The sequence below is a fragment of the Vibrio sp. 10N.247.311.47 genome, from assembly GCF_041467535.1.
GTDB lineage: Bacteria > Pseudomonadota > Gammaproteobacteria > Enterobacterales > Vibrionaceae > Vibrio > Vibrio crassostreae_C.
In genome coordinates this window covers 1-115,343 of sequence record NZ_JBFSUR010000007.1, presented here as the reverse complement: position 1 = coordinate 115,343, position 115,343 = coordinate 1, and the positions used below count along the sequence as shown (strand labels likewise).

Genomic DNA, 115,343 nt, shown 5'->3' with positions numbered 1-115,343 from the left:
AAATCACTAGAGGACGCTGGCAGTTGATCATCATTTGTTGTTCTTCCATAAGAGGAACCATGATGTGTGGGAAGTTCATGCCAGAGAACTTAACGTAGTTTGTTACTACGTGCTCGATGAATGCTTGGTCGTGGCTCTTTTCACCTTCACAAGACATGTGTAGGTACTCTTTGCCTTTCTCGTCAACCAGTGAGCTTTCTTTCTCACACTTGTTGTCAACGCTAAGCGCAATACCGTTACCCACCATACCTGAAAAATCAAAACGCATTTTTTGGCTGATGCCTTCTTTTTGCAGAAGTACTGCAAACAAAAGATCGCCAGGCACGCAGAAGCGCTTGTTGTCTTCATCGTGAATTGGGTTGAAGTCAGCGGCTACTTTTTTAGCAAAGTGACTAGCTTGTTCACGAGTGAATTGAAATTGATTGTCTTCAGTTGAAAAGTAAGGTGTCAGAAACATAGTATCGCTATTAGTCATCAAATCTGGGGTGGATTATAGCTAACTAACTTCGTTCTAATGGTCTATCCAGTTAACTTTGCTTATATATCAGTCAATTAGATAAATACGTTGGATGGTATGTGACGATTTCAAGGGAGATATGGCCTTTGGCTCAATGCAACAAGGGCTAATCGATAGCCCTTGTTTATATGACACTCTAATGGTGTTGTTCAGTATGTTTTTGCTTTAAAAGCTACATAAAGTACCTTCTGGCATTAGGTGGTTATGAACGGATAATTTGAGTAACAGGTTAGCTTGCTCAATATCTGGAGCAAAGTATCTATCTTTGTCGTAGAAGCTGACTTTTTCACGCAGAATCTGTTTCGCTTCTTCCACACGAGGAGACGATAGATTCGGAGCACGGAAGTCTAGCCCTTGTGCTGCTGCTAAATATTCTACTGCCAATATCCCACGGGTGTTTTCAGCCATGTATCTAAGCCTACGAGCGGCAAAGGTAGCCATTGATACGTGGTCTTCTTGGTTTGCAGAAGTAGGTAGGCTGTCTATTGACGCTGGATGAGCCAATGTTTTGTTCTCACTAGCGAGTGCTGCAGACGTTACTTGAGCAATCATAAAGCCTGAGTTCACGCCGCCGTTATCGACTAAGAAAGGCGGTAGTTTGCTTAGCGCGCTATCAATCAATAACGCCATTCTTCGCTCTGACAAGCTACCGATTTCAGCTATCGCTAGTGCAAGGTTATCGGCTGCCATTGCGACAGGTTCTGCGTGGAAGTTACCACCTGAAATGATGTCGCCATCGTCAGCGAAAACAAGTGGGTTGTCGGATACGGCATTTGCTTCAATGTTTAAGGTTTCTGCTGAATTACGAATCTGCTGTAAACATGCCCCCATCACTTGAGGCTGACAACGCAGTGAGTAAGGGTCTTGAACCTTTTCACAACAAGTGTGTGATTCACCAATCTCACTCTTTTGATCAAGCATATGACGGTAAGCAAGTGCTGCATCCATCTGGCCACGATGACCACGAACGCGGTGTATACGAGGGTCAAACGGACGACGACTACCTAGCGCTGCTTCTACAGACATCGCACCACACACGGTTGCAGACGCAAACAAGTCTTCAGCTGCAAACAGACCTTCTAATGCAAAGGCAGTTGATGCTTGTGTGCCGTTTAACAGAGCTAAGCCTTCTTTCGGAGCAAGTGTGATTGGCTCTAAGCCTGCGATCTGCATTGCTTCTAAGCCCGTGATGATCTTGCCGTTGTGACGTGCTTGGCCTTCACCAAGCAGTACCGTACTCATGTGGGCGAGGGGAGCGAGGTCTCCAGAAGCACCCACAGATCCTTTTTGTGGTACACACGGGTAAACCTGTGCGTTCACTAGATCGATAAGAGCATTGATGACCTTGAGTCGGATACCCGAGTAACCACGAGACAAGCTGTTAATCTTTAACACCATCATCAAGCGCACGGTTTCATCAGACATGAATTTACCAATGCCGGCCGCGTGAGAAAGCACGATACTTTTCTGTAATACTTCTAAATCTTCAGGCGCAATTTTGGTATTTGCCAATAAGCCAAAACCCGTATTGATGCCATACACAGTGCGATCTTCAGCAATCACTTGTTCTACAACGTGCATGCTCGCTTCAATATCAGGAATTGCTGCAGGGTCAAGTGATAAGTTTACAGGGCTACGGCTAATCTTACGCAGTTCAGGTAGGCCAAGAAGTCCTGGTTTAAGTAATAAATTCAACATGTTTTCTCCAGACATTAAAGGCGACGAAGTTCTTCGTTTAGCATAGGCAAATCAAGCTTCTGTTCTTTAGCACACTGCTTGGCAATATCGTAACCCGCATCAGCATGACGCATAACGCCTGTTGCTGGGTCGTTGTGAAGTACACGAGCAATACGCTGTGATGCATCTTCACTGCCGTCACAACAAATCACCATTCCTGAGTGTTGCGAGAAGCCCATACCAACGCCACCACCATGGTGCAGAGAAACCCATGTCGCGCCGCCTGCAGTATTTAGCAGAGCGTTCAATAGAGGCCAATCTGATACGGCATCTGACCCGTCCATCATGCCTTCTGTTTCGCGGTTCGGGCTTGCCACTGAACCTGAATCTAGGTGGTCACGACCGATAACAACCGGCGCTTTCAGTTCGCCATTTTTAACCATTTCATTGAATGCTTGGCCTAAACGTTCGCGATCTTTCAAGCCAACCCAACAAATACGAGCCGGTAAGCCTTGGAACTGAATGCGTTCACGCGCCATATCTAGCCAGTTGTGTAGATGCGGGTTATCTGGAATCAGTTCTTTTACTTTTTGATCTGTTTTGTAGATGTCTTCAGGATCGCCAGAAAGGGCAGCCCAACGGAAAGGTCCGACGCCCTCGCAAAATAAAGGTCGTATATAGGCTGGAACGAAGCCTGGAAAATCAAACGCGTTTTCCACACCTTCTTCCAGTGCCATTTGGCGAATGTTGTTGCCGTAATCGACGGTCGCAGCGCCACGGTACTGAAGATCTAGCATAGCTTGTACTTGAATGGCCATGGACTGCTTAGCGGCTTTCACTACTTTAGCTTCATCAATGGTTCGTTCTTGTGCTGCTTTCTCCATCGTCCAACCTTGAGGCAAGTAGCCGTTCAGCGGATCGTGGGCAGAGGTTTGGTCAGTCACTACGTCAGGCGTGATATTGCGTTCAACAAGCTCTGGGAATACGTCTGCTGCGTTACCAAGCAAGCCAACAGAGATTGGCGTGTCTGATTCTTTAATCATTGCCATCGCTTCATCGATGCTGGTGGCTTTTTTGTCTACATAGCCAGTACGCAAGCGGTAGTCGATTCGTGATTCATCACATTCAACCGCGATCATTGAAAAGCCAGCCATTGTAGCTGCGAGAGGTTGAGCACCGCCCATACCGCCAAGACCACCCGTTAGAACCCACTTGCCGTTTGCTTCTCCTTGAAAGTGCTTCTTCGCGATAGCGACAAACGTTTCATAAGTGCCTTGAACGATGCCTTGTGAGCCAATGTAAATCCAGCTACCTGCGGTCATCTGGCCGTACATCATCAAGCCTTCTTTATCGAGCTCGTTGAAGTGTTCCCAGTTCGCCCAGTGTGGAACAAGGTTCGAGTTAGCGATCAGTACGCGAGGTGCGTTTTTATGTGTCGGGAACACGCCCACAGGTTTACCTGATTGAACAAGCAACGTTTGGTCGTCTTCTAAACGCTCTAATACTTCAACAATCTTGTCATAACATTTCCAATCACGCGCAGCGCGACCAATACCGCCATACACAACCAGTGCATGTGGATGTTCTGCCACATCAGGGTCTAGGTTGTTCATCAGCATACGCAGTGGTGCTTCTGTTAACCAAGATTTAGCGCGCAAAGTGGTGCCATGAGGTGCGCGAATTTCGCGAGTCGTGTCGAGACGAGGGTCACTGTTGTGGTGTTCCGTCATTTTGGAATTCCTTCTGTTTCACGTTATATCGTTGTAGTTGTAGTTGTAGTTGTAGTTGTAGTTGTAGTTATCGGTATAGCTGGATTAGTCGCTGGCCATTGCACTGGCTATATCCCAACACAAACGTGCCGCCAATCGAGCCGTTTGGCCATCGATGTCGTAGTCTGGGTTGTATTCCGCAATGTCCGCGATAATGAGTTTTTCACTGTGTTTGAAAATCTGTTCTAGAAAAGGAGCGAGTGCTTCATAGCTCACGCCTCTTGCCGCTGGTGCACTGACGCCCGGCGCTGTCGCTGCTGGAAATACGTCTAGATCGATAGTGAGATAGAGGTAATCACACTCAGCGATGAATTTTTGTAACTTAACCAGTTGAGCGACTTGGTTCACTTGGGTCATGTTGCGGTCGTGTTCATACCAAACGCCCAGTTGGTCAGCTTTATTAAACAGCGCTTTGGTATTACTAGCCGCACTCACACCAAGGCAAGCGTAATGAAACGGCCATTGATGTGTGTGGCAGTAATCACTTATCTGGTTGAAAGGCGTGCCTGAGCTCGGTTTAACATCGGCGATGTCGCTTTCAAATTCACGAAGATCAAAGTGAGCATCAAAGTTGACGATGCCAATCCTAGGTTTGTGTACGGGCTGATCTTTATCAAGGTGTTCCATTTGATGTAAATGATCAGCGAGGCCTTGGAAAGATGCCCAAGCCACTTCGTGACCACCGCCGAGGGTAATCACTTTGTTGATTGCTAAAGCATTGGCAATCACAGAAGCACACTGTTTTTGGCTGACTTCGAGTTGACCATCATTGCATTCGATATCACCAAGGTCCGCGATGTGCGCGTCACTGTGCCAAGCCATATTAGCCAACGCTTGACGAATCAGGTTAGGTGCTTGTTTCGCGCCTACGCGTCCTTTGTTTCTTGCAACTCCAGCATCGCTGGCAAAGCCTACCAAGGCGATGGCGCGGTCATTAAGCTCATCACTTAAATTACTACTTTGCATTTGCTTGGTAATGTGATGTACGCGAGTACCGAGTGCGCCATCTTCAAGATCATTACGCCCAGTCCATACAAAGTTATGTACGGTTTCTGCGTTCTTTTGAATGCTGTTGGATTTAGATTGAGTCATGACATACCTCGCCATTAACAATGCGTTTATGCAGATGAGGAACACCAACTTGATAGCTTAAGTCGGCAGGGTGAACGATATTCCAGATAGCCAAATCAGCGGCATAACCAATTTCAATTCTGCCTTTGGTTTGTGATTCGCCAATGGCAGCCGCAGCATGACAAGTTACACCGCGTAGCGCTTCTTCAGGCGTCGTACCAAACAGGGTGCAGCTCATGTTCATCATTAGTGTTAAGTCAGCAAAAGGAGAAGTGCCGGGGTTTAAGTCGGTCGCTATCGCCATTGGAATGTTGTGTTCACGAAGTAGGGCGACTGGCGGCTGTTGAGTCTCTTTCAGGAAGTAGAAAGCACCGGGTAGCAAGGTGGCAACGGTGCCTGATTCCGCCAGTGCTTTGACTCCTATTTCATCAAGGTATTCGACATGGTCAACAGAGAGTGCGCCGTATTTAGCTGCAAGCGCGCTGCCACCCATATTCGAAAGTTGTTCAGTGTGGCCTTTAATCGCTAGCCCATGCGCTTTGGCTGCTGCAAAGACACGTTCGGTTTGTTCAAGGTTGAAGCCGATAGATTCACAGAACACGTCAACCGCATCGGCTAGGCCTTGCTCTGCAGCTTTAGGAATGATCTCTTGGCAAACCAGATCGATATAGCTGTCCGGTTGTTCTTTATATTCGGGTGGCACAGCATGGGCTGCAAGGAGAGTGGTGGTGATCTTAATTCGGCGATGATTCTCTAACGCTTTGGCTGCACGTAACATCTTGAGCTCATCTTCAAGAGTTAAACCATAGCCGGATTTTACTTCGATGCTGGTTACGCCACTTCTTAGTAGGCCATCGAGCCTAGGTAGTGCCATTTCAACCAGTTCAGATTCTTGTGCTGCGCGCGTTGCGGTTACTGTCGCTAAAATACCACCGCCTTGCTTGGCGATGTCGGTGTAAGACACACCATTCAAACGCTGCTCAAATTCATTGGCACGATTACCCGCAAATACGAGGTGAGTGTGGCAATCAATCAGCCCAGGGGTGACTAACTTGTTTTTGCAATCATAGGTGATGTAATCCAAAGAACCATCAATACTTACTTGTTCTAACTCAGAAGCAAGTACGTCTTGGTTTGAACAAGAGATGGACACGATTTTACCGCTTTCGATAACGATATCTTGAGGAGAGGAGGGCTGATAACCGTCGACTCCCGAACTCATGGAGACCACTCGTGCGTTTTTGAGGATCAAATTCATAATCACCTAGATCTTTGCTAAACATTAAATGTATATACAAATAAATAGGCTAAACGCTGCCCCGAATCAAGTTGATGTTGCAAAAATGTGATCGGCGATCAGGATGATGTTCTTTAATCTAGAAGTATCTTGGAGCTTAATTTGTACTTAGAGCCAGGATGGTAGAGCAATGCAAAGCTGATGAGGCGCTCTTTGCTCCATGTTCTTCTATTCAAAAGTAGGCAAGGTTCTGATTCAGATAGCTTTAGTGACGTTCTGATTTGAGAGTCAGGAATAATGGCTTCAACCGTGTGCTCGATTGCACTCAACGGGCAGCTTTTTGAAAGGTATTCATTGGGTGTAGAGGTTGAAAAGTCTTGCTCTAGGTATTTTGGTGCGGCTTGCGAGTTCACCCAGCGCGCTTCCAATTGAATCGGTGTGTTGTCAGCAAAGTGGATGATTTCACTATAGAATACTTCGGCATTGATCATCACACCTAACCGTGTCGCGGTGCTTTCATCTGCCTTGATGCTCTTGTGCTTGATAACCTGGCTAGCATACGTTTGACCTCGGTCTTTGATCTCTTGTGCGATGTTGTTGATATCAAGCAGCGGAGATTGCGCTTTTTCGTCTGGTTCACAAACAAAAGTACCTAGCCTTGGCTTCCTGATGAGTTTGCCTTCAGACACAAGATCTCGAATGGCTTTATTGACCGTCATTCGACTCACATTGAACTGCTCTGTGAGTTCGAGTTCTGTGGTTATCTGGTAACCCACTGGCCAGTGACCACTGTTGATATTATCGTCTATGAACTGTTTTATCTGAAGGTAGAGCGGCGCTTTCGACATAATGAAACCTTATTTGACTATACAAATAGAGTAACGGAATTTTTCACGATTTCAACATTTCCTCGGGCAATGTGACCTTATTCAACATAGATGGGGCAAATTGCTTGATTCTGTGAGGCAAGTGTCGCAAATTGTCACGTAATAACTATTCGTAAATCAGATGATTAGAAAGGGAAATAATATGTTTAAGAAATTAAAGGCCTCGTTGGGCATCGGTGCAGCAAAGGTTGATACTGTCTTAGATAATATTGAAGTTTTCCAAGGTGGAGAGTTGTCTGGCAATGTTCACATTGTTGGTGGCGACGTTGAGCAACAAATCGACTTGATTAACTTGGTTCTCAACACAGAAGTAAAAGTAGAAACGGAAGACAGTACCAGCTACGAAACCTTTTCACTGGGTCGTATTCAAGCGGTAGAGCCTTTCGTTATCCAACCGGGCGAAACCAAACTGGTTCCATTCCGACTTAAGTTAAATGATGAAACGCCAGTCACCGCGTTGAACGCACAAATGAACCAATGCCATGTGTGGGTTGAAACCAACCTAGATATAGGCTTCGCGATTGACCCTAAAGACCGTGACTTTATCTCCGTACACCCACTGCCAACAGTTGCTAAAATCATCCAAGGCGTGGAAGCATCCGGTATGGCAATGGTGAAAGCTGACGTAGAGAAGGGCTTCTTAAAAGGCAACAACTTTGCTTCTCGTTCGGGTTGTTACCAAGAGATTGAATTTCGCAGCGGCGGTTTCATGAATAATAAAGAGATCGAGCTGTCATTCATCGTTGAAGGCTCAATGGTTCACTGCCTAGCAGAAATCGATCGCTCAATGAGCTTCCGTGGCGATCAATACATCTCATTCAGCTTGCCTGCGAACGCTGCCGATTCAGACATTCGTAACGCTGTATCAAGAATCATGAGTGCGTAGTTCCCTTTCTGTTAGTAGTCGCTTTTTCTATTAATAGAGACAAGACAGTACGATTTCTATAGCCGAACTTATCCGTTCGGCTTTTTTGTATTGTAGATAAAGCCAACGAATTACTGATTGAACTATGGGTTAGGCGTTAGAAGGATCTATATAGAAGAGACATTTCAGTCATATAGTTTTGTGGTGCTGCGGGACTAACATTGTCATTTCATATTATTTCGTTACAATGTTCGGCTACTCACAGATGTGGCATCTGTATTTGCTTCTATGTGGGTATATTTATTATGCATATATCCCCAATCAGCGTACTCGTTGATTGAAAGACATATATTAAACATTTTCATGTGTTGCTTGGTGTGCAACACCACTGTAAAGGACAAATAATGCCAATTATTACTCTTCCTGACGGTAGTCAGCGTCAATTTGACAACCCTGTATCAACTCTAGATGTTGCCCTATCAATCGGTCCTGGTCTTGCGAAAGCTACCATTGCTGGTCGTGTAGACGGCGAGCGTGTTGATGCTTGTGATCTTATCGAAAACGATGCAAGCCTAGAAATCATCACAGCTAAAGATGAAGTTGATGGCCTTGAGATCGTTCGTCACTCTTGTGCTCACCTTTTAGGCCACGCGGTTAAGCAGCTTTTTCCAGAAGCGAAAATGGCGATCGGTCCTACTATCGATAACGGTTTCTACTACGATATCGATCTTGAGCACTCTCTAACGCAAGACGATCTAGAAAAGATCGAAAAGCGCATGAAAGAGCTAGCGAAGACCAAATACCAGGTTGTTAAGAAGAAAGTTAGCTGGCAGGAAGCGCGCGACGCATTCGAAGCTCGCGGCGAGACTTACAAGATTGAAATCTTGGACGAGAACGTTTCTAAAGACGATCGTCCAGGCCTGTACCATCACGAAGAATACATCGATATGTGTCGTGGTCCACACGTGCCTAACATGAGCTTCTGCCAGCACTTCACTCTACTTAACGTAGCGGGTGCATACTGGCGTGGTAACAGTGACAACAAGATGCTTCAACGTATCTACGGCACTGCATTCCACGACAAGAAGGCACTTAAAGCTCACCTTGTGCGCCTAGAAGAAGCGGCTAAACGTGACCACCGTAAAATCGGTAAAGCGCTTGACCTATTCCACATGCAGCAAGAAGCACCAGGCATGGTGTTCTGGCACCACAACGGTTGGACTATCTTCCGTGAGCTAGAAGTATTTATTCGTCAAAAACTGACTGAGTACGATTACCAAGAAGTTAAAGGCCCATTAATGATGGACCGTGTTCTTTGGGAACGCTCTGGTCACTGGGATAAGTACGCTGAAGCGATGTTCACTACTTCTTCAGAGAACCGTGAATACGCTATCAAGCCAATGAACTGTCCTGGTCACGTTCAAATCTTCAACCAAGGTTTGAAATCTTACCGTGATCTACCGCTACGTATGGCTGAGTTCGGCTCATGTCACCGTAACGAGCCGTCTGGCGCACTTCACGGCATTATGCGTGTTCGTGGCTTCACTCAAGATGATGCTCACGTATTCTGTACTGAAGACCAAGTTCAACAAGAAGTTAAAGCTTGTATTGAAATGGTTTACGATACTTACACAACTTTCGGCTTCGAAAGCATCGTTGTTAAGCTATCTACTCGTCCAGAACAGCGTGTAGGTTCAGACGAAATGTGGGACCGTGCAGAGGCTGACCTTAAGCAAGCGCTAGAGGCAATGGACATTGCATACGAGATTCAAGAAGGCGAGGGTGCGTTCTACGGACCTAAGATTGAATTTACTTTGCATGATTGTTTGGACCGCGCTTGGCAATGTGGTACAGTGCAGCTCGATTTTGCATTACCAGAACGTTTAGGTGCTACTTACGTAGGTGAAGATAACGAGCGTCACACGCCAGTTATGATCCACCGCGCGATTTTAGGTTCACTAGAACGCTTCATTGGTATTCTTATTGAAGAATACGCTGGCTTCTTCCCAACGTGGTTGGCGCCAGAACAAGCAGTTGTAATGGGCATTACAGACAAACAGTCTGAATATGTACAAGAAATTACGAAAAAACTGCAAAAAAGTGGATTTAGAGTCAAAGCAGACTTGAGAAATGAGAAGATTGGCTTTAAAATCCGCGAACATACTTTGAAACGTGTACCGTTCATGCTTGTGTGTGGTGACCAAGAAATGGAAGCCGGCGAAATTGCAGTACGTACACGTAAAGGTAAGGACCTTGGCAAATTTAAAGTGGATGACTTTATTTCATACATCCAAGCCGAGGTTTCAAGCCGTAAGCTCAATCTGGAGGAATAGCTATTAAAGGCGGAAGACGTGGCCAACAACCGGCCAAACAAAACCAGCACCGTTTAAACGGTGACATTCGTGGCGTTCGTGAAGTGCGTCTAACTGGCGCAGACGGCGAAGCTGTTGGTGTAGTATCAATCGCTGAAGCGATGGAAGCTGCAAATGAAGCTGGTATGGATCTTGTAGAGATCAGCCCTAACGCCGAGCCGCCAGTTTGTCGTGTGATGGATTACGGTAAGTTCCTCTTCGAGAAGAGCAAAGCTGCGAAAGAGCAGAAGAAGAAGCAAAAGCAGGTTCAGATCAAGGAAATTAAATTCCGACCTGGAACTGATATTGGAGACTATCAGGTAAAACTACGCAACCTGACTGGTTTCCTAGAAGACGGCAACAAAGTGAAGGTAACAATTCGCTTCCGTGGCCGCGAAATGGCTCACCAAGAAATCGGTGTTGACGTTCTTAATCGCTTGAAAGCGGATACTGAAGAATTTGCAGTAGTCGAATCTTTCCCAACGAGAATTGAAGGTCGCCAGATGATCATGGTGTTGGCCCCTAAAAAGAAGTAATTAACGGCTTTGCAAGTAATTAAACCCTGCAGCCTCAGGTTGCGGGGTTTTATTCGCCCTAATTACTATGTTATTAACAACTCAACAATGCGGAGTTATTCATCATGCCTAAGATGAAAACCAACAAAGGTGCTGCTAAGCGTTTCCAGAAAACTGCTGGTGGTATTAAGTTTAAGCACGCTGGTAAACGTCACATCCTGACTAAGCGTACTACTAAGAACAAGCGTCAGCTACGTCCGAACTCGATCCTTCCTAAATGTGAAGTTGCTCAAGTTCTACGTATGATGCCATACGCTTAATTCTTTTTAGTTTATAAATTCGTTTAGTTTAGGAGAAGCATAATGCCTCGCGTAAAACGTGGTGTACAAGCTCGTGCACGTCATAAGAAAGTTCTAAAACAAGCTAAAGGTTACTACGGAGCACGTTCACGTGTTTACCGCGTAGCTTTCCAAGCAGTTACCAAAGCTGGTCAATACGCTTACCGTGACCGTCGCAACAAGAAACGTCAATTCCGTCAACTTTGGATTGCACGTATCAACGCGGCATCTCGTCAAAATGGTCTATCTTACAGCCGTTTCATCAATGGCCTAAAGAAAGCATCTATCGAGATCGACCGTAAGATTCTTGCTGACATCGCAGTATTCGACAAAGCAGCATTTGCTGTTCTAGTTGAAAAAGCGAAAGCATCTCTATAATTTAGAGTTAGCTTAAAGGTTTAAGAAAAGGAGAACTTCGGTTCTCCTTTTTTATTGCCTGTAATTTGGCTTTGCCATACTCTCTCGCATCTCGCATCTCGCATCTCGCATCTCGCATCTCGCATCTCGCATCTCGCATCCCGCACCTAATTTTTATTCGCTTGAACACGCATTCTGGTATATAAACATTTACCTAACCTTTAAATGTAAAGCGACCGAAATAAATGACCGCACCGACCACTATGACGTTCTTCGAACGTTTTGAAACTGACATCCTATCTGGCAAGAAGACGATTACTATTCGTGATGAATCTGAGCGAGACTACCAGCCAGGCAGTGTTGTGGAAGTATCGACGCTAGAGCAAGACCGTGTGTTCTGTAATCTTAAGATCATCAGCGTTGAGCCAATTTTGTTTGATGACTTAGGTGAGTTCCATGCTCAGCAAGAGAACATGACGCTGCAAGTACTGAAAGACGTGATTCAAGATATCTACCCGGGTATCTCTCAACTGTATGTGGTTTCTTACGAGCTTGTGTAGCCCGCTTTAAATAGAATTTGTTGATCAATACTGCGTCTAACGCAGAGCAATGATAAAGGGAAGCCACAATGAGTGAATTACAGAGCGAAACAGTTCAGCAAATTTTGCTTCAACTTTATTGTCGTGAGCAAAATGAGCAGCCGTTAATCTCTAGAACTGATCTCGACATTGCTCTTTATGATAGCGAAGGCTTTCTAGCGTGGCGTGACACAAGGCGTAACTTTACGGTCAGTGATATCGAGAATCGAGTTTGGGTGAAGAGCTGCCCCGGCGGTTACATCACTGAAGTGCACTTCAATGCTGACGGTTCTTTGATTGAATATCGTTTGTTCGACCGATTTGAAACAACAGGGCAGTGGCAACTAAAAGACGGTTTGTTACACGTCGAGATTCTGAAGGGTGAGAACTGCTACCAGTTTGCTGTTGTGGCTCGTGCTGACCTTAATATTCACTCTGCGGTTGAGTATAAGAGCGGAGAGCTGCATTCGTACTTGAAGCTTGTTCAAGTTGAAAGCTAAACGCTGGTTCGTTTAATTAGCATATAAAAAAGCCAACAGTGATGTTGGCTTTGTTGTCTTCAATCTGACTGAATACTTCTATTAAGCTTCGAAGTTCGCCAATCGAGTATAAAGCTCGCTGTCTTGATCTTGCTTTGCACAAATCGTCAGTAGGTCTTCAATAAAGTACTTCAATGCACGTGCTTCAATTCGGCGAATACCTTGTTGATGTTCTTCAGTTAGGTAGCCGTAGATAGTCGCAGCGCCAAAGTCACCAAAGATCATCTGACCTTGTTCGTTCACTAAAGTGTTGTGAGCGTATAGATCACCATGAGAGACTTTATTGGCATGAAGGTGTTCAAACACATCAATCATCTGCTCTGTAATGCTATTGATTTGAGCAATTGAAAGTTCGAAACCTTCTGGGAAAGTATCACGCGTGCAAGTCTCGAGTGTTGGTGGTAGCCCTAGGTTGTAGTAGCTGTTTGGAATGAGTTCCATCACCAAAGCTAGGTAATCTTGTTCCTCTACTTGGGCGATAGATTTTATCAAGTTGTTATGGTGTCCAGCCTGCAAGCACGCTTCCAGTTCATCATGTGGGTAGCCGTCACTGGTGACTTCGCCTTTAAACACTTTAACCGCCACTTCCTGTGGAAAATCGAAGTCGCTGTTTAGCCAGCTTGCATGCGAGATCACGCCAGATGCGCCTTGGCCAAGTACTTGATTCAGTGAATAGCTTTGAGAGCTAACCGCAGGCACGCTATCTAAGCTGCTCGGGTGTTTACAAAACGGGTTACCCGCAAACGCTAACCAAGCCAGTTTTGGTAGCTTGATTAGGAACTCAGGGAATTCAGTCAGCTGGTTTGCAGACAGACGAACTAGCTCAAGGTTTGATAGGTTTTCCATGCTTTCTGGTAGAACACGAATCTTGTTACCCGCCAATGCGAGCTTTTGTAGTCGTGGTCTTTCACCTAGTGAGCTAGGCAGAGCCTCAATCTCATTGTCGGTCAGGATTAACCAACGTAGTTGAGTAGGCAGAGATTGCTCGCTAACGGTTTTGATTTGGTTGGTCTTGAAACCGATCATTTCAAGCTTAGGAAGTGACCCAAGAACATCAGGCAGGTGCGTAAACAGGTTATTCGACGCGAAGATAATACGCAGGTTGGTCAGCTGTGATAACTCTTCTGGTAAATCTGACAGCTGATTACCTGAAAGGTCCAGAATCTCTAGCGAATCGGCGAGTTCTAAGATCTCTAAAGGAAATTCAGTGAGACCTTCTGACAGTTGTAAGCGCGTAATACCGTTTAGTTGTCCTGATTTTAATTGTTCTAGAGTATGCAAACCTTAGCCTTATGAATAGATGTTCGAGGCGCGTAGTTTACTTGTCTCAATTAAGAAAGGCGAGCACCGGAACGATGCTCGCTTAACTAATCTAAGTGAACGAATCTACGAAGGTTAAAGTCGTATATGGTTTTGGCTGACGCCGACCTCCTCAACAAAATCAGCATCATGACTCACTAAGATAAATGCGCCTTGGTACTCACGCAAAGCGGGCGCCAATATTTGTTGTGAGTCTATGTCTAGATGGTTGTCCGGTTCATCGAGCAATAGAAGCGGGGTGTCTTGCTTATGGCTAACGATCAACATCGCCAGTTTCATTTTCTCGCCACCACTGAGGTGAGCGACTTTTCGATATACCGAGTTTCGCCTGAATCCAATTCCCGCTAGCAGGGTTCGCGCGTCGCTCTCTGTTAATCCAAAACTATGCGTTATTAAACTATCGAACATCGTATCGTTGGTGTCTAACAGGCCAAAGTGTTGATCCAAATAGACGGTCGCCCCCAAGCGCTTAATCGAGCCTTTATAATTGGCGTGTTGACCGTGAATCGCTTTTAACAGTGTCGATTTTCCACACCCATTAGCACCGGTTAGATAACACCGTTCCCCTTGTGATAAAGAAAAACTGATGGGCGCACCAGAGCCGTAAACAAGGCGGCAGTTCTCAACGGTTAACAAAGAGCTCTTTTTACTGCTATTACTTTGCTGTAGATACAAAGCTTGTGGTTTCAGCCGTTCCTTCAGTTCTTTAAGCGACTGAAGTTTATGTTGGTTTTGGTCAATGAGGTTCCTTTGGCTTGTCGCAGACGAGGCTTGGCTTTGACCTGCTTTATCTTTCATAGCGTCCAATAATATCTTAGGTTGGCTACCCGATTTTCGAAGTCGGTTACCTTGAGATTCACGTTGTTGAGCTTTTTCCTTGTTAGTCTGAGCTTGACGCTCGAGTCGTTTCTTTTCGGACTGATGATGCGCAATCTGTTTATCTAGTGCATCGGCCTGATTCGACATTTGTTTGAAGTAGTCATCGTAGTTTCCTTTATAGAAACGTAACCCCAAACTGTTGAGATGGTAGATACCTTCCATTTGTCTCAATAAGCTTCGATCATGGCTGACGACAAGTACCTTACCTTCAAACAACTGGCATTGTTCTAGTAGCCAATTGCGTCCGTCGTTATCCAAATGGTTCGAAGGCTCATCGAGGATCAGTATGTCGTTATTTGATACGAATAGCTGATGAAGCTGTAACAGGGCGAGTTGCCCACCACTCAAAGAGCAACAAAGTGTGTTCAAATCACGAGTGATCTTTAATGTACCTAGCAACTGCTGGGTACGTGCCTCTAAATCCCAATCATCGCCAACGATATTGAAGTGCTGCAGTTCACAGCTACCTTGTTCTATGGCGCTTAACGCTTCTAACTTTTCGGTGAGTCCTAAGAAGTCAGCGATGGTGATGTTGGTATCCAGTAGCGTTGATGGTAACTGAGAGTAAAAGCCGATTGAACCTTGGCGCGAAACACTGCCCGTTGTGGGCTGTTTTTGTCCAACGAGCAACGAAAGTAACAATGACTTTCCAGCCCCATTTCTTCCGACTAGGCCTGTGAGGCGAGTGCTCAAATTAAAGGTGGTGTTTTTGAATAACCACTCACCAGTATCGAGTTGGAATGAGAGATTATTGGCTAATATAGTCGGCATAGAAATACCTCCCTTTACGTGTAAACGAGTAAAAGGGGTGAGGCGCTTTTCTGTGCAAGCTCCTGCTGGATGCTAACAACAGATCGCCAAAGGCGTTACTTAGATAGATGACCAATGAAAGAGAGAAAGCGGTATTGAGATGGTTCCTGTCTTTGAGGTACTGATCTTAAAGATGTTTGTTTGTCAAAAAACGGATCTTTAAGAGCTTGATTTGTCGCGAAAATAGATGATGAAGTAACGCCCACTAACCCCGAGTGTCCAAATGATTTTTATAAAAATAAATCGGATGTCAGGATGTTAGTACTTCATTATGGCGTTATTCTCTTTTGAAATGATGGTGGGATGGTACTGAAAGAAAGTACTCTGAGTCAATATGTTGAGGTGATTAAATTGTGTTCAAATAATTAAAGCGCCTTTGTGGCGCTTTAGTGATCATTATTGGAAATCAGTTGAGTCTAGAACTTATATCTTTGGGTTTAGAGCTTAGAGCTTAGAGCTTAGAGCTTAGAGCCTTGGGCTTAAAGCTAAAGCTACTTGGTTTGCCCACCAACGGCGCGCCAACACATATCAAAGCTATCGTTGATGTACTTCGATGTTTGCTCTGGTGGAGACTCGCTTTGTTCAATCAGCCAGTTTGCACAAATCAGAAAGTGGCTATGAATGAAGTGTCTAACAAGGTTAATGTCCAACACCATCAATTCACCATCTTGTTGCCCTTTCAAAATGATCTCGTCTAGCGATGCGAACATCTGTGAAACAATCACTTCTCGAGTTTGAGTCGTTGGGTCGAAATGAACATTGGTGAAGAACTTCATCGCAACCGGATTCTCTAATGCCCACTCAATTCCTGTGATCCACATGAACTTAAAGGTTTGGTAGCGATCTTCTACAGCCACATCAGTGTGCGGTTGAAGGGTCGAGAATAGCTCTAGCTTCAGCTCGCGAAACAGTTCATCAATCAATAGAGATTTATTCTCGAAGTGGTGGAACAACGTCGCTTTTGCCACGCCGGCTGTTTTCGCTATTTGTCCGGTAGATGTGCCCTCTAGCCCTTGTTGAGAGAAGAGCAGGAGTGCAGCATCTAGGATTTTTTGTCTTTTGGTGATCATCTATTGAGTACTTTGAACATCAGTTTCTTGATTGGGTTGTTGTAAGGAGGATGCATTAACTTGGTGAAGTTGATTTTTCCTCTACTTAGAACGGTTTTGGCATGGCTAAGGGTCTTGAAGCCCTCAATGCCGTGATAGTGTCCCATGCCTGAAGGGCCGATGCCACCGAATGGTGCGTCTTCTGCAGCCACATGCACCAAAGAATCATTAATACACACGCCGCCAGAGTGCGTGTCTGATAAAAGCTTGTCTTGGGTTTCTTTATTATGGCTCATTAGGTACAGAGCCAGTGGGCGTTCTCTCTCTGTGATGTAATTGATTGCTTCTTCGATGGAATCATAAGGCACGATAGGCAAAACAGGACCAAACAGCTCTTCTTGCATCGCGAGCATCTCATCGTTCACTTCGGTGAGAAGGTGCGGCGTCATTCTGTGGTTTACATCGTCTTGTGCTTGTTCGGTTACCGTGTGAATAACCGCGCCTTTGGCTTGTGCGTCTTCAATGACACCTTTCAAGCGATTGTATTGGCGCATGTTGATCACTGAGGTTAAGTCTTTGCTCTCAATACCGGCTTTATAAAGCTTCTTGAAATAACGCTTATAGGCTGTGATGAACTCGTCTGATTTTTCTCGCGGCAATAAGATGTAATCAGGCGCTACACATATCTGGCCAGCGTTTAGACTCTTGGCAAACAAGATACGTTCAACAGCGTCAGCTACATCAAAGTCAGGGGCAATGATGGTTGGAGATTTGCCGCCTAATTCCAAGGTAACTGGTGTTAAGTTGTTAGCCGCTGCTCTCATAACGTGTTTACCCACAGCGGTTGAGCCTGTGAAAAGGATATGGTCAAACGGCAGTTGGCTAAATTTAGCGGAAACGTCAGCTTCGCCTTCGATAATCGCAACCTGATCTTCACTAAAGCCTTCGGCCAACATCGCTTTTAAAACTCGGTTGGTCGCTGGAGTAAACTCCGACATCTTGAGCATCGCCGTGTTGCCCGCTGCTAACGCTGTGATCAGAGGGCCTAAAGAGAGCATGACTGGGAAGTTCCAAGGCACGATGATACCAACCACACCTACTGGCTGATAATGCACAGTAATCTTGGCTGGTGTTAGCATCAAGCCGGCTTTTCGACGTGAAGGCTTCAACCACTTCTTCAGGTTTTTATCACTGTAATTGATCTGGTGTAGGGAAGGGGTGATGTCAGCAATTAAGCTGTCGTGCTCTGCTCGATGGCCATAATCTTCTGATACCGCCTCAATCAACAGCTCTTGATAGCGCATTAACAACGCTTTTAGTACTGAGAGGTTTTTTCTTCTCTGCTCAAGCGTTGGATTAACATTACTGCGGTAGTGATCTTTTTGTCGGTCGAACATTTGATCCATGTCGTTGATGCTCGACGTGTTTGGTTCAAGGTCTAGATTATGGCTCATAGTATCCCCTAAATTCGAAAGCTGACCGATTGGTCGGTCAGTTGAATTTACAAGAAGATCGAATCGAATACAAGATATGCACGAGAAAAGTTCAATAATTGAGCGGTTACAACATTGAAGTGAGCGAGTTTTAGTTGGAAGAACGAAGTGTTTATAGGTATCGAATCACGGGATACAAGTTGTGTTTGTGATAGCGAGAGTTCAGATTGGGAAGTGCTTATATTTGTCACAACTCTGACTAACCTCACTCAATTTACTAAAAATCTTTTGGTTTCTGCACATTTTTTCTCCCTAATTTAATGTGAGAAATTGCTTTATATTTAATGCGCTTCAGCCTGTTTTTTACCCTAAAACCTTGTAATTCCTTACCTGTCATTTTAAGTCGATCTGTCGATAAAAAAACGTAATCGTCACCACAAATATCAATGGTTGGACTCGCTCTTAATAATATCGGTTAATGCAGCCAACAAATCGTTTTTGAACGCTTTTTGTTGGGTTATACCTCGCTATTCCAAAGAGGTATCTTCTGTCGATGGCCCTATAGTGTGAGGTCTCTAGAATTGGAAAATTCGGTTAATTTGGAACGCATCCGTGCTGAGTATAATGTAAAGCACTGGAGCCAAGGTTTTTATGGAATTGATGATAACGGTGAGGTGTATGTTTCACCGAGCGAGACGGATCATCAAGTCCCACTAAGTAAGATCGTAAAACAGTTAGAGCAAAGAAATATTGGTTTACCTGCTCTTGTGCGTTTTCCTCAAATAGTGCATCAACGTGTGCACAATATCTGTAACGCATTTAACCAAGCGATCGACGAATATCAGTACGACAATCGTTACCTACTTGTTTATCCGATTAAAGTTAACCAACAAAAAGAAGTGGTTGATGAGATCTTAGCGAGCCAAGCTCAATTAGAGCAAAAGCAGCTAGGACTAGAGGCGGGCAGCAAACCTGAACTATTAGCGGTACTGGCGTTGGCTCAAAAAGCGAGCTCTGTGATCGTGTGTAACGGTTACAAAGACAGAGAATACATCCGCCTTGCACTGATTGGCGAAAAGCTAGGCCACAAAGTCTTTATCGTTCTAGAGAAGTTGTCTGAGCTTGATCTTGTTCTTTCTGAAGCGAAAGCACTTGGCGTAAAACCTCGTTTGGGTTTACGTATTCGTCTTGCTTCTCAAGGTGCAGGTAAATGGCAAGCAAGTGGTGGTGAGAAGTCGAAATTCGGTTTGTCTGCATCACAAGTGCTTACTGTTATCGAACGCTTGAAAGCCGAAGACCAGCTGGATGTACTTGAACTCGTGCACTTCCACCTAGGTTCACAAATGGCAAACATTCGTGACGTGCGAAATGGCGTGAGTGAAGCGGCTCGTTTCTACTGTGAACTGCGTGATATTGGCGCTCAACTGAAGTTCTTAGATGTTGGTGGTGGCTTGGCAGTCGATTACGACGGCACGCGTAGCCAATCTTCAAACTCAATGAATTACGGCTTGCTTGAGTACGCTCGTAACATCGTGATGACAGTAGGGGATATTTGTAAACTCTACAATCAGCCACAACCTGTGATTATTTCGGAGTCTGGTCGCTCACTGACTGCGCACCATGCTGTGTTGATCACCAACGTGATTGGTACTGAAAGCTACTCACCGGAAGATATGGCTGCGCCAGAAGCAGACGCACCACTGTTGCTAAACAACATGTGGAAGAACTTCTTAGAGCTCGATGCTGGTAATGATGACCGTGCGTTGATTGAGATCTATAACGACACTCAGAGCGATATTGCAGAAGCGCACAACCAATTTGCGACCGGTATGCTGAATCTTCAGCATCGTGCTTGGGCAGAGCAAATGTCTTTGCGTATTAACTACGAGCTTAGCACTCGCATGAGCACAAAGAACCGTTACCACCGTCCAATTTTGGATGAGTTGAGCGAGCGTTTAGCGGACAAGTTCTTCGTGAACTTTTCACTATTCCAGTCATTGCCAGATGCTTGGGGTATTGATCAGGTGTTCCCTGTATTGCCACTGAGCGGTTTAGATAATGCGGATGAGCGTCGTGCTGTGGTGTTGGACATCACTTGTGACTCTGACGGTACGATTGACCAGTATGTTGATGGTCAAGGCATTGAAACAACATTGCCAGTGCCAGCGTGGAACCCAGATGAACCATACCTAATGGGCTTCTTCCTAGTAGGCGCGTACCAAGAGATCTTGGGCGATATGCATAACCTATTTGGTGATACGCACAGTGTTGTGGTGAATGTTGATGAAAGCGGAGAAGCGAACATTGACTACATCAACGAAGGCGACACAGTAGAAGACATGATGCGTTACGTTCATATCGATATGGACCTAATTCGTCAGAAGTACAAAGAATTGGTCACCGCGAAAGTACCAGCGCAAGAGCAGCAAAGCGTACTTGAAGAGTTAGAGCAAGGCTTGATGGGTTACACCTATCTTGAGGATTTTTAATGAACGATCTATTTACGAAACCAGATTACTCGTTGTACTCCAATGCGATGACGTTTATGCGTCGTCCATTGGTGCAAAACCCAATCGACAACGATGCTGATGTGGTTGTGTTGGGCGCGCCGTTAGATATGGCGACGTCTGGTCGTCCGGGTGCTCGTATGGGACCTGATGCGATTCGTCGTGCGTCAGTAAACTTGGCGTGGGAAGGTAAAAAATTCCCTTGGGACTTCAATGTATTTGAACACACCTCGGTCATTGATGCTGGCGACCTTGTGTTTGATTGCGGTGATGCAGAAGACCTAACTCAACGTTTAGAAGCAGCTGCTGATGCGATTCTAAACAGTGGTAAAACTCTGTTAGGTTTAGGTGGCGATCACTTCATTACACTGCCTTTGTTAAGAGCATATGGCAAGAAGTACGGTGAGATGGCTCTGATTCACTTCGACGCGCACACTGACACTTACAGTCAGGGTAGTCGTTACGATCACGGTACTATGTTCTACCATGCGCCAAATGAAGGTTTAATTTCGCCTGAACATTCAGTGCAAATTGGTATTCGTACAGAGTACAAGCAGGAAGGGCACGGCTTTAACGTTATTAACGCGATGCAAGCGAACGACATGAGCGTGGACGATATCATTGCTCAAGTGAAAGGTATTGTTGGTAATAAGCCAGTGTACTTAACGTTTGATATCGATTGTCTGGATCCTGCTTTTGCTCCGGGTACCGGCACACCAGTATGTGGTGGTTTGAACTCAGATAAAGTGCTCAAAATCATCCGTGGCTTACAGGGTATCAACATGGTTGGTATGGACGTTGTAGAAGTGTCTCCTGCCTATGACCAAAGCGAAATTACGGCATTGGCTGGTGCGACGATTGCTCTCGAGCTGCTTTACGTCTGGACTGCAAATCGCCTTGCTAAATAGTTGTGTGTCATTGCTAACAGCATAACGCTATATACTGATTTTAAAGCCCACTAAGGTTCAACTTAGTGGGCTTTTTTGTTTTGCCGAGCAACAAAAATTCTATTCTCGCATCTCAGTAAGTAGTCTTTTCTTGGCTGTGAACTAATAGGCTAAAAGGCTCGTATTCTACGGTCTATCTCATGATTTGTGAGCGAAAAATCATCACATTGATTCTGAGAGGTGTCTCAAAGATGGGACTTGCCTCTGCTTTACTAAGGATGCAGAGCTTACCGCTATTAATGCCCTGTATTCGCTAATGATTTATCAACTTTGTTACTGTATATATTTATAAAACGAAGATGTGTATTTATATTGCGCGCTCATTTGCATATTAATCAGCATCCTACTAACTTTTGACTAGGGTTTTTAAGCCTTGAAAGAATACTTGGATTTGCGAAAAGATGTCTCTTCGCACAGACATGGCATTTTTTATGGGGAAGACTAGGCTTAAGGGTAAGTAAACTATAAAAAAACAGGTGAAATACTTCTCTCTTTTCAAGCCGATTGGGCATAACGATGGATTGCCATTGATGAGAGCTAAGTATGCGTTCAATTAAAACCTGAAATTGCTATTACAAATAATTTTCACAGCGCTTAAAAATAGTGCTTTGTGACAACGGGGGATGTATGGATATTGAAGTTTCGCGCCAGGTTGCGGTAGTTGAAGCAACGAGTGGAGATGTCGTCGTAGTTAAGCCAGACGGCAGCGCAAGAAAAGTTTCAGTTGGCGATACCATCCGTGAAAATGAGATCGTGATTACGGCCAACAAGTCAGAGCTTGTATTAGGCGTTCAGAATGATTCGATTCCGGTTGCAGAGAATTGCGTCGGTTGTGTTGATGACAACGCTGCATGGGTAGATGCCCCAATAGCTGGTGAGGTTAATTTTGACTTACAGCAATCAGATGCAGAAACCTTTACTGAAGACGACCTTGCTGCAATTCAAGAAGCCATTTTAGGTGGTGCCGATCCGACTCAAATCTTAGAAGCAACGGCTGCTGGTGGCGGACTAGGTTCTGCAAATGCTGGCTTTGTGACGATTGACTATAACTACACTGAAACTCATCCATCGACTTTCTTTGAGACCGCTGGTCTAGCAGAACAAACTGTTGATGAAGACAGAGAAGAATTCAGATCTATCACTCGTTCATCAGGTGGCCAATCAATCAGTGAAACACTGACTGAAGGCTCCATATCTGGCAATACCTATCCCCAATCTGTAACAACGACAGAAACGATTATTGCTGGTAGTTTAGCTCTCGCCCCTAACTCTTTCATTCCAGAAACTTTATCCCTCGCTTCACTACTTAGTGAATTAAACAGCGACATTACTTCAAGTGGTCAGTCCGTTATCTTCACCTATGACGCGACGACTAATTCTATCGTTGGTGTTCAAGGTACCGACGAAGTATTACGTATCGACATTGATGCCGTCAGTGTTGGCAATAACATTGAGCTTTCTCTAACCACAACGATTTCCCAGCCGATTGATCATGTACCGTCGGTTGGCGGTGGTCAGGTTTCTTACACTGGCGATCAAATAGATATTGCCTTTGATATTCAAGGTGAAGACACCGCTGGGAACCCGCTAGCAACACCCGTTAACGCACAAGTTTCAGTGTTTGACGGGATAGATCCGTCTGTTGAAAGTGTCAATATCACTAACGTTGAAACTAGCAGCGCGGCAATCGAAGGGACGTTCTCAAATATTGGTAGTGATAACCTTCAATCAGCCGTATTTGATGCAAGTGCACTGGACCAGTTTGATGGGTTGCTCAGTGATAATCAAAACACGCTTGCGAGACTTTCTGATGATGGAACAACGATTACTCTGTCCATCCAAGGTCGAGGTGAGGTTGTTCTCACTATCTCTCTAGATACCGATGGCACCTATAAATTCGAGCAGTCTAATCCGATAGAACAAGTGGGTACCGATTCACTAACGTTCGCTTTGCCAATCACGATTACCGATTTTGACCAAGATGTTGTAACCAATACGATCAACATTGCCATTACTGATGGCGATAGCCCTGTTATTACTAATGTTGACAGTATTGATGTTGATGAAGCGGGCATTGTTGGCGGCTCACAAGAGGGCACGGCGGCAGTGTCTGGCAGCGGCAGTATTACCGCGGATATTTTTGAAAGTGACATCATCGACCATTATGAACTGGAGCCGACGGAATTTAATACGGGTGGCGCCTTGGTTTCAAATGGTGAGGCTGTGCTACTTGAGCTGATTGGTGAGATCGGTGGTGTAAGAACTTATGAAGGTTACGTTGAGGTCAATGGAACGAGAATTACGGTCTTTGATGTTAAAATTGATAGCCCTTCATTGGGCAACTATGAGTTTAATCTTTATGAAGAACTTTCTCATCAAGGCGCTGAAGATGCGCTGCTAACTTTTGCATTGCCAATTTATGCTGTTGATGCAGATGGCGACCGTTCTGCACTATCTGGCGGTTCGAGTACACCAGAAGCCGCAGAGATTCTCGTTAATGTCACAGATGATGTTGTTGAGCTAGTTGATAAAGTTGAGTCAGTCACGGAACCAACTTTAGCCGGCGATACCGTTGTTTCGTATAACCTATTCAACTTCGAAGGCGCTGATGGCTCGACAATTCAATCGTTTAACTATGATGGTGTTGATTACTCACTAGATCAGAGCTTGCTGCCAGATGCTGTTCAAACATTCAGTTTTACTGAGGGTGTTGTAACCATCTCACTAAATGGCGATTTTAGTTTTGAAGTCGCTCGTGATATCGACCACTCAAGCAGTGAAACTCTCGTCAAACAGTTCTCGTTTTTAGCTGAAGATGGTGATGGAGACACTGACACTTCATCGCTTGAGCTAAGTATCACTGACGGTCAAGATCCAATCATTGATTTGATCCCGCCAGTTACTCTCTCAGAAGCCAACCTTGCTGATGGATCCTCTCCAAGTGGAAGTGCGGTCAGCGCTACCGAGACGATTACCTTTACTGCTGGTAGTGATGATGTAGCTAAATTTCGTATTGAACCAACTGAATTCAATGTCGATGGGACACTGAAATCGAATGGGTTTGCGGTTGAGATAAAAGAAGACTCTGCTATTCAGGGCACTTACATCGGTTTTATTACCAACGCTTCTGGCTCTGAAATCCCAGTATTCACCATTAGTTTCTCTGCTACTACGTTAGGTGAATACACCTTTACCTTACTTGAAGCGCTAGACCATGTGGATGGCCTAGATAAAAACGATTTAAGCTTTGAGCTTCCTGTTTATGCGGTAGACAGCGATGGCGATGACTCATTGGTGTCTCAGCTTAATGTGACTATTGGTGATGACGTTCAAATCATGCAAGACGGTACGTTAGATATCATCGAGCCAAATCTTGCTGACGGCACTGTAACAACCAACACCATTGACGTGATGCCCGATCAAAGTGCAGATGGCGCGACCATCACTCAGTTCAATTATGACGGTGTCGTAAATACACTGGATCAAAGTATTTCAGGCGAGCAGCAGTTTAACTTCGCAGAAGGTCGCTTGTTCATCACCCTTGAAGGTGAAATGCGTTTCGAGCCAAACCGTAACCTAGACCACTCTGCGAGCGAAGACATCGTGAAGTCGATTGTGGTGACTTCAAGTGACTTCGATAACGATTCTCTGACTTCTACCGTAACGCTGACGATTACTGATGGTGATAACCCTACGATTGACGTTATTCCAAGCGTAACCCTTTCTGAAACAAATCTGACTGATGGCTCCGCTCCTAGTGGCAGCGCGGTGAGCTCCACTCAAACCATCACATTTACCAACCAAAGTGATGATGTGGTTCGTTTCCGAATTGAACCAACGGAATTCAATACTAACGATGATCTTAAATCGAACGGTTTAGCCGTTGAGTTACGTGAAGAGCCGACAGGGTCGGGTGACTACATTGGTTTTACTACTAGTGCGACGAATGTCGAAACCACGGTATTTACGCTGAGTTTTTCTAGCACCATATTAGGTGAATACACGTTCACACTCATTGAAGCGTTGGACCATCAAGATGCCCGTGGTAACAACGAGCTCAGCTTTGATCTGCCTGTTTATGCGGTAGACAGTGACGGCGATGATTCACTGATGTCTCCGTTAAATGTCACTATCGGTGATGATGTTCAAATCATGCAAGATATTGCGTTAGATATCGTCGAGCCCAATCTTGCAGATGGTACGGTAACAACTAACACCATTGATTTGATGCCAAATCAGAGTGCTGATGGCGCGACGATCACTCAGTTTACTTATGACGGTCAACTACGAACCCTTGATCAGAATGACAATGGTGAACAGCAATTCAGTTTTACTGAAGGCGAACTATTCATCACGCTTCAAGGCGAAGTGCGCTTTGAGCCCAACCGCAATCTCGACCACACGCTGAACGAAGACATTGTGAAATCAATCGTGGTGACATCTAGTGACTCCGATAACGATGTGCTTACCTCAACCGTCACGCTGACCATTACCGATGGTGATATTCCGACCATTGATAATGTGCCAACTGTGAACTTGTCGGAAACCAATCTGAGTGATGGCTCTGCACCAAGCGGTAGCGCGGTTAGCTCAACTCAAACTATTACTTACACCACTCAAAGTGATGATGTGACCAGCTTCCGTATTGAACCGACTGAGTTCAATTTTGGCGGCACTCTCACATCAAACGGATTAGCTGTCGAGCTGAAAGCTGACCCAACCACACCGGGCGGCTACATCGGTTATGTTACTGATGGTTCGAATGTTGAAACCAATGTGTTCACGATTAGTTTCTCGGATACCAATTTAGGTCAATACACCTTCACCTTACTTGAAGCACTAGACCATGTAGATGGCCTCGCAAATAATAATTTGAGTTTCGACTTACCGGTTTACGCGGTCGATAGCGATGGCGATGACTCGTTGGTGTCTCAACTTAACGTGACCATTGGTGATGATGTTCAAATCATGCAAGGTGGTACGTTAGATATCACTGAACCAAATCTTGCAGACGGCACAGTGACAACCAATACCATCGATGTGATGCCAGGACAAAGTGCCGATGGTGCGACGATCACTCAGTTTACGTATGACGGTCAAGTTCGAACACTGGATCAAACGGACACAGGTGAGCAGCAATTTAGCTTCACAGAGGGTGAGTTGTTCATCACTCTTGAAGGTGAAGTACGCTTCGAACCAAATCGCAATCTAGACCACACGGTTAGCGAAGATATCGTCAAGTCGATAGTGGTGACCTCAAGCGATTTAGATAACGATGTGGTGACGTCAACGGTCACTCTGACCATTACTGACGGTGATATCCCAACCATTGATGCGGTGCCAAGTGTCACTTTCTCTGAAACGAATCTTGCAGATGGTTCTTCACCAAGCGGCAGTGCAGTAAGCCAAACAGAGACGATTACCTTCACCAATCAAAGTGATGATGTTGCGAGTTTCCGTATTGAGCCAACCGAGTTCAATGTGGGCGGTGCACTTAAATCGAATGGATTTGCGGTCGAGATAAAAGAAGATTCGGCTAATCCGGGTACTTACATTGGCTTTATTACCAACGGTTCGGGCGCTGAAATCCCAGTGTTTACGATTGCTTTCTCTACGAGCTCATTGGGTGAATACACCTTTACTCTGCTTGAAGCGTTAGACCATGTAGATGGTTTAGATAAGAACGATCTGAGCTTCGATCTGCCTGTTTATGCGGTCGATACGGACGGCGATGATTCATTGGTGTCTCAGCTAAACGTGACCATCGGTGATGATGTCCAAATCATGCAAGACGGTACGTTAGATATCATCGAGCCAAATCTTGCAGACGGCACAATAACAACCAACACCATTGATGTGATGCCAAACCAAAGTGCTGATGGTGCGACGATCACTCAGTTTACTTATGACGGTCAGCTAAGAACGCTTGATCAAAATGACACTGGTGAACAGCAGTTCAGCTTCACAGAAGGCGAGTTGTTTATCACCCTTGAAGGTGAAGTGCGCTTTGAACCTAATCGCGATCTAGACCATTCCGTTAGCGAAGACATCGTGAAGTCGATAGTAGTGACTTCAAGCGACTTCGATAACGATCCGGTGACTTCAGCCATTACGCTGACCATTACTGATGGTGATAATCCGACTATCGATTCGGTACCGAGCGTTGTACTTGAAGAAGCTGATTTAACTGATGGCTCATCGCCAAGTGGCAGCGCGGTTAGTCAAACGGAAACCATCACTTTCACTAATCAAAGTGACGATGTTGAGAAATTCCGTTTAGAACCAAGTGAATTTAATACTAACAACGCGCTCAAGTCCGATGGCTTGATCATTGAGATTCGAGAGGAACCAACAGGATCCGGCAATTATATTGGTTTCACGACCGATATTTCGAATGTCGAAACCACTGTGTTTACACTCGATTTCAGCAGTACCACTTTGGGTGAGTACACCTTCACGCTTCTGGAAGCGATTGACCACACGCCTGTTCAAGGCAATAACGATCTAACATTCAACTTGCCAGTCTACGCGGTTGATAGCGACGGTGATGATTCGCTAATGTCGCCACTGGCTGTAACTATCACTGATGATATTCAAGTGATGGTTAATGACTCTCTCACAATTGAAGAGCCAACGGTTGCAGATTTGGCAGCAGGTACTCCGACGACAGCTTCCGTTAATGTACTTGATGAAGAAGGTGCTGATGGCACGACCATTACTCAGTTCACTTATGATGGTGGGGCGGTATTAACGCTTGATCAAAACGATACAGGTGAGCAGAAGTTCGTGGTTGCTGATGGGGCATTATATATCACTCTGCAAGGCGATATTCGTTTCGAACCAAGTCGTAACCTTGACCATACTGGTGGCGATATCGTGAAGTCGATAGTCGTAACTTCAAGTGATTCCGATAGCGATCTTGTGTCTTCAACGGTAACGCTAACCATTACTGATGGCGATATCCCAACCATTGACACAGTGCCAAGCGTTACGCTGGCAGAAACGAATCTGAGTGATGGCTCTGCACCAAGCGGCAGCGCGGTTAGCTCAACTCAAACCATCACTTACACCACTCAAAGTGATGATGTAACCAGCTTCCGTATTGAACCGACTGAGTTCAATGTTGGCGGTGCTCTCACATCAAATGGATTGGCGGTCGAACTGAAAGCTGACCCAACTACACCGGGTGGCTACATCGGTTTTGTGACTGATGGTTCGAACGTTGAAACTAACGTGTTTACGATTAGCTTCTCGGATACCAATTTAGGTCAATACACCTTCACCCTGCTTGAAGCGTTGGATCATGTAGATGGCTTAGTGAAGAATGATCTGACTTTTGATCTTCCTGTTTATGCGGTTGATAGCGATGGTGATGATTCACTGGTGTCTCAACTGAATGTGACCATTGGTGATGATGTACAGGTCATGCAAAACCAAGTGCTTAATATTATTGAGCCAACGGTTGCTGATTTGGCTGCAGGTACTCCGACGACAGCCACTGTTGATGTGATGCCTAGCCAAAGTGCCGATGGCGCGACAATCACTCAGTTTACTTACGATGGCGGGGCGGCAATAACACTCGACCAAAACGACACCGGTGAACAGAAGTTTGTATTTACTGAAGGTTCACTGTTCATCACCTTGCAAGGTGAAGTGCGTTTCGAGCCAAATCGCAATCTAAACCACACAGCGAGCGAAGACATCGTGAAGTCGATTGTGGTGACTTCAAGCGATTTAGATAACGATGTACTGACGTCAACGGTCACTCTGACTATTACTGATGGTGATATCCCAACCATTGATGCAGTGCCAAGCGTTACTCTGTCTGAAACTAATCTTAGTGACGGCTCAGCGCCAAGCGGCAGTGCTGTAAGTCAAACAGAGACGATTACCTTCACCAATCAAAGTGATGATGTGGCGAGTTTCCGTATTGAGCCAACAGAGTTCAATGTGGGCGGTGCACTGAAATCGAATGGATTTGCGGTTGAGATAAAAGAAGATTCGGCTAATCCGGGTACTTATATCGGTTTTATTACCGATGGTTCGAATACTGACGTTCCTGTCTTCAGCTTAAGCTTCTCCGGTACTACGTTAGGTGAATACACCTTCACACTGCTTGAAGCATTAGACCATGCCGATGGCTTAGATAACAACGTGCTGACCTTCGACTTGCCAGTTTATGCCGTCGACTCAGATGGCGATGACTCATTGGTGTCTCAGCTTAATGTGAATATTGGTGATGACGTCCAAATCATGGCGAATGGTACGCTGGATATTACCGAGCCGAATTTAGCTGACGGTACGGTGACGACCAATACCATTGATGTAATGACGGCGCAAAGTGCCGATGGCGCAGTGATTACCCAGTTCACTTATGACGGTGGTACCGCTCAAACTCTAGATCCAACAATCACAGGTGAGCAGAAATTTACGTTCACTGAGGGTGATGTGTTCGTCACCATCGAAGGTCACGTGCGCTTTGAGCCAAACCGTGATTTAGACCACGAAGATGGCGATATCGTTAAATCTCTCGTCTTTACGTCAAGCGATGGCGATATCGATGTTGAAACGGCCACTGTCACACTGACGATTATTGATGGTGATATCCCAACGATTGAATCGGTGCCAAGCATCGCGCTTGCTGAAGCAGATTTAGCGGATGGCTCGTCACCAATCATGGGTGCGGTGAGTCAAACAGAAACCATCTCATTCACGAATCAAAGCGATGATGTTGAGAAATTCCGTTTAGAGCCAAGTGAGTTCAACAGTGATGACTCATTGAAATCCGATGGTCTGCCAATTGATCTGAAAGAAGATCCGACAGGCTCAGGTAACTATGTTGGTTTTACAACTAGTGCCTCGAATGTAGAAACACAGATTTTCACATTAAGCTTTAGCGCTGCGACTCTGGGGCAATATACCTTTACGCTGTTGGAGAATATCGACCACGAGGATGGTCGTGGCAATAACGACTTCACGTTTGAACTACCAGTTTACGCGGTTGATACCGACGGTGATGATTCTTTAATGTCACCTCTGTCAGTCACTATTACCGATGATGTTCAAGTGATGGCTAGTGGCGATCTGACGATTGAAGAGCCTACTGTCGCCGACTTAGCTGCAGGTACGCCAACGACATCCGTTTTCGATGTATTAACATTCGCGAGTGCCGATGGCGCGAGCGTGACTCAATTTACCTATGACGGCACCGCTTACTCTCTAGACCCGAATGATGCGACCGAGCAAGAGTTTACCTTCACCGAAGGCTCACTGTTTATTACGACTCAAGGGGAAGTGCGCTTTGAGCCGAACCGAGATTTAGACCACTCAGCAGGCGATATTGTTAAAAATATCGTTGTGACATCAAGCGATGGCGATGATGACGTTCTTACCTCGACAGTGACGCTTACGATTACGGACGGCGATGTCCCAACCATAGATGTCATTCCACCAATCTCACTATCTGAAACGAATCTAACCGATGGCTCTGATCCGTCGAATTCTGCGGTCAGCGACACCAAAGTCATTCAGTATACTCATGAGAGTGACGATGTTGAGTCGTTCCGTATCGAGCCAACAGAGTTCAATACTCTAGGTACGTTAACGTCAAACAACTTGGCGGTTCAGCTAAAAGAAGATCCTAACAGTGCTGGCGATTATATCGGTTTTGTTAAAGACACGTCGGATGTTGAAACCAACGTCTTTACCATTAGCTTCTCGGATACAAATCTAGGTCAATACACATTTACGTTACTTGAAGCACTAGACCATGTAGATGGCCTCGCAAATAATAATTTGAGTTTCGACTTACCGGTTTACGCGGTCGATAGCGATGGCGATGACTCGTTGGTGTCTCAACTTAACGTGACCATTGGTGATGATGTCCAAATCATGCAAAACGGCACATTAGATATCGTTGAACCGAATGTTGCTGATTTGGCTGGTGGTACTGTAACAACCAATACCATCGATGTGATGCCAGAACAAAGTGCCGATGGCGCGACGATCACTCAATTTACGTATGATGGTCAAACTCGAACATTGGATCAAACTGACAATGGTGAGCAGCAATTTAGCTTCACAGAAGGTGAGTTGTTTATCACTCTTGAAGGTGAAGTGCGTTTTGAGCCAAATCGTAATTTAGACCACACAACGAGCGAAGACATCGTGAAGTCGATTGTGGTGACTTCAAGTGACTTCGATAACGATCCCGTGACAGCAACGGTTACGCTGACGATTACCGATGGTGATATCCCAACCATCGATGCCGTGCCAAGCGTTACTCTATCTGAAACTAACCTTAGCGATGGCTCTAGCCCGAGCGGTAGCGCAGTAAGTCAAACCGAGACGATTACTTTCACTAACCAAAGTGATGATGTGACGAGTTTCCGCATTGAACCAACTGAGTTTAATGTCGGTGGTGTACTGAAATCGAATGGGTTTGCGGTCGAGATAAAAGAAGATTCTGCTAATCCGGGCACTTACATAGGCTTTATTACCAACGGTTCGAGCGCTGAAGTCCCCGTGTTTACCATTAGCTTCTCTTCAACCACGTTAGGAGAATACACTTTCACTCTACTTGAAGCGCTAGACCATGTTGATGGCCTAGCGAACAATGATCTGAGCTTTGACCTGCCTGTTTATGCGGTAGACAGTGATGGTGATGATTCACTGGTATCGCAGCTTAATGTAACGATTGATGATGATGTTCAAATCATGCAAGGTGGTGCGCTCAATATTACCGAGCCGACCGTCGCTGATTTAGCGGCTGGTACATCGACCACGGCTACTTTTGATGTCATGCCAAACCAAAGTGCTGACGGCGCGACCATCACTCAGTTCACTTATGATGGCGTCGTAAACACCCTCGATCAAAATATTGCAGGCGAACAGCAGTTTATCTTCGCAGAAGGCAAACTGTACATTACCCTCGAAGGTGAAGTTCGCTTTGAGCCTAATCGAGATCTTGACCATACGGCCGGCGATATTGTTAAGTCGATAGTGGTGACCTCAAGCGATTTCGACAAAGACTCAGTCACGTCAACCGTTACGTTAACGATCACCGATGGTGATATTCCAACCATTGATGTTATTCCAACGGTTAGCTTATCTGAAACGAACCTGACGGATGGTTCAGCCCCAAGTGGCAGTGCGGTAAGTCAAACCGAAACCATCACCTTCACTAATCAAAGTGATGATGTGGTCCGCTTCCGCCTTGAACCAACAGAGTTCAATACCAATGATGCAGTCACATCGAATGGTTTAGCTGTTGAATTACGTGAAGATCCGCAAGGGTCGGGCAACTACATCGGATTTACAAGCAGCTCGTCGAATGCGGTAACCACAGTATTTACGTTGAGTTTTTCTGGGACAACCTTAGGTGAATACACCTTTACCTTAATCGAAGCCTTGGATCATCAAGATGCACGTGGCAACAACGACCTGAGTTTTGATCTGCCTGTGTATGCGGTGGATAGTGACGGCGACGATTCGTTAGTCTCTCAGCTTGGCGTGACTATTGGTGATGATGTGCAGTTGATGCAAGGCGGCACAATAACCAGTCGTGAGCCTGCTGGAGTCGTCGAAACATCGAATACTCTGGACGTGATGCCAAATCAGAGCGCAGATGGAGCAAAAATCACTTCATTTGTGTTTGATGGAAACAGTGCAGAAAGCCTTGATCTCAATGTGAATGGCGAGCAAGAGTTTGTGTTCACTGAAGGTTCTGTATTTATTACCACAGAAGGTGAGATACGATTCGAGCCTGTGCGAAATCAAGATCACACGAGTGGTGATATTACTAAGACGATTGTTGTTACATCTACTGACCTTGATGGTGATATCGTCTCATCTACCGTGACATTGAAGATTACCGATGGTGATCTTCCAACGATCGATTTGGTCCCTGGAATTACGCTCTCAGAAGTGGATCTCGCTGATGGTTCTTCGCCAACCGGCAATCCAGTGGCGATGACTCAAGTTATTACCTACTCAGAGGGTAGTGACGATGTTAGTTATTTCAGAATTGACCCTGCTCAGTTCAATACTTCGGGGGCTTTGAAGTCGAATGGATTAGAGGTTGAGATTAAAGAGCAGCCAGCGAATTCTGGTAATTACATTGGCTTCGTCAAGGACGGTTCTAACGTCGAAACCAACGTCTTCACGATCAGTTTCTCGACAACCAATCTAGGGCAATATACGTTCACACTGCTTGAAGCGTTAGACCATACAGATGGATTACAAAACAATACTCTAAGTTTCGATGTCCCTGTTTTAGCGGTTGATACCGATGGTGATGATTCTGCAATGTCGCCAATGACCGTGGTGATCACCGATGATGTACAAGGCGTTCAAGATGGGGCGTTAAGTATCACTGAGCCTTCACTTGCTGATATAGCAGCAGGTACGCCAACCACGCCAACAATCGACGTTATGCCGACACAGAGTGCTGATGGCGCGAAAGTGACTCAGTTTATCTACGATGGTGGCACGGCTGTTACGTTAGACCCAACTGTGTCTACAGAACAAGTTTTTACCGTAACCGATGGCTTACTGTACATCACGATTGAAGGTGAGGTGCGCTTTGAACCAAGTAGAAATCTAGACCATTCATCTGGCGATATCGTGAGAACGATAGTCGTGACGACCAGTGATTTTGATAACGATACCGATACCGCGGATGTCACGTTGACGATCAAAGACGGAATTGATCCGGTTATCGATGTAGTGCCAGATATTAACCTATCGGAAGTTGGTCTTGCTGATGGCTCTATGCCGAGTGGTTCAGCGGTTAGCTCGACACAAACGATCACTTATACCGTGGGTAGTGATGATTTAAGCCACTTTAGAATTGCAACCAACGAGTTCAATCCTGGCGACCTACTCAAATCAAATGGTCTTGTTGTTCAGTTAAAAGAAGATCCTGCTTCACCTGGCGACTACATCGGGTTTACTGATGACGGGGCCGGTAACGTAACTAATGTATTCACCATTGATTTTGATAGCGTTAATAAAGGGCAGTTCACCTTCACTTTGATTGAGGCGTTAGATCACCTTGATGGTGATCTTAATAACAGCCTCAACTTCAACCTGCCTGTTTACGCCGTTGATACCGATGGTGATGATTCGGTTAAACGCGATGTCATGGTAACGATACAAGATGACATTCAACAGATGCAAGATGGCACGTTAAGCATCACAGAGCCAAATACTGGCACACCAACCACTGCTACTGTTGATGTAATGCCTACACCAAGTGCTGATGGGGCGACCATTACTCAGTTTACTTTTGGTGGCGGTTCAGCGATCACCTTGGATCAAACTAACAATGGCGAGCAAGAGTTTACCTTCACTGAAGGCTCATTGTTTGTCACGCTAAGCGGTGATGTAAGGTTCGAACCAAACCGAAATCTAGATCATTCTGCGGGCGACATTGTTAAGTCGATTGTGTTTACGTCTTCTGACTTTGATAAAGATACCTTTTCATCAACAGTCACGCTTACGATTGTTGATGGCGATGGACCAACAATCAACGTTGTGCCAAGTGTCAGCTTGTCGGAAAGCTTACTTGCGGATGGTTCGACACCTAGCGGAACGCCTGTCAGTGTGACTCAGACTATCACCTCGCTAGCGAGCAGTGATGACATTGGAAAAATAGTCGTTGAAGCTGGGCTGTTCAATACCAACGGCGTGTTGAAGTCTGATGGCCTTGAATTGAGTTTACGTGAGGAGCCTGCGGGTTCTGGCGACTACATTGCGTTTACGACGGATGGTTCGGGTGGTGAGAAAATCATATTCACCCTAGATTTTGATGATACTAATCCTAGCCAGTATACCTTTACGCTGCTTGAGCGTTTGGATCACGTTGATGGCTTAGGAAGCAACGATCTGAGTTTTGATCTTTCTGTTTACGCGCAAGACACCGATGGCGATATTTCAGCGTCTAAACCGCTTTCAGTAACCATCACCGATGATGTCCAGTTAATGAAGTCTGGTGCGCTTAGCATCACTGAACCAAGCACGGGCACACCTACCACAACGACATTTGATGTGATGCCTGCGCAAAGTGCTGATGGCGCCACCATAACCAAATTTACTTATGGTAGTCAGCCTGAAGAGTCTCTGGTGCAAACCAACACTGGTGAGCAAGAGTTTGTATTTACGGAAGGTTCGTTGTTTATCACGCTTGAAGGTGATGTGCGCTTTGAGCCTAATCGAAACCTGAATCATTCTGGTGGTGATATCGTTAAGACGATTACCGTGACATCAGAAGATAAAGACGGTGATATTGTTACTTCGACCGTGACATTGACGATTTCAGATGGTGCTCCACCGGTAATTGATACTGTACCAACGGTTGCATTGGAAGAAGCGAATCTCGTGGATGGTTCATCTCCGAGCTTACCTGTGAGCCAAACTGAAACCATTGCTTTCACAGCGGGAAGTGATGATGTGAGCTATTTCCGTATTGATACCACTCAGTTCAACACGTCTGGTGATTTGAAATCGGATGGCCTAGTGGTTCAGCTTAAAGAAGATCCAGCCAACAGCGGAACCTATATTGGTTTCGTTGAGAGTGGGGGTGTTCAAACGGATATCTTTACCATCACTTTTAATAGTGTAGTGCTAGGCGAATACACCTTCACTTTGTTGGAAGAGCTCGATCATCTGCCTGTGCAAGGCAACAACGATCAAGTATTCACTCTGCCAGTGATCGCGGTCGACCAAGACAATACCGACTCTGTGATGAAACCTTTGACCGTTACTATCACCGATGATGTGCCTGTCATTACCGATACGACAGCGACCAGCACATTTGTGGTTGATGAAGATGATCTCGGCTCTGCGATTTCTCAAGCAACAGGTGCATTTGTTACCACAGAAGGTGCAGACCAAGTAGAGGTTTACGAACTGCGTAATATCTCTGCGCTTGAAGCGACATTGACCTCTGGAACTGAAGCGATTTCTATTACAGAAGTCACAGGTGCCGCCAACACAACGACCTATCAAGGTACGACGACAAGTGGAACTCCTATCTTCACGCTCGCGCTAGCGAATGACGGCTCTTATACGTTTACGTTGCTAGGTCCTCTAAACCACCCAACAAGCCCGAATTCCAATACCTTAACGATTCCATTTGATGTCGTTGCGGTTGATGGTGACGGCGATGATTCTAACCAATATGTATTGCCAATCGAGGTGCTAGACGATGCGCCAGTAATGAGTGCGCCGACGGGTGAAACGGTTGTCGATGAAGACGATCTTACTGGTATTGGTTCCGATCAATCTGAAGACACCATTATTAATGGCCTGTTCACTGTCGATGAAGGCGCGGATGGTGTTGTGAAGTATGAACTGGTTGATGAAGATTTGGTTCTGACTGGCTTAACCTCCAACGGAGAAAGTTTAGAGTGGCTTGCTGTTTCACAAAGCGGCACAACATTTACTTACGTTGCTCAAACTGCAACGAGTAATGAAGCTGTGTTTGAGATTATTTTCGATACCTCGGATAACAGCTATCAGTTTGAATTGTTTAAACCACTTAAGCACCCTGATGGCGCGAATGAAAACGCAATTGACCTTAACTTTTCTGTTGTTGCAGAAGATTTTGATCAAGACCAATCAAACGCGATCGATTTGAAAATCACGGTGACTGATGATGTTCCATTGGTGACAACTCAATCGATCACACGAATTGAAGGCCAGGGCTATGGTAATTCCAAAGTTGACATGTTTGCTAATGCGACGGATGTCGGCGCGGATGGCGCGGTACTGAGTCGAATTGAGGGCATTACCAGTAATGGTGCAGATATTGTTTTCCGTACAGGAAACAGCGGGCCGTACAGCAGCAGTTTCGATTTAAATAGCGGTAGTCAACAAGTACGAGTGTACGAACAAACCGACGATGGTAGTGGTGGCGTGGACACCCGTGAGCTAGGGCGTTTGCGTATCAACTCAAATGGCGAGGTTGAATTTAGAGCTAACGGCTATCTCGATCATGACGGCCTAGACACCATCGATTTTTCGATTAATGTGATTGCGACGGATGGCGATTTAGATACCTCTGAAACACCGTTAGATATAACGATTATTGATAGGGACTCTACAAGAATCGCTCTGAAAGTGACGACCTTCGAGGATGCGGGTAGAGACTCAACCATACCTTATGCAACAGGCGATGAGCCGGCTCTTGAGAATATTCAAGATAACCAAAATGGTTTGCCCAATGCGCCAGCTCAAGTTGCGCTGCAAGTTAGTCTGTATGACCAAGATAACGCTGAATCTATTGGCCAGTTGACGATTAAAAGCCCGAACGGAGGTGATAGTCATCAAGGTACTTTTTATTACTTTGATGGTGCTGACTACATTGAATTAGTGCCTGAGTCAAATGGGAGCATTATATTTGGTCCTCCTCAACTCGAACAAAGCTTTGCTCCAAATCCGAATGAGCCAAGACAAACTATTGCGACGATAGACAACTTGTTCTTTGTTCCGGACCAACACGCTAGTTCGGATGAAACTGGTGGGCGCGTTCGTTATGAGCTAGAAATTGAGAAAAATGGCAATACGGATCACACCGTTAACTCAAACTTCAGAATCGAGATTGAAGCGGTAGCGGATATTGCAACGTGGGATGACGCCAACAGTACTTATCAGTATCAAGTGAATGAAGATGAAGACAATGTTACGTTGCAGCTGAATGCTGAATCGCAAGATAACAGTAATACTGAGACGATTACCTATGAACTTGAAGCGATTCAGGGTGATGGGAAGTTTGAGTTACTTGATCAAAATGGCAATGTGTTAACGCCTGTTAATGGTGTTTATATCATCGCATCTGCTGATATCAATAGCACAGTCGTTAACCCAATCGACAACTTCTCTGGACAAATTGAGTTCAAAGCGACGGCAATTACGGAAGAGACGCTTAACCCATACGATGACTCAGCGAACGGCGGGTTAGACAAAACGACCGCTCGCTCTGTTGAGCAAAATATTATCATTGATGTGACTGCCGACGCGGATCCTGGTTCATTCAGTGTTAACAGGATTCGTATTAACGAAGACAATATTGATGACCCAGACTACCTAGGTCCTCTGGACAACAAAGATGCCTTCACGCTAGACGAAGTCATCACAATGAACGGCTCAGTGGACACTGATGGTTCAGAAGAGCTATTTGTTCGTATCAGTAATATTACCGAAGGGGCGGTGCTTTATTTCCTTGGAACTACGACCCCAGTTCCTACAATCACCATTAACGGTATTGATTATCAGGAAGTGGCGTATTCCGATCTCGCCAACGTAGAGATTGTTCCGACTAAACACAGCAATGTCGATTTTACTTTTGATGTAACCGGTGTGGTTAAAGACACTGCGAACCTCTCTACTGGTGCACAAGTTGATGAAGAAATCCTAGGAACTAAAACGGTTAACGTTGAGGTTAAAGGGGTTGCAGATATTCCTTATGGCGGTACAAACGGTTCGGCTTGGACAGCAATCACCGATGGCACAACACCTGGTGTTCAAACCACGATCCAAGAGAGCCAGAATGGAGACAGCTACGCCGAGCTTGATTTCACCGTGTTGTCGGGAGAGAGAAGACCTGATCCTGCAGCAGTAGATCAAACCCCATTACCTGACGATGGTTCAGAATCCATAACCGTTATCCTCTCGGGTATTCCTGATGGCGTTATTCTGGAAGACGGTGACGGTACCATTATTGACCTTAACTTTGTCGGTTACGAAACCGGTCCGGGTGGTAGCCCCGATCTTTCTAAACCTATCTACGAAGCGAACATCACTGACGCAGTTAAAACCTCAGGAATCCGCATCAGACCTGTCGATTCTTCAACAGAGAACATTCACATTCAGGGTAAAGTGATCGTGACTGAGAATGACGGTCATACGCTTACGTTTGACCAAGAAGTGCGAGTGTTGGTCGAACCTAGAATCGATACCTCAGCGACGTACAGCACAGTCACTAATGGCGATGAAGATACGGCGATCAGTATTGATTGGCACCCAGAGGGTACTGATTATATTGATGATGATGAGCATTTCACTTCTATTGTGATCAGTGCCATTCCGACAGATGTTGAAAGTGTTGTGGTTAATGGCGATGTAACTTGGGTTTACGATGCTTCAGCAGGCACTTTAACCATTACGCCGAAGAGTGGACAGACGGCAGAAGAGTTTACTCAAATTGCACTGAACAATAATTTTATTCAGATCACACCTGAACAAGATTCGAGCACCGACTTTACGCTTAATACGGTTGTCATGATCGAAGAGCGAGATCATGAGTATGTTGATGCGACTGATCCTGGTCAGGGCATCGCTACCGCGACAATCACGGGCTCGATTGATGTTATCGTACGTCCAGTCGTTGAGCCGAAAGACGCTAGCAACAAGCTTATCGTCGATGATGTGCTGGGTACTGGAGCACTAGCAACCGTAGTTGCTGATGCAAACACTGGCGTGCTTAAGTTCACAACCAACAGCGATAATACATCGGTTACGGATGAGTTCGTCATTCGATATCAAGAAACAGATGCTTCGTCCGCTATCGAAGAAGTTGACCAGTTAGTTATTGAATTAACAAACGTGGACGGTTCGGAGCTATCAGATGCTGTACTCAATCAACTGCTCGTTATTGGCGCTGCTTATGAAGGCAATGGGCGCTGGGTTGTAACGAATGAAGACATATTTAGCATCAGTGCATCGAACGGCCTTGTTCTTCCTTCAGGAAACAGCGGGGCAGGAGGGTTCAATGACATCAAGATGGATATCTTTAGCACGGTAATAGACCGAGGTGATGGTGCTGAGGTTGAGTCATCTACGGCCGCTCGTAGGGACGGAGAAGTCACTCTGTCATTCCCTCAAGTGGTGGCTGGGAGTACTAAGGTTGCAGCCGATATTGATATAACACCAGACAGTGTTGTTGATGCGATTGAGGACACCCAGTTAGATCTAGGTACGGCATTGAATGGTTTAATTACTTTCTCGGGCGAAGATGACTCAACTGATCAAGTGACCATCATTATTGATGACAGTGTGACCATTAATCCAGGAGCGGTGAACGAAGTCACCTTCCCAATTAGTTTATCGGGAAGCAGCGACCTAGACTTTGTTAATGGCAAATATGTATTCCAGACTACCGTCGATCAAGGGGTCTCGACCGACCTCTCTGGACTACTGCTTAACTTACCAGTCGACTACTCCGGCGACTTTAGGTTGCCGTTGACGATAGTAACTAAAGACGTATTGTCGGGGGATGAGAAAACTCTAGTGACAGAAGTAGTCATTAAAGTTGCTCCTGATGTTGAAGGTAACCCAGATATTGACGTTACTGTCGTTGGTTCGCTTGACGATTCGTTTAACCCTGTCGATACCGACGGTCAAGCAGGGCAAGATCCAGTCGGCTACGAAGATACCTATATCCAACTTGATTTCAGCTCGACCATTGATGACCAAGTAAGCGGAGTTGAAGGTGGTGACGAAAAATTCACCTCTATCACACTGACGTTAAATGACACGAGTGTTGGGGCTTTCTATGCCAGCGCAGGGGTATCGCTTGGCACATCGGTGACCTTTAATGAAGCTGAGATTAATGCAGGCGCGTTGGATAATGTACTATTCCGACCGGCGTTAAATTACCCAACAGATAATGACGTAAATCAGGTGCAAGTGAATGTCAGCGGGACGATTACCGATACTGCTACATACAATGATGCAGCTTCGCCAACTGGCAGCGCGACTGATACCGATACTTTCTCTACCAATGTCAGTTTTGAAGTCGTTCCTGTGGTGGATGACGTGTCTGTCACTGGCCCGGGTAGCGATCCTGATGTTATCGAGATTACGGGTACTGAGGACCAGCTGATTTCTTTGTCGGGCACAGGGCCTGTATCGATTGCACTGACTGACCTTGATGGCTCAGAACAGTTTGTGTCGATTAAGTTTACAGATGTACCTGATGGCTTCCAGATGCGTGCAGATGCTGGTTCGGCATACACGGTGAAGAATAATGGTGGTGGTGAGTGGAGTGTTCAACTACCTCAAGCATCAGGGTTATCGTTCGACTTGAGTGAGATTTCGATTTTACCGCCTAAGGACTTCAGTGGTACGGCTGAATTTGGTGTTGCCGTATTTACTCAAGAATCTTTGTTGGGTGTGCCTACTGCAGCATCAAATCTGCCAAGCTTTAAGCTGCATGTGGTACCTGTGGGTGATGATGTTGATACTAATCCAACAGATTCTGTGACAGGTAACGAAGGTCAAAACATTGATATCGAAATCAATGCGACGATTTTGGATAAAGAGCTATCTGCAACGGGCAACGGCACTTATACCGAGAATGCACCAGAGACACTTCGAGTAGAAGTTGCGGGCGTTCCTCAAGATGCCTCTATCTATTATCCAGACGGCACAACCTTGGCTAGTTATGATCCAGTTACGCAGCTTTGGACACTTGATGTTCCTGCACAGTCGCTCGATAAGATCGTATTCAATTCAGGTGAACACAATAGCGATACGGGTAATGTATTAGGCATTAATGGCCCGCTGCAGATTACCGTTCGCTCTGTGGATACTGACGCTGATAACACCGAATATTTGGGGACGCCAACCAGCTTCGATGTTGATCTGGTGATTGATCCTATTAACGATCAACCGATCTTTGTGAACGTAACGAATATTGAAACATCGGAAGACATTAGTGTTGCTATCGACAACTTTAGTATCTACGACGTTGATGCTAACTTTGATAATCCAGACGCTCCGTATGTTCTTACGTTGCAAGTCGATCAAACACTTCCGGGAGCGCAAGGTGTGTTTGAGTTTACGAGCTCACCTGACGTGACGTTTGTATTGCAACCTGGTGGCTCATTGGTGATTACCGGTAAAGAAGCCGACATCAATACCGCATTGACTAATGGAGCCGTGACTTTCAAACCATACCCAGACCAGAACTATCTCAACCAGAGTGGTTTAGTCACGATTAATGCAACACTCGATGACGGCGGTAATAATGGCTTGATTGATGCGGGTGATCCGAATACAGCACAGACCAACCAAACTACTTTCACCATTAAAGTAACGGAAGTGAATGACGCTCCTGTGGCAACTGATGTTGATTTAGGTTCGATTGCTGAAGATGGTCAAATAGTGATTGTGGAAGGAGACTTGATTTCAGTAAGTTCTGACATTGAAAACCATAACCTGACGGTTACGGGTGTAACCCTGACTCAAGGACAAGGCCAATTAACGCGCTTTGAAAACGCAGGTGGCGCCGATAACGCGGCGATTACCGGACCATTCTGGCTGTTCGTTGCAGATAATGATTTCAACGGTGATGTGAAATTCAACTATTCCATTATCGATGATGGCACAACCAATGGTGTGGATGATTTCTTGACCGATAGCGCTGAAATTAGCCTCATCGTAACGGAAGTGAATGATGCACCTGTCGCGACAGACGTTGATTTAGGTTCGATTGCAGAAGATGGTCAAATCGTCATTGTTGAAGGGGATTTAATTGCAGCAAGCTCTGACCCAGAAAACCACAACTTAACAGTAACTGGTGTAACTCTGACTCAGGGACAAGGCCAACTAACCCGCTTTGAAAATGCAGGTGGCGCCGATGACGCGGCGATTACCGGACCATTCTGGCTATTTGTAGCGGACAACGACTTTAACGGTGACGTTAAATTCAATTACTCAATTACTGATGACGGTACAACTAATGGCGCGGATGACTTCCTAACCGACAGTGCTGAAATTAGTCTTGAAGTAACGGAAGTGAATGACGCTCCTGTAGCAACGGACATCGACTTAGGCAACATCCTTGAAGAAGGTCAGTTGATCATCAAAGAGGGCGATTTAATTGCTGCGACGAGCGATCCGGAAAACGACACGATTACCGTGACTAATCTGGCGCTCGATGAAGGCCAAGGTCAACTACAACGCTTCGAGAACGTAGGTGGTGCTGATGATGCTACGATCACTGGCCCATACTGGGTATTTACGGCAGCTGATGAATACAACGGCAACGTTAAGTTTACCTATACCGTAGAGGATGATGGTACAACCAACGGCGCTAATGACTTCCTAACGGATACAGCGGAGATCACCGCGATTGTCGATGGAGTGAACGATACACCGGTCGTTAATGGTGACAGTGTCACTACGGTTATTGACGAGGATGCTGGTCAACTGTTGAGTGGTATCAATGTCAGTGACCCTGATTATGTAGATACATTTTCTGATGATCTGATGACCGTCACGCTGACGGTGGATTACGGTACATTGAATGTATCACTTCCAGCAGTGACGACGGTTGTTGTTAACGGCAACAACACGGGTTCAGTCATCTTAGTGGGGACATTGAGTGACCTGAATGCGTTGATTGATACGCCAACCAGTCCAAATGGTGTTTTCCTTGATGCGAGCCTGTCTCCAACCAATAGCATTGGATTAGAAGTTGTTGCCAAAGACAGCGGCAACCCTTCAGGTATTGCGATAGAGACAGCACCTGTGGTTTACAACATCGCGGTGACGCCAGTGGCGAATGCACCAACCCTGTCTATCGATAGTGCGACTAACTACGTGAGAAACATTACTGCGAGTCAGTCTGTGAGTGCGAGTGGCATTCCTTTAGTTGGGATTATCGCAGCCTTAACGGACATTACAGAAGAGCTAACGCTGCATATCAGTGATGTACCTGCTGGCGCTCAAATCACCAGTGCTGCGGGTTCTGTGACGGATCTTGGCGGTGGTGTTTGGGTAGCAACGGCAGATGCAATTGAAAGCTTGCAAGCGGTTGGGCTTTCTCAAACTCCAGGTAACTACACACTGAAAGTCGAGGCGGTTTCTGAAGAGACTGACAACAACGATACAGCAACCTCTGCATCGATTGACCTTAACTTGAACATTGTGTCTAACGCAGTTGATATTAACTTGGCTTCGGAAACCGATGATGTTCAGTTACTGGCTGGTGCTAATGCGACTGACTTAACGGGTGGTTCAGGGAATGATCGACTTGAAGGTGGCGCAGGTGACGATACGCTTGTTGGCGGTGACGGTAACGACACCCTGATTGGCGGCGGAGGCTCAGACATTCTGACTGGTGGTGATGGTATGGACTCGTTCGTATGGCTTAACATCGAAGATGGTGTTGAAGATACGATTACCGACTTTGATTTGTCGGAAGGGGACAGCATTGACTTGAGAGAAGTGTTGCCGGAGCTTAAAAATACATCTCCAGACATGACCGCGTTGCTACAACAAATAGACGCGAAAGTGGACGGGGATGATATTGAGCTTACGATCAACCCGGATGGCTTAGGTACTACGGAACAGGTGATTGTGGTTGAAGACCTTGCGCCACAGCTAACCTTAAGTAGCACCATGCCTTCGGACATTCTGGATGCATTGGTACAGCAGAATGTGATAACTCACGGTTAAAGCGAACCATTGAACCATAACGAAAGAGGCCAGCATTGCTGGCCTCTTTTTTGTTACGGTATAAATTGAAAAGAGTTACTTAAGGGAGTTGTGGATCAGGAACTCTTCTTCAACACCTTTCAATTTCATCTCATCCATAATGAAGTTCACCGTGTTCAACAAACGTTGTTCACCTTTAGGAATCAGATAGCCGAACTGACTGTTGGTGAATGGAGTTTCGCAGCGTGCCGCTTCAAGACGTTCATCAGTTACTTGATAGAATAGACCTTCAGGCGTTTCTGTTACCATCACATCAACTTTGCCTTCTGCTACTGCTTTCGGTACGTCGAGATTGTTCTCGTAGCGTGTGAAGCTTGCATTCTGCAAGTTCGCGTCGGCAAAGATCTCGTTAGTACCGCCAATGTTCACGCCCACACGAACAGAAGAGAGGTTCACTTTCTCAATGCTGTCGTACTGTTCTGCGGTGCCTTTTGCAACCAAGAAACACTTACCAAAGGTCATGTAGCCTTGAGTTTGTTCCGCGTTTAACTGACGCTGCATTTTACGTGTAATGCCGCCCATTGCGATGTCGTACTTATCGTCGTCTAGATCGGCCAGTAGATCTTTCCATGTGGTACGAACAATCTTCAATTCAACGCCTAATTGTTCCGCGATGTGCTGTGCAACGTCGATATCGTAGCCAGAGTAGCTTTTACCATCGAAGTAAGAGAAAGGCTTGTAGTCACCTGTGGTGCCCACACGCAGAGTACCTGATTTTTGAATGTCTTCTAGCTGGTCAGCGTGTGCGACACCAGAAAGTGCCAGAGCAATGGAAGCAAGTAATAGTGATGTTTTTTTCATTGTAATTGTCTGTTGTGTTTGTGTTGTCATTCAAAGTAACAGAAACAATCAGAGAAAGAGATCAAACCATTGGAAAGGTTGGAAAAGAAGATGAAACGAGGGCAGGAGATAGGTATTTCTATGGTTTGTGAGCATTGATCGAGGTGCGTTTCATATTCCGTTTTGATAAACCGAAGACAAACAAAAAGCCCATGTTATCGAATAACATGGGCTTCATTTTGGTTTAACTTGTTAGCTGCTTATTTAGCTATTTAGCTATTTAGCAACTGACTCGTTGTTCATCTTAGCCGGAGCTTTAGATGCGTTAACCAATAGGATACCAACGGTTAGTACCATTGAACCACATAGTAGGAACAACAAGCGTCCTGTTGGTTCGTTTGGAATCAGAGCCATTGCTAGGATACCGAAACCTGCTGTGCTGATAAGCTTACCAAGCATTGAACGCTGTTTAGTATCTAGGTTTTGTTGCTCTTCACCTTCCGCTACAAGCGGCGTGTTCCAGTTAGTGAATAGTTGGTCAACTTCTTTCTCACGCTCTGGCGATAGGCCTTTGTAGAAGCGAGAAGTCATGATGAAGTAACCACCAGTAAACACTACGTGAGCAGCTAGGCTAAGACCCACTTTCAAGTCGCTCCATTCACGGCCAGTAAGCGCTGTTTCTAGACCAAATAGGTGCTCGATGTCTTCTGCTTGAAGCGAGATACCGAAGATGTAAGAAACGAAGCCACCAACGATTAGCGTAGACCAACCAGACCAGTCAGGCGTCTTACGAATCCACATACCAAGTAGTACAGGGATAAGCATTGGGAAGCCAATTAACGCACCTACGTTCATTACGATATCGAACAAGCTTAAGTGACGCAGAGAGTTAATGAACAAGCCAATCGCGATGATGATAATACCCATCATGATAGTGGTTAGCTTGCTGACAATAACCAGCTCTTTCTGAGTCGCGTTTTGACGAAGAATCGGGCTGTAGAAGTTCATTACAAAGATGCCAGCGTTACGGTTCAGACCTGAATCCATAGAAGACATTGTCGCAGCGAACATTGCTGACATAAGAAGACCAACCATACCTGCTGGCATTACGTTCTGTACGAATGCTAGGTAAGCAGCATCACCGGCTTTGTCACCCATTGATGTGTATTGCTCAGCGAACTCAGGCATGAATGCACTAACGTACCAAGGTGGTAGGAACCAAATTAGTGGACCAATAACCATAAGGATACATGCTAGGCCTGCCGCTTTACGTGCGTTTTCACTGTCTTTTGCACATAGGTAACGGTATGCGTTGATGCTGTTGTTCATTACACCGAACTGCTTCACGAAGATGAATACAACCCAAAGGATGAAGATGCTCATGTAGTTTAGGTTGTTACCTAACATGAAGTCGCCGTCGAAGTTAGCAACAATGTTAGTTAAGCCGCCACCGTGGAAGTAAGCTGCTACCGCACAAGTGATTGTCACGGCCATGATTACAAGCATTTGCATGAAGTCAGAAGCAACAACCGCCCAAGAGCCGCCGGTTACTGCCATCAATACTAGAACCATACCCGTTACCACAATGGTAGCTTCCATTGGGATGTTGAATACCGCTGCTACAAAGATAGCTAGACCGTTTAGCCAGATACCTGCAGAGATAAGGCTGTCCGGCATACCTGCCCATGTGAAGAACTGTTCAGACGTTTTACCAAAGCGCTGACGAATAGCTTCGATCGCCGTTACCACACGAAGTTGGCGGAACTTTGGAGCGAAGTACATATAGTTCATGAAGTAGCCAAAAGCATTGGCTAAGAATAGGATTACAATAACGAAACCGTCATTGAATGCGCGTCCTGCGGCACCTGTAAACGTCCATGCTGAAAATTGTGTCATGAAGGCAGTTGCACCAACCATCCACCACAACATTTTGCCGCCCCCTCTGAAGTAATCACTTGTAGAGGTGGTGAACTTACGGAACATCCAACCAATCGCGATTAAAAAGAAGAAGTAGGCGAGAACAACAAAAGTATCAATAGTCATCTTTTCAGCCTTTTAAATATCATAATTAACTGGGCTTAGATTAACGCGTCTCAAGGTTTATTTGTACTACAATATGTCTTTAGTATGATCTAGGTCGCATTGATTTTTCGGCCTCTAACACGTGGTTATATAAGTATTTGTTTTAATTGAATTTAAATGTGAGTGTATTTTGTTTGAGATCTAAAATAAATTGAGGGTTAAATGTTTATATGTATTACAATATAAACAAAAGCGCTTACTTTGCCGTATCTATAAGATTTTAATTATAACCGTAACAAATGTGCTACAAATTGGTGTGTTGTGCGACGACATTCACGTTAATTTGGAACTCTATACTGAAAAATTCTGTATTGGGATTTCAAGTGTAGCTCATTGTTTTCACTTCGCTATTTTGTATTTGTCTGCGGCTCTGTAGCCTTTCTATGCTATTTATTCATTTTTTCGTGCCATAGAGGTGCATATTTGGAATTTTTGTCACTGAGTGGGCGTTAAACTGGACGGACGGGACACATTTTGCGGTGCACTTTGTCTATTGTGGTCTTCAGTGCATGCCATGAGAGATGCTTGATGACGTATCGAAAAGGAACATTGCTGGGTAAGGGGCTGGATAAGAAGCTGGATAGGCGATAGGGGGCACCAGTAACGCTTCGTTAGATGCGTGCTGAAGTCGATTGAAAGCTTACATTACTTGTTATTGCCTGTCTTAGTCGCGGAGCTGGACGAGCCCATAGAGAGAAAGGCGATAAGGTGTGGGGGAAACATAATGTTGATTGAGCGTGTTTTACGGTTAGTCAGCGCAATAAACGCCAGATAACAAAAAGCCCCACCGAGGTGAGGCTTCATCACTCAATCTAAAATAGATTAAGCGTTAACGTGATCAACTGCGTCACGAACCAGCTTGCCTAGTTCGTCCCACTTACCTTCGTCGATAAGGTTAGTTGGAACCATCCAAGTACCGCCACACGCAAGTACAGAAGGGATCGATAGGTATTCATCAACATTCTTCAAGCTTACGCCACCAGTAGGCATAAATTTAACAGGGTAAACCGCTGTTAGTGCTTTAAGCATGCCAGTACCACCAGAAGGCTCAGCAGGGAAGAACTTCAACGTGCGAAGGCCCATTTCCATTGCTTGTTCCACTAGGCTTGGGTTGTTAACACCCGGTACGATTGCAACACCCTTATCGATACAGTATTGAACAGTGCGCGGGTTGAAACCTGGGCTTACGATGAAATCAACGCCAGCTTCGATAGATGCATCAACTTGCTCGTTAGTCAGTACAGTACCTGAACCAATTAGCATGTCTGGGAATTCTTTACGCATGATGCGAATCGCTTCGATTGCACATTCTGTACGTAGCGTGATTTCTGCACATGGCATGCCGTTTTCAACAAGTGCTTTACCTAGAGGGATAGCGTCTTCAGCACGGTTGATAGCGATTACAGGAATTACTTTTAGGTTTGCTAGTTGTTCATTTAATGTCGTCATGAATTCTTTCTCACGTTAAATGTGGGCTTGCTTTCAACTAAGCAAACCCTTGATTAATAGTTAAAGTGCGTAATTATAGAGACAGATCAGGCGTCGCTTCTAGAGGAATGATAGCACCTGGATGCTGAATCACAGTCCCTGCCACAATATGACCTGCTAACGCTGCATCACGTGCATTGCCACCGCTTAAGCGCTTAGCTAGGAAGCCCGCGCTGAACGAGTCGCCAGCCGCTGTAGTATCAACAATGTTGTCTACTGGGTTTGGAGCAACGTACTGAGCGCTTTGGCTTTCAACTACTAAGCAGTCTTTAGCACCACGTTTAATGATGATCTCTTTCACACCAGATTCAGACGTACGTGCAATACACTGTTCAATGCTTTCGTCGCCGTACAACTCTTGCTCGTCATCGAACGTCAGTAGAGCCGTGTCAGTGTACTTAAGCATCTTCAAGTACCAAGAAATCGCTTCTTGTTGACTTTCCCAAAGTTTTGGACGGAAGTTATTGTCGAAGAATACTTGGCCGCCTTGCGCTTTAAATTTGTCTAAGAAGTTGAATAGCTGCGTGCGTCCATTCTCTGTCAAGATAGCAAGCGTAATACCACTTAGGTAAACCGCATCAAAAGAGAATAACTTATCAAGTAGAGCAGGCGTGTCTTCCTGGTCAAACATGAACTTTGCTGCAGCATCATTACGCCAGTAGTGGAAACTGCGTTCACCAGTTTCATCGGTCTCGATGTAGTAAAGCCCTGGTTGTTTGTGATCAAGCTGAGCAATTAAGCTAGTGTCGATACCTTCCGCTTGCCACTTTTCTAACATGTCGGTACTGAATGGGTCAGTGCCTAGCGCTGTTACGTAGCTCGTGTTGATATCTTGCTCTTTTGTTAAGCGAGACAAGTAAAGTGCAGTATTTAGTGTATCGCCACCGAAACTTTGCTTAAGCCCGTCTTGTTTCTTTTGTAGCTCAACCATGCACTCGCCAATGACCGCGATGTTTAATGATTTCATATGCTTACCTTAGCAACTGAGGTTGCGCTGTTTATTATTTTAGGAAATCTTCACGCGCAGGGTTGAAGATATCAAGAAGGATGCTGTCTTGCTCTAGTGCAACTGCACCGTGCATCATGTGTTTACGAGCGAAGTAAGCATCGCCTTCTTTAAGGACTTTCTTTTCGCCTTCAATCTCAGCTTCGAAGCTACCACGAACTACGTAACCGATTTGGTCATGGATTTCGTGAGTATGAGGGTGGCCAATCGCGCCCTTATCAAAACATAGGTGTACTGCCATTAGATCGTCAGTGTAAGCAACGATTTTACGCTTAATGCCGCCACCAAGTTCTTCCCATGGGTTTTCATCTAGGATAAAGAAAGAGTTCATTGTGTATCTCCTAATCTGTTTAAATCTTTTAAGTGTTACTTAACTTGCATCCATCATAAGGGAATGAGCCTAATTGTAATACAATATATCTAAATTTGTGTGATATCGATCAAGCGATACTTTATATAGCGTAAATAAATCAACAACTTAATAAATGGCTAATATTTACCATTAGCCAGCTACATCAATGACTTATGGCTAATTATGTGACTCTACTCATCATTTAGCGACGAATAGGTATAATTAAAGCTCATATTGTATTACTTTATATGGAGTTTGAAAATTTAATCAAAGTTTAAGCAGATAAACTCTTTATTGAGGGTGACAAAGAATATGACGACTAAACCAGTATTGTTGACTGAAGCAGAAATCGAGCAGCTTCATCTTGAAGTGGGCCGTTCTAGCTTAATGGGCAAAACCATTGCAGCGAACGCGAAAGATCTAGAAGCATTCATGCGTTTACCTATTGATGTCCCAGGTCATGGTGAAGCTGGGGGTTACGAACATAACCGCCATAAGCAAAATTACACGTACATGAATCTAGCTGGTCGCATGTTCTTGATCACTAAAGAGCAAAAATACGCTGACTTTGTTACTGAATTACTAGAAGAGTACGCAGACAAATACCTAACGTTTGATTACCACGTACAGAAAAACACTAACCCTACAGGTCGTTTGTTCCACCAAATCCTGAACGAACACTGCTGGTTAATGTTCTCAAGCTTAGCTTACTCTTGTGTTGCTTCAACCCTGACACAAGAACAACGCGACAATATTGAGTCTCGTATTTTCGAACCAATGCTAGAAATGTTCACAGTTAAATACGCACACGACTTCGACCGAATTCACAACCACGGTATTTGGGCTGTAGCCGCTGTCGGTATTTGTGGTCTTGCTCTTGGCAAGCGTGAGTACCTTGAAATGTCGGTGTACGGCATTGACCGTAACGACACTGGCGGCTTCCTAGCGCAAGTTTCTCAGCTGTTTGCACCGTCTGGCTACTACATGGAAGGTCCTTACTACCACCGTTATGCGATTCGTCCAACGTGTGTGTTCGCTGAAGTGATTCACCGTCATATGCCTGAAGTGGATATCTACAACTACAAAGGCGGCGTGATTGGTAACACAGTACAAGCGATGCTTGCGACGGCTTACCCGAACGGCGAATTCCCAGCTCTGAACGATGCATCTCGCACAATGGGTATTACAGACATGGGTGTTCAGGTTGCAGTGAGCGTTTACAGCAAACATTACTCATCTGAAAACGGCGTTGACCAAAACATTCTTGGTATGGCGAAGATTCAAGACGCAGTTTGGATGCACCCATGTGGTCTTGAGCTATCTAAAGCTTATGAAGCGGCGTCTGCTGAGCAAGAAATCGGCATGCCTTTCTGGCCAAGTGTTGAATTGAACGAAGGCCCTCAAGGTCACAACGGCGCGCAAGGCTTTATCCGTATGCAGGATAAGAAAGGCGACGTTTCTCAGTTAGTGATGAACTACGGCCAACACGGCATGGGTCACGGTAACTTTGATACGCTGGGTATTTCTTTCTTCAACCGTGGTCAAGAAGTACTGCGTGAATACGGCTTCTGTCGTTGGGTGAACGTTGAGCCTAAATTCGGCGGCCGTTACCTAGACGAAAACAAATCTTACGCTCGTCAAACAATTGCACATAACGCAGTAACGATTGATGAAAAATGTCAGAACAACTTTGACGTTGAACGTGCAGATGCAGTACACGGCTTGCCACACTTCTTCAAAGTAGAAGATGAGCAAATCAATGGCATGAGCGCATTTGCTAACGATCATTACGAAGGTTTTGACATGCAACGCAGCGTGTTCATGCTAAACCTTGAAGAATTAGAATCTCCGCTACTATTAGATCTTTACCGTTTAGATTCTGAGAAAGGCGGTGAAGGTGAGCATCAGTACGACTACTCACACCAATATCAAGGTCAGATTGTTCGCACTAGCTTTGAATACCAAGCAAACAAAGAGCTGAACACGCTAGGTGAAGACTTCGGTTACCAACACCTATGGAACGTGGCAAGCGGTGAAGTGAAGGGCACAGCACTGGTAAGCTGGCTACAGAACAACACCTACTACACGTGGCTAGGTGCAACGTCTAACGACAATGCTGAAGTTATCTTTACTCGCACTGGCGCTAACGACCCAAGCTTCAACCTACGCTCAGAGCCTGCTTTCATTCTACGTAGCAAGGGCGAAACAACACTGTTCGCTTCTGTTCTTGAAACGCACGGTTACTTCAACGAAGAGTTCGAGCAATCAGTCAATGCTCGCGGCGTTGTGAAAGACATCAAGGTTGTCGCGCATACAAATGTAGGTTCAGTCGTCGAAATCAGCACAGAAAAATCAAATGTGACCGTGATGATCAGCAACCAACTTGGTGCGACTGACAACACTGAACACAAGGTAGAACTGAACGGAAAAGTATACAGCTGGACAGGCTTCTACTCAGTAGAGACAACTTTACAAGAAACAAATTCAGAAGAACTTAGCACTGCAAAGCAGGGGAAATAATAATGAGCTATCAACCACTTTTACTTAACTTTGATGAAGCAGCAGAGCTTCGTAAAGAACTTGGCAAGGATAGCCTTTTAGGTAACGCACTGACTCGTGACATTAAACAAACTGACGCGTACATGGCAGAAGTTGGCATCGAAGTACCAGGTCACGGTGAAGGTGGCGGTTACGAGCACAATCGTCACAAGCAAAACTACATCCATATGGATCTAGCGGGTCGTTTGTTCCTGATCACAGAGGAAACAAAGTACCGTGATTACATCGTTGATATGCTAACTGCGTACGCGACGGTATACCCAACATTGGAAAGCAACGTAAGCCGTGACACTAACCCTCCGGGTAAGCTGTTCCACCAAACGTTGAACGAGAACATGTGGATGCTTTACGCTTCTTGTGCGTACAGCTGTATTTACCACACTATCTCTGAAGAGCAGAAGCGTCTTATCGAAGACGATCTTCTGAAGCAAATGATCGAAATGTTCGTTGTTACTTACGCACACGACTTCGATATCGTACACAACCACGGCTTATGGGCAGTGGCGGCGGTAGGTATCTGTGGTTACGCGATCAACGATCAAGAGTCTGTAGATAAAGCACTTTACGGCCTGAAATTGGACAAAGTAAGCGGCGGTTTCCTAGCGCAACTTGACCAACTGTTCTCGCCAGACGGCTACTACATGGAAGGTCCTTACTATCACCGTTTCTCTCTGCGTCCAATCTACCTGTTCGCAGAAGCGATTGAACGTCGTCAGCCAGAAATCGGTATTTACGAATTTAACGATTCAGTGATCAAGACAACGTCTTACTCAGTATTCAAAACTGCATTCCCAGACGGCACATTGCCTGCTCTGAACGATTCATCGAAGACGATTTCTATCAACGATGAAGGGGTTATCATGGCGACGTCTGTGTGTTACCACCGTTACGAGCAGACTGAAACTCTGCTTGGTATGGCTGATCACCAAAAAAATGTTTGGGTTCATGCTTCTGGTAAAACACTGTCTGATGCGGTTGATGCAGCAGACGACATCAAACCATTCAACTGGGGTAGCCTGTTTGTAACAGACGGGCCTGAAGGCGAAAAAGGCGGCGTAAGCATCCTTCGTCACCGTGATGTGCAAGACGACGACACAATGGCGTTGATCTGGTTTGGTCAGCACGGTTCAGACCACCAGTACCATTCTGCGCTAGACCATGGTCACTACGATGGCTTGCACCTAAGCGTATTCAACCGTGGCCACGAAGTGCTGCACGATTACGGCTTCGGTCGTTGGGTAAACGTTGAGCCTAAGTTTGGCGGTCGTTACATCCCGGAGAACAAGTCTTACTGTAAGCAGACGGTTGCTCACAACACAGTAACGGTTGATCAGAAAACGCAGAACAACTTCAACACAGCATTGGCTGAGTCTAAGTTTGGTCAGAAGCACTTCTTCGTAACAGACGACCAGTCGCTACAAGGTATGAGCGGCACAATTTCTGAGTACTACACTGGCGTAGACATGCAACGCAGCGTGATTCTTGCTGAACTACCTGAGTTCGAAAAACCGCTAGTAATTGATGTGTACCGCATCGAAGCTGACGCTGAGCACCAGTACGACTTACCAGTTCACCACTCGGGTCAAATCATTCGCACTGACTTCGATTACAACATGGAAACAACGCTTAAGCCATTAGGTGAAGACAACGGTTACCAACATTTATGGAACGTTGCTTCAGGCAAAGTGAACGAAGAGGGCTCTCTAGTAAGCTGGCTACATGACAGCAGTTACTACAGCCTAGTAACCAGCGCGAATGCGGGCAGCGAAGTGATTTTTGCTCGCACTGGTGCTAACGATCCAGACTTCAACCTTAAGAGTGAGCCTGCGCTTATCTTACGTCAGTCTGGTCAAAACCACGTGTTTGCTTCTGTACTAGAAACGCATGGTTACTTTAACGAGTCTATCGAAGCCTCTGTAGGCGCTCGTGGTCTGGTTAAATCAGTATCTGTTGTGGGCCATAACAGTGTCGGGACTGTTGTTCGCATTCAGACTACTTCTGGTAACACTTACCACTACGGTATTTCAAACCAAGCTGAAGACACGCAGCAAGCAACTCACGCTGTTGAGTTCGCGGGTGAGACATACTCGTGGGAAGGGTCATTTGCTCAACTGTAAATGATCAACACACATACCGTTTAACGATGGTGTGTGCTGATGTGGTGCTTTGCGGGAACGAAGCGCCATATCATGTTCGATTGTAAGGGTGTTCGCATCTAAGTAACTGAACGAAATTAATGTCGATGACAAAGAATATCGGAAATAAGTCAAACCGAGTAACTCGTTGTGAGTTGCTCGGTTTTTTTATGCGTGTAGGACAGAGGCTGATGTAATTTGGGAAGGGGATCTCATTTAATAATCTCTGGCGGTTAATGAATTGCGCTTCTAAAGGTGTACCTTTTTCCCATGGTTTTTCGAGGCTGTGCTGGTGGTTTTCATACCGATACAAAGAGGGTTAGTTTTGAGTACGGATTTATGAGTGATTTAAGATAACGTTTCTCACAGGATGTTTTTTAAATCTCTGATTATAAAAATTTGCAGGTTGTGATTCGTTTGGATTTTACTCAATTGGCTGTAGGTTGAAATACTGTTATAGTAATCCTTAAATAATACATAAACATAACATATAAAATAAGTGAACTTATGATTAGCACTTTTAATTCAATTTCGGGCTCGAAGCGTAGCCTGCACGTGCAAGTAGCGCGTGAAATCGCTCGTGGAATCTTGTCTGGCGATCTGCCGCAAGGTTCTATTATTCCTGGTGAAATGGCGTTATGTGAACAGTTTGGTATTAGCCGAACGGCACTACGTGAAGCAGTTAAACTATTAACTTCTAAAGGTTTGTTAGAGTCCCGCCCGAAAATCGGTACTCGTGTAGTCGACCGCGCATATTGGAACTTTCTTGATCCTCAGCTGATTGAATGGATGGATGGTCTAACCGACATAGATCAATTCTGTTCTCAGTTTTTAGGCCTTCGCCGTGCGATAGAACCTGAAGCGTGCGCACTGGCGGCTAAATTTGCAACGGCTGAACAACGCATTGAACTTTCAGAAATCTTCCAAAAAATGGTAGAAGTGGATGAGGCTGAAGTATTTGATCAAGAGCGTTGGACAGATATTGATACTCGTTTTCATAGCTTGATCTTTAATGCGACAGGTAATGACTTCTACCTGCCATTCGGCAATATCTTGACTACGATGTTCGTGAACTTCATCGTGCACTCTTCTGAAGAAGGAAGCACGTGTATCAATGAACACCGTAGAATCTATGAAGCAATCATGGCTGGTGATAGTGATAAGGCACGAGTTGTGTCTGCTGCACACTTGCAAGATGCCAACCACCGTCTGGCGACGGCGTAATAGAAATAATCTAGAGCGTAGGTAGATGAGTCACCTCATATAGAGATGAACAGCATGACGCTCGGATAAACGACTTAAAAGGGTATGCCAAGTGCATACCTTTTTGTTGTCTACCGTTTACGAAAATTGGCTGCTTTCATGTATGAAAAAAGCCAGAGACTGTTGTCTCTGGCTTTGAGTTGTTTCAATATTCTAGCTTAAACAAGCGGCTAATCATGATGTTCGTAAGTTTGCTTTTGTTTCTGCTTTTTCTTCATTTTTAACGTTGAATAAACCGAGAATACAGCTAACACGATAAACGCGAGAGCAATAGGACGCTCATAAAGGAAAGACCAACTGCCATCGTACATCAGCAGTGATTTTCTAAGGTTTGTTTCTGCCATTGGCCCTAAGATGATCGCAAGCAGAATCGGTGAAGAAGGGATATCCAGTTTAGTTAAGATAAAGCCAAGTAGACCGAAACCGATTGCAATACCCACATCAAACATCGAGTTGTTAATTGCGTAAGCGCCGACAATTGAAAGGAAGACAATGATTGGAATCATGATGATCTTCGGTACTTCAATGATTCGACAGAAGAAGCGAATACCCAGTAAACCAATCACTAACATCACAAGGTTAGCGACCAACATTGAGCTGAACACGCCATAAACCACTTCGGGGTTTTGGGCGAATAGCAGTGGGCCTGGTGTGAGTCCTTGTACTATAAGTGCACCAAGAAGAACCGCTGCCACGGCATCTCCAGGGACACCTAGTGTTAATAACGGAACTAGCGAGCCACCCGTTACGCCGTTGTTTCCAGATTCAGCGGCTGCAAGGCCACGAACCGAGCCTTTACCAAACTCTTCTGGGTTCTTAGACGAACGTTTTGCTTCGTTGTAACAAACAAATGCAGATATATCAGCACCAGCACCCGGTACCGAGCCGATAGTTGTTCCCATCAAACCACTTTTTATGGCCGTTGGTAGCATTTCTTTGAGATCACTTTTACTTAATAGTTTGTGGTCAAATTTCGGTGCAACGACTTTCTTTTCAGAGAACAGCTTCTCTAGTTGGTTTAATGCCTCAGATAGAGCGAATAAACCAATTAAGACAGGGATGACATTGATTCCGCTGTAAAGATCCATGATGTCAAAAGTAAATCTTGGCACACTGCTGATTGGGTCGAGTCCAACAGTTGAAACCAATAATCCAATGGTTCCCGCAAGTAACCCTTTAAAAATGTTGTTCGAAGAAACACTCGCAATAATCGTTAAACCAAACAGAGCGAGTGCAAAATATTCTGGCGCATTAAAACGCAGTGCAAAGGTCGCTAATTTAGGCGCAATCGCGATGAGGACGATAGTACTTAACAGCCCGCCAATAAATGATGCAACAGCAGAAATACTTAATGCTCTTGCTGCTTGTCCTCTAACAGCCATAGTGTGACCGTCGAGTACACTTGCTGCAGAAGCCGGTGTTCCTGGGGTTTTAAGTAAAATTGCGGCAATTGAGCCACCGTAAATCCCACCAATGTATACACCAATTAACATCACAAGGGCTGAAGTCGGTTCCATGCCAAAGGTAAATGGAAGGAGAATTGCCACGCCCATTGTCGCTGTAAGTCCGGGTAGTGCGCCTAAAATAACGCCGCCCAGTACGCCAAAAACAAGGACAGGAAGCACTGCAAAGCTAACTGCAGTTGCGAGACCATCGATTAGATATTCAAACATATGACCACCTAAGACCACGTTGCTTCAGGAAGCGCGATGTAGAACACCTCGCCAAATAGATAGTAAACCGCGAACACAAAGACAACGGCGACAACGTAATAGATTGGCTTCTTCACTTTGAAGTAAACGAGGTAGAACATAAATGCAATCAAACTAGCATAAAGGTAGCCAACTACACTGATGAGTAATGCGTAGCCAATAAGAAAAGCAACGCCGAAAATCGACATCTTGCTTATCATCGCTTCTTGTTGTTCAGAGGCACCTTTTAATTTGTGTTGAACGATGAGAACAATACAGATAGCAATTTGGGCAATCACAATCATCATCGGGAAGAATTTTGCATCGACACTTGCATCTTGGTACATCGGACGATCAAATTGAGTGATCAGCGCGAACGCGATTGCGCTAAGGATAATGATGATAGAAGGGAAAACGACGTTTCGGTTTAAGTAAGAGTGAGAGTTAGACATGGAGTTTACCCCTAAAAAGTAAAGCAAGGGAAAGGTACAAACTAGTAACAGAGGCACAACTGATAAAAGCTGTGCCTCTGAACAAAGGTTATTGAATTAATTGAGTCAATGATTTTGTATCTTCTGCAACAAACTCAGTGAAGGCTTTGTCATCAAGATTGTGAATCGTCATTGCACCTTTCGCCATGAAAGTTTTGAACTCTTCACTTGCCATTGCTTCATCAAATGCAGCCCCCAACTTCTCGATTACTGCATCAGGTGTATCTTTTGGAGCACCAATACCGCGCCATGTACCTGTTACTACATCAATGCCTTGCTCTTTCAAAGTAGGAACATCTGGAATGTACTGAATACGTTCTTCAGACATGACACCTAATGCTTTTAGTTGGCCTGAACGAAGTTGAGCGATAGCTTCACCAGGAGTAACCATAGTGACGTCTGTGTGATGGCCTAGTACAGCAGGAATTGCTTCTGATGCACCGTTGTAAGGGATAGCGTTTAATTTAATGCCTTGATCTTTTTCAAGAGACATTAGGTAGAAGTTTGGCGCAGCGGTTGAAGCGAATTTTACGCTGCCTGGTTTTTCTTTGGCTTCCTTAATCAGGTCGTTAATCGTGTTGTATGGGCTATCTGCTGCAACCAATACGACCGCAGGATCTAAGTTAACTAAACGAATGAGTTTAAAGTCGTCAGCGGTATGACGCATCAAACCCATTTGAGGAAGTGAAGCGATTTCACGTGTTACTACTGTTAATGTGTAACCATCCGCACGCTGCTGAGCACCAAAGCTCATCCCAACTGCGCCTGCGCCACCAGTACGGTTCATGATTGAAATATTTTGCCCAAGAATGTCTTTCGCGCTATTTGCAAGAGTACGACCAACGGCATCGGTGCCGCCGCCCGCGCCAAATGGCACAACTAAGCGAATGTTTTTGCTTGGATAGTCAGCTGCAATTGACGTTGCAGAAACAAGTATACCGGCTGCTAGCATAATGGATTTTAATAGTTTACTCATAATAAGTACCTTCTGTTTCTAATTATTAGCGATATGTTTTTGTAGGGTTCTCTGCTTTTTCTGTTTGGTATTCGTGCATTGCTAACTGTTCAATAGCTACCGCTATCCAGCCACTGATCAGCATGTCATACCATTGTTGTACACCACTGCAGGCAACAACCACGTTTCCATAAACAAACGAACCATAAAACAGTAAGTCTTCGTCACGTAGTGAAGATGGGTGTTGGGAGTGCAGTGTTAGATTGCTTGTCGATTCTCGCCACGCTTGTTGTGCTTTCTTACGGGCAAGGTGATCAAACTTGATTGTCCAGTTGTCAGGAGCTCCTAACGACTCTTCATATAGAATGGCGTCTTCAAAAGAGGCTTCCCAAGGCTTGAGGTGTGGATTCATAACGACAATATGCAGTTCTTTTCTATTCGTTCTTTCAAACAGCTTGTCGATAGAGGGTTTAACGATATCGATAGCGTCTTGAGTGATATCTTTCATTGATCGCATTCCATATGTCCTTACGTTTGGTAGATGAATATAGAATATTGTATGACAATAATTCTTCAATTAACGATGACTTGGAAGCGGGGAGCGATCACAAGTGAAAGTCTTCTAACAAGACTTCGATCTTGTTTTGACCATATTCTGGCGGAAATAGTGTGATTCTGGTCTTTTTCTGAGCTGGGTGTAAATGGACACAGATCCAGTTTTATTTTGGCTGATTTCCTAGATATAAACTCACCACCATATGCTCGCCGTTCTGTTAATTCATATGGGAGAAAATTTTGGCTTGATAATCGAGCGTCCTATAACACAACGAGTTATATGCGAACATGTCAGCGGCTCACCTGCAAGACGCTAACCACCGTTAAGCTAAACGCGTGTTTCAACTATTATGTGAACCACTTAAACGTCCCGATGAACCATTTATAGGTTCATCAAAACCAGTCAAAAAGGTATACCAAGTGAATGCTTTTTTTGTTTTTAAGAAGTGTGTTGCACCATGTGTAGCACGGTTTTGGTTCACTCCCGATTAACTCTTTCTTAAGGCAATTTTTCTTGTATACGTTTAGCGGTAGTTCTTTTTACCATCGTAATTAAGAGAATATTGCGGCGAGATTTGTGTTTTAGACACTCGATCTCTCCTCAAATAATTATGCACCATCCATGATTTTTCATTTTTTATCTTTTGAATCCATCATCATCTCAACAAGATATGTGGCTTCTATATTGAGTAACTTACGTAGAATTCTAATAGAATTAGCTACTCTCAATTGATATAAAACACTGGTTTATTGTGTGATAAATGAGGGTGATTCAGCTCTGATTTGGCTTTTATTATTTTTTAGAATTTTATATTTATATGTGTTTGGTTGTATTTGTTAATAAGTGTGCAAAGTCTCAATTTTTCGTAAGTCATTGATTTTTATGGGGTGGGTGTTATTGGTGGGTGGTTTTTCATGTTTTCACCTCAAACCCCAGTAATTTCCTTAATGGATTGGCCATATTCCATCCTATGTCATATATATAATTAACTTAATCAATCAAAATAAGATCGCCATCACTTATTTGGATTATTGTACTACAAATAAAGTTTGAGATTTCCTATAGTCCTCGTAACAAAATACAACGGACAAAGGATACACGATGGAACTCAACACGATTATTGTCGGCATTTATTTCCTATTCTTGATTGCGATAGGTTGGATGTTTAGAACATTTACAAGTACCACCAGTGACTACTTCCGCGGGGGCGGTAACATGTTGTGGTGGATGGTTGGTGCAACCGCCTTTATGACCCAGTTTAGTGCATGGACATTCACCGGTGCGGCAGGTAAAGCGTATAACGATGGTTTTGCAGTAGCGGTCATCTTCGTAGCCAACGCATTTGGTTACTTCATGAACTTCGCATATTTTGCTCCAAAGTTCCGTCAACTACGTGTAGTAACGGTAATCGAAGCAATTCGTATGCGTTTCGGTGCGACTAACGAACAAGTGTTCACTTGGTCTTCAATGCCAAACAGTGTTGTTTCTGCCGGTGTATGGTTAAACGCACTAGCAATCATCGCTTCTGGTATCTTCGGTTTCGACATGACAGCAACTATCTGGATTACCGGTTTGGTTGTATTGGCAATGTCTGTAACGGGTGGTTCATGGGCGGTAATTGCATCTGACTTTATGCAGATGGTTATCATCATGGCAGTAACCGTGACATGTGCTGTTGTTGCTGTTGTTCAAGGTGGCGGTGTTGGTGAAATCGTGAATAACTTCCCTGTAGCGGAAGGCGGTTCTTTCCTTTCTGGTAACAACATTAACTACTTAAGCATCTTCAGCATTTGGGCATTCTTCATCTTCGTGAAGCAGTTCTCTATTACTAACAACATGCTTAACTCTTACCGTTACCTAGCGGCTAAAGACTCAAAGAACGCGAAGAAAGCAGCGCTACTAGCGTGTGTGCTAATGCTTTGTGGTGTATTTATCTGGTTCATGCCTTCTTGGTACATTGCAGGTCAAGGTGTCGACCTAGCAGCAGCTTACCCAGAAGCAGGTAAGAAAGCGGGTGACTTTGCCTACCTATACTTCGTACAAGAGTACATGCCAGCAGGTATGGTTGGCCTTCTAGTTGCGGCGATGTTTGCAGCGACAATGTCTTCAATGGATTCTGGTCTAAACCGTAACTCGGGTATCTTTGTTAAGAACTTCTATGAACCAATCGTTCGTAAAGGTACGGCTAGCGAAAAAGAACTAGTAACGGTTTCTAAGATTACTTCTGCCGTGTTTGGTATTGCTATCATCCTTATTGCACAGTTCATCAACTCGCTTAAAGGTTTGAGCCTGTTCGATACCATGATGTATGTAGGCGCACTGATCGGCTTCCCAATGACAATTCCTGCATTCCTTGGCTTCTTTATTAAGAAGACTCCGGACTGGGCTGGTTGGGGTACGCTAGTGGTTGGTGGTTTTGTTTCTTACTACGTGGGTTTCGTTGTTAACGCTGAAATGGTGTCTTCAATCTTCGGTCTAGAAGAGCTAACAAGCCGTGAATGGTCTGATGTTAAGGTTGCTATCGGTCTGATTGCTCACATTACGCTGACAGGTGGTTTCTTCATCCTATCAACTCTGTTCTACAAGCCATTAACTGAGAAGCGTCAAGCAGACGTTGATAAGTTCTTCGGTAACCTGTCTACTCCATTAGTTGCGGAGTCAGCAGAACAGAAAGTACTGGATAACAAACAGCGTGAAATGCTTGGTAAACTGATTGCGGTAGCGGGTGTCGGTATCATGCTAATGGCTCTACTCACTAACCCAATGTGGGGACGTCTAGTCTTCATACTTTGTGGTGTGATTGTTGGTGGTGTTGGTGTGCTATTGGTTAAAGCGGTCGATGACGGCGGCAAGCAAGCGAAAGCAGTAACTGAAAGCTAATACATAGAAAACGATTATAATAGAATGCGACGACTCGAAAGGGCGTCGCATTTTTTTTGCTCTGCGAAACGGAAAAACGGTCAGGTGGAAGATATCTGACCTAAATCACGAAAACTGTACAAAATGGTTCAATCGAACCGAAATAGATTTAATTGTCCTACAATAAGACGTATATTATTGCTAATTCCTTTCAATCAACTTGAAAAATAAGTGAGTTAGAATGAGCGACCAAAAATCTCTTGATGCAATCAGGAAGATGAAGCTGGAGAATGATACTTCAGCAGGTAATCTTGTAGACCTACTCCCTATCGAAGTACAGAAACGTGACTTCGACCTATCATTCCTAGACAACTTGAGCGAAGCACGTCCACGTCTTCTTGTTCAAGCAGATCAGTTAGAAGAATTCAAAGCGAAAGTGAAAGCCGATGAAGCTCACTGCATGTTTGATGATTTCTACAATAACTCGACAGTTAAGTTCCTTGAGACTGCTCCTTTCGAAGAGCCTCAAGCGTACCCAGCTGACACGGTAGGCAAAGCTTCTCTATGGCGTCCTTACTGGCGTCAAATGTACGTTGATTGCCAAATGGCACTAAACGCGACACGTAACCTAGCAATTGCTGGTGTTGTGAAAGAAGACGAAGCGCTAATTGCTAAAGCAAAAGCTTGGACTCTAAAACTGTCTACGTACGATCCAGAAGGCGTGACTTCTCGTGGCTATAACGATGAAGCGGCTTTCCGTGTTATCGCGGCTATGGCTTGGGGTTACGACTGGCTACACGGCTACTTCACAGATGAAGAACGTCAGCAAGTTCAAGATGCTTTGATTGAGCGTCTAGACGAAATCATGCACCACCTGAAAGTGACGGTTGATCTATTGAACAACCCACTGAACAGCCACGGTGTTCGTTCTATCTCTTCTGCTATCATCCCAACGTGTATCGCGCTTTACCACGATCACCCGAAAGCAGGCGAGTACATTGCATACGCACTAGAATACTACGCAGTACACTACCCACCATGGGGCGGTGTAGACGGCGGTTGGGCTGAAGGTCCTGACTACTGGAACACGCAAACTGCATTCCTAGGCGAAGCATTCGACCTATTGAAAGCATACTGTGGCGTAGACATGTTCAACAAAACATTCTACGAAAACACAGGTGATTTCCCGCTTTACTGCATGCCTGTTCACTCTAAGCGCGCGAGCTTCTGTGACCAGTCTTCAATCGGTGATTTCCCAGGTCTAAAACTGGCTTACAACATCAAGCATTACGCAGGTGTTAACCAGAAGCCTGAGTATGTTTGGTACTACAACCAACTGAAAGGCCGTGATACTGAAGCACACACCAAATTCTACAACTTCGGTTGGTGGGACTTCGGTTACGATGATCTTCGCTTTAACTTCCTTTGGGATGCACCTGAAGAGAAAGCACCATCGAATGACCCACTGTTGAAAGTATTCCCAATCACGGGTTGGGCTGCATTCCACAACAAGATGACTGAGCGTGATAACCATATTCACATGGTATTCAAATGTTCTCCGTTTGGCTCAATCAGCCACTCTCACGGTGACCAAAACGCATTCACGTTGCATGCATTCGGTGAAACGCTAGCGTCAATCACTGGCTATTATGGTGGTTTCGGTGTTGATATGCACACTAAATGGCGTCGTCAAACGTTCTCTAAGAACCTTCCACTATTTGGCGGTAAAGGTCAGTACGGCGAGAACAAGAACACGGGCTACGAAAACCACCAAGATCGCTTCTGTATCGAAGCGGGCGGCAACATCTCTGATTTCGACACTGAATCTGATGTGAAGATGGTTGAGGGTGATGCAACGGCATCTTACAAGTACTTCGTTCCTGAAATTGAATCTTACAAGCGTAAGGTCTGGTTTGTTCAAGGTAAAGTATTCGTAATGCAAGACAAGGCAACGCTTTCTGAAGAGAAAGACATGACTTGGCTAATGCACACAACTTTCGCAAACGACGTGGCAGACAAGTCTTTCACTATCCGTGGCGAAGTTGCGCACCTAGACGTAAACTTCATCAACGAGTCTGCTGATAACATCACGTCAGTTAAGAATGTTGAAGGTTTTGGCGAAGTTGACCCATACGAGTTCAAAGATCTTGAAATCCACCGTCACGTTGAAGTGGAATTCAAGCCATCGAAAGAGCACAACATCCTGACCCTTCTTGTTCCTAATAAGAACGAAGGCGAGCAAGTTGAAGTGTCTCACAAGCTTGAAGGTAACACGCTAATGCTAAATGTTGACGGTGAAACGGTTTCAATCGAACTGTAATTCGCTGAAGCAACAGAAGCTAGATACTAAAAACTCCGAGTGAAAGCTCGGAGTTTTTTTGTTTGCACAGAACAGGCAGTAGCCTACGAGGTGGGAAGAGGTTGCGTTGGTTAGTTAGAGGCTAAGTAGCAAGAGTGCCAGGCTTAGTAAGTGGCGACAAAACTTGGTTTAAAACCCGTGTTCAGTAAACCTTACTAAGGCTAGGGCAGTGACTGTCTTCCAATAATTTGTCAACTACTGACAGTGGGCAGCCTTAATCTTGTCTGAAAAAAGGGACGGCAGGTTAATAATCGTTATTGGAGTGGCTTATTCTCATTAATCGTATGACATTTAGAGTGCATTATTTCATCAATAGGTTATTTTTTGATTGGGATATCGCTCTTGTAAGTACAAAGCGTGCCCCATATTTTCTCGTAAAGTGAACCCCCGTCACAACTTGCGTCTAAGCATTGAAGGATTACCCTAAAACTATTGCGTAACGAGAAAGACGTAGTTATTATAATGAACATATAATCATACAATACTATATTTGGAGTTTGAACATGACTAAACCTGTAATCGGTTTCATTGGCCTAGGTCTTATGGGCGGCAACATGGTTGAAAACCTGCAAAAGCGCGGCTACCACGTAAACGTAATGGATCTAAGCGCTGAAGCTGTTGCTCGCGTTACAGATCGCGGCAACGCAACTGCATTCACTTCTGCTAAAGAACTAGCGGCTGCAAGTGATATCGTTCAGTTTTGTCTTACAACTTCTGCTGTTGTTGAAAAAATCGTTTACGGCGAAGACGGCGTTCTAGCTGGCATCAAAGAAGGCGCAGTATTAGTAGACTTCGGTACTTCTATCCCTGCTTCTACTAAGAAAATCGGCGCAGCTCTAGCTGAAAAAGGCGCGGGCATGATCGACGCACCTCTAGGCCGTACTCCTGCACACGCTAAAGATGGTCTTCTGAACATCATGGCTGCTGGCGACATGGAAACTTTCAACAAAGTTAAACCTGTTCTTGAAGAGCAAGGCGAAAACGTATTCCACCTAGGTGCTCTAGGTTCTGGTCACGTTACTAAGCTTGTAAACAACTTCATGGGTATGACGACTGTTGCGACTATGTCTCAAGCTTTCGCTGTTGCTCAACGCGCTGGTGTTGATGGCCAACAACTGTTTGACATCATGTCTGCAGGTCCATCTAACTCACCATTCATGCAATTCTGTAAGTTCTACGCAGTAGACGGCGAAGAGAAGCTAGGTTTCTCTGTTGCTAACGCTAACAAAGATCTTGGTTACTTCCTTGCTCTTTGTGAAGAGCTAGGTACTGAGTCTCTAATTGCTCAAGGTACTGCAACTAGCCTACAAGCTGCTGTTGACGCAGGAATGGGTAACAACGACGTACCAGTAATCTTCGACTACTTCGCTAAACTAGAGAAGTAATCGACGTACGACCTCGCTAGGGTATTGCCTGTCTTTTTAGGCGGCGATACCTCAGCGAGGTTCGTTTTTATCTGCCATACCCAACCCTTTGTTCCCTCGTTAAACTCTTCTACTTCTACTTCCTCAGCTACACCTACTCAAAACTCTGTTCAACTTTGTTACTGCCTCAATTCCTATTTTTGTTTCTATATCTATATCTATATCTATATCTATATCTATATCTATATCTAAATTCAAAGCCTTCTAGCACCAACTCACTCACTTTTCCTCGCAAGCTTAAACCAGTGCACTTAACTGATTGTTGGCGATGGCTTAACACCGCTCGTATATCGGGTCTGAAAAGAAAGTAAAAAAAACCCACACAGCTGGTGACTGTATGGGCATGTTCGGACGAGCCGTCTGGAAAAACAAATGATCAATAGAAAGTGAAAAAACGAATAACGAGATCCCCCGACAGTTTCTACGTTAAACGAGTTCAATGACCTTAAAGCGGCTGCTTCAATTATCACTTTGAACTGAACAAAAGCATCCAGAAAGAACTTAAGTTATGATTCAAATACACCATAACTTAAGGCTTATTGTATTACAAATAAATTTTAAGATTGAATGCCTTGAGTGAATGGTTGGTTAGTGAAAATGTGACCTAAGGCTCACTTTCCTAGTCAGGTGACCGAAAGTGATATGAATAATTTGAGTGGACGCATTATCGGCGAAGTTGTGAGGTAATCATCTGAAAGTTGATCATTTTTAATTGGTTAATTATTCCTTTCTAATCATGTTAAAAGTTCAAACTCATAAATGATACCTATGTCACAGGGTGATTTTAACCAGTTTTGATATGTCAAGATTGCTCACAGAAAGTGCAGCAAATTAAACATACAATATTAATTAAATTGATGGTTGTGACGATGGAACGGCATGAACAAGTTTTGCTTCCCGTATCTTCGAATATCTAAAAAATGACCATTTCATTCGGATAAAAATAATAGACATAGGTTGATATGGATTATGAGTTTTATGAATTCAAAATTGTCTCTAGGGTTTAAAGGAAAATTGATTTTAATGGTGGCGATCGTCAGTTCCAGTGCCTTGGCATTTACGAACTGGTTCACGCTTAACTTGGCGACTGATCAAGTAAACCAAACGATTTATAACGAGATTGATCACTCGTTAACGATAGAAATTAATCAGATTGAAAGCACCGTCCAGCGCACCATCGATACGGTCAATTCCGTTGCACAAGAGTTCATGAAATCCCCATACCAAGTACCAAACGAAGCGCTGATGCATTTTGCCGCTAAGCTCGGTGGTATTGACAAGATTGTAGTGGGTTTTGATGATGGTCGTTCTTACACTTCTCGTCCTTCAGAGTCTTTCCCAAACGGTGTTGGAATCAAAGAAAAATACAACCCAACGACTCGTCCTTGGTATCAACAAGCGAAATTGAAATCAGGTTTATCTTTTAGTGATCTGTTTTTCACCAAGAGTACTCAAGTACCTATGATTGGTGTGACTTACACCTATCAAGATCGCGTCATCATGGCAGACATTCGATTTGATGATTTGGAAACTCAGCTCAAACAGCTAGATAGCATCTACGAAGCCAAAGGTATCATCGTGGATGAGAGAGGGATGGTAATTGCATCCACAATAGAAAACGTGCTTCCACAGAGCAATATATCTTCTGCTGACGCCTTAATGAAACTCAATGAAGCTATTGAACTACCTGACCAATTCATTGAAGGTATGATTGATGGTAATCAGCGAATCTTGATGGCTAAGAAGGTCGATATTGGCAGCCAGAAAGAGTGGTACATGATTTCTAGTATTGATCCTGAACTTGCGCTCGATCAGCTGAATGGTGTGATGTCGGATGCTCGAATGCTGATTATTGCCTGTGTGTTGGGGTCGGTCATATTGATGACTTTACTCCTGAATCGTTTCTACCGCCCAATCGTGTCATTGCGTAAGATTGTTCACGACCTTTCTCAAGGTAATGGCGACCTGACCCAAAGGCTCGCAGAGAAAGGTAATGACGACCTAGGACACATCGCCAAAGACATCAACTTGTTCATCATTGGTCTGCAAGAGATGGTTAAGGACGTCAAATTTAAGAACTCGGATCTCGATACTAAGGTACTGAGTATTCGTGAAGGTTGTAAAGAAACCAGCGATGTACTGAAAGTTCACACTGATGAAACGGTTCAAGTGGTCTCTGCAATTAACGGCTTATCTGAAGCATCAAACGAAGTCGAGAAGAGTTCTCAGTCGGCGGCAGAAGCAGCAAGAGAGGCCGCTGTGTTCAGTGATGAGACGAAACAAATTAACACCGTGACGGAAACCTATATCAGTGATCTTGAGAAGCAAGTCTGCACCACCTCTGATGATATTCGCTCAATGGCGAATGAAACGCAGAGCATCCAGTCTATCGTGTCTGTGATTGGAGGAATTGCGGAACAAACTAATTTGCTGGCATTGAATGCGTCAATTGAAGCGGCGAGAGCGGGTGAGCATGGTCGAGGTTTTGCTGTCGTGGCTGACGAAGTCCGTGCGCTAGCAAACCGAACTCAAATCAGCACCTCTGAAATCGAAGAGGCGTTATCTGGGTTGCAATCTAAATCGGATGGCTTGGTTAAATCGATCGAGTTAACGAAGAGCAATTGTGAGATGACTCGTGCTCAAGTTGTGCAAGCGGTAAACATGCTAGCGAAGCTGACGGAACAGATGAAAACCGTGAGTCACTTCAACAACGATATCTCTGCTTCTTCTGTCGAGCAAAATGCCTTGATTCATAGTATCGCTAAGAACATGCATAAGATTGAAAGCTTCGTTGAGGAACTCAATAAGCTAAGCCAAGATCAACTGACAGAGTCGGCTGAAATCAAAACACTGAATGGCAGCGTTAGCGAGCTAATGAGTAGCTTTAAAGTCTAACGTTTCTATTAATAAACACTAAAAATCAATGTTTTAATTGTGGCTTTTAGCCTGAGAGCCACTCCAAACCTGTCGAGTTTAGAGTGGCCTTTCTGCGTTGTTTTTGTCTCTAAATCCTCGGTAGCGCCACCTCATATCACCTCATTTGTCGCATCTCACATTATGACAAATAGATAATTGACATAAAATAGTACAAATATATCTTATCACTCTACTCTTATGGATAAGTGAGATAAATGTGAATAAGCCAACCCTCATCGTCGCTCTCGCTTCACTCACCTATGGCTGCGGTGGAAGCAGTTCAAATAGCTCAAGTGATAGCGATGACCCTTCTGATAACACCAGTCCAGGAACGTCTTATGGCGTTGTTGCGCCTTATGATATTGCTAAGTATCAAAACATCCTCTCCAGTTCTGACCTTCAGGTATCGGATCCTAACGGCACAGAGGGCAACAAAACCTCTGAAGTGAAAGATGGCGATTTCGATGGTTACATCAGTAATTACTTTTACGCAGATGAAGAGACGGAAAACCTAATTTTTAAAATGGCGAACTATAAGATGCGTTCTGAGGTTCGTGAGGGAGAAAACTTCGATATCAATGAAACGGGTGTAAGACGAAGCTTGTATGCGGAAATAAGCTTACCTGATATCGAGCATGCAATGGCGAGTTCACCTGCCGACCATGATGAAGTGACGTTGCTGCAGATACACAATAAGGGGACTGATGAGAGTGGTACGGGTTATATCCCTCATCCGCTATTGCGTGTGGTTTGGGAGCAAGAACGAGATGGCCTCACAGGTCACTACTGGGCAGTCATGAAAAACAATGCCATTGATTGTAGCAGCGCTGCTGACTCTTCGGATTGTTATGCCACGTCATACAATCGCTACGATTTAGGTGAGGCGGAATTGGACAGTTTTACCAAATTTGATCTTTCTGTTTATGAGAACACACTGTCGCTCAAAGTGAATGATGAAGTAAAAGTGAATCAAGACATCGCTTACTGGCAGCATTTATTGAGCTACTTCAAAGCGGGTATCTATAACCAATTTGAGAATGGTGAAGCGATTGCTTACTATCAGGCGTTGAGATACACCACGACTCAAATCGATGGATCAAACGATTGGGACATTAATGATTGGAAGCTGACTATTCCACCGAGTAAGAATGATTGGTATGGAAGCGGTGGTGACAGTGCTGCTGAGTTAGAACCAGAACGTTGTGAATCGAGTAAAGATCTTCTTTCAAATGACAGCGATGTGTACGACAGTGATATTGATCTTTCTTACTTCAATACTGATGAAGGAAGAATGCACTTTAGAGCGGATATGGGATACGGCACCTCTACCCAAAACTCTAGCTATATTCGCTCTGAGCTCAGGGAGTTGTATCAAAGCAGTGTTCAACCGGATTGTAGCACCAGTGATGAAGATACCAGTTGGTATTTGGACGACACCAGAACCAACACAACCAGTCACGAGTTAACGGCAAGCTTGCGAATTGAAGATTACCCGAACATCAACGGCCAAGACCCAAAAGTAGTGCTCGGTCAGATCCATGGCTGGAAGATCAATCAAGCATTGGTCAAATTGCTTTGGGAAGGTGAGGGTAAGCCGGTACGAGTGATACTGAACTCTGATTTTGAGCGCAACAACCAAGACTGTAATCATTGTGACCCGTTCAGTGTCGAGTTAGGGACTTATTCGGCAAGTGAAGAGTGGCGATATACGATTCGTGCCAATCAAGACGGTATCTACTTGGCGACTCATGATTTAGATGGAACCAACACCGTTTCTCATTTAATCCCTTGGGGACAAGATTACACAGATAAAGATGGGGACACGGTTTCGTTAACATCAGATTGGACATCGACAGACATCGCTTTCTATTTCAAAGCGGGCATCTATCCGCAGTTTAAGCCTGATAGCGACTATGTGGGTGAAGTGTTTGATGTGAGCTTTAGTTCTCTAAGAGCAGAGCATAACTGAGTTCTCTGATGTTTGATGAGCCATGTCGGTAATGAGGAAGACCATATTGATACCTACAATGTGGTCATTTTTGTTTTTGGACACTTACAGTGATGTGTTTGGAAGGACAAATATTTTGCCCGAACCCTGAAAATACACACGATTACAGCTCGCTTGTTCTGGCCTTGCTATCTCATTTCGTATTCTCAATTCTTATATATTGTCTTTTATCAATAGGAAGTGTGATCCAGTTAAAGTATGGAAAAAGCGAAAAGTGTTCCCAGTCTCATTTATTCAACGAAGTGTTTTATTTGTATTATAAGATTACGTAATATTTTTGTGTTATCGCAAATACTGAGAGAGAAAACGCCTTATAGCTCGTGTTTGCCAATTTATCTTTCACTTACGAACGCTGTCTTTGTATTATAATAATGGATTAGATATGAAACAAATTACTCTAAAAACCTTACTCGCTTCTTCTATTTTACTTGCAGTTGGTTGTGCGAGCACGAGCACACCGACTGTTGATTTCCCAAATAACAAAGAAACTGGTGAAGCGCTTCTGACGCCAGTTGCTGTTGCCGCTAGTAGCCATGATGGTAACGGACCTGATCGTCTCATTGACCAAGACCTAACAACACGTTGGTCATCTGCGGGTGACGGTGAGTGGGCAACACTAGACTATGGTTCAGTACAAGAATTTGATGCGGTTCAAGCATCTTTCAGCAAAGGTAACGAGCGCCAGTCTAAATTTGATATTCAAGTAAGTGTCGATGGCGAAAACTGGACAACCGTACTTGAAAACCAACTGAGCTCAGGTAAAGCGATCGGCCTAGAGCGTTTCCAATTCGAGCCAGCAGTGCAAGCGCGCTACGTAAGATACGTTGGTCACGGTAACACCAAAAATGGTTGGAACAGTGTGACAGGGTTAGCTGCGGTTAACTGTAACATTAACGCTTGTCCCGCTAGCCATATCATTACTTCAGACGTAGTAGCTGCAGAAGCGGCAATGATCGCTGAAATGAAAGCAGTGGAAAAAGCACGTAAAGATGCGCGCAAAGATCTTCGTTCAGGTAACTTTGGTGTAGCAGCGGTTTACCCTTGTGAGACCTCAGTTGAATGTGACACACGCAGTGCACTGCCAGTTCCGACAGGCCTGCCAGCGACACCAGTTGCAGGTAACGCGCCAAGCGAAAACTTTGACATGACGCATTGGTACCTATCTCAACCATTCGACCATGACAAAAACGGTAAGCCTGATGATGTTTCTGAGTGGAACCTTGCAAACGGTTACCAACACCCAGAGATCTTCTACACAGCTGACGATGGTGGTCTAGTCTTCAAGTCTTACGTGAAAGGTGTTCGTACCTCTAAAAATACTAAGTATGCGCGTACAGAGCTTCGCGAAATGATGCGCCGTGGTGACCAGTCTATTAGCACTAAAGGTGTTAACAAGAACAACTGGGTATTCTCAAGCGCACCTGAGTCTGACTTAGAAGCTGCTGCTGGTATTGATGGCGTTTTAGAAGCAACGTTGAAAATCGATCACGCAACAACAACAGGTAATGCGAACGAAGTAGGCCGCTTTATCATTGGTCAGATTCACGATCAAAACGATGAACCAATTCGTTTGTACTACCGTAAACTGCCAAACCAAGCAACGGGTGCGGTTTACTTCGCACACGAAAGCCAAGACGCGACCAAAGAGGACTTTTACCCTCTAGTGGGCGACATGACGGCTGAAGTGGGTGACGATGGTATCGCACTTGGCGAAGTGTTCAGCTACCGTATTGACGTTAAAGGCAACACGATGACTGTAACGTTAATGCGTGAAGGCAAAGACGACGTTGTACAAGTGGTTGATATGAGCAACAGCGGTTACGACGTAGGCGGCAAGTACATGTACTTCAAAGCAGGTGTTTACAACCAAAACATCAGCGGCGACCTAGACGATTACTCACAAGCGACTTTCTACCAGCTAGACGTATCGCACGATCAATACCAAAAGTAATCTGATCGAATAACACTTAATATTTAAGTTATCGCAATAGCCTCCAGCCTCAGGGTTTGGAGGCTTTTTTGTGCCTGCTGTTTAGGTAGAGGAAATATTAGGCCGTTAAATAGATCAAGTAGAGGGCTAGTGGTTGGCCTTGGTGCTCAGTTCTAAATTTGCCTCCCTATCCTTTGCTCAATCTTCAATACAGCTTCCCATTCGCCTCACGTGCCTATCTTAGTAAATAGCGGTTACATGCAATGATACTGGGAACGATAAGCTTAGGTCGCTCGTACGAGCTTGTATTTACACATGAAGTATTCTCAACCACTCATGGCTAGGTGTTTAAGGTTGGTTTTTAGAACGTGATTAATCCTAACCCTATGTAAACAGGTTAGTTTTCTTGGTTTCGATGTAGGGAGGAGTTTGCAGTTGCAACAGGATTATACAGAGCCATTTCTAGCCTTGGTTAAAAGTGACATGTACCAAAGCAACATAAATACTTGATGACATTGAGAAGTCAACGCGGCGATTGATGAGCTTTCGAGGTTTGAATTTGTCATGAATTGGCAAGTCTCTTAAAGGAGAGTGTCAGTGGGCTATTTGCGAGTTAGTTTTGCCAAATGAATGATTTAGTGAAGTTGAATGGAAATAAAAATGCCGTCACTAAGACGGCATTTTTGACAGAGTTTTAAGTTAACTAAACTGACTACTCAGCATTCAGAGGATCTTCAGCAACAACTGCAGAGAATGTACTTGAGTTGTATGGCGATGCACTTAAATCTGCGCCAATACTGTAGTTCTCGTAGTCATCAGAAAAAATTTCAGTCGTGCCTGCTGTATCGGAATAAACCTTGTAGTCGTCGACGTATAAAGTCGTATCCGCTGTTCCACTGTTTGATGAGAACTTAATGGTTGTCGCAGTGACTTCCACACCTGGATTAGTGTTTTGTGATGTATAAGGACCATACTCTGTACCATTGACTTTCACGGTGTAAGTACCAGCAGCGCTCAAGCTTGATGTGTCCCAAGACATCTCTAGGTCAATCCATGTACCTGGAGTGAATGTCGTGACTTGAGTGCTTTCACCACGGAGTGTGACCTTCCCTTCATCAATTTTGAATTCTCCGATTAATGAACTGGTAGAGTTAGCTGAATCAAATAAAGAAACATATGCAGACTCAGTTTCAGCAGCATCATAGTACATCGAAACTTTATGTGTACCCGTCGTCATGCCTGAATCAAACTTGTAACGTAATTCGCCAGTATCGCTAGTATCCGTATCAGTAATAGCCGCCACCTGGTTGTCCGTTGGATCTGGGTCAGGCTCAGTATTGCCGCCATCAACAACAACTGTCGCTTCCGCAGTATTGTTGTTGTACGGATTACCTGATAGCGCTTGGCCATTCGGGTAATTGTTAAAGTTATCTTCAAACACTAGCTCATCAGAAGCTGTGTCATTCGAATAAACTTTAAAGTTGTCAGCGTTTAACTCGTAGTGTGTTGTGTTAGAAGTATCACCAAGCTTCAATGACACGATAGTAACGGCAGCTTTGTCGAAAGCCTCAAAACCGTTGCCGCTATTGTCGTATACAGTGTCATTGACTTTGAATGTGTAGTAACCGCTCGCCCAACTGATTTCAACCGCGAGATCTTCACCTAAAGTGTAAGTGCCTACAGGCTCATCAGGAATTTGAGGTTTACCGCTACTATCGGTAACCGTGGAACGGTAGAAAATTTCTCCAGCATTAAAAATAACTTCGCCGTGTAAATTAGTGTTAGAAGTACCAGAAGCGTAGAGACTAATATAAGCGTTGTTACCTGAACCATTCGCTTCTTGCTCGGTGTCTTCATCTACTTGGTAGATTAAGTCAACGGTTACCTTTCCTGATGCGATACTGTCTACTGTTGCCCCTGTGCTGCTGTCAGACAATTTCAAACGTAGTTCACCCACATCATTCTTTACACCGCCATTGTTGGTGTCCAAGATTTGAACGTAGCCATTGATACCATTTGCTTTATTGGCTTCACTGATAGCTTCTTGTACGGCGTCAGTCGCAGTTTGGTCTGAACCAGAGTAGTCTATGCCAGTGGTGTTATCTGAAATATTCAGAGCACCAGCGTCATCGAAAGAAAAAACACCATCTAGAATTTCGATCGTTGATGTGCCTGTTTCATAATATGTGAAAGAGACCGTACCGGCTTCTTCATCATAATTATTAGTAGAAGCACTTGCATCTTTAATCGTGTAAGTACCTAAGTCATCATCATCGTCATAGTATTTATGATTGCCATCTTCTTGGAAAACATAAACATTTGGTAGATCAGCATTTGATGACGCGGATATTGAAGCGGAGTTACCATCACTGATTTGCCAGTAACCCGTAGTTAATGCTGAAGGTTGGTTACCTGGATCAGTAGAACCATCGGTCGGGATAGGTAAACCATCACTGTTACAACCGAATAATAAACCTGTCGAAAGAGCAACAGCTGTAGCGACTTTAGAAATCTGCATAAAATATTCTCTTTATGATATTAAATCCATATGTAAATCACATAAGAAGTAGATAATGAATAGTCGTTAAATATTTATTAGGATGAAACTAACGTTAATTAGAACATCCTATTATTTAAATAAAGTGCTTAAAATATGCCCCAAAAATTTACAAGAGGAGAGGGTATTTTATAAATTGACTATTTCTAATTAGAATGAGTAAGCAACACCAACACGGTATTTTGCTTCGCGATCTTTAGAAGATGAGCTGATATCAGAAGACCAAATCTCAGCAAAAGGTTTCCAAGAACCGAACTTGTAGTTTACTTTTAAGCCAGCATCCCATTCCCAGTCATCACTATTATAAAGAAGTACGTTATCCAAAGATTTTACATAGTTTGCTTCGTAAGAAAGGCCAAGCTTAGGTAGAGATTCAATTTTGTAAGAACCCGTCAGTGTAACTTTAGACTTTTGAGCTGATTCTAAACGCTCGCCAGTTTCAGAATCTTTGTCACCAAATTGTGTGTGGTTGCGGAAATCAGCATATTCATGACGGTAACGAATTGCGGTCGTTAAACCCATGTCTGCTTTATAGCCAACGCGGAACTGAGGTTTGTAAGTGACTTTTTTCATCTTCCAGTCACCGCCGTTGTAGTTCGGCTCATCCCAGTCCCAAGCGATCGGCATACCAACTTGTAGATACCAGTTGTTATCGACTTTGTAAGTTGCTGTATTTTCTACTTCCATACCGTAAATATACCAATTGCCGTCATAGAAGCTTCTACTGTTTGCTGATTTAACTTCGCCAGAATCTGCGTCGTAGTAAGAATCGTCAGTATGGAATTTAACTTCAAGACCCGTTGAGTGCTTCCACTTATCTGACAGTTTAAAGCTTTCACCTAACTTCACTCGGTGTTGATGGCGAGCGTCTACGTGAGCCGTGTCGCCATTTGTTTTTGTATAATCCGTCGCAGCACGATACTCGTAACGATAATCAAGAGATGCACCAGTAGCTGTGCCCGCTAAAAGAGTACATGCAACAGCTGCAGAAATTTTTGTAACAGAATTCATACCTTTGTCTCACTATTATTTTTTTATTCTGGATACATCCAATGTACCCGTGGCTCACAAACCAATACCTTACATGGTATTAAATTAATGTATGACAAATATGGTATTTATTATTGAGTCAGATTTCTGTGAGATCTATCAAAAAGTTCTGACTAATGGCCCAAATATATAGCTAAATGTTATGAATATCTCAATTTAGGGCTTGTGTATTAAATCAATCATGACGTACTTCTCATATTCACAAACCTTAGAAACTCACTTTTTTGCATGTGTTAAAATAATACAAATATTAAGTGTTTCTATATGTTAATAATGATGATTTTAACCATCGTGGCTTAAACATAGGGAGCATGTTGAGAGGCATAAATATAAACCATAGCCAGATGTTTAATAAAAGTTACAAAATGGCTAAATGTAAATTCTATTTATCGGTTGGCTTATTTAAGTCGAAGAGAAAATATTTAGTACTAATTCGTGTTCAAAAGTGGTTTCTGTACTGAGTGTGTACTCGGTATCTGTTAACAATAAAGGATGAGTCATGTTTAAGAAAAACATATTAGCAGTGGCGCTATTAGCGACTGTACCAATGGTTACTTTCGCAAATAACGGTGTTTCTTACCCCGTACCTGCCGATAAATTCGATATGCATAATTGGAAAATAACCATACCTTCAGATATTAATGAAGATGGTCGTGTTGATGAAATAGAAGGGGTAGCCATGATGAGCTACTCACATAGTGATTTCTTCCATCTTGATAAAGACGGCAACCTTGTATTTGAAGTGCAGAACCAAGCGATTACGACGAAAAACTCGAAGAATGCGCGTTCTGAATTACGACAAATGCCAAGAGGCGCAGATTTCTCTATCGATACGGCTGATAAAGGAAACCAGTGGGCACTGTCGAGTCACCCAGCGGCTAGTGAATACAGTGCTGTTGGCGGAACATTAGAAGCGACATTAAAAGTTAATCACGTCTCAGTTAACGCTAAGTTCCCAGAAAAGTACCCAGCTCACTCGGTGGTTGTTGGTCAGATTCACGCTAAAAAACATAATGAGCTAATCAAAGCTGGAACCGGTTATGGGCATGGTAATGAACCACTAAAGATCTTCTATAAGAAGTTTCCTGACCAAGAAATGGGTTCAGTATTCTGGAACTATGAACGTAACCTAGAGAAAAAAGATCCTAACCGTGCCGATATCGCTTATCCAGTGTGGGGTAACACGTGGGAAAACCCTGCAGAGCCGGGTGAAGCGGGTATTGCTCTTGGTGAAGAGTTTAGTTACAAAGTGGAAGTGAAAGGCACCATGATGTACCTAACGTTTGAAACCGAGCGTCACGATACCGTTAAGTATGAAATCGACCTGAGTAAGGGCATCGATGAACTTGATTCACCAACGGGTTATGCTGAAGATGATTTTTACTACAAAGCGGGCGCATACGGCCAATGTAGCGTGAGCGATTCTCACCCTGTATGGGGACCTGGTTGTGGCGGTACTGGCGATTTCGCTATCGATAAAAAGAATGGCGATTACAACAGTGTGACTTTCTCAGCGCTTAAGTTGAACGGTAAATAGCACATAGCATAACCAATAGGCTAGCTAGACGCAGTCCTTAAGGAATATTTTTGAAGACCACTTAACCGAATGTTGAGTGGTCTTTTTGTTTTATATGAGTTTTAAGATGAACTTGGTATTAATGTGACCTTGGTATCAATGAGGGTGTACGTGAAGCCTACCAATGAAAGGTACAGCTAAAACAATACAACCTTGTCAAAAGACAAGGTTGCATTCAGAAAGCGTAGGAAGATTTTAGGACGACAACTCGATACGGAGTTTAGTCATACATCAACTCTTTGGCTTTGTCGGCATCAAACTCTTTAAGAGACTTTCGAGCCAAGTGACGGAATGGGAAAGCTTTCACGACTTCTTCGAATGGTTGGATGGCAAATGCCCAAAAGATAGAACCGTCTAATCCAAAGATGATCAATGCACACAATGGAATTGAAATTACCCATTGACCAGTAAAGTTGATTTTGAAGACTGCGGTCGTTTTTCCTAGGGCTCTTAATACATTCCCATGAACCGTGTTGTAGCCACGGACAATCGGCAAGAAGATGTAGAGTGGGGCGATAACGGCCAATGCTTGATAGGTAGACTCATCCAAGTTCGGGTAAATGTCACCAATGACCAGACTTAATCCTGCGAACAAGATTGCACACACAAAAGAAATGACGACCGCAATATCAATACTGGTATCGACGTTTTTGACTAGGTCATCCATCTTTTTAGAGCCAATCGCTTGGCTGATAGTAATTGCGGAAGAGTGAGCCCAAGCGGTAATAAATTGAGAGACAGCCCTGATCCAAGGCATCACCAAAGTAATCGCTACGTAAGCGTTGATGTTAAGTTGCGAATACAACAATTGATATATCGTTGCGCCAATCAAAAGCATGGTCACGTTCGCTGCTACAGGGAATATTTCGATAAAGTGACGGCGAACGTTGGTAAAGAATTCAGAGCGCTGAGCGTCTAATTTGAGTGAAATCGCTGAGCTTAAATGCACGCACAAAACCAAATACAGCAAGCGGATCGTTATTGCAATAATGCTGCCTAATGCAGCGCCTTGTACTCCAATCCCTTCAAAATTAGAAAAACCATGAATCAGCACATATGAGAGTACAGCATTGATAGGCAGTTCAATTAAGTAACCTTTGAATGGGACTTTAGTTCTGCCTAGCGCATTAAATAAAGCAATGATCACCTGCGTTAACGCGGTAAAAATAACGATGTATTTCGAGATGTCTAGATAGCGGCTGATTTCTAAGTGAAGGGAAGCGTCATCTGTTAAAGCTTGAATCAAGGGTTGTTCGAAAAAAGTAAGTAGAAGCCAAAATAGTGTTGCTACGCCAAGGTTGATAAATAACCCTGCCCAAAATGCTTTAGATAATGATGCGGCGATGCCAGAGCCCACTGCGCGGCTTAATACTAACTGAGTACCGTTTGCCAGCGCCATTTGAATTCCCAGTACAAAGGCAACGATAGTCGTCGCAATCCCCATTGCAGCTAAAGGGATTTCACCAAGAGGAGAGACAAGCAGTGTGTCGATCATCAACATCGACTGCATCAAGATACCGTTTAAGGCGAGGGGCCAGGCGAGAGAGAAATTTTTCCTTACGTACGATTGTGAAGACACAAACAACACCTTATGTGTATAACCGTAAGCTTTCTCTGAGGTGGCGGAGTAGAGCGTTTAAAGAAGAAAACACTACGGTAGTTGATGGTTAAAAAATGGGTGCTAAAACAAGACTGACTTGTGTCTTTGAAAAACAAGTCAGTTTGGTTAATCTCGGTTATGCGATGGCTAATTCAACCCTAGAGAGCTTTTGGTTCTCATCGTCTAGCAGGACTTGAGAAGCAATTCGAGCTTGCTTGGCATCGCCAGACATTATTGCGTCGTAAATCGCTTTGTGTTCTTCTAAACAGAAGCGACCGCCTTCAGCGGAGTGGTCGATAAACTGCTTGAAGATAGTCGACAGAATGTTCGCGAATGGAATGTAAAATTGATTACCTGTCGATAAGAAAATCGTTTGGTGAAACAGGTGATCGTTGGTCGTCCACTCTTCATAATCGAAGCTATTTGCTGCGATGGTCATTTTCTGGAAAAGAATCGAAAGCTCTTTGCGTTGCTCTACAGTTGCATTGGTTGCAGCGAGCGCACACGCTTCCGGGTCAATCGCTTTTCTTAAGCCTAAAAATTGAGACAAGAAGGGTTTAGTATCTTCTAAATCTTGGATCCAGTACAGCAATTGCGGGTCCAAGAAGTGCCACTGTGTTCTCGGTTTGATACGAGTGCCCACTTTTGGCTTCGACTCGATTAAACCTTTTGCCGAAAGTAGCTTAGTTGATTCTCGAAGGGCAGTTCTGCTCACTCCAAAGATTTCGCACAGCTCCATTTCGCTGGGTAACTTTTGATTTTCTTCTAACTCGCCTGACAAGATCTTGCGAGCAATTTGTCTCGCCACTTGAACATGAATTCGGCGGCTTGAATCTTCCACCAATGTAAATATTGACATTTAAACCACCTGAAATTGAAACTTTGAAAACACTAAAAGCCAGACGAATCTGGTGTTTAGTGTCAGTGTATACGTCGAATTTAGTGTGAGGTTTTCCCTCATCTACTCGGGTCTGTTAACCTTATATAGTGTGGCGAACTTAAATCGCTGAGTGAGCTTATATAAACCAGCTAACTAGGGCGTTATTTGTCCGCCGTTAACATCTAGGATTTGACCTGTGATGTAACCGCTGCAAGCATGTGAGGCAAAGAAAGCAAAAGTAGGTGCTACTTCTTCAATACTGCCAAAGCGACCCATAGGGATATTGCTAGCAATGGTCGACTTTAGCTCATCGCTTTTGCCGTCATGAAATGCGGTATCGATAGTGCCTGGTGAAACTATGTTGAAACGGATATTGTCTTTAGCAAATTCTTTTACCCAGTTCCGATGGATATCGTGTAACCAAGCTTTCGATGCGGCATATACACCAGCACCCACACCACCACCTTCACGAGCGGCAATCGAACCCGTGCTAATAACACACGATGTTTGGCCAGACTCTGCGGCAGACGCACGTAAGTGAGGAATAGAGAATTTGGTTGTCATTAACGCAGAACGAACATTTAGGTTCATTACTCGTTCATAAAATTCGTCATCGATATTTTCTAGGTTGGCACGACCGCCAAGGCCACCGGCGTTATTGATCAACACATCCATCCCACCGAAGTGTTCGGTGAACTCGTTAACTAATTTTTCGCAATCCGATGTTTCCATCAAGTTCGCAGGGAAAAATGCAACATCGCCACCAAGCTCCTTGAGTTCGGCAAGAACGTCATCAACTTTTGGGCTAGAAGCACGACTATTGATACCAATTTTTGCACCATACTTTGCGAAAATACGTGCTGTAGCTAAGCCCATACCTGCAGTAGAGCCAGTAATTAGAATGCGTTTGCCTTTTAAATCGTTAAACATCACAGTCGCCTATATTGTAGATCATTCGCGTTAATAAATAATACAATAACACTTGCAGTATTCAAGGATAGTCATCTCAAAACTGATCATCAACGACATAAATAGTGAGAGTAAGAGTCGTTTTGTGAGTTTGCGCATACAAAAAACGGTGTAAATAAGAACCATTTGTATGAATAAATGTTTTTAATTAGTTTGATGAACTAAATACTTATAATATTCATAAAATCTTCGCTAGCCTATATCATTCGTGACCTCACGTTATTCTTATACTTAGTTGGTGCAGATATAAATCAGTGCTATAGTCCGAGTTAAATAATACATATCTAATAAGTAAGTAGACACATGGCTGGCTCTTTCAATTCGATTTCAGGCTCTAAGCGAAGCCTTCATGTGCAAGTTGCACGTGAAATCGCACGTGGTATTTTGTCGGGCAATTTGCCTCAAGGCTCTATCATTCCTGGTGAAATGGCTCTGTGTGAGCAATTTGGAATTAGTAGGACTGCATTAAGAGAAGCGGTTAAGCTTCTTACTTCAAAAGGCCTACTAGAATCTCGACCAAAGATCGGTACTCGCGTTGTTGACCGTGCGTTCTGGAACTTTTTAGACCCGCAATTGATCGAATGGATGGATGGTTTGGCAGATACAGACCAATTCTGTCATCAGTTTTTGGGCTTACGTCGCGCGATTGAACCAGAAGCATGTGCATTGGCTGCTCAGTTCGCGAGCGCTGAACAACGCATTGAACTGTCGGGCATTTTCCAACAGATGGTAGAAATATCAGGTGCTGAAGAGTTTAACCAAGACAGTTGGCTAGATATTGATATGAAATTCCATAGCCTCATCTTCAATGCAACAGGTAATGACTTTTACCTTCCATTTGGCAATATCTTAACGACAATGTTTGTTAACTTTATTTCTCATTCTTCAGAAGAGGGAAGTACGTGTATTAATGAACACCGTCAAATTTATGAAGCAATCATGGCGGGTAACAGTGATAAAGCACGCCAAGCTTCTGCAAGTCATCTATTAGATACTAACCACAGATTGCCAGTAGCAAGCTAGCTTAGTGTTTTGGGTGAGGTTTCAACTCTAAGGTCTTAGCCGTTTCTATCGAGCGTTGCTCTGGATACCTAGTGGAGTCAACCTAAAATTGCTGTTACTACAGACAGTTATCTATTGAAAGCACGTTTAATACGTGCTTTTTTTACATCCAAAATTGATGAAAACTTGACCGATGTCCAATATTTAGTCTTATGTGCGTTGTTTTGCTAAAACCGCTAGTAACCAGTATTGTTAGTTATATAATAATACTAATCAAATTAATGCGAGTGTGATTATATGCCTCAGTCTCTATTGCCAAATATTCTTCAGTTCATCGGTCAGATAGACCCTTTCGATAAGATCCCTAAAGAAGCGCTTCGTGACCTCGCTTTTAATGTTCAGATTACCTATCTAGCCAAAGGGGATGTCGTCGATCTATGCGAGTCAGGAAAAGAAAAGTCGCTCTATATCATTCGAACAGGATCTATGGAGCAAAGAAAATCGGACGGTGTGCTTCGTGCACGGTTAGGCAGTGAAGATCTGTTCGGCTTCACGTTCTTAGATTCTGAAGTTAATGATGATAAAGGCTATAGAGCTGTCGCAATTGAAAACACCTTACTTTATGTTATTCCACACTCGGCGCTTCAAACACTTTTCAAAGCTTTTCCAAGTTGTGCTGAGCATTTTGCTTCACAGGCCCAAGTTCGTTTGAAATCGGCACTGGATGTGGTTTGGTCAAACAAAGAGAAAGGCTTGTTCATTCGTAAGGTTGAAGAAGTCGCAAGCGGACAGGTGGCAATTGTTAAGTCTGAGCAAACCATCCAGTCGGTTGCGGTTGAAATGCTTCATCAACGCTCACCGTGTGCCGTGATCTATGAAGGTGAAACCATTGTTGGTTTGATCACCGACCGAGACATGACTAAGCGAGTGATTGCCCACGGCGTGAGTACTGATAGCCTGATCTCAGAGGTAATGACGCACTCTCCACTTACTGTAAAACCGGATGATCTGGTGCTGCATGCGGCCTCTATCATGATGCAATTTAATATCCGTAACTTGCCCGTTGTGAAAGAGAATAAGGTCGTTGGTCTTCTTACTACGTCTCATTTGGTTCAAAACCACCGTGTTCAAGCGATATTCTTGATCGAGAAAATCAAATACGCGGGCAGCGTGAAAACCATGTCTTCGTTCACCTCAGAGCGACAAGCTATTTTTGAAGCGCTGGTGGAAGGTAAAGTGGCGCCTGAAACCGTCGGCAAGGTAATGACCATGATTATGGACGCCTACACCCGTCGATTGATTCAAATAGCGATTGATAAGTTAGGCCCACCACCGTGTGATTTCTCTTGGATCGTAGCCGGATCGCACGCACGTAATGAAGTGCACATGTTGTCGGACCAAGACAGCGCGATTGTTCTTGCTGACGATGCAACCGACAGTGACCGTATTTACTTCAAACACTTATCGATGATGGTGACCAACGGCTTAGCAAGCTGTCACTACCCATTATGTCCAGGTAAATTCATGGCTGCGACGCCAAAATGGTGTCAGCCACTCAGTGTATGGAAGCACTACTACAAGAAGTGGGTGGCTAACCCAGAGTACGAACGCTTGCTTAATATCAGTGTGTTCCTAGAAATTCGTACTATCTACGGCAACAGTGAGTTCGAAGGTATTCTGCGCGATGAGCTGCATAGCAATATTCGCGGTAACCGCGAGTTTTTAAGCACGCTAGTGAAAGACGCGGTCAATACCAACCCGCCACTTGGCATCTTCAATAGCTTAGTGCTAGAGAAGTCAGGTGAGAATAAGAAAACGTTGAACGTGAAGAAGTACGCGATCAACTTGATTATCGACTTAGCGCGTATTTATGGCCTTGCTGTGGAGTGCGATTTGTCGGCGACTGACGAACGTTTCGCTGCTGCCAATGAAAAAGGCATGCTGAGCGACGATGCATTCAAGAACATTCTGGGTGCTTACCAGTTCATTCTCTCTTTCCGTTTTGGCCATCAACTTGAAGCGCTGAAGAACGGGGATGTGCCTGACAACAACATCAACCCAGATAGCTTTGGTAGCTTTGAGCGTAAACACTTGAAAGATGCCTTTAGGATCATTGCTGACCTTCAAGAAGCGGCGAAAATTCGTTTCGGAGCACGTTAATGAAGCTATGTTCAACTAATAAATGTTTAAAACGAATGCTAAACTATTTTCACCCGCTTGAACGAATTAAACGCAAGCGTAAGCAATATTTGGGTACGGTTAAGCTGCCAGAAGCGTTACATGATCTGGTAGAACAGCCTTGTCCTGAAATGACGGATTTGGCCAAAGACAGCGACTATATCGTGTTGGATCTCGAAACCACAGGCTTAGACAGCGAACAAGATCTTATCTTGTCTATGGGATGGGTCGATGTGGTGAAAGGACGAATCGATTTGGCTTCTGCCAAGCATATCTACCTGAACAATGATTCTCAGATTAACGCTGAAACTGCGGTGATTAACCACATCACACCACAGATGCTGGAAGAGGGCGCATCTATTCATGATGCGATGCTCGCTTTCTTCGAAGCAGCGAAAGGCAAGATTATCGTCGCGCACGCGTGTGTAGTCGAAGAGAAGTTCATTAGCCAATACCTTCTTCGCTGCTACGGTTTAAGAGCGATTCCTCTGCTTTGGCTTGATACCTTGTGTATTGAGAAAAGCATGGAGAAAGCGATCAGCAATCATGAAGAAGTCGATTTAACCTTGGCAGGGACTCGCGAAAGGTACGGGCTTCCTGAGTACAACAGCCACAATGCATTAGCCGATGCCGTTTCGACAGCGGAATTGTTTTTGGCTCAGCAGAAGCGAGTTGTGCCTAACGATAATGTGACCGTTGCCTTTCTCTATCGGATTAGTCACTAGGAAAAAGAGCTGCAAGTGCGCGGCTCTTATTTTACTGATTTTAAAGGAAAAAAAGCCAGCGATTAAGCTGGCTTTTGTTTAGGTCTTAGAAAATTAGGACAGTAATTATCTTAGATTATTCATGTAGCTATCGATTAGAAGCTGTAAGTAATACCTACACGGCTACGTAGTTGACGGCTTGAGTCACACACCGTATCACTTGTACATTGAACGTTGCCAAATTCTACGTATGGGCGCCAGCTCCAATCTGCTTCTTTGTAGCCGATCTTCATGTTGTAGTCCCACTCGTACTCGCCGTTGTTACCCATTTTCCATTCGTCATTAAAGAAATCTTCTTTGTAGTTTGCTTCAAAGCCAAACTGCCAAGCGTTCCAGTTGTAATCGATATTACCCGTAATTTTACCGGCATTTAATGAGTCGTGTTGCTTACCATCAAGGCCTGTTGAAGTTTTACCTGATGCATAATTGCGGAACTCATGGCGGTAACGAAGTTTCGTTGTTACACCTGAATCAAATTTGTATTGAACACGTACTTGCGGTTTGTAAGTTACCGCTTCATCACCGAAAGTAATCGGCATTGAAGTTGTTACACGCCAGTTGTTATCGAATTTGAAGTGGTAGCCGTATTCAAATTCGTTATCACCACGTTGAAGTTCGCTTAGGTTACCCTTGTGCTTCATTTCTACGCCGTAGTAATGATTACCTGTGCTACCACCAATTTTCACTCGACCAGCCCATTCTTCCGAATCGTGCTTGTACTCTTCACGAAAATCTAGTGATGCCGCAGACACGCTGCCTGCAAAAAGAGTTGCTAATACTGCAAGCGTTACTTTATTCGTTTTTATCATTTTATTGTTTCCACTGTATCTAAATAAAAAATGGTTAATAAAGGACCAACGTTGAGCCCTTTGTTGTATTGGGATTAAAGTTTTGGGTAAAGTCGTTCTACGTCGCGCTGAGCCCATATTTCCGCTAAGTTCTTTTTCATTGTGAACTTGCTAAAGTCTGTCTAAGTTGCCAGTTTCACCATTCAGGGTTTTCCCTAGCAACGCCGGCTTTTAGGTAAAGCGGAGTTATACGCTCAATGCGATGACGTTTATTTTCGTGTGTAGGGTTACTCTTTCTTTTGAATTAAAATACTACAAATATGCTAGCGATTAGAATGGTGAGGTTCTGTGAATTAGATCGTGTTGTCATGATAAAACCACTATTTACAAAGGGTTACAAAGTTAGGGTTTGAATTAAGCCTTTGTTTTTTAATGGTTATTTTTCAGGTTATGTTAATTTTCTGAGTTTTGTCTATCAATAAATGTGCGCTACAGCAAAAAATTGAATCTTTAGTTGTCATTTTTATTTGTAATACATTATTATTTACTAACTTTATGTGGCAACTCATATCGTCAGTACGTTAAACAGGTGCACATGCATCTGTATGGTTTTAGGTAGTGATTCTGTCGGTTAGTTTTAAGTGACTACCGACGTGAATGGATGAACTTATGGTTCATAGCTGCATTGGGATGATGGTTTTAAGGCTAAGGCTTTGTTTAAAAGCGAAGATAGTTTAAAAGCGAAGATAGTTTAAAAGCGAAGATAGTCTAAAAGTTAACATACCTAAAAGTACGATGTATTTGCCGTGAGGGGATAAAAAGCCTCAATCAAAAAAGGTTTGAAGTGTAGTAGGCAAGGCAGTTACACAGCCTGCTATAGAGATCGGAGTTAGAACGATTGGATATAGTCGCTCTAAACTGATGAAAAAGAAGAAATCGTTGAAGTGCTTGTAAGAGCATTTTGATTATTGCTCCCAACTATTCTAATTATAACTTCTGCTTTCCTTTAGAAAGGTAGGAGATGGTAGTCGAAGATCTACCCTTGCGCTCATGTTGATACAGGCAACATGAGCGTTTTTTTATTTGAAATTTGAGTAGAGAGTCGTGTGCGGCTCAATAAGCGTGTAAACCGCGGCTTAAGAATAGGCTTTTAGGTTGATGACAACACGCTCAAGTGAGTCTGTTACAGCATCAAAGCCACGAACATTCACGCTTAATCACATGAATGTTCGTTTCCCTTCTCTTCTCTTCTCTTCTCTTCTCTTCTCTTGTCTCTTAGTTGCAGACGTGTAGCTGCAAACTTTAACAGCAGGCGTTTAGTTATATCAAAGAGCTCCGTGAGAGCTGTTCTTGAGGCTTAGCTTTCTGTAGGCATCCACACCTGTTTAGAGGTGACTTTGTGATCTTTAAAGGTCAGTTCTTCAACTTTGTCACCGTTAGTATTCCAGCGAGTAAGTTTTCCGTTCGCGACTTCACCTTCATCAAACTTCGCTTGGCTGGCCTTATTACCGTTCGGGTAGTAGTCCGTTACCAATCCATCTTTTTGTCCGTCGCTGTATTCAGCTGTCAAGCTTTGTTCCCCATTGGGATACCAGCGAGAGGCGGTGCCTGATAGTTCATTGTCTCTATAATTGAGTTCTGCTTTTTTCTGTCCGTTTGGATACCAGGTTTCAGCTTTGCCTTGCAGTTCACCTTTTACGTAATTCACTTTAGAAGCGACTTGGCCATTCGGATACCAGTTAGTTTCTAGCCCAAGTTCTAAGCCATCGGCAAACTGAGCTTGGGTCGCGACTTGGCCGTTATCGAACTTCTCTTCAAATTGACCAGTGAAAGGTTTTGAATGGTTTACTTGGTAAGCCACGCCTTTACGCATCTGTAAGTAGTCAACAGCATCTTCACGCGGTGTTGCTGCATAGCTCATAGAAGATACCGTACTAAGAGCAATTAAGATTGGAACGTATTTCTTCATAATGACACCTTTTTATTGGACGGGGAAAGTGTAACGGGTGTGTTAAAAGCATTTCACTTCCGTGTATCCCTGTCAGTATCTAATAGTGGTTTTCAAGTTTTCATTATTGGCTGCCTAATATAGGGAACTTTTAAAAGCAAATTATCGATCTTATTTGTACTACAAATATATTGGTTTAATTCATTTTTATAAATTATATCTAACGATATTTTTGCTGCTCTTCTTTAAGCTTTGATCGTCAAGAATAATAGTTTTTAACGATGAATCTTCGATTTTTAGAGACTTTGTTCATGTTTTTCGGGGTTTTGGTCGAAATTTAGTGCGGATAACTGCACTGACTTGAGGAATTGCGCTCCTAGGTGGTGCAACTTTGAACTCGATCACTTGTATGATTAATTGGGTGTCAGACTGTAAGATCATTGTCACGCATTTGGATTATTGTAGTACAAATATACTTGCCATTTATTTATAGTGACCTCAACAAAAAAACATAAATAAAAGGTCTAACGATGGAACTCAATACCCTGATAGTTGGCATCTACTTCCTATTCTTAATTGCGATAGGGTGGATGTTTCGAACGTTTACAAGTACGACAAGTGATTACTTCCGTGGGGGAGGTAATATGCTGTGGTGGATGGTAGGTGCAACCGCATTTATGACCCAGTTCAGTGCTTGGACATTTACTGGTGCAGCAGGTAAAGCCTTTACCGATGGCTTTGCCGTAGCGATTATCTTCATCGCGAACGCATTCGGTTACCTAATGAACTACCTTTACTTCGCTCCGAAGTTCCGTCAACTGCGTGTTGTGACGGTAATTGAAGCGATTCGTATGCGTTTTGGTAAGGTGAATGAGCAAGTATTTACTTGGTCTGGTATGCCAAACAGCGTTATCTCTGCAGGTATTTGGTTGAATGGTCTAGCAATCATCGCATCGGGTATCTTCGGCTTTGATATGACAACGACGATTGTCCTAACGGGTCTGGTTGTACTAGTAATGTCAGTAACAGGCGGCTCTTGGGCGGTAATCGCATCTGACTTTATGCAGATGGTTATCATCATGGCGGTAACGGTGACGTGTGCTGTGGTTGCGATTTACCACGGTGGCGGCGTTACGCAGATCGTTAACGACTTCCCAACAGATTCATTCATTACGGGTGATAACCTGAACTACATGAGCATCTTCAGCATCTGGGCTGTGTTCATCTTCTTAAAGCAGTTCAGCATCACCAACAACATGCTTAACTCTTACCGCTACCTTGCTGCGAAAGATTCAAATAACGCACGTAAAGCAGCTCTACTTGCTTGTGTACTAATGACGCTTGGTCCAATCATCTGGTTCATGCCTTCTTGGTTCATGGCAGGTCAAGGTGTTGATTTAGCAGCAGCTTACCCAGAAGCTGGCAGCAAAGCCGCTGACTTCGCTTACCTTTACTTCGTTCAAGAATACATGCCTGCAGGTATGGTTGGCCTTCTGATTGCCGCTATGTTCGCAGCAACAATGTCTTCAATGGACTCAGGTCTAAACCGTAACTCAGGTATCTTCGTTAAGAACTTCTACGAGCCGATTCTTCGTCCTAAAGCGACAGAGAAAGAGCTAATGGTTGTTTCTAAACTAACGTCTACCTTCTTCGGTATCGCGATCATCTTGGTTGCTCTGTTCATCAACTCTCTTAAAGGTCTGAGCCTTTTCGACACCATGATGTACGTGGGCGCATTGATCGGCTTCCCAATGACAATTCCAGCATTCTGTGGCTTCTTCATCCGTAAAACACCGGATTGGGCAGGTTGGGGCACGCTAGTTGTAGGTGGTGTGGTTTCTTACTTCGTTGGTTTCGTTATCACTGCGGACATGATTCAAAACTGGTTCGGTCTAAATGAACTAACTGGCCGTGAGTGGGCTGACCTGAAAGTGGCTATCGGCCTTATCGGTCACATCATATTTACTGCTGGCTTCTTTGTTCTTTCAACACTGTTCTACAAGCCTCTTGCTGAGCACCGTGAGAAAGACGTAGACAAGTTCTTCAACAACCTAGCGACGCCACTAGTTGCTGAAAGTAATGAACAGAAGAAACTGGATAACAAGCAACGTCGTATGTTGGGTTCACTTATCGCGGTAGCGGGTGTGGGCGTAATGACTATGTTCGTACTGCCAAACCCAATGTGGGGACGCATGGTATTCGTTCTGTGTGGCTTGATTGTGTTCTCTGTTGGTCTGTTACTTGTTAAAGCAGTCGATGACAAAGTCGAGCAACAAGACGAAGTGACTCCAGCCGAAGGCTAATTTAATACGCATCCTAAATAACATCACGGCCACCTGAACGGGTGGTCGTCATTTTTATAATCCAAACTTTAATGTGAGATGTACGATGAACAAAAAACTATTATCGGTAAGCATTATTAGCGCGTTCACACTCGCTTTTGCAACAGGCTGTACAACACAAGAAAAAACAGCACCCGTAGTCAGTGTCGCTGAACAAGCTACGCCTGCTGTTAGCGAAATTGACCGTAGTTACCTATTGAGCAGTGACCGCTTAACAGAGGTAGATGGCGACACTTTAGCCGTTGCTTCGGAAGAGCAAGTGGCTGAGCTTAAAGCACAATTTGAAAACCTAAAAGATGGCGACGAAGTGGTTATCCCTGCCGGTAAATACGCGAACTTAGGTCAAGTGACGATCACGGCGAATGACATCACTATCAAGGCCGAGCAAGCAGGTTCTGCGTGGATCACGGGGTTGATTCAGTTTGAACTGAAAGGCGATGACATCACGCTTGATGGCTTGGTATTTACTGAAGGCGGCCCTAAAGAACGCTTTGGTGCAGTTCGTATGATGGGTAATGGCAATACGCTTCAAAACTCAACATTCTACTACTTCAACCACGATTACACGTACGAGCCAGACGAGCGTCGTTCTGAGTATCCAAAGTACCTTTGGGTATCTCTATGGGGTAAAGACGGCAAAGTCATCAACAACCGTTTCGAAGGTAAGCAAAAACGCGGCACTTTGATTGGTGTACAAAAAGATGACACAGCTGACAACCACCTGATCGCAAACAACATCTTCATGGACCAAAAGCCTAACCAGTTCAACGAATTCGACATTAAAGAAGCGATTCGTTACAACGGCAACAGCTGGGAAGCGATCCGTATTGGTGATTCTAAATCTTCACAGTGGGATTCAAGTTCTAAGTTCGTGAACAACCTAATGATCGATATGGATGGTGAGCGTGAGCTTATCTCGATTAAGTCGGGCGACAACACGATCTCAGGCAACACGATCTTCCAAAGTGCAGCTCTTATTTCACTGCGCCACGGTAAAGGCAACACAGTTGAGAACAACATGATTCTTGGCAATGGAAAGCGCCTAACGGGCGGCATTCGTATCTACGATGAAGATCATGTGATTCGCAATAACTACATTGCCAACACTCGTGGTCGTGATGGTGTGATTGAAGGCAACGCTGACCTACGTGGCGGCATTGTTATTAACACGGGCATCATCGACGTAGCGAATGGTGAGCAGCTAGATCAATCGGTGAAAGGCAAAGAGCTTAATAAGCAGTGGACACCGAAAAACATCACGATCGAGAATAACTCTTTAGTTGATACTGAGTGGGGCATTGTTTACGGCAACCAAAGTCACCGTGTAAGCCTGTTCAACAACGCAGAAGTGGAAGGCATTTATGCGGGTGTTGATGTGGCGTTTAAACACAATGTGGTTGATAACTCGCAGTCACCTGAATTTGTAAGTGTCCGTGCAACGCAAGACTTCCCATTAGTTGGCGCAACCTACACAGACGAAACTTACGTAGGTCAAGTAACGGATTCTGAACTGATCGAAGGCTACTCGGTTGAGCTACCAAAAGTCGTTGTAGAAAATGGCATTAACGCTTACCAAGGTGAAGGCGCAGACGTGTCTAAACTTGCGGTTGTGACAGCTGAAACAGCGGGTCCAGACTACGTGCTTGAGAATACGACTAAGTAATTTATTAGTTAATGGCTAATGGCTAATGGCTAAAGGTTAATGGCTTGAGCTACCAAATCAATTCACGATAGCTGTCCTGACCATAACACTTAAAAAGCCTCAACAGATAATGTCTGTTGAGGCTTTATCGATCTTAGGTCGTGATCATCTCAATCTTACGTCGAGACTACTGTGATTTATACTTATGCAGTAGATCCCAAGGGATATGACATAAGTGGTGATCTTCAGGGAAGTGACTTAAGTGATGCTGGTGGATGTCGTCGCTGGCAACATAATTGGTCAACGGCAACACCTCAACAGCGATACGGTCGGCATCATCTCTTGAAGAAATATAGTGCTTAGCTTCGGTTAAGTGTTCTGCATTAGTGCTGTATACACCTGTGCGGTATTTCTCTCCGACATCGACACCTTGTTTATTCAAGCTGTAAGGGTCGATAATCTCAAACAAGTGTTCCATCAAAATCGTGACTGACGTGATGTTTGGATCAAATTCAATTTGTACGCACTCCGCGTAGCCATTGTAATCGCTTTGTGTGCCGTCGCTTTGTGTCGTTTTGTTCTCTGTTGGCTGGGCGCTTCCATTAGCACGGCCTGCTTCTGTGCTGATAACACCAGGAACGTACTTAATAAATTCTTGTACACCCCACAAGCAGCCGCCAGCTAAATAAATTTGTTCCATACTTCTCTTTGAGCTCTCTGTGTTTGTTGATGTTCGTTAGGTACCCGAATCAATACGATGATACCCGTACGTATAAAAAAGCGTCTATAAAAATGAGCGCGCAAATAAAAACAAGCGTTTAGGCATTGTAAACCTGTGCGACTGAACAAACATAAGTTTAATATGATTTGTGATTATATAAGTCAGTATTGCTTTGTCATCAACTCGAATCTCAACATCAAGTGAGCGTTACTCTAAACATGTTTGATCAAATAAAAGACTTCATTAATCCGAGCAAGAACCCAGACTTGACTCAGGCTCATGAATATCAGCGCAAGCATCTTCCTACATTGTGGCTGTTGGGCAAAACGGGGGCGGGCAAGTCATCGTTTATTCAAGCGGTCACGGGCGACTCTTCTGTAGAAGTGGGCAATGGTTTTGCGCCTTGTACCATGACGGCGATGTCGTATGAGTTTCCGCAAGACAAACCCGTGATGAGGTTTCTTGATACCAGAGGACTCAGCGAAGCGAATTACGATGCGAAAGAGGATTTGGAAGAGATTGGTCAGGCAGGTAATGCGTTAGTCGTTGTAATGAAAGCCGACGAACCTGAACAATCCGCTGTGCTTACGGCTCTAAAACAGATTAAGAAACAGAAGAAGATTAAACACTTGTTGCTGGTTCATACGGCGGTGTTGTCTTCCAGTGAACCAGATCGAGCAAGGCAAATTCAGTTCAACAGCAACCAAGTAGAGAAGGCTTGGGGTAAAGAGTTTGAATCGGTAGCGGTCGATTTCGAAACGGATGACAACGCTATGTCTAACAGCGAAGCGGTTTACAACTATGACATCTTGTTAGAAAAGCTGAGCAGTATTCTTCCGGTGATAGGAATGATGGTGCAAGACAAAGAACATTCCACGCAAGAAGAAGCCAACTTTGATCAAGTAGAAAACGAAGTGCTTTGGTATGCAGGAAGTGCCGCAGCGAGTGACCTGATTCCGGGTGTTGGTTTGGTGTCGGTACCTGCGATTCAAGCCAAAATGCTTCACAGCTTGGCCAATCAATATGGGGTCGAATGGAATAAGAGAGTCTTTAGTGAGTTGATAGGCACTCTGGGAAGCAGCTTTGCTTTGCAATACGGAATGAAGCTGGGCACTCGACAGTTGATAAAGCTGATTCCAGTTTATGGTCAAACGGTAGGTGCGGTGGCTGCAGCGGCAATGAGTTTCGGCACCTCTTATGGTTTAGGTCGCGCGGCTTGTTTTTACTTCTATCATAAGAACAAAGGTGAAGAAGTGTCTGAACAAGAGATGCAGAAGATCTACAAAGAATCTCTGAAAAAAGGAAAGGCGGCGTCGGGTTATGAAGAAAATTAGAAACCTATTTCGATTACTGGCGGTGCTATCGAGCGGACGCTGGGGCATTGCCCTGATTTCGGCGATCTTCCCAAGCATTATCATGATGGGTTTTGGTGTCTTCTTGGCGATCAAATACGGTTATCTACTCGAAATGTCGATTGCCATTGCCGTGAGTACCTTGGTGTTCACCATTCCTTTATTCATTTCTAGCCGTTCTTCAAGCCGCTCTTCAAATAAAGAGTCTTTCTCGAATAAAGAGAGTGGCTGCCTTGGCGAGGATACTGCTGAAGCTGAATCACAGCATAAAAAAGCTGATATCAACGATGCATTGGTTAAGGCTTCGGCTGATTGGTCTCAAAAAGAACTGTCGATCTGGAATGATTCAAAACACCATGTACGCCAACAATTAATGGTCGACATAGAGTGGGGTAACCTAGACCAAACCGGTTTAGAGGTACTTGAATTTGTTGCGAAAAAGTTTGATAAGAAATCACTCGATTTTTCGATTCCTGAAGGGCTAAAGCTGTTCGAAGAGGTCAGCCGACGCTACAAATTGGTAGTGCGAGAGCATATCCCCGGCATTGAGTATCTCAAGGTTTCTTACATCAAAGCGGGCTACGAAGCCTACGATAAATACGGTGAGCTAGGACAGAAGATCTTCAAAGCGGCTATTTGGGGTAACCACCTTAAAAACTTGTATTTGAATCCACTCAAGGTGATTTCTGATTTAGGACGAGAACAAGCGACAGCAACGATGACAAGGGGTGTGGTTGATGACATGCAATACGCCGCCAAACAAGCCTTGTTAGATGAAGTTGCGGCGGTGGCGATTGACCTCTACAGCGGACGTTTCAGCATTGAAGATGAGGCACTTAAAGTGTCTGATGTTTCTGAACTCGACGAACAACGCTTTGCTCCAGAGCTAGAGCCTGTGCGAATCGTGCTGGTGGGACAAACCAGTTCGGGTAAATCTTCACTTATCAATGCACTCAAGCAAGAGTTGGTTGCAGAAGTGGATGTGCTGCCATCAACCGACACTTCAACGGTGTTTAACGCGTTTGTCGACGACAATGATGTTCGCGTTGTTGATCTTCAGGGGCTTGATGGCAATCCTAAAACCGAAGCCTTAATGCTGAAAGAGATGACCCAAGCCGATGTGGTGCTATGGGTGCTTAAAGCCAATCAATCTGCACGTGATTTGGATAAGCAATTGAAAGATAGATTTGATGCTTTCTATGACGATCCTAAGAACATCTCACGCAAGAAGCCGATTGTGGTGTCGGTTGTGAATCAGGTAGACAGATTAAAGCCTGTAGACGATTGGCAACCACCGTATGACTTAGAGAATCCAACATCGACCAAAGCAAAGATCATTGCTCAAGCGCTCGAATACAATCATATATTGCTGCAAACCGATATCGTGTTACCGCTGGCGATTGCGCCAGAAAAGGTACAGTTTGGTTTAGATACTTTAAGGCAGACGTTGATCGAGCGTATCGCTGACGCAAATAACGTTCAGAGAAACCGCCAACGTTTAGAAGCCATGAAAAGAGGGACGTCGGTTAAAGGCCAACTGAATAAAGCGGTCAAGGCGGGTAAGAAGGTTGCCCCCAGTGCATTGAAAGCAGCGACGCCAAAACTGGCTGAAATGGCCATCAAACAAGTCGTGAAGAAAAAGTAAGTTATTCATTGCGAATACGGTTCTGGTGAGGTTTGAGCCTCATCAGAGCTTATCTTTTTTAGATCGGCGAGTTTTAGAGTTTGGCTTTTCCAGAAAACAGCCACCTTAACCCTATATTGGATAAGCATTGAATTTAAAAATGTCCGTTATTATTAAGGCGCTCACGAACTAGTTTAATAGTATATAAACGGCTGTGATTCACAGTTTATATAACATGCTATCGTATTTAATCATCATTCTAAATATTGATCACATTTATACTTTTCTAAGCTGTATTTATAAAACAATTGCACTATATTTAAATTTCGGATCATCTTGATTTCAACGTAGGGATATATTGTGAACATGTATCTGAAATGGCAATCAACAACATGGCTAACCTTGTTAGCTTGGTATACCTTAGATCACCAGCTCTCGTTCCGCCTTTCTTCAGAGTAGTACCCTCTAGGCGTCACACGCCAGCAAAGCAGCGCGCTTTGTTTACCTATCAGCAGCTTTGATAACCTTTGAACGCATGAATGTTGCACTTATTATTTCGTGCAGAATATTCGTTGTTTTGTCGTTCTCGCTAATTATCTCAGCCTCTGTTTAGGTTCGATTAATAACTCATTATTTAACTTGTTTATTTTCATTGTTAATTTCCGTCTATCTTTATGCGGAGCTATTAAATTAATGGTGAGGATTCGTGACATCTAAAGAAAATAGATTTCGACCTGATTGGAATGTATAGAAAGGTACTATTATGGAAAACTTCAAACATCTACCAGAACCGTTTCGTATTCGTGTTGTAGAACCAGTAAAAAGAACAACCTCTGCATATCGTGAGCAAGCCATTGTTGAAGCGGGCATGAACCCATTCTTACTGGATAGTGATGATGTGTTTATCGACTTACTGACAGACAGCGGAACCGGATCTATCACCCAACGTATGCAAGCCGCGATGTTAATGGGGGATGAAGCGTACAGTGGTAGTCGCAGTTACTACGCATTGTCGAATGCGGTTAAGGATATCTTCGGTTACGAGTTGACGATTCCAACACACCAAGGACGCGGCGCAGAGCAGATCTACATACCTGTTCTTATCAAGAAGCGTGAGATGGAAAAGGGACTCGATCGCAGCAAAATGGTCGCCTTGTCGAACTACTTCTTCGATACCACGCAAGGCCACACACAAGTGAATTGCTGTGTGGCGAAGAACGTTTATACCAAAGAAGCGTTCGATACCTCAGTGAATGCGGACTTCAAAGGCAACTTCGATGTGGTGAAGCTGGAAGAAGCGATCTTAGAAGCGGGCGCGGCCAATGTTCCTTACATTGTGAGTACCATTACTTGTAACTCTGCTGGTGGACAGCCAGTGTCTATCGCCAATCTAAAAGCCGTTTATGAAATTGCTCAGAAGTACGATATTCCTGTGATCATGGACTCGGCACGCTACGCTGAAAATGCGTTCTTCATTCAACAGCGTGAAACGGGTTATCAAGATTGGACAATCGAGCAAATCACGCGTGAGTCTTACAAATACGCGGACGGCTTAGCCATGTCAGCCAAGAAAGACGCGATGGTACAAATGGGCGGGTTGTTGTGCTTTAAAGACGACTCTTTCATGGATGTGTACACAGAGTGTCGCACCTTGTGTGTGGTGCAAGAGGGCTTCCCAACCTATGGTGGTTTAGAAGGTGGCGCAATGGAGCGTCTTGCGGTTGGCCTTTATGACGGCATGCGCCAAGATTGGTTAGAGTACCGTATTGGTCAGGTTCAATACTTAGTCGATGGCTTAGAAGCGATGGGTATCGTGTGCCAACAAGCAGGTGGTCACGCTGCGTTTGTCGATGCGGGTAAATTGCTGCCTCATATCCCGGCTGGTCAGTTTCCCGCACATGCTTTGGCGTGCGAACTCTATAAAGTCGCGGGTATCAGAGCGGTTGAGATTGGGTCTTTGCTGCAAGGACGCGACCCAGCAACAGGTGAACAACACCCATGTCCTGCTGAGTTGTTGCGCCTTACCATTCCTCGCGCGACCTACACACAAACACACATGGACTTCATTATCGAAGCATTCGAAAAAGTGAAAGAGAATGCAGGACAAGTGAAAGGGCTCGATTTTACCTACGAGCCGCCGGTGTTAAGACACTTCACTGCGCGCTTGAAAGAGGTAGAGACCAGCGAGAAACAAACAGAAAAAAAGAACGAACAAACGCTCGAAGAAGCATTTTAAAATAAAAACATAAGCGAATAGTCACTAGAACCCTAATCAAAGGCTCCCTCGGGAGCCTTTTCTTTTTTTGGATGGTAGGGGAGTTAGGCAGTTAAGCCTTTAAGTAGTTAACCCGTTAAAAGCTGAACTACGCTTGTTTGTTTTTCAGGGTAGACTTCAACATTTGGAATAACCACTGATTCAAAGGTGCGTCTTTTTGCGAGCGGCGGCAGCTCATCACATAGCTCACATCTATGGTTCATGTTCGATTGTTAAAGTTACTCCAACAAAAACACAGATACCAAACGAACAAAGAATTAGAAATACAACGAGGTGATGTATGAACAAGTTAATCGCACTTGGATTGATGGCTTTATCTATGAACACGGCTTTCGCGGCTGACGGTACTTATGCGAGTACTCTCGATATGACGAGAAGCGAAGGTAATCAAGTAAAGGCTGAGCGTGTTGAATCTGATCCAGTGCTTGAAGGAAGAAATGACGCCGCTAATGGCGGAATAAAATTCCACAAGAACGTTGATCAAGACCAAACGATCCAGCTTACAGGTCGTCGTGATTAACGTTAAAGATGTGCTTACCATTGTCATGAGAAATGCTGGGCCCTCGGGTGCAGCATTTTTCGTTATTGGGCTTTGGAGTATTTTATAAACTCTAGCGATCTAGCCTTGGCATGTTGTGTAACGTGTGGCATTTTGTTGTTCTCTAATTTAGATCGCTATTAGGTGTTGGTTAAGCATTACAAACCAGTAAGCGAACGCTCGAAAGGACTAGGAATGACTCAAAAAGAAACGGGAATGATTCGTCATATTCTACTGATTAAGTTTAAAGAAAACGCTGAGGCTTCAGAGGTTCAAAAACTAAAGATGTTGTTTGAAGCGATGCCAAACAAGGTTGAAGGGGTCACTTCAGTAGAATGGGGATTAAATGACAGCCCTGAAAACAAGAATCAAGGTTATACCCACTCGGTGTTAATGACGTTCGCCGATGAAGAAGGCCGTCAGAATTACCTTCCGCACCCTGAGCATGACGCGCTGAAAGATGTGTTTCGTCCGCTTTTAGAAGACATCATTGTGTTTGATTACTCCCTGTAATTAGGTTCTGAGTAGGTCTCTTGTGTTTTACTTACCTTCGATAATGAAGAGTTAGGGCCTAGCGATTAAGCCCTAACTCAATAAGAAACGACTTACTCTGTTGGCGAAATAGTGACTGGTGCAAACGATGCGACAGCATTCCCGCCTGCGCCCCAGCGAGGCCAGAAGATAACTGTCTGATTGGGGTAGTACGTCTGTTTGTCGTAGTCCAGATAAGGCATCTCAACGAGGTCTATCTGTGGTTCTAAACGACCTTTATGTCATCTACTGTTTACGCTCATTTTTATTCCGTTAACCTGCCAATAGGCAGTAAAGTTAACGCAAAGCGTGAATAAGAATGGCATTACTTTTAAATAATGCCGTTGTGCCACGGTTAAGCTCTAGTCAATTTGATAGCCACTTCTGATTCCAGTTCACTTAATGGTCGAGGTTTACTGAAGTAATAACCTTGCAGCAGATCTATCCCCAGTCCGTTTAGGCGTTGGTTATGATCAGCAGTTTCCACCCCTTCAGCTACAACACGATAGCCCAAGCTTTTACCCATCATGATCATAGTGTTGACGAAGTCTAAGTTGGTCTGCCCTTGAGTTATGTCAGAGATAAATGAACGGTCGATCTTTACTTCACTTAGTGGAAGTTGCTTTAGTAAAGATAGAGAAGAGAATCCCGTGCCAAAATCGTCAAGAGAGATAGAAATTCCTACATCGTGTAGTTCTTTAAGTGAGTTTATGCATAACTCGTAATCGACAATTGCTGCTGACTCGGTTATCTCAATACAGAATAACGTCAAAGGAAGCTGGTATTGGCGAATAGTTCGAATGATTTCTTGAGCGAAGTGAGGCTGTATCAGCTGTTTTGCACTGATATTAATGGAAATATGGCTCATGGTTTGTAGCCATTCAGATCCTTCAACATCCTTACAAACTCGATGAATGATACATTCACCAAGCTTGCTGATTAGGCCAGCTGATTCAGCAACCTCGATAAACTGGTCAGGAGGGACATCCCCCAATGTTGGAGATTCCCATCTTGCTAGTGCTTCAACAGCAGTAATCTTTTCATCTTGCCCACAATATTGAGGTTGGTAGTGCACCTTTATTTCTTGTTGAGCGATGGCACGACTGAGTTGGTGCTCTATTTCGATTATGTTTTCCGTCTCTTTTGCCATTGACCTTTGAAAGTTGAGATAGCTTTGTCCTCCCAGCTTTTTAGCTTGATACATGGCAATGTCGGCCTGCTTAATTAATTCTTCGGCACTTACGCCATCATAAGGATACATAGCGATGCCTAGGCTTCCTTGGCTGATAATCTCAATATCATCAACGATCAATGGGTTTTGAACGGCATTTAAAATCTGCGTGGCGAGTGCGTTGATGTCTGCTTCGGAACTGACATTACACAAAAACAAGAATTCGTCACCTCCCAAACGTGCGACAAGGTGTTCACTTGATAGCACGTTCTGAATATGTTTGGTCACGTGGCAAAGAAGTGCATCACCGACGTGATGACCAAAAGAGTCGTTGATAATCTTAAAACGGTTAAGATCCATCAACATGACCGCGCGTTTTTGGTTAGGTCGATTCACAATGTGTTGCGCGATGCTTTCCATTATTTTCCGGCGATTAGCGATGCCAGTAAGCGCATCATAATACGCCATGTGTTGAATCTTTTCCGCATCTTCTCGCTCTTGAGTTACATCCGTCATTGAGCCAATGAAGCGCACAGCCTGCCCTTCTGCATTATGAACCGCTGAGCCATTGGCATGAACCCAGATATATCCGCGATGTTGCGTCTTCATCCTGAATTCACATTTGAACGGTACTTCTTCGTTTAAGTGGTTATGAATGGCGGACTCGAGAAGTTCTAAGTCTTCTGAGTGTATATATTGGAACAGATGGTCACATCCTAACTTACGATCAGAAAAGGTATCTTGACAGCCAATCATTTTGGTTAACCGACTGTTCCAGACAAGAGTATTGGTTAGTAAGTCCCAATCCCAGATACCATCGTTTGAGCTGTTAGATACTACTTTGAGCTGTTGCAACAACTGTTGGGAGTTCTTCTGACGATTGTTACTTGTATTGATAAGCTCGTCGCGCTCGATGAACAGTGCGAGCATATCTAAATAATTGTTGAATACCGATTGTGTACCGATATCTTGGTGATCTTGCAATGAATCAACAACAGCGACGAGCTTCCAGTGATCTTCTTGCCCTGAGTTGATAGGAAGAATGGAAGCAACGAAATGATCATAGCGTTCGAAAAATGGGAAATTGCGAATATCGTCTTGAATATCTGTTTGTTGCGGTAGGGTAGTTGGCTGAGTCATGCCTTTTTCTACCCATTTCCTAATAGTGTATTGCTCCGAATTACACTCAGCGAGACAGGCCCAGTCAAGATTGTTTCCGTAAAGGCTTTGAGCATCTCTAATTGAGTCAAAACCTCCTTGTGCTTGTGAATAGAAATTTTCGAATATCTCAGCGGGAGAACGCCCTTGCACATTTAAGAGGATTTGGCGAGTTGAGTTGATATCTTCTTTATGTTCGAGATCTGGGTTTGTGTTACCGCAAGACTGATGAACGATGAGCTTTTGCGGGACACTATTATTGGCATTATTAAAAGGCTTCCCAGAAATACGTTCCAACACGCGGTGAAATACTTGCGTCGCTAGAAGCTCAAGCTGTTGGTCTACTGTTGTTAACTTGGGATTGAATTGTTGACCGACGAAAATATTATCAATGCCTACGATGGCGACATCGTCAGGTACCGAGATATTGCTGTGAGACAGTTGCTCCATCATACCTACAGCATTGTGGTCAGTTGCGCAGATAACCGCAGTGCATTTGGATTTACGCTGTATAAATTCTATTGCGGCTTCTCGTCCCCCAGATAGAGAACAATTCGACACGCGGAAGAAATGGCGTTGGTTGAATGAGCCTTTATGATCAATCACCGTGCGTTGATACGCTTTGAAGCGAGACCTGATATCATTAACAGTGAGATCGCCACAAAAGCCGATTTCTTCGTGTCCTTGACTTTGTAACCATTCATAGAGCTTAGTGACACCATCGCTTTGCACACTATAATACTGCTCAACGGGCAGCGGCGCATAGCTTGCTCCAATAGAAATGACTGGAATGTTTGCGTTTATAGCTTCTTCGATCAACTTTACTGTCGCTGCATGGAGAACGACCACAAGGGCATCGAGATGATTAAAATATATAGGAAGTTTAAAATCTCTTCGCTCACCCGAGCGGATGAAGATCAGATTGACTTTATGGTTTTTCGCAAGCCTTCTAAGGGTTGCATTTAGCTCGCCCATGTAGAAGCCACTGAGCATAGGCAGCACAATGCCAACGGTAGGACGTTTTTTAGATGTAACAATAGTCATGTTATTAGCCGGTCGAAAGTTGTGTTGTGTAGAACTGTTTTCGGGGGAGAATAGGTATCTTTTTATTATTTCTTCCATGCTCTACTAAGCGAGCTTGAAAATAAACTTACGGCAAAAGGAAATGCAAAACCACGCACAATCCGAGTAAGTCTAACTCATATATTTGAGAGGTTACTCAGAAGCGGTCCTCAATTTATGGACATGACTTAAGCGACTGATCTGTTCTGACAGTACCTAGAATAACCGGAACGGATTATGACTAGAAACGCAGAAACCACTCTCCTGAATTTAATTGCAACAATAAATGACATACAAACGTAGAGGTAGCGCACAAAATCGAAAAAGGGGATATCGCGATTACGTAATCATTGATCTAGCCGATAGTGAGATAGTGATAAGAGGTCGATAATTCGTTGTCGGATCTAAATTAGAACTTTAAATCTAATTTCTAAGTAGTTGTTATCTCAGGAAGAGTTTTTGTGCTATGCGCCCCTATATTAAATACATTATCCCTATTTTAATTCCTTTCATTATCCTCGTAATGCCGCTATCAGCGTTTCCATTTGAAGGCCTTACGATTATTCAACAACGCGTTATCGCGATCTTTTTATTAGCGGCATTGTGCTGGGTGTTCGAGCCCATCCCGATCTACGCGACGTCTGTTGTTATTATCGTTCTGCAATTATTGATGTTGTCGGATAAAGGGCTGATCTTTTTAAGGTTTGAGCATGGGGAGGAACATTTTGGTGAGCTGTTAAAATACAGCGATATCATGGCGACATTCGCTAGCCCAATCATCATGCTGTTTTTGGGTGGTTTCTTCTTAGCAATGGCCGCCACTAAATATCGATTAGACGTAAACTTAGCTCGCGTGTTGTTGAAGCCATTTGGACAAGACCCAAAGTTTGTGATGCTCGGCTTAATGTTGATCACTGGTATCTTTTCGATGTTTATGTCTAACACGGCAACAACGGCAATGATGCTCTCTATTTTAACGCCGGTACTGGCTGTGTTTGGTCCGAAAGACCCCGGTCGTGTAGCGTTTGCGCTTTGTATCCCGGTTGCCGCTAACATCGGTGGCATTGGTACTCCGATCGGTACCCCTCCGAACGCTATCGCACTTAAATATTTAGTTGGCGATAACCTCATTACGTTCGGTGAATGGATGGCATTTGGTGTGCCGTTTGTTGTGATTATGATGGCGTTAGCGTGGTTTTTAATAGGCTTTATGTACAAAGCTGACCAAAAGAAAATCGAGCTAAGCATCAAAGGTAAATTCCTTAAAACGCCTAAAGCCATTGCGGTGTACGTCACTTTTGCGCTGACCATCATTCTTTGGTTAATGGGTTCAAGCCATGGCATGAACTCTTACACCGTCGCTCTGATTCCTGTCGCTGTGTTCTCACTCACAGGGATCATCAATAAAGAAGACCTGAAGAAAATTTCTTGGGACGTATTGTGGCTTGTATCAGGTGGTATTGCGCTTGGTTTAGCGCTCGATAAAACTGGCTTAGCAAAGCTCGTGGTACACAGTATTCCGTTTGATAGCTACTCACCCTATGTGGTGTTGTTCGGAGCGGCGTTCTTGTGTTTGGTAATGGCAAACTTTATGTCTCATACCGCAACGGCTAACTTGTTAATGCCAATTATGGCGGCATTAGGTTCGTCTATGGCTTCACTCACGCCACTAGGCGGTGAGCTAACGTTAATTTTGGTTGTGACTTTTGCCGCTTCATTAGGTATGTCGCTGCCAATCAGTACGCCACCGAATGCGTTGGCTCATGCCACTGGTCATGTGCAAAGTAATCAAATGGCCAGAATCGGTATTATTTTGGGTGTGGTTGGTGTGCTACTGAGTTTTGTTATGGTGTGGGTGCTACATTCAATTGGTCACATAGGATAACGATACGTGTATCAACAAAAGCTAGAAGCACTGATCGAGCGCTATTTTAACCAAACAGAACGTCGGGTGACGTGCTGTGCCGGTAACACCATTATTGAACAATCAGCGTTAAACACTCGTTTATATTATGTGTTTAGTGGAGAACTGGAAGGGTTTTATACCGATGCGAATACACCGCAAGTGCGAGTATTTAGCGCGGGTAGTGGGGCTTTTATAGGCGTTCATAGCTTCTTTTCAGGTAATTGGACAGCATCTTCAACGGTTGTTGCTAAAACCGATGTTGAGTTAGCGTGGATCGATAAAGACACGCCTGCAGAAGATGAACGTAAATTTGGTCCTCTTACCGCACAGTTCACACCTGTAATTGTCAATGAGTTGTCGCGTCGTCAACGCCGCGCAACACAAGAAGCGATAGCGAAACAAAAAGCGCTAGAGAAGTTACATACTGCTGAGCAAATGACGACCTTGGGTCAATTGGCTGCAGGGATTGCCCATGAGCTTAACAACGCTATTGGTGTAGTAAATAGTAAATCTGGCCGACTTGAAACGGTCATCATGGATCTGCTTGAAGAAGTGCATCCAGAAGCCAGTCAATTTTTCGATTTTGGGTTAATGCATGGTCAGAAAACGTCGTCGTCAGAAGCGCGAACACGTGGGCGACAATTTGAAAGAAAATATGGTTTAGACAAAAACATTGCTCGCTCTCTTGCAAAGGCGATTCCAATTGACGCTTCATATGCAACAGATGTTATTTCAAAACATTGGCTGAAAAACCCAGAAGAAGCGATTCGCTTTTGGCAGATGGGTTGTGATTTGCATGATTTACGTTTGGCATCTAGACACACCGTCGGCATCGTAAAATCGGTTAAACAACTTGGCAGAATTGATATTGACACCGAAGAAGCGGTGGATATTAATGACTCCATTAACCATGCCTTATCGTTGTTACAAAGTGAGTTGCGTAGAGTATCTGTGCGATTGAGCCCTGCAGATTTGCCGACTTTTAAAGGCTCGAAAACAGAGCTCGTTCAGATTTGGGTCAACATTGTAAAGAATGCTTGTGATGCAATGTCGAATTCAGACGATGCTGCAATAGAGATTCAAACCAGATTAAGTAAGAAAAGAATATTAGTTACGATCACGAATAACGGCCCTGAGATAGACGAGGTGACTCGTAGAAAGGTATTTCAGCCCAACTTCACCACTAAAAAAGGTGGTTTATCGTTTGGATTGGGCTTGGGTTTATCAATCGTTAAGCGGATTGTGGCGGGTTATGGCGGAAGTATTATTGTGAAAAGTGATGCTTCTAAAACTGTATTTAGAATCAAGTTACCAGTAGAGGGTGAACATGGAGAAGCTTAATTTAATCTGTGTCGATGACCAGAGAGAAGTACTGAGCGCAGTGGTACAAGATTTAGAGCCGCTGGCGAGTTGGCTGAATATTGAAGATTGTGAATCAGCACAAGAAGTGCTTGATCTCATTGATGAACTTGACGCAGAAGGCGAACACATTACCGTCATCGTGTCTGATCATGTGATGCCAGGGAAAACGGGTGTGGAGTTACTCACTGACGTGTTCCATGACAGCCGCTTTCCGAATACAAAGAAAATTCTTCTTACGGGGCAGGCTACTCATACTGATACCATCAATGCGATTAATGCAGCAGGCATCGACCGTTACTTTGAAAAGCCTTGGCAAGCAAGCACATTAGTTGAGTGCATCCGTACTCTTGTCACTGAGTACATATTTGATCAAGGGCTTGATTACACGGACTATCAGAATGAGCTCGACCAGCAGGTTGTGTTGAGACGCTTACGCTAGTCCTTTATGTTAGCGACTTACTTTAGTCACTTATGTCAGTCGCTTGAAATTATATGCACCGAAGGACGCTTTCTGAAGGATTTTGTCTTTGAAAGATGTAATTTTTTGGTGCATATATTACCTATCTCTTTGAGTCGTTCAGGTTTTAGTACCCAGTTATCAACACACTGGTTGCTGGCTTCAGTCTAAAACTTATACGCTACGCCAACGCCAACGCCAACGCCAACGGATGCATTGTGTTTTCTTCAGGAACGATTCCCTGAACATACAGCAGAGCTAAAATGTGTCGCAGAGTTCCCGTGTCGTTTGTAAGAAAAGTAAGTCGAAATTATTCAAAAGTGATTCCTAACGCGTGGGACGTGGAGTTCTAAGCCAAATCGGTACTTACAACGTAAAGGACTAGGCTTTTCACGGCTTACTGCGTAATAATGCATTCGCCCACAAGTGGGGGTTTATAGTCAGTAGGATTTTAAAATGAGTGAGATTGCTCGCTTTATATCTGGTGAAGCGCCGGATAAATTTGGTCGAAATATAGAACAGTTATTGGCTTACAATCATTTTTGGTTGGAGCATGACCATAAGTACATTCAAGTGTTCTTCCCAATAGATGAGGGGACTAAGTTTAATCAACATGCCCCGTTGGTTACTCAAGAAGATAAGGTGCTTTTTGCTAATTCAGAAGAGCTCCGCACAGCTCATCTACAAGTGCTTGACCTGATGCTTGAGTTTTGGGGTATGCAGCGAAACGGGAGTGAAATATCTTCATCGTTACCACTTAGCCCGGCTAATCACGTATGGTTAAAGAATCATGACCATAACCAGCTAAGGTTAACGCGAGCCATTCGCAGTTTGTACTTGTTGGGTAATGAAGAGGTTGCGGCTCGGTTATGTGACTTTTTAGTATCAGCGGCGACCGAGACTGGCTCGGTGTCGGAGAAAACCGTTCAGTATTGGCGCGATGCCTTGGAAGGTTAGGGTTTTTCTGTGCAGAGCTTCCGGCACTGCTCATAATTGATTCTCAATGCGCGGTATTTTGTACGATGCCGCTTTCTCTATATTCAACATTTGAATGCAATTTGTGGAATATATCAAAGTTAATTAAACTGATGGTAAGTTATTACTTTTCATTATGTTAGGGTTCTTTTCTTAAGGTCAGCGGATTAGGAAGAGGCTAATGAAAAAGGGATTTGTGATAGCGATATCAATCGGCTTTGTTGTCTTCTTCCTTGTTGGTCGTGAGCTTCAGTGGTTCGGGTCCAGTAATTCCGAGTCGTTTCCTAAACTTCCGGATAGTCCCCAATTTGTTCCTTCTATCGATTTCGACGGTGAGTGGCTAGGCCGCCGTATTAACACCACTGGCAATAATATGTGTGAACGCACAACCATCACCGGAACTATTCGTGAGGGTAAGGCTACTCTAAGGCTTACCTACAATGGAACACCGTTAGAGGGTTGGGTGACGGAAAACGGCGACTTACGTTTATATGCTAAACATCGCCAATGGGATTATCGTTTTTCCGCACGTGGCAGTGGCAGTAGATTTGACGGCCGATGGCACTTAACCAATGGGCCGTGCCAAGGAAGTTGGTTTCTAGAAAAGGTCGATGGCAAGTAGGGTTGTTACTACAAGACGCCGTTTAAAATTAACCAGCACAAGGTTCTTTTAGGAGAGATAAGTGATCAGATTAATCGCCGTGTTCATTGTGGCTTTCGGGCTAGGTGCATATGCGAGCTTACATGTTTTGACAGACTATGTTGTGAGCATTGAAGGCAGTCATAAAGCTGCGGTGCGGCAAGGTTTTGAAACCTATAAATATGCAAATACAAAAGACCTTGCCCCATTAATTAAAACATCGAACTTGTTAGCTCGTTATAGTGCTTGTGAATTAGAGGGAGATGAAGGCGATGCGATTGCATTAGCCCTGTCTATTAACGCTATTTCCTTTGGGATGTTATCGAAGCAAGCGTCTGACCTCGATCAAGACACCTTTAGGACTGGTTTGATGATGTACGGAAAACTCAAAGACAACGAAAAAGCGTCTGGTCAGTTAACTGAAATACTTACTGCGTACTGTAAAGATAGTCTTCGCTATCTATACGACTGTGAAAAACTTTCTAATTTGTTAGGCGAAGAATGGGATACACAATGGAAGGAAGTGAAACCAGTATGTACCTAAAAATGATTCAACATATACGGCATTTTGCTATGCCGTATTCAGATGTGATTTGAAAACAAAGGACACAATATGGAAGTAAGGTTGGTCAAAGGTTCAGAGCCTAAGTTCGCTGAATCGATCACCAAAACGAATATGGCGAGTTACTATCAAGCTCGTGGAATCGCTTGGGGTCATAGCCAGTTTTTACGCAGCTGGGATGAGCTGGATAACTATGAAATTTATGTGGGGGATCGCCGTATTGGTGTTGTTCGCTTCAGTTACGCTAGTGGTACAACGTTTCTTAGGGACTTGCAGATATTAGCTGACTGTCAAGGTCAAGGTTTTGGCTCTAAGTGTCTCGATTTGGCTATTGAACATGCGAACAATCAAGCATCGGCTCAGTTAGTGTTGCGCGTGTTCAGTGAGAACCCCGCCATTAAGCTTTATCAATCAAAAGGTTTTACTCAGTTGTCTGAAGTGAAAGGGCTCGTTGAAATGGAGCTGCCTTTAGGGTCATCATTGAGAGAGTGTCATGGATAACCGTATCCAACTAAATTTTGTTAAATACTTATTTTCAGAGTTGCTGTTTATTGTTATTGCACTAGGTCTTGTCTATTGGATATCAGACGGTGATCGTTCATCGCTGCTAACCATAGGGCTGATAATTTGTGTTCCTCCATTAATAAAAATTCTAATGTTGTGGTGGAAGCTTCGCGATAGCTCGTTTGAAATCACGAACGGTCATGTACGTTTAAATGGCGTTGCTTGTGATGTGACTTTACAGCGTAGCTTTCTTCCGTTTGAAATTGGCTCATTCATCAAGCTTTCATACACGAAAGGTGCAATGCAGAAACACAATATTTACCTTTCTAAAGGCGCAATGAGCAAAGAAGAATGGAGCCGTATGGTTAGCGTGTCGAACTAGGTCGCCATAAAGAAGCGACATCGCTGTTACTTGAGCTTTTAGTTTCCACGACGAATAGCGATGCGATTAAAGAGTACCAACGAGCGATCTCTTTATATGCTCAAGACCTAGATAAAACCTGGTAAGCAGCGCGTAAAGCTCATTAACTCACATAACAAAAAGCCTAAGCATCAATATGATACTTAGGCTTAAAGGCATAGTTTTTGTTCTTTAGGAAAGCGTTACGCTGAAAGCTCTTTACGAACGATCTCTGCGCCAGCACTTAGCGCATTAAGCTTCGCTGAGGCTATCTCGCGAGGTAGGGGAGCCATGCCGCAGTTGGTGCAAGGGTAGAGCTTGTCGGCATCAACGTACTTAAGTGTTTCACGTAGAGTGCTAGCCACTTCTTCCGGTGTTTCAATCGAATCGGTTGCAACATCAATCGCACCGACCATTACTTTCTTGCCTCGTACGAGCTCAAGCAGCTCAAGAGGTACATGAGAGTTGTGACACTCTAAAGAGATAATGTCGATATTCGATTGCTGCAGCTTAGGGAAGACTTCTTCGTATTGGCGCCACTCGGTGCCTAATGTCTTTTTCCAATCCGTATTCGCTTTAATGCCGTAGCCATAACAAATATGGACTGCTGTTTCGCACTTAAGCCCTTCAATGGCTCTTTCTAAACAAGCGATGCCCCAATTGTTCACTTCATCAAAAAACACGTTAAACGCAGGTTCATCGAACTGAATAATATCCACGCCTGCCGCTTCAAGTTCTTTGGCTTCTTCGTTGAGGATCTTTGCAAATTCCCACGCCAGTTTTTCACGGCTTTGGTAATGCGCATCGTAAAGTGTATCAATCATGGTCATAGGCCCCGGCAGAGCCCATTTGATCGGTTGGTCGGTTTGCTGACGTAAGAACTTCGCATCTTCAACAAACACAGATTTCTGACGAGAAACTGGGCCTACAACCGTCGGTACACTCGCATCGTAACGGTCGCGGATTTTAACGGTTTCACGCTTTTCAAAATCAACGCCATTCAGGTGTTCAATGAAGGTCGTTACAAAGTGTTGACGTGTTTGTTCGCCGTCACTCACAATATCAATGCCTGCTTGCTGTTGCTCGTGCAGAGAGACACGCAGCGCATCTTGTTTGCCGTCTGTGAGTTCATCGCCTTGAAGTTTCCATGGCGACCAAAGCGTCTCTGGTTGTGCAAGCCAAGACGGTTTCGGCAAGCTGCCCGCTGTTGAAGTCGGTAATAGTGTTTTCATAATAATATTGCCTATCCTTGGGTGGTTTGAGAGCGCAATAGACGATTAAAGTGCGTAATTTGCCGACCAGTTCTCTAGAACTGATTGGTATGGCTTAATGAACTTCTCTTCTGCGAATTTACCTTGTTCAACAGCTAGCTGGCTTCGTTCTTCACGGTCGTACACGATTTGAGTCAGCGAGTGATCCAAGTTTTTCAAGTTTGGTTGGTAACAGTTACCCGCAACCGCGTTCGCGTTGTAAATCTCAGGTCGGTAGATTTTCTGGAACGTACCCATGGTACTGATGGTGCTGATAAGCTCTAGGTTAGAGTAATCGTTCAGCAGATCACCAAAGAAATAGAAGGCCAAAGGTGCAACACTGTTAGGCGGCATGAAATAACGAACCTGTAAGCCCATCTTTTTGAAATATTGTTCAGTTAAAGAAGACTCATTCGGTTGGTATTCAAAACCTAATACTGGGTGTTGGTTTTCAGTGCGGTAATAGGTTTTATTATCTGACACGCTTAAGCAAATAACAGGTCGTTTATTAAAGTTCTTTTTGTAAGCGTCAGAGTTAACGAAATATTTAAAAAGCTTACCGTGTAAGTCACCAAAATCTTCTGGAATGCTGAATTTATCTTGGCCTTTATTATGATCCAATAGACGTACGCTAAAGTCATAATCTCGAACATAAGAAGAGAAGTTATTTCCGATAATGCCTTCAATACGCTCGTTAGTTTTACGGTCTACAATATTGGTTTTCAGCACTTCAATTGAAGGGAATGCTTCGCCGTTGCTTTCAATATCCATATCAACAGAAATGATTTCAAGCTCAACAGAGTAGCGGTCGCCCTTAGGGTTATCCCAGTGCGCTAACGCGTTGAAACTGTTATCGATCATTTGTAGTGCATTGCGTAAGTTCGCTTGACGGCTGTCACCGCGAGCCAGGTTAGCAAAGTTGGTAGTGATACGCGTGCTGTCTGCAGGCTGGTAGTTTTCGTCGAGGCTAATGCTCTTAATCGTAAAATTAAATTCTTTATTCATGCTGATTTGGTATCCCAATTTTTTTTCTGATTCTCTCGGTCTTTAGTATTAAAACGGCTTTTATTTTTTGCTTGTGACCGGATTAAGAATCGAAGGCTATGCTGTCTGAAATTAATGCTTAGTAGAATTAATGTCGTATAAAGTTAATCGCTTAAGGTTTTTATACGTTGATAGGTTGACCATTAACAATGGTATTACTTCACATTCAACATGAGGAATATTCATGATCTATTCTGTTTGAATATTTTAGTCGGTGTCAGTTATATTAATTAGCTTGATGGAAATATAACCGCATTAATAGTGTGTTATTTAAGACGATTAATTTAATTAAGAGATGGATGAAATGAGTGAATTGCTGTTGTTGATTTTCTACTGTGCGTTACTGGGCAGTGGTGTTGGGTTTCTAGCCGGTTTGTTAGGTATTGGCGGAGGGCTGATCATTGTTCCTGTGTTAAGCAGCATTTTACTGTATTTAGAAGTTCTACCTTCCGACCAAGTTGTTGTCGCTGCGATTGCTACCTCGTTGGCATCGATACTGTTCACTTCCACATCTTCTGCACTCGCTCACCACAAGAATGGCAAAGTGCCTTGGGATCTGGCGCCTTGGATCATGCTCGGTGTTGCTCTGGGTGCATTGGTTAGTGGTTTTATGGCGGCGTTGTTACCGGAAAAAGTCGTTCGTATTGTGTTTGCTGTGAGTGTGGTTCTTATTGCGATCAAGATGTTCTTAAGCAGCAAAAATGATGCGCCTAAGGAACGAAAACTGCCGAACAAAGGTGTGCTCACTGTGCTGACAACCATTACGGGTGGCTTATCTGCCATGATAGGTATTGGTGGCGGAGCATTGCTGGTTCCGCTATTAACGTTCTTCTCTGTCGGTATGAAAAAGGCCATCGGTTGTGCCTCGGCTTGTGGCATTGTGATCGCGTTGTTTGGCTCGATAGGTTACATCAGTTCAGGCAGCAGCCACTTTGCTCTATCAGATGGCTTTGCTGGCTTTGTTTATCTGCCTGCGCTGTTGGGTATTGTGTGCACGTCTTGGTTTACGGCTCCGTTAGGCGCAAAAGCCACCAACCATTTACCGGTTCCAACGATTAAGAAAATCTTCTCAGTACTGCTGGTGGTTATCGCAGCAAGCATGGTTGCTCGTTAATAAAAGATCGTTCAAGTGTGAATATACAGAACAAAAACGAATAAATTGATCAACCACCAATAATTAGAAAAGGGCAGTTTCATAACTGCTCTTTTTTTGTTTATCGGTCTATGCTTATACAACTATGTACATGAGTATATTGATAAAACCGTTTAGTTATGAACAGTTCACCGCTATAGCTAAATGTATTTTGTTTGATTCAACGGAATGCTATCAATGAGTGATTTATGGATCCTTTAACGCAGGGCGTGTTAGGCGTTTCTTTGTCACAATCTGCCAGCAAAAAACAACATTTGGTTGTTGCTGGGGTATTAGGGCTGCTCTCCGGGTTAGCACCAGATTTGGATGCACTGATTAAGTCTCAAAGTGACCCTTTGTTGGCTTTGGAATTTCATCGACAATTTACCCATTCACTCTTCTTTATTCCCATTGGCAGTTTGATCTGCGCTTTGGTTCTGCATCACCTGATTGCAAAAAAACGTGGGCTTTCTTTCAAACAAAGTTGGCTGTTTTGTGCTCTGGGCTATGGTACTCATGCACTGTTAGACGCTTGTACCACCTATGGCACGCAGTTACTTTGGCCTTTCACCAACGCGCGTTTTTCTTGGAATACCATATCAATCATCGATCCTGTTTATACGCTTCCCATTCTAGTGTTGCTTGTGTTTGCGACGTTAAAACGAGCGCCTTGGCTAGCGCGTGTTGCGTTTACTTGGGCGCTAATTTATCCAACATTAGGGATGATTCAGCGAGACAGGGCAGAGGCGATTGGGTGGCAATTAGCGCAAGAAAGGCAACACACACCGATTCGATTAGAGGCAAAACCAAGCTTTGCGAATATCTTGGTTTGGAAAGTGGTGTACGAAACAGAGGCTCATTACCATGTAGACGCAGTGCGGGTTGGCACATCGGTAAGCACGTATCCCGGAGAGTCGATTGCGAAGCTGAATGTTAGCAGGGATTTACCTTGGCTTGACCCGGACTCTCAACAAGCCGAAGACATAGAACGTTTCCGCTGGTTTTCAAATGGTTATATCGCTCAGGACCCAACAGACGAGCTGCGTATTATCGATGTCCGATATTCAATTGTACCAAATCAAATGAAAGCACTATGGAGCATCAAGCTATCAAAAGCAGTTGATGCAAACGCGCATGTAAAATACGAAACTCATAGAGACAACACGCCAGAGTCGAGACAGATCTTCTTCGGTATGCTCACTGGCGATAAATGAGCTAGTTTTAAACTGATCTGCACCGTCAATACTGGATGCTACGTTAAGCGACTTTCCATACGTTTAGTTATCTCTGAATTGTTAATTTAGGGGAAGCTATAGCTCATTTATGCCCCATTGTGTGTTCACTTCGATGAGTGAACTACATCGGCAATCTATTTTTA

69 protein-coding genes and 3 pseudogenes (1 of these 72 running past the window's edge) are annotated in these 115,343 nt (G+C 44.1%); 40 read left to right on the top strand and 32 right to left on the bottom strand.

Going from position 1 to position 115,343, the window contains the following annotated elements; genetic code table 11:
• From AB6E51_RS07035 to hutC, 6 genes are all read right to left on the bottom strand, one after another.
• A protein-coding gene (locus AB6E51_RS07035) for a DUF3581 domain-containing protein (RefSeq protein WP_010438254.1) crosses the window boundary here: on the bottom strand, positions 1 to 457 show its 5' portion. Its footprint begins 269 nt before the window's first position; only the first 457 of its 726 coding nucleotides appear in the window; the start codon lies at positions 455 to 457; the stop codon falls past the left edge of the window.
• Between the two features lie 225 nt (positions 458 to 682).
• The gene (gene hutH, locus AB6E51_RS07030; protein ID WP_017085756.1) at positions 683 to 2,215 is read right to left on the bottom strand and encodes a histidine ammonia-lyase; all 1,533 of its coding nucleotides are present in this window, start codon (positions 2,213 to 2,215) and stop codon (positions 683 to 685) included.
• A 14-nt stretch (positions 2,216 to 2,229) separates the two neighbouring features.
• Positions 2,230 to 3,924, bottom strand: a complete 1,695-nt coding sequence (hutU, locus tag AB6E51_RS07025) for a urocanate hydratase (RefSeq protein WP_017078666.1) — start codon at positions 3,922 to 3,924, stop codon at positions 2,230 to 2,232.
• 84 nt (positions 3,925 to 4,008) lie between these two features.
• Entirely contained in the window at positions 4,009 to 5,055 is a 1,047-nt protein-coding gene (gene hutG / locus AB6E51_RS07020; RefSeq protein WP_372058027.1) for a formimidoylglutamase, read from the bottom strand.
• Complete coding sequence (hutI, locus tag AB6E51_RS07015) at positions 5,042 to 6,292, bottom strand: imidazolonepropionase (protein ID WP_182796593.1); 1,251 nt, start codon at positions 6,290 to 6,292, stop codon at positions 5,042 to 5,044. The genes hutG and hutI overlap by 14 nt, the downstream gene beginning before the upstream one ends.
• 113 nt (positions 6,293 to 6,405) lie before the next feature.
• Positions 6,406 to 7,119, bottom strand: a complete 714-nt coding sequence (gene hutC / locus AB6E51_RS07010) for a histidine utilization repressor (RefSeq protein WP_017063600.1) — start codon at positions 7,117 to 7,119, stop codon at positions 6,406 to 6,408.
• A 181-nt stretch (positions 7,120 to 7,300) separates the two neighbouring features.
• Here hutC and AB6E51_RS07005 point away from each other — a divergent pair, with 181 nt between their 5' ends.
• The 7 genes from AB6E51_RS07005 to AB6E51_RS06975 all read left to right on the top strand — a co-directional run bounded on the left by AB6E51_RS07005 (position 7,301) and on the right by AB6E51_RS06975 (position 12,662).
• Positions 7,301 to 8,044, top strand: a complete 744-nt coding sequence (locus tag AB6E51_RS07005) for a sporulation protein (RefSeq protein ID WP_136978508.1) — start codon at positions 7,301 to 7,303, stop codon at positions 8,042 to 8,044.
• Positions 8,045 to 8,427: 383 nt separating this feature from the next.
• Entirely contained in the window at positions 8,428 to 10,356 is a 1,929-nt protein-coding gene (thrS, locus tag AB6E51_RS07000; protein WP_017059786.1) for a threonine--tRNA ligase, read from the top strand.
• Between the two features lie 2 nt (positions 10,357 to 10,358).
• A complete protein-coding gene (infC, locus tag AB6E51_RS06995) occupies positions 10,359 to 10,910 on the top strand; it encodes a translation initiation factor IF-3 (RefSeq protein WP_076654893.1) in 552 nt (183 codons plus the stop codon).
• Between the two features lie 104 nt (positions 10,911 to 11,014).
• Positions 11,015 to 11,209, top strand: a complete 195-nt coding sequence (gene rpmI, locus AB6E51_RS06990; RefSeq protein ID WP_004738430.1) for a 50S ribosomal protein L35 — start codon at positions 11,015 to 11,017, stop codon at positions 11,207 to 11,209.
• Positions 11,210 to 11,251: 42 nt separating this feature from the next.
• Positions 11,252 to 11,605 carry a 50S ribosomal protein L20 gene (gene rplT, locus AB6E51_RS06985; protein WP_004733517.1) on the top strand — a complete coding sequence of 118 codons (354 nt, stop codon included), beginning with the start codon at positions 11,252 to 11,254 and terminating at the stop codon, positions 11,603 to 11,605.
• A 224-nt stretch (positions 11,606 to 11,829) separates the two neighbouring features.
• Positions 11,830 to 12,144 carry a N(4)-acetylcytidine aminohydrolase gene (gene yqfB / locus AB6E51_RS06980; protein ID WP_017063603.1) on the top strand — a complete coding sequence of 105 codons (315 nt, stop codon included), beginning with the start codon at positions 11,830 to 11,832 and terminating at the stop codon, positions 12,142 to 12,144.
• Between the two features lie 68 nt (positions 12,145 to 12,212).
• Complete coding sequence (locus AB6E51_RS06975) at positions 12,213 to 12,662, top strand: hypothetical protein (protein ID WP_017063604.1); 450 nt, start codon at positions 12,213 to 12,215, stop codon at positions 12,660 to 12,662.
• Positions 12,663 to 12,743: 81 nt separating this feature from the next.
• On the opposite strand, the gene AB6E51_RS06970 is transcribed toward AB6E51_RS06975, so the two are convergent.
• The 4 genes from AB6E51_RS06970 to AB6E51_RS06955 all read right to left on the bottom strand — a co-directional run bounded on the left by AB6E51_RS06970 (position 12,744) and on the right by AB6E51_RS06955 (position 18,213).
• Positions 12,744 to 13,982 (bottom strand): leucine-rich repeat-containing protein kinase family protein, encoded by a 1,239-nt coding sequence (locus AB6E51_RS06970; protein ID WP_372058028.1) that lies wholly within the window; start codon positions 13,980 to 13,982, stop codon positions 12,744 to 12,746.
• Positions 13,983 to 14,096: 114 nt separating this feature from the next.
• Entirely contained in the window at positions 14,097 to 15,671 is a 1,575-nt protein-coding gene (locus tag AB6E51_RS06965) for an ATP-binding cassette domain-containing protein (RefSeq protein WP_372058029.1), read from the bottom strand.
• Positions 15,672 to 16,201: 530 nt separating this feature from the next.
• Complete coding sequence (locus tag AB6E51_RS06960; RefSeq protein ID WP_017066051.1) at positions 16,202 to 16,780, bottom strand: TetR/AcrR family transcriptional regulator; 579 nt, start codon at positions 16,778 to 16,780, stop codon at positions 16,202 to 16,204.
• Positions 16,777 to 18,213 carry a coniferyl aldehyde dehydrogenase gene (locus tag AB6E51_RS06955; RefSeq protein WP_372058030.1) on the bottom strand — a complete coding sequence of 479 codons (1,437 nt, stop codon included), beginning with the start codon at positions 18,211 to 18,213 and terminating at the stop codon, positions 16,777 to 16,779. The genes AB6E51_RS06960 and AB6E51_RS06955 overlap by 4 nt, the downstream gene beginning before the upstream one ends.
• A 560-nt stretch (positions 18,214 to 18,773) precedes the next feature.
• On the opposite strand from AB6E51_RS06955, the gene speA reads away from it, so the two are divergent.
• The 3 genes from speA to AB6E51_RS06940 all read left to right on the top strand — a co-directional run bounded on the left by speA (position 18,774) and on the right by AB6E51_RS06940 (position 45,112).
• On the top strand, positions 18,774 to 20,681 hold the full coding sequence (gene speA, locus AB6E51_RS06950; RefSeq protein WP_065585203.1) for an arginine decarboxylase: 1,908 nt from the start codon (positions 18,774 to 18,776) through the stop codon (positions 20,679 to 20,681).
• Positions 20,681 to 21,607, top strand: a complete 927-nt coding sequence (speB, locus tag AB6E51_RS06945) for an agmatinase (RefSeq protein WP_136973983.1) — start codon at positions 20,681 to 20,683, stop codon at positions 21,605 to 21,607. Before speA ends, speB begins: the two co-directional genes overlap by 1 nt.
• 666 nt (positions 21,608 to 22,273) lie before the next feature.
• Positions 22,274 to 45,112: a retention module-containing protein gene (locus tag AB6E51_RS06940; protein ID WP_372058031.1), complete on the top strand. Its 22,839-nt coding sequence runs from the start codon at positions 22,274 to 22,276 to the stop codon at positions 45,110 to 45,112.
• A 75-nt stretch (positions 45,113 to 45,187) separates the two neighbouring features.
• Here AB6E51_RS06940 and AB6E51_RS06935 read toward each other — a convergent pair whose 3' ends face one another.
• The 5 genes from AB6E51_RS06935 to AB6E51_RS06915 all read right to left on the bottom strand — a co-directional run bounded on the left by AB6E51_RS06935 (position 45,188) and on the right by AB6E51_RS06915 (position 50,838).
• Positions 45,188 to 45,952 (bottom strand): transporter substrate-binding domain-containing protein, encoded by a 765-nt coding sequence (locus AB6E51_RS06935; protein WP_017067326.1) that lies wholly within the window; start codon positions 45,950 to 45,952, stop codon positions 45,188 to 45,190.
• Between the two features lie 255 nt (positions 45,953 to 46,207).
• A complete protein-coding gene (locus AB6E51_RS06930; RefSeq protein WP_102332113.1) occupies positions 46,208 to 47,974 on the bottom strand; it encodes a sodium:solute symporter family transporter in 1,767 nt (588 codons plus the stop codon).
• A gap of 861 nt (positions 47,975 to 48,835) precedes the next feature.
• Complete coding sequence (locus AB6E51_RS06925; protein ID WP_017069898.1) at positions 48,836 to 49,462, bottom strand: bifunctional 4-hydroxy-2-oxoglutarate aldolase/2-dehydro-3-deoxy-phosphogluconate aldolase; 627 nt, start codon at positions 49,460 to 49,462, stop codon at positions 48,836 to 48,838.
• A gap of 73 nt (positions 49,463 to 49,535) precedes the next feature.
• The gene (locus AB6E51_RS06920) at positions 49,536 to 50,468 is read right to left on the bottom strand and encodes a sugar kinase (protein WP_017061485.1); all 933 of its coding nucleotides are present in this window, start codon (positions 50,466 to 50,468) and stop codon (positions 49,536 to 49,538) included.
• A 34-nt stretch (positions 50,469 to 50,502) separates the two neighbouring features.
• A complete protein-coding gene (locus tag AB6E51_RS06915) occupies positions 50,503 to 50,838 on the bottom strand; it encodes a cupin domain-containing protein (protein WP_009846518.1) in 336 nt (111 codons plus the stop codon).
• 333 nt (positions 50,839 to 51,171) lie between these two features.
• On the opposite strand from AB6E51_RS06915, the gene AB6E51_RS06910 reads away from it, so the two are divergent.
• The 3 genes from AB6E51_RS06910 (at position 51,172) to AB6E51_RS06900 (ending at position 56,777) form a co-directional block, all read left to right on the top strand.
• Entirely contained in the window at positions 51,172 to 53,379 is a 2,208-nt protein-coding gene (locus tag AB6E51_RS06910) for a heparinase II/III family protein (RefSeq protein ID WP_102332114.1), read from the top strand.
• A gap of 2 nt (positions 53,380 to 53,381) precedes the next feature.
• Positions 53,382 to 55,535, top strand: coding sequence for a heparinase II/III family protein (locus AB6E51_RS06905; protein ID WP_102332115.1), 2,154 nt, complete (start codon positions 53,382 to 53,384; stop codon positions 55,533 to 55,535).
• Between the two features lie 525 nt (positions 55,536 to 56,060).
• A complete protein-coding gene (locus AB6E51_RS06900) occupies positions 56,061 to 56,777 on the top strand; it encodes a FadR/GntR family transcriptional regulator (protein WP_102332116.1) in 717 nt (238 codons plus the stop codon).
• A gap of 209 nt (positions 56,778 to 56,986) precedes the next feature.
• Here AB6E51_RS06900 and AB6E51_RS06895 read toward each other — a convergent pair whose 3' ends face one another.
• From AB6E51_RS06895 to AB6E51_RS06880, 4 genes are all read right to left on the bottom strand, one after another.
• Positions 56,987 to 58,489 carry a tripartite tricarboxylate transporter permease gene (locus tag AB6E51_RS06895; protein ID WP_010438351.1) on the bottom strand — a complete coding sequence of 501 codons (1,503 nt, stop codon included), beginning with the start codon at positions 58,487 to 58,489 and terminating at the stop codon, positions 56,987 to 56,989.
• A gap of 8 nt (positions 58,490 to 58,497) precedes the next feature.
• Complete coding sequence (locus AB6E51_RS06890; protein ID WP_010438352.1) at positions 58,498 to 58,959, bottom strand: tripartite tricarboxylate transporter TctB family protein; 462 nt, start codon at positions 58,957 to 58,959, stop codon at positions 58,498 to 58,500.
• An 88-nt stretch (positions 58,960 to 59,047) separates the two neighbouring features.
• Complete coding sequence (locus AB6E51_RS06885) at positions 59,048 to 59,974, bottom strand: tripartite tricarboxylate transporter substrate binding protein (protein WP_010438355.1); 927 nt, start codon at positions 59,972 to 59,974, stop codon at positions 59,048 to 59,050.
• 25 nt (positions 59,975 to 59,999) lie between these two features.
• Complete coding sequence (locus AB6E51_RS06880) at positions 60,000 to 60,470, bottom strand: hypothetical protein (RefSeq protein WP_016785024.1); 471 nt, start codon at positions 60,468 to 60,470, stop codon at positions 60,000 to 60,002.
• Positions 60,471 to 61,610: 1,140 nt separating this feature from the next.
• Here AB6E51_RS06880 and AB6E51_RS06875 point away from each other — a divergent pair.
• The 6 genes from AB6E51_RS06875 (at position 61,611) to AB6E51_RS06850 (ending at position 74,026) form a co-directional block, all read left to right on the top strand.
• The gene (locus AB6E51_RS06875) at positions 61,611 to 63,389 is read left to right on the top strand and encodes a sodium:solute symporter family transporter (protein ID WP_017061477.1); all 1,779 of its coding nucleotides are present in this window, start codon (positions 61,611 to 61,613) and stop codon (positions 63,387 to 63,389) included.
• Between the two features lie 220 nt (positions 63,390 to 63,609).
• Positions 63,610 to 65,688 carry a DUF4962 domain-containing protein gene (locus tag AB6E51_RS06870; protein WP_017061476.1) on the top strand — a complete coding sequence of 693 codons (2,079 nt, stop codon included), beginning with the start codon at positions 63,610 to 63,612 and terminating at the stop codon, positions 65,686 to 65,688.
• Positions 65,689 to 66,230: 542 nt separating this feature from the next.
• Positions 66,231 to 67,112, top strand: a complete 882-nt coding sequence (locus tag AB6E51_RS06865; RefSeq protein ID WP_004733521.1) for an NAD(P)-dependent oxidoreductase — start codon at positions 66,231 to 66,233, stop codon at positions 67,110 to 67,112.
• A gap of 1,062 nt (positions 67,113 to 68,174) precedes the next feature.
• Positions 68,175 to 70,046, top strand: coding sequence for a methyl-accepting chemotaxis protein (locus tag AB6E51_RS06860; protein ID WP_372058043.1), 1,872 nt, complete (start codon positions 68,175 to 68,177; stop codon positions 70,044 to 70,046).
• Between the two features lie 238 nt (positions 70,047 to 70,284).
• Complete coding sequence (locus AB6E51_RS06855) at positions 70,285 to 72,036, top strand: polysaccharide lyase family 7 protein (RefSeq protein WP_372058032.1); 1,752 nt, start codon at positions 70,285 to 70,287, stop codon at positions 72,034 to 72,036.
• A 421-nt stretch (positions 72,037 to 72,457) separates the two neighbouring features.
• Positions 72,458 to 74,026: a polysaccharide lyase family 7 protein gene (locus tag AB6E51_RS06850; protein ID WP_102332120.1), complete on the top strand. Its 1,569-nt coding sequence runs from the start codon at positions 72,458 to 72,460 to the stop codon at positions 74,024 to 74,026.
• Positions 74,027 to 74,717: 691 nt separating this feature from the next.
• Here the strand turns inward: AB6E51_RS06850 and AB6E51_RS06845 are convergent.
• Entirely contained in the window at positions 74,718 to 76,523 is a 1,806-nt protein-coding gene (locus AB6E51_RS06845; RefSeq protein ID WP_102332121.1) for a hypothetical protein, read from the bottom strand.
• Between the two features lie 189 nt (positions 76,524 to 76,712).
• Positions 76,713 to 77,573 carry an oligogalacturonate-specific porin KdgM family protein gene (locus AB6E51_RS06840; RefSeq protein ID WP_102332122.1) on the bottom strand — a complete coding sequence of 287 codons (861 nt, stop codon included), beginning with the start codon at positions 77,571 to 77,573 and terminating at the stop codon, positions 76,713 to 76,715.
• Between the two features lie 538 nt (positions 77,574 to 78,111).
• Between AB6E51_RS06840 and AB6E51_RS06835 the strand changes: the two genes are divergently transcribed.
• Positions 78,112 to 79,149 carry a polysaccharide lyase family 7 protein gene (locus tag AB6E51_RS06835; protein WP_017063622.1) on the top strand — a complete coding sequence of 346 codons (1,038 nt, stop codon included), beginning with the start codon at positions 78,112 to 78,114 and terminating at the stop codon, positions 79,147 to 79,149.
• 259 nt (positions 79,150 to 79,408) lie between these two features.
• Here AB6E51_RS06835 and AB6E51_RS06830 read toward each other — a convergent pair whose 3' ends face one another.
• From AB6E51_RS06830 to AB6E51_RS06820, 3 genes are all read right to left on the bottom strand, one after another.
• Complete coding sequence (locus AB6E51_RS06830; protein ID WP_080582237.1) at positions 79,409 to 80,776, bottom strand: MATE family efflux transporter; 1,368 nt, start codon at positions 80,774 to 80,776, stop codon at positions 79,409 to 79,411.
• 148 nt (positions 80,777 to 80,924) lie between these two features.
• The gene (locus tag AB6E51_RS06825; RefSeq protein ID WP_017063624.1) at positions 80,925 to 81,647 is read right to left on the bottom strand and encodes a FadR/GntR family transcriptional regulator; all 723 of its coding nucleotides are present in this window, start codon (positions 81,645 to 81,647) and stop codon (positions 80,925 to 80,927) included.
• 174 nt (positions 81,648 to 81,821) lie between these two features.
• Entirely contained in the window at positions 81,822 to 82,598 is a 777-nt protein-coding gene (locus tag AB6E51_RS06820; protein WP_372058033.1) for an SDR family NAD(P)-dependent oxidoreductase, read from the bottom strand.
• A gap of 342 nt (positions 82,599 to 82,940) precedes the next feature.
• Here AB6E51_RS06820 and AB6E51_RS06815 point away from each other — a divergent pair, with 342 nt between their 5' ends.
• The 3 genes from AB6E51_RS06815 to AB6E51_RS06805 all read left to right on the top strand — a co-directional run bounded on the left by AB6E51_RS06815 (position 82,941) and on the right by AB6E51_RS06805 (position 86,542).
• A complete protein-coding gene (locus AB6E51_RS06815) occupies positions 82,941 to 83,660 on the top strand; it encodes a FadR/GntR family transcriptional regulator (protein WP_010438385.1) in 720 nt (239 codons plus the stop codon).
• Positions 83,661 to 83,936: 276 nt separating this feature from the next.
• A complete protein-coding gene (locus AB6E51_RS06810; protein ID WP_372058034.1) occupies positions 83,937 to 85,799 on the top strand; it encodes a DUF294 nucleotidyltransferase-like domain-containing protein in 1,863 nt (620 codons plus the stop codon).
• Positions 85,799 to 86,542 (top strand): 3'-5' exonuclease, encoded by a 744-nt coding sequence (locus AB6E51_RS06805; protein ID WP_102394492.1) that lies wholly within the window; start codon positions 85,799 to 85,801, stop codon positions 86,540 to 86,542. Before AB6E51_RS06810 ends, AB6E51_RS06805 begins: the two co-directional genes overlap by 1 nt.
• 134 nt (positions 86,543 to 86,676) lie before the next feature.
• Here AB6E51_RS06805 and AB6E51_RS06800 read toward each other — a convergent pair whose 3' ends face one another.
• Together AB6E51_RS06800 and AB6E51_RS06795 are read right to left on the bottom strand one after the other, a co-directional pair.
• A complete protein-coding gene (locus AB6E51_RS06800) occupies positions 86,677 to 87,390 on the bottom strand; it encodes an oligogalacturonate-specific porin KdgM family protein (RefSeq protein WP_010438391.1) in 714 nt (237 codons plus the stop codon).
• A 1,336-nt stretch (positions 87,391 to 88,726) separates the two neighbouring features.
• The gene (locus AB6E51_RS06795) at positions 88,727 to 89,338 is read right to left on the bottom strand and encodes a toxin-antitoxin system YwqK family antitoxin (protein WP_102332127.1); all 612 of its coding nucleotides are present in this window, start codon (positions 89,336 to 89,338) and stop codon (positions 88,727 to 88,729) included.
• 509 nt (positions 89,339 to 89,847) lie between these two features.
• Between AB6E51_RS06795 and AB6E51_RS06790 the strand changes: the two genes are divergently transcribed.
• Both AB6E51_RS06790 and AB6E51_RS06785 read left to right on the top strand, forming a co-directional pair.
• Positions 89,848 to 91,620: a sodium:solute symporter family transporter gene (locus tag AB6E51_RS06790; protein ID WP_017061461.1), complete on the top strand. Its 1,773-nt coding sequence runs from the start codon at positions 89,848 to 89,850 to the stop codon at positions 91,618 to 91,620.
• An 85-nt stretch (positions 91,621 to 91,705) separates the two neighbouring features.
• Entirely contained in the window at positions 91,706 to 93,322 is a 1,617-nt protein-coding gene (locus AB6E51_RS06785) for a polysaccharide lyase 6 family protein (RefSeq protein WP_102428443.1), read from the top strand.
• A gap of 166 nt (positions 93,323 to 93,488) precedes the next feature.
• Here AB6E51_RS06785 and AB6E51_RS06780 read toward each other — a convergent pair whose 3' ends face one another.
• Positions 93,489 to 94,001, bottom strand: a complete 513-nt coding sequence (locus AB6E51_RS06780) for a peptide-methionine (S)-S-oxide reductase (protein ID WP_017063632.1) — start codon at positions 93,999 to 94,001, stop codon at positions 93,489 to 93,491.
• A 239-nt stretch (positions 94,002 to 94,240) separates the two neighbouring features.
• On the opposite strand from AB6E51_RS06780, the gene AB6E51_RS06775 reads away from it, so the two are divergent.
• The 3 genes from AB6E51_RS06775 to tnaA all read left to right on the top strand — a co-directional run bounded on the left by AB6E51_RS06775 (position 94,241) and on the right by tnaA (position 99,234).
• Positions 94,241 to 95,356, top strand: coding sequence for a YcjF family protein (locus AB6E51_RS06775; RefSeq protein ID WP_372058035.1), 1,116 nt, complete (start codon positions 94,241 to 94,243; stop codon positions 95,354 to 95,356).
• Positions 95,343 to 97,019: a GTPase family protein gene (locus AB6E51_RS06770; RefSeq protein ID WP_372058036.1), complete on the top strand. Its 1,677-nt coding sequence runs from the start codon at positions 95,343 to 95,345 to the stop codon at positions 97,017 to 97,019. Before AB6E51_RS06775 ends, AB6E51_RS06770 begins: the two co-directional genes overlap by 14 nt.
• Before the next feature lie 742 nt (positions 97,020 to 97,761).
• The gene (gene tnaA, locus AB6E51_RS06765) at positions 97,762 to 99,234 is read left to right on the top strand and encodes a tryptophanase (RefSeq protein ID WP_372058037.1); all 1,473 of its coding nucleotides are present in this window, start codon (positions 97,762 to 97,764) and stop codon (positions 99,232 to 99,234) included.
• 127 nt (positions 99,235 to 99,361) lie between these two features.
• Here tnaA and AB6E51_RS06760 read toward each other — a convergent pair.
• Positions 99,362 to 99,472: pseudogene (locus tag AB6E51_RS06760) on the bottom strand (LysR family transcriptional regulator); the annotation flags it as partial.
• An 81-nt stretch (positions 99,473 to 99,553) separates the two neighbouring features.
• Here AB6E51_RS06760 and AB6E51_RS06755 point away from each other — a divergent pair.
• Both AB6E51_RS06755 and AB6E51_RS06750 read left to right on the top strand, forming a co-directional pair.
• On the top strand, positions 99,554 to 99,793 hold the full coding sequence (locus AB6E51_RS06755) for a hypothetical protein (protein WP_372058038.1): 240 nt from the start codon (positions 99,554 to 99,556) through the stop codon (positions 99,791 to 99,793).
• Positions 99,794 to 100,006: 213 nt separating this feature from the next.
• Positions 100,007 to 100,324: a Dabb family protein gene (locus AB6E51_RS06750; protein ID WP_009846539.1), complete on the top strand. Its 318-nt coding sequence runs from the start codon at positions 100,007 to 100,009 to the stop codon at positions 100,322 to 100,324.
• Positions 100,325 to 100,470: 146 nt separating this feature from the next.
• Here AB6E51_RS06750 and AB6E51_RS06745 read toward each other — a convergent pair.
• Both AB6E51_RS06745 and AB6E51_RS06740 read right to left on the bottom strand, forming a co-directional pair.
• Positions 100,471 to 100,575, bottom strand: a pseudogene (locus tag AB6E51_RS06745) (DUF3103 family protein); the annotation flags it as partial.
• 122 nt (positions 100,576 to 100,697) lie between these two features.
• Positions 100,698 to 103,715, bottom strand: coding sequence for an EAL domain-containing protein (locus tag AB6E51_RS06740; protein ID WP_017069971.1), 3,018 nt, complete (start codon positions 103,713 to 103,715; stop codon positions 100,698 to 100,700).
• A gap of 484 nt (positions 103,716 to 104,199) precedes the next feature.
• On the opposite strand from AB6E51_RS06740, the gene AB6E51_RS06735 reads away from it, so the two are divergent.
• The 8 genes and pseudogenes from AB6E51_RS06735 (at position 104,200) to AB6E51_RS06700 (ending at position 110,531) form a co-directional block, all read left to right on the top strand.
• A complete protein-coding gene (locus tag AB6E51_RS06735) occupies positions 104,200 to 105,618 on the top strand; it encodes a DASS family sodium-coupled anion symporter (RefSeq protein WP_102332139.1) in 1,419 nt (472 codons plus the stop codon).
• Positions 105,619 to 105,624: 6 nt separating this feature from the next.
• Positions 105,625 to 106,980 (top strand): ATP-binding protein, encoded by a 1,356-nt coding sequence (locus AB6E51_RS06730; RefSeq protein WP_372058039.1) that lies wholly within the window; start codon positions 105,625 to 105,627, stop codon positions 106,978 to 106,980.
• Positions 106,967 to 107,440, top strand: coding sequence for a response regulator (locus tag AB6E51_RS06725; RefSeq protein ID WP_010438444.1), 474 nt, complete (start codon positions 106,967 to 106,969; stop codon positions 107,438 to 107,440). Before AB6E51_RS06730 ends, AB6E51_RS06725 begins: the two co-directional genes overlap by 14 nt.
• A gap of 474 nt (positions 107,441 to 107,914) precedes the next feature.
• Positions 107,915 to 108,415, top strand: coding sequence for an opioid growth factor receptor-related protein (locus tag AB6E51_RS06720; RefSeq protein ID WP_372058040.1), 501 nt, complete (start codon positions 107,915 to 107,917; stop codon positions 108,413 to 108,415).
• Between the two features lie 199 nt (positions 108,416 to 108,614).
• Positions 108,615 to 109,055, top strand: a complete 441-nt coding sequence (locus AB6E51_RS06715) for a hypothetical protein (RefSeq protein WP_017062406.1) — start codon at positions 108,615 to 108,617, stop codon at positions 109,053 to 109,055.
• Positions 109,056 to 109,116: 61 nt separating this feature from the next.
• Positions 109,117 to 109,617 carry a hypothetical protein gene (locus AB6E51_RS06710; RefSeq protein WP_372058041.1) on the top strand — a complete coding sequence of 167 codons (501 nt, stop codon included), beginning with the start codon at positions 109,117 to 109,119 and terminating at the stop codon, positions 109,615 to 109,617.
• 69 nt (positions 109,618 to 109,686) lie between these two features.
• On the top strand, positions 109,687 to 110,136 hold the full coding sequence (locus AB6E51_RS06705; RefSeq protein ID WP_136973884.1) for an N-acetyltransferase: 450 nt from the start codon (positions 109,687 to 109,689) through the stop codon (positions 110,134 to 110,136).
• Positions 110,129 to 110,531: pseudogene (locus AB6E51_RS06700) on the top strand (hypothetical protein). Before AB6E51_RS06705 ends, AB6E51_RS06700 begins: the two are co-directional and overlap by 8 nt.
• 211 nt (positions 110,532 to 110,742) lie before the next feature.
• Here the strand turns inward: AB6E51_RS06700 and AB6E51_RS06695 are convergent.
• Together AB6E51_RS06695 and AB6E51_RS06690 are read right to left on the bottom strand one after the other, a co-directional pair.
• Positions 110,743 to 111,771, bottom strand: coding sequence for a methionine synthase (locus AB6E51_RS06695; protein WP_017062410.1), 1,029 nt, complete (start codon positions 111,769 to 111,771; stop codon positions 110,743 to 110,745).
• Between the two features lie 45 nt (positions 111,772 to 111,816).
• Positions 111,817 to 112,794, bottom strand: coding sequence for a DUF1852 domain-containing protein (locus tag AB6E51_RS06690; protein ID WP_017064213.1), 978 nt, complete (start codon positions 112,792 to 112,794; stop codon positions 111,817 to 111,819).
• 343 nt (positions 112,795 to 113,137) lie between these two features.
• Between AB6E51_RS06690 and AB6E51_RS06685 the strand changes: the two genes are divergently transcribed.
• Both AB6E51_RS06685 and AB6E51_RS06680 read left to right on the top strand, forming a co-directional pair.
• Entirely contained in the window at positions 113,138 to 113,947 is an 810-nt protein-coding gene (locus AB6E51_RS06685; protein WP_372058042.1) for a sulfite exporter TauE/SafE family protein, read from the top strand.
• 227 nt (positions 113,948 to 114,174) lie between these two features.
• Positions 114,175 to 115,179, top strand: coding sequence for a metal-dependent hydrolase (locus AB6E51_RS06680; protein WP_017066226.1), 1,005 nt, complete (start codon positions 114,175 to 114,177; stop codon positions 115,177 to 115,179).
• Positions 115,180 to 115,343 lie beyond the last annotated feature (164 nt).

Excerpts from the sequence above, each read along its gene's own strand:
- AB6E51_RS06955 (WP_372058030.1), bottom strand. The coding sequence starts at position 18,213 with ATGAGCCATAATCTAGACCTTGAACCAAACACGTCGAGCATCAACGAC.
- AB6E51_RS06840 (WP_102332122.1), bottom strand. The coding sequence starts at position 77,573 with ATGAATTCTGTTACAAAAATTTCTGCAGCTGTTGCATGTACTCTTTTA.
- hutI (WP_182796593.1), bottom strand. The coding sequence starts at position 6,292 with ATGAATTTGATCCTCAAAAACGCACGAGTGGTCTCCATGAGTTCGGGA.
- AB6E51_RS06785 (WP_102428443.1), top strand. The coding sequence starts at position 91,706 with ATGAACAAAAAACTATTATCGGTAAGCATTATTAGCGCGTTCACACTC.
- AB6E51_RS06915 (WP_009846518.1), bottom strand. The coding sequence starts at position 50,838 with ATGAACTCTTTCTTTATCCTAGATGAAAACCCATGGGAAGAACTTGGT.
- AB6E51_RS06720 (WP_372058040.1), top strand. The coding sequence starts at position 107,915 with ATGAGTGAGATTGCTCGCTTTATATCTGGTGAAGCGCCGGATAAATTT.
- tnaA (WP_372058037.1), top strand. The coding sequence starts at position 97,762 with ATGGAAAACTTCAAACATCTACCAGAACCGTTTCGTATTCGTGTTGTA.
- AB6E51_RS06725 (WP_010438444.1), top strand. The coding sequence starts at position 106,967 with ATGGAGAAGCTTAATTTAATCTGTGTCGATGACCAGAGAGAAGTACTG.
- hutU (WP_017078666.1), bottom strand. The coding sequence starts at position 3,924 with ATGACGGAACACCACAACAGTGACCCTCGTCTCGACACGACTCGCGAA.
- AB6E51_RS06870 (WP_017061476.1), top strand. The coding sequence starts at position 63,610 with ATGAGCGACCAAAAATCTCTTGATGCAATCAGGAAGATGAAGCTGGAG.
- AB6E51_RS06780 (WP_017063632.1), bottom strand. The coding sequence starts at position 94,001 with ATGGAACAAATTTATTTAGCTGGCGGCTGCTTGTGGGGTGTACAAGAA.
- AB6E51_RS06680 (WP_017066226.1), top strand. The coding sequence starts at position 114,175 with ATGGATCCTTTAACGCAGGGCGTGTTAGGCGTTTCTTTGTCACAATCT.
- AB6E51_RS06690 (WP_017064213.1), bottom strand. The coding sequence starts at position 112,794 with ATGAATAAAGAATTTAATTTTACGATTAAGAGCATTAGCCTCGACGAA.
- AB6E51_RS06790 (WP_017061461.1), top strand. The coding sequence starts at position 89,848 with ATGGAACTCAATACCCTGATAGTTGGCATCTACTTCCTATTCTTAATT.
- AB6E51_RS06850 (WP_102332120.1), top strand. The coding sequence starts at position 72,458 with ATGAAACAAATTACTCTAAAAACCTTACTCGCTTCTTCTATTTTACTT.
- AB6E51_RS06750 (WP_009846539.1), top strand. The coding sequence starts at position 100,007 with ATGACTCAAAAAGAAACGGGAATGATTCGTCATATTCTACTGATTAAG.
- AB6E51_RS07005 (WP_136978508.1), top strand. The coding sequence starts at position 7,301 with ATGTTTAAGAAATTAAAGGCCTCGTTGGGCATCGGTGCAGCAAAGGTT.
- rplT (WP_004733517.1), top strand. The coding sequence starts at position 11,252 with ATGCCTCGCGTAAAACGTGGTGTACAAGCTCGTGCACGTCATAAGAAA.
- AB6E51_RS06755 (WP_372058038.1), top strand. The coding sequence starts at position 99,554 with ATGAACAAGTTAATCGCACTTGGATTGATGGCTTTATCTATGAACACG.
- AB6E51_RS06940 (WP_372058031.1), top strand. The coding sequence starts at position 22,274 with ATGGATATTGAAGTTTCGCGCCAGGTTGCGGTAGTTGAAGCAACGAGT.
- AB6E51_RS06835 (WP_017063622.1), top strand. The coding sequence starts at position 78,112 with ATGTTTAAGAAAAACATATTAGCAGTGGCGCTATTAGCGACTGTACCA.
- rpmI (WP_004738430.1), top strand. The coding sequence starts at position 11,015 with ATGCCTAAGATGAAAACCAACAAAGGTGCTGCTAAGCGTTTCCAGAAA.
- AB6E51_RS06845 (WP_102332121.1), bottom strand. The coding sequence starts at position 76,523 with ATGCAGATTTCTAAAGTCGCTACAGCTGTTGCTCTTTCGACAGGTTTA.
- AB6E51_RS06740 (WP_017069971.1), bottom strand. The coding sequence starts at position 103,715 with ATGACTATTGTTACATCTAAAAAACGTCCTACCGTTGGCATTGTGCTG.
- AB6E51_RS06795 (WP_102332127.1), bottom strand. The coding sequence starts at position 89,338 with ATGAAGAAATACGTTCCAATCTTAATTGCTCTTAGTACGGTATCTTCT.
- AB6E51_RS06825 (WP_017063624.1), bottom strand. The coding sequence starts at position 81,647 with ATGTCAATATTTACATTGGTGGAAGATTCAAGCCGCCGAATTCATGTT.
- AB6E51_RS06935 (WP_017067326.1), bottom strand. The coding sequence starts at position 45,952 with ATGAAAAAAACATCACTATTACTTGCTTCCATTGCTCTGGCACTTTCT.
- AB6E51_RS06965 (WP_372058029.1), bottom strand. The coding sequence starts at position 15,671 with ATGCCGACTATATTAGCCAATAATCTCTCATTCCAACTCGATACTGGT.
- AB6E51_RS06820 (WP_372058033.1), bottom strand. The coding sequence starts at position 82,598 with ATGTTTAACGATTTAAAAGGCAAACGCATTCTAATTACTGGCTCTACT.
- hutH (WP_017085756.1), bottom strand. The coding sequence starts at position 2,215 with ATGTTGAATTTATTACTTAAACCAGGACTTCTTGGCCTACCTGAACTG.
- AB6E51_RS06715 (WP_017062406.1), top strand. The coding sequence starts at position 108,615 with ATGAAAAAGGGATTTGTGATAGCGATATCAATCGGCTTTGTTGTCTTC.
- AB6E51_RS06705 (WP_136973884.1), top strand. The coding sequence starts at position 109,687 with ATGGAAGTAAGGTTGGTCAAAGGTTCAGAGCCTAAGTTCGCTGAATCG.
- AB6E51_RS06810 (WP_372058034.1), top strand. The coding sequence starts at position 83,937 with ATGCCTCAGTCTCTATTGCCAAATATTCTTCAGTTCATCGGTCAGATA.
- thrS (WP_017059786.1), top strand. The coding sequence starts at position 8,428 with ATGCCAATTATTACTCTTCCTGACGGTAGTCAGCGTCAATTTGACAAC.
- yqfB (WP_017063603.1), top strand. The coding sequence starts at position 11,830 with ATGACCGCACCGACCACTATGACGTTCTTCGAACGTTTTGAAACTGAC.
- AB6E51_RS06775 (WP_372058035.1), top strand. The coding sequence starts at position 94,241 with ATGTTTGATCAAATAAAAGACTTCATTAATCCGAGCAAGAACCCAGAC.
- AB6E51_RS06910 (WP_102332114.1), top strand. The coding sequence starts at position 51,172 with ATGACGACTAAACCAGTATTGTTGACTGAAGCAGAAATCGAGCAGCTT.
- AB6E51_RS06815 (WP_010438385.1), top strand. The coding sequence starts at position 82,941 with ATGGCTGGCTCTTTCAATTCGATTTCAGGCTCTAAGCGAAGCCTTCAT.
- AB6E51_RS06960 (WP_017066051.1), bottom strand. The coding sequence starts at position 16,780 with ATGATCACCAAAAGACAAAAAATCCTAGATGCTGCACTCCTGCTCTTC.
- AB6E51_RS06695 (WP_017062410.1), bottom strand. The coding sequence starts at position 111,771 with ATGAAAACACTATTACCGACTTCAACAGCGGGCAGCTTGCCGAAACCG.
- AB6E51_RS06880 (WP_016785024.1), bottom strand. The coding sequence starts at position 60,470 with ATGCGATCAATGAAAGATATCACTCAAGACGCTATCGATATCGTTAAA.
- AB6E51_RS06800 (WP_010438391.1), bottom strand. The coding sequence starts at position 87,390 with ATGATAAAAACGAATAAAGTAACGCTTGCAGTATTAGCAACTCTTTTT.
- AB6E51_RS06865 (WP_004733521.1), top strand. The coding sequence starts at position 66,231 with ATGACTAAACCTGTAATCGGTTTCATTGGCCTAGGTCTTATGGGCGGC.
- AB6E51_RS06735 (WP_102332139.1), top strand. The coding sequence starts at position 104,200 with ATGCGCCCCTATATTAAATACATTATCCCTATTTTAATTCCTTTCATT.
- AB6E51_RS06890 (WP_010438352.1), bottom strand. The coding sequence starts at position 58,959 with ATGTCTAACTCTCACTCTTACTTAAACCGAAACGTCGTTTTCCCTTCT.
- AB6E51_RS06770 (WP_372058036.1), top strand. The coding sequence starts at position 95,343 with ATGAAGAAAATTAGAAACCTATTTCGATTACTGGCGGTGCTATCGAGC.
- AB6E51_RS06685 (WP_372058042.1), top strand. The coding sequence starts at position 113,138 with ATGAGTGAATTGCTGTTGTTGATTTTCTACTGTGCGTTACTGGGCAGT.
- AB6E51_RS06860 (WP_372058043.1), top strand. The coding sequence starts at position 68,175 with ATGGTGGCGATCGTCAGTTCCAGTGCCTTGGCATTTACGAACTGGTTC.
- AB6E51_RS06975 (WP_017063604.1), top strand. The coding sequence starts at position 12,213 with ATGAGTGAATTACAGAGCGAAACAGTTCAGCAAATTTTGCTTCAACTT.
- AB6E51_RS06885 (WP_010438355.1), bottom strand. The coding sequence starts at position 59,974 with ATGAGTAAACTATTAAAATCCATTATGCTAGCAGCCGGTATACTTGTT.
- AB6E51_RS06875 (WP_017061477.1), top strand. The coding sequence starts at position 61,611 with ATGGAACTCAACACGATTATTGTCGGCATTTATTTCCTATTCTTGATT.
- hutG (WP_372058027.1), bottom strand. The coding sequence starts at position 5,055 with ATGACTCAATCTAAATCCAACAGCATTCAAAAGAACGCAGAAACCGTA.
- hutC (WP_017063600.1), bottom strand. The coding sequence starts at position 7,119 with ATGTCGAAAGCGCCGCTCTACCTTCAGATAAAACAGTTCATAGACGAT.
- AB6E51_RS06905 (WP_102332115.1), top strand. The coding sequence starts at position 53,382 with ATGAGCTATCAACCACTTTTACTTAACTTTGATGAAGCAGCAGAGCTT.
- AB6E51_RS06805 (WP_102394492.1), top strand. The coding sequence starts at position 85,799 with ATGAAGCTATGTTCAACTAATAAATGTTTAAAACGAATGCTAAACTAT.
- AB6E51_RS06900 (WP_102332116.1), top strand. The coding sequence starts at position 56,061 with ATGATTAGCACTTTTAATTCAATTTCGGGCTCGAAGCGTAGCCTGCAC.
- AB6E51_RS06925 (WP_017069898.1), bottom strand. The coding sequence starts at position 49,462 with ATGACGACATTAAATGAACAACTAGCAAACCTAAAAGTAATTCCTGTA.
- AB6E51_RS06895 (WP_010438351.1), bottom strand. The coding sequence starts at position 58,489 with ATGTTTGAATATCTAATCGATGGTCTCGCAACTGCAGTTAGCTTTGCA.
- AB6E51_RS06930 (WP_102332113.1), bottom strand. The coding sequence starts at position 47,974 with ATGACTATTGATACTTTTGTTGTTCTCGCCTACTTCTTCTTTTTAATC.
- speB (WP_136973983.1), top strand. The coding sequence starts at position 20,681 with ATGAACGATCTATTTACGAAACCAGATTACTCGTTGTACTCCAATGCG.
- AB6E51_RS06920 (WP_017061485.1), bottom strand. The coding sequence starts at position 50,468 with ATGAAATCATTAAACATCGCGGTCATTGGCGAGTGCATGGTTGAGCTA.